General features: G+C 49.0%; 121 protein-coding genes, 3 tRNA genes and 1 rRNA gene (1 of these 125 running past the window's edge). 47 read left to right on the forward strand and 78 right to left on the reverse strand.

The features are described from left to right. From T488_RS0101765 to T488_RS0101785, 5 genes are all read right to left on the reverse strand, one after another. Window positions 1–112: ribosomal RNA gene (locus tag T488_RS0101765) — 16S ribosomal RNA — on the reverse strand; the annotation flags it as partial. 440 nt (window positions 113–552) lie between these two features. Continuing rightward, complete coding sequence (locus T488_RS16715) at window positions 553–1,158, reverse strand: type IV pilin protein (protein WP_037296803.1); 606 nt, start codon at window positions 1,156–1,158, stop codon at window positions 553–555. Between the two features lie 215 nt (window positions 1,159–1,373). Then, window positions 1,374–1,865, reverse strand: a complete 492-nt coding sequence (locus T488_RS18515) for a pilin (RefSeq protein WP_051536146.1) — start codon at window positions 1,863–1,865, stop codon at window positions 1,374–1,376. 496 nt (window positions 1,866–2,361) lie between these two features. After that, window positions 2,362–3,492: a type IV pilus twitching motility protein PilT gene (locus tag T488_RS16725; protein ID WP_051536149.1), complete on the reverse strand. Its 1,131-nt coding sequence runs from the start codon at window positions 3,490–3,492 to the stop codon at window positions 2,362–2,364. Window positions 3,493–3,525: 33 nt separating this feature from the next. Beyond that, window positions 3,526–5,208 carry a GspE/PulE family protein gene (locus tag T488_RS0101785; protein WP_028519312.1) on the reverse strand — a complete coding sequence of 561 codons (1,683 nt, stop codon included), beginning with the start codon at window positions 5,206–5,208 and terminating at the stop codon, window positions 3,526–3,528. 138 nt (window positions 5,209–5,346) lie between these two features. Here T488_RS0101785 and T488_RS0101790 point away from each other — a divergent pair, with 138 nt between their 5' ends. Then, the gene (locus T488_RS0101790; protein ID WP_051536150.1) at window positions 5,347–6,228 is read left to right on the forward strand and encodes a prepilin peptidase; all 882 of its coding nucleotides are present in this window, start codon (window positions 5,347–5,349) and stop codon (window positions 6,226–6,228) included. A 63-nt stretch (window positions 6,229–6,291) separates the two neighbouring features. On the opposite strand, the gene T488_RS0101795 is transcribed toward T488_RS0101790, so the two are convergent. The 11 genes from T488_RS0101795 to T488_RS0101845 form a co-directional block, all read right to left on the reverse strand. Continuing rightward, window positions 6,292–7,305 (reverse strand): type II secretion system protein, encoded by a 1,014-nt coding sequence (locus tag T488_RS0101795; RefSeq protein ID WP_028519314.1) that lies wholly within the window; start codon window positions 7,303–7,305, stop codon window positions 6,292–6,294. 14 nt (window positions 7,306–7,319) lie between these two features. Further along, window positions 7,320–7,814: a type II secretion system protein gene (locus T488_RS0101800; RefSeq protein ID WP_028519315.1), complete on the reverse strand. Its 495-nt coding sequence runs from the start codon at window positions 7,812–7,814 to the stop codon at window positions 7,320–7,322. A gap of 15 nt (window positions 7,815–7,829) precedes the next feature. Then, window positions 7,830–10,697, reverse strand: a complete 2,868-nt coding sequence (locus tag T488_RS0101805; protein WP_028519316.1) for a hypothetical protein — start codon at window positions 10,695–10,697, stop codon at window positions 7,830–7,832. Between the two features lie 85 nt (window positions 10,698–10,782). Continuing rightward, entirely contained in the window at window positions 10,783–11,574 is a 792-nt protein-coding gene (locus T488_RS0101810) for a hypothetical protein (protein WP_028519317.1), read from the reverse strand. A 2-nt stretch (window positions 11,575–11,576) separates the two neighbouring features. Then, window positions 11,577–13,166, reverse strand: coding sequence for a pilus assembly protein PilM (pilM, locus tag T488_RS0101815; RefSeq protein ID WP_028519318.1), 1,590 nt, complete (start codon window positions 13,164–13,166; stop codon window positions 11,577–11,579). A 21-nt stretch (window positions 13,167–13,187) separates the two neighbouring features. Then, a complete protein-coding gene (locus tag T488_RS0101820) occupies window positions 13,188–14,384 on the reverse strand; it encodes a type II secretion system F family protein (protein ID WP_028519319.1) in 1,197 nt (398 codons plus the stop codon). 535 nt (window positions 14,385–14,919) lie between these two features. Further along, window positions 14,920–16,743, reverse strand: coding sequence for an excinuclease ABC subunit UvrC (gene uvrC, locus T488_RS0101825; protein ID WP_028519320.1), 1,824 nt, complete (start codon window positions 16,741–16,743; stop codon window positions 14,920–14,922). Window positions 16,744–16,800: 57 nt separating this feature from the next. Continuing rightward, on the reverse strand, window positions 16,801–17,346 hold the full coding sequence (locus tag T488_RS0101830) for a DUF5662 family protein (RefSeq protein ID WP_028519321.1): 546 nt from the start codon (window positions 17,344–17,346) through the stop codon (window positions 16,801–16,803). Continuing rightward, complete coding sequence (locus T488_RS0101835; RefSeq protein WP_028519322.1) at window positions 17,336–18,391, reverse strand: LacI family DNA-binding transcriptional regulator; 1,056 nt, start codon at window positions 18,389–18,391, stop codon at window positions 17,336–17,338. The genes T488_RS0101830 and T488_RS0101835 overlap by 11 nt, the downstream gene beginning before the upstream one ends. 429 nt (window positions 18,392–18,820) lie before the next feature. After that, window positions 18,821–19,915, reverse strand: coding sequence for a hypothetical protein (locus tag T488_RS0101840; protein ID WP_028519323.1), 1,095 nt, complete (start codon window positions 19,913–19,915; stop codon window positions 18,821–18,823). Between the two features lie 32 nt (window positions 19,916–19,947). After that, window positions 19,948–22,389, reverse strand: coding sequence for a hypothetical protein (locus tag T488_RS0101845; protein ID WP_028519324.1), 2,442 nt, complete (start codon window positions 22,387–22,389; stop codon window positions 19,948–19,950). A gap of 534 nt (window positions 22,390–22,923) precedes the next feature. On the opposite strand from T488_RS0101845, the gene T488_RS16730 reads away from it, so the two are divergent. The 27 genes from T488_RS16730 (at window position 22,924) to T488_RS19760 (ending at window position 43,145) form a co-directional block, all read left to right on the forward strand. Beyond that, on the forward strand, window positions 22,924–23,940 hold the full coding sequence (locus T488_RS16730; protein WP_037296806.1) for a glycosyltransferase: 1,017 nt from the start codon (window positions 22,924–22,926) through the stop codon (window positions 23,938–23,940). 19 nt (window positions 23,941–23,959) lie between these two features. After that, entirely contained in the window at window positions 23,960–25,072 is a 1,113-nt protein-coding gene (locus T488_RS0101855) for a WG repeat-containing protein (protein ID WP_037296809.1), read from the forward strand. A 46-nt stretch (window positions 25,073–25,118) separates the two neighbouring features. Next, entirely contained in the window at window positions 25,119–25,619 is a 501-nt protein-coding gene (purE, locus tag T488_RS0101860; protein ID WP_028519326.1) for a 5-(carboxyamino)imidazole ribonucleotide mutase, read from the forward strand. Between the two features lie 21 nt (window positions 25,620–25,640). Then, window positions 25,641–26,297 (forward strand): DUF4272 domain-containing protein, encoded by a 657-nt coding sequence (locus T488_RS0101865; protein ID WP_051536155.1) that lies wholly within the window; start codon window positions 25,641–25,643, stop codon window positions 26,295–26,297. Beyond that, window positions 26,297–26,944, forward strand: coding sequence for an HAD hydrolase-like protein (locus T488_RS0101870; RefSeq protein WP_028519328.1), 648 nt, complete (start codon window positions 26,297–26,299; stop codon window positions 26,942–26,944). The genes T488_RS0101865 and T488_RS0101870 overlap by 1 nt, the downstream gene beginning before the upstream one ends. 22 nt (window positions 26,945–26,966) lie before the next feature. Beyond that, window positions 26,967–27,179: a DUF6440 family protein gene (locus tag T488_RS0101875; protein ID WP_155267143.1), complete on the forward strand. Its 213-nt coding sequence runs from the start codon at window positions 26,967–26,969 to the stop codon at window positions 27,177–27,179. 27 nt (window positions 27,180–27,206) lie between these two features. Continuing rightward, window positions 27,207–27,422, forward strand: coding sequence for a DUF6440 family protein (locus tag T488_RS16735; RefSeq protein ID WP_037296815.1), 216 nt, complete (start codon window positions 27,207–27,209; stop codon window positions 27,420–27,422). 78 nt (window positions 27,423–27,500) lie between these two features. After that, window positions 27,501–28,220 carry a phosphoribosylaminoimidazolesuccinocarboxamide synthase gene (gene purC, locus T488_RS0101885; protein WP_082320405.1) on the forward strand — a complete coding sequence of 240 codons (720 nt, stop codon included), beginning with the start codon at window positions 27,501–27,503 and terminating at the stop codon, window positions 28,218–28,220. Between the two features lie 3 nt (window positions 28,221–28,223). After that, window positions 28,224–29,648, forward strand: a complete 1,425-nt coding sequence (locus T488_RS0101890; RefSeq protein WP_028519331.1) for an amidophosphoribosyltransferase — start codon at window positions 28,224–28,226, stop codon at window positions 29,646–29,648. Window positions 29,649–29,758: 110 nt separating this feature from the next. Beyond that, complete coding sequence (gene purM, locus T488_RS0101895; RefSeq protein ID WP_028519332.1) at window positions 29,759–30,796, forward strand: phosphoribosylformylglycinamidine cyclo-ligase; 1,038 nt, start codon at window positions 29,759–29,761, stop codon at window positions 30,794–30,796. A gap of 121 nt (window positions 30,797–30,917) precedes the next feature. Continuing rightward, window positions 30,918–31,799: an expansin EXLX1 family cellulose-binding protein gene (locus T488_RS16740; RefSeq protein WP_028519333.1), complete on the forward strand. Its 882-nt coding sequence runs from the start codon at window positions 30,918–30,920 to the stop codon at window positions 31,797–31,799. A gap of 2 nt (window positions 31,800–31,801) precedes the next feature. Further along, window positions 31,802–32,269: a DUF3592 domain-containing protein gene (locus tag T488_RS0101905; protein WP_028519334.1), complete on the forward strand. Its 468-nt coding sequence runs from the start codon at window positions 31,802–31,804 to the stop codon at window positions 32,267–32,269. A 16-nt stretch (window positions 32,270–32,285) separates the two neighbouring features. Then, window positions 32,286–32,909, forward strand: coding sequence for a phosphoribosylglycinamide formyltransferase (gene purN / locus T488_RS0101910; protein WP_028519335.1), 624 nt, complete (start codon window positions 32,286–32,288; stop codon window positions 32,907–32,909). Window positions 32,910–32,913: 4 nt separating this feature from the next. Next, complete coding sequence (locus T488_RS0101915) at window positions 32,914–33,501, forward strand: putative ABC transporter permease (protein WP_028519336.1); 588 nt, start codon at window positions 32,914–32,916, stop codon at window positions 33,499–33,501. Between the two features lie 21 nt (window positions 33,502–33,522). Continuing rightward, window positions 33,523–34,089, forward strand: coding sequence for a putative ABC transporter permease (locus T488_RS0101920; protein WP_028519337.1), 567 nt, complete (start codon window positions 33,523–33,525; stop codon window positions 34,087–34,089). A 29-nt stretch (window positions 34,090–34,118) separates the two neighbouring features. After that, window positions 34,119–34,832 (forward strand): IMP cyclohydrolase, encoded by a 714-nt coding sequence (locus T488_RS0101925; RefSeq protein WP_028519338.1) that lies wholly within the window; start codon window positions 34,119–34,121, stop codon window positions 34,830–34,832. Beyond that, complete coding sequence (locus tag T488_RS0101930; RefSeq protein ID WP_028519339.1) at window positions 34,832–35,734, forward strand: hypothetical protein; 903 nt, start codon at window positions 34,832–34,834, stop codon at window positions 35,732–35,734. The genes T488_RS0101925 and T488_RS0101930 overlap by 1 nt, the downstream gene beginning before the upstream one ends. Before the next feature lie 29 nt (window positions 35,735–35,763). Next, window positions 35,764–36,945, forward strand: coding sequence for a phosphoribosylaminoimidazolecarboxamide formyltransferase (locus T488_RS0101935; protein WP_028519340.1), 1,182 nt, complete (start codon window positions 35,764–35,766; stop codon window positions 36,943–36,945). A 55-nt stretch (window positions 36,946–37,000) separates the two neighbouring features. Next, window positions 37,001–37,588, forward strand: coding sequence for a hypothetical protein (locus T488_RS0101940; protein WP_028519341.1), 588 nt, complete (start codon window positions 37,001–37,003; stop codon window positions 37,586–37,588). Window positions 37,589–37,675: 87 nt separating this feature from the next. After that, on the forward strand, window positions 37,676–38,206 hold the full coding sequence (locus tag T488_RS0101945) for a hypothetical protein (RefSeq protein ID WP_242838284.1): 531 nt from the start codon (window positions 37,676–37,678) through the stop codon (window positions 38,204–38,206). 11 nt (window positions 38,207–38,217) lie between these two features. After that, a complete protein-coding gene (locus tag T488_RS0101950; RefSeq protein WP_028519343.1) occupies window positions 38,218–38,724 on the forward strand; it encodes a hypothetical protein in 507 nt (168 codons plus the stop codon). Next, window positions 38,721–39,305, forward strand: a complete 585-nt coding sequence (locus T488_RS0101955) for a hypothetical protein (RefSeq protein WP_028519344.1) — start codon at window positions 38,721–38,723, stop codon at window positions 39,303–39,305. The genes T488_RS0101950 and T488_RS0101955 overlap by 4 nt, the downstream gene beginning before the upstream one ends. A gap of 39 nt (window positions 39,306–39,344) precedes the next feature. Further along, window positions 39,345–40,631, forward strand: a complete 1,287-nt coding sequence (gene purD, locus T488_RS0101960) for a phosphoribosylamine--glycine ligase (RefSeq protein WP_028519345.1) — start codon at window positions 39,345–39,347, stop codon at window positions 40,629–40,631. A 46-nt stretch (window positions 40,632–40,677) separates the two neighbouring features. After that, on the forward strand, window positions 40,678–41,262 hold the full coding sequence (locus T488_RS0101965; protein ID WP_242838285.1) for a hypothetical protein: 585 nt from the start codon (window positions 40,678–40,680) through the stop codon (window positions 41,260–41,262). Window positions 41,263–41,804: 542 nt separating this feature from the next. After that, on the forward strand, window positions 41,805–42,074 hold the full coding sequence (locus T488_RS16745) for a hypothetical protein (RefSeq protein ID WP_037296817.1): 270 nt from the start codon (window positions 41,805–41,807) through the stop codon (window positions 42,072–42,074). 159 nt (window positions 42,075–42,233) lie between these two features. After that, entirely contained in the window at window positions 42,234–42,941 is a 708-nt protein-coding gene (locus tag T488_RS0101975) for a PspA/IM30 family protein (RefSeq protein ID WP_028519347.1), read from the forward strand. A 30-nt stretch (window positions 42,942–42,971) separates the two neighbouring features. Continuing rightward, window positions 42,972–43,145 (forward strand): hypothetical protein, encoded by a 174-nt coding sequence (locus T488_RS19760; RefSeq protein ID WP_196243254.1) that lies wholly within the window; start codon window positions 42,972–42,974, stop codon window positions 43,143–43,145. A gap of 214 nt (window positions 43,146–43,359) precedes the next feature. Here the strand turns inward: T488_RS19760 and T488_RS16750 are convergent, their stop codons facing one another. From T488_RS16750 to T488_RS0101995, 3 genes are all read right to left on the reverse strand, one after another. Beyond that, window positions 43,360–43,923 carry a DUF2812 domain-containing protein gene (locus T488_RS16750; protein ID WP_051536157.1) on the reverse strand — a complete coding sequence of 188 codons (564 nt, stop codon included), beginning with the start codon at window positions 43,921–43,923 and terminating at the stop codon, window positions 43,360–43,362. A gap of 1 nt (window position 43,924) precedes the next feature. Next, on the reverse strand, window positions 43,925–44,236 hold the full coding sequence (locus tag T488_RS0101990; RefSeq protein ID WP_028519348.1) for a PadR family transcriptional regulator: 312 nt from the start codon (window positions 44,234–44,236) through the stop codon (window positions 43,925–43,927). Between the two features lie 188 nt (window positions 44,237–44,424). Further along, window positions 44,425–46,860 carry a glycoside hydrolase family 9 protein gene (locus tag T488_RS0101995; protein ID WP_028519349.1) on the reverse strand — a complete coding sequence of 812 codons (2,436 nt, stop codon included), beginning with the start codon at window positions 46,858–46,860 and terminating at the stop codon, window positions 44,425–44,427. A 280-nt stretch (window positions 46,861–47,140) separates the two neighbouring features. Here T488_RS0101995 and T488_RS19190 point away from each other — a divergent pair, with 280 nt between their 5' ends. The 8 genes from T488_RS19190 to T488_RS18525 all read left to right on the forward strand — a co-directional run bounded on the left by T488_RS19190 (window position 47,141) and on the right by T488_RS18525 (window position 55,441). Beyond that, window positions 47,141–48,163, forward strand: coding sequence for a TIM44-like domain-containing protein (locus T488_RS19190; protein WP_037296820.1), 1,023 nt, complete (start codon window positions 47,141–47,143; stop codon window positions 48,161–48,163). Between the two features lie 28 nt (window positions 48,164–48,191). Next, complete coding sequence (locus T488_RS0102005; RefSeq protein WP_028519350.1) at window positions 48,192–49,103, forward strand: TIM44-like domain-containing protein; 912 nt, start codon at window positions 48,192–48,194, stop codon at window positions 49,101–49,103. Window positions 49,104–49,126: 23 nt separating this feature from the next. Beyond that, complete coding sequence (locus T488_RS0102010; protein WP_028519351.1) at window positions 49,127–49,960, forward strand: zinc-ribbon domain-containing transport protein; 834 nt, start codon at window positions 49,127–49,129, stop codon at window positions 49,958–49,960. 15 nt (window positions 49,961–49,975) lie between these two features. Further along, window positions 49,976–50,683 carry a TIM44-like domain-containing protein gene (locus T488_RS0102015; RefSeq protein ID WP_082320407.1) on the forward strand — a complete coding sequence of 236 codons (708 nt, stop codon included), beginning with the start codon at window positions 49,976–49,978 and terminating at the stop codon, window positions 50,681–50,683. A gap of 55 nt (window positions 50,684–50,738) precedes the next feature. Then, on the forward strand, window positions 50,739–51,422 hold the full coding sequence (locus T488_RS0102020; RefSeq protein ID WP_028519353.1) for a sporulation initiation factor Spo0A C-terminal domain-containing protein: 684 nt from the start codon (window positions 50,739–50,741) through the stop codon (window positions 51,420–51,422). A 122-nt stretch (window positions 51,423–51,544) separates the two neighbouring features. Then, a complete protein-coding gene (locus tag T488_RS0102025; RefSeq protein WP_028519354.1) occupies window positions 51,545–52,252 on the forward strand; it encodes a response regulator transcription factor in 708 nt (235 codons plus the stop codon). Window positions 52,253–52,318: 66 nt separating this feature from the next. Beyond that, a complete protein-coding gene (locus T488_RS0102030; RefSeq protein ID WP_028519355.1) occupies window positions 52,319–53,779 on the forward strand; it encodes a sensor histidine kinase in 1,461 nt (486 codons plus the stop codon). Between the two features lie 3 nt (window positions 53,780–53,782). Beyond that, a complete protein-coding gene (locus T488_RS18525) occupies window positions 53,783–55,441 on the forward strand; it encodes a S1C family serine protease (RefSeq protein ID WP_051536161.1) in 1,659 nt (552 codons plus the stop codon). Here T488_RS18525 and T488_RS0102040 read toward each other — a convergent pair. From T488_RS0102040 to T488_RS16775, 43 genes are all read right to left on the reverse strand, one after another. Further along, a complete protein-coding gene (locus tag T488_RS0102040) occupies window positions 55,435–55,836 on the reverse strand; it encodes a TIGR04086 family membrane protein (protein ID WP_028519356.1) in 402 nt (133 codons plus the stop codon). The two genes, T488_RS18525 and T488_RS0102040, sit on opposite strands and share 7 nt — an antisense overlap. 52 nt (window positions 55,837–55,888) lie before the next feature. After that, entirely contained in the window at window positions 55,889–56,419 is a 531-nt protein-coding gene (yajC, locus tag T488_RS0102045) for a preprotein translocase subunit YajC (RefSeq protein WP_028519357.1), read from the reverse strand. A 166-nt stretch (window positions 56,420–56,585) separates the two neighbouring features. Then, a complete protein-coding gene (rplQ, locus tag T488_RS0102050; RefSeq protein WP_019680124.1) occupies window positions 56,586–56,927 on the reverse strand; it encodes a 50S ribosomal protein L17 in 342 nt (113 codons plus the stop codon). A gap of 48 nt (window positions 56,928–56,975) precedes the next feature. Further along, window positions 56,976–57,941 carry a DNA-directed RNA polymerase subunit alpha gene (locus tag T488_RS0102055; RefSeq protein ID WP_019680123.1) on the reverse strand — a complete coding sequence of 322 codons (966 nt, stop codon included), beginning with the start codon at window positions 57,939–57,941 and terminating at the stop codon, window positions 56,976–56,978. A 66-nt stretch (window positions 57,942–58,007) separates the two neighbouring features. Next, the gene (rpsD, locus tag T488_RS0102060) at window positions 58,008–58,607 is read right to left on the reverse strand and encodes a 30S ribosomal protein S4 (protein WP_028519358.1); all 600 of its coding nucleotides are present in this window, start codon (window positions 58,605–58,607) and stop codon (window positions 58,008–58,010) included. A 21-nt stretch (window positions 58,608–58,628) separates the two neighbouring features. Continuing rightward, on the reverse strand, window positions 58,629–59,033 hold the full coding sequence (gene rpsK, locus T488_RS0102065; protein WP_024860931.1) for a 30S ribosomal protein S11: 405 nt from the start codon (window positions 59,031–59,033) through the stop codon (window positions 58,629–58,631). Between the two features lie 14 nt (window positions 59,034–59,047). Further along, entirely contained in the window at window positions 59,048–59,416 is a 369-nt protein-coding gene (gene rpsM, locus T488_RS0102070; RefSeq protein ID WP_028519359.1) for a 30S ribosomal protein S13, read from the reverse strand. A gap of 34 nt (window positions 59,417–59,450) precedes the next feature. After that, complete coding sequence (gene rpmJ / locus T488_RS0102075) at window positions 59,451–59,564, reverse strand: 50S ribosomal protein L36 (protein ID WP_009984964.1); 114 nt, start codon at window positions 59,562–59,564, stop codon at window positions 59,451–59,453. 48 nt (window positions 59,565–59,612) lie between these two features. Next, window positions 59,613–59,831: a translation initiation factor IF-1 gene (gene infA, locus T488_RS0102080; protein WP_009984966.1), complete on the reverse strand. Its 219-nt coding sequence runs from the start codon at window positions 59,829–59,831 to the stop codon at window positions 59,613–59,615. Between the two features lie 15 nt (window positions 59,832–59,846). After that, entirely contained in the window at window positions 59,847–60,080 is a 234-nt protein-coding gene (locus T488_RS0102085) for a KOW domain-containing RNA-binding protein (RefSeq protein WP_242838291.1), read from the reverse strand. 23 nt (window positions 60,081–60,103) lie between these two features. After that, window positions 60,104–60,856: a type I methionyl aminopeptidase gene (gene map, locus T488_RS0102090; RefSeq protein WP_028519361.1), complete on the reverse strand. Its 753-nt coding sequence runs from the start codon at window positions 60,854–60,856 to the stop codon at window positions 60,104–60,106. Next, window positions 60,856–61,494 carry an adenylate kinase gene (locus tag T488_RS0102095; RefSeq protein ID WP_028519362.1) on the reverse strand — a complete coding sequence of 213 codons (639 nt, stop codon included), beginning with the start codon at window positions 61,492–61,494 and terminating at the stop codon, window positions 60,856–60,858. Before T488_RS0102095 ends, map begins: the two co-directional genes overlap by 1 nt. 16 nt (window positions 61,495–61,510) lie before the next feature. Then, a complete protein-coding gene (gene secY / locus T488_RS0102100) occupies window positions 61,511–62,848 on the reverse strand; it encodes a preprotein translocase subunit SecY (protein WP_028519363.1) in 1,338 nt (445 codons plus the stop codon). Between the two features lies 1 nt (window position 62,849). Next, on the reverse strand, window positions 62,850–63,290 hold the full coding sequence (gene rplO / locus T488_RS0102105) for a 50S ribosomal protein L15 (RefSeq protein ID WP_028519364.1): 441 nt from the start codon (window positions 63,288–63,290) through the stop codon (window positions 62,850–62,852). Between the two features lie 18 nt (window positions 63,291–63,308). Next, on the reverse strand, window positions 63,309–63,485 hold the full coding sequence (gene rpmD, locus T488_RS0102110; RefSeq protein WP_019680115.1) for a 50S ribosomal protein L30: 177 nt from the start codon (window positions 63,483–63,485) through the stop codon (window positions 63,309–63,311). 14 nt (window positions 63,486–63,499) lie between these two features. Then, entirely contained in the window at window positions 63,500–64,000 is a 501-nt protein-coding gene (gene rpsE, locus T488_RS0102115; RefSeq protein WP_028519365.1) for a 30S ribosomal protein S5, read from the reverse strand. Window positions 64,001–64,015: 15 nt separating this feature from the next. Beyond that, window positions 64,016–64,375, reverse strand: a complete 360-nt coding sequence (gene rplR / locus T488_RS0102120) for a 50S ribosomal protein L18 (RefSeq protein WP_024860940.1) — start codon at window positions 64,373–64,375, stop codon at window positions 64,016–64,018. A gap of 19 nt (window positions 64,376–64,394) precedes the next feature. Next, the gene (rplF, locus tag T488_RS0102125) at window positions 64,395–64,940 is read right to left on the reverse strand and encodes a 50S ribosomal protein L6 (RefSeq protein ID WP_028519366.1); all 546 of its coding nucleotides are present in this window, start codon (window positions 64,938–64,940) and stop codon (window positions 64,395–64,397) included. 14 nt (window positions 64,941–64,954) lie between these two features. Next, window positions 64,955–65,353 (reverse strand): 30S ribosomal protein S8, encoded by a 399-nt coding sequence (rpsH, locus tag T488_RS0102130; RefSeq protein ID WP_019680111.1) that lies wholly within the window; start codon window positions 65,351–65,353, stop codon window positions 64,955–64,957. 24 nt (window positions 65,354–65,377) lie between these two features. Next, window positions 65,378–65,563: a type Z 30S ribosomal protein S14 gene (locus tag T488_RS0102135; RefSeq protein ID WP_009984979.1), complete on the reverse strand. Its 186-nt coding sequence runs from the start codon at window positions 65,561–65,563 to the stop codon at window positions 65,378–65,380. Between the two features lie 16 nt (window positions 65,564–65,579). Then, complete coding sequence (rplE, locus tag T488_RS0102140; RefSeq protein ID WP_028519367.1) at window positions 65,580–66,119, reverse strand: 50S ribosomal protein L5; 540 nt, start codon at window positions 66,117–66,119, stop codon at window positions 65,580–65,582. Window positions 66,120–66,137: 18 nt separating this feature from the next. Then, complete coding sequence (gene rplX, locus T488_RS0102145) at window positions 66,138–66,479, reverse strand: 50S ribosomal protein L24 (RefSeq protein ID WP_028519368.1); 342 nt, start codon at window positions 66,477–66,479, stop codon at window positions 66,138–66,140. 18 nt (window positions 66,480–66,497) lie between these two features. Continuing rightward, complete coding sequence (gene rplN / locus T488_RS0102150; protein WP_028519369.1) at window positions 66,498–66,866, reverse strand: 50S ribosomal protein L14; 369 nt, start codon at window positions 66,864–66,866, stop codon at window positions 66,498–66,500. Window positions 66,867–66,905: 39 nt separating this feature from the next. Continuing rightward, on the reverse strand, window positions 66,906–67,166 hold the full coding sequence (rpsQ, locus tag T488_RS0102155; RefSeq protein WP_019680108.1) for a 30S ribosomal protein S17: 261 nt from the start codon (window positions 67,164–67,166) through the stop codon (window positions 66,906–66,908). A 19-nt stretch (window positions 67,167–67,185) separates the two neighbouring features. Further along, window positions 67,186–67,386 (reverse strand): 50S ribosomal protein L29, encoded by a 201-nt coding sequence (rpmC, locus tag T488_RS0102160; RefSeq protein WP_019680107.1) that lies wholly within the window; start codon window positions 67,384–67,386, stop codon window positions 67,186–67,188. Next, the gene (gene rplP, locus T488_RS0102165; protein ID WP_019680106.1) at window positions 67,386–67,811 is read right to left on the reverse strand and encodes a 50S ribosomal protein L16; all 426 of its coding nucleotides are present in this window, start codon (window positions 67,809–67,811) and stop codon (window positions 67,386–67,388) included. The genes rpmC and rplP overlap by 1 nt, the downstream gene beginning before the upstream one ends. Further along, window positions 67,811–68,599: a 30S ribosomal protein S3 gene (gene rpsC, locus T488_RS0102170; protein ID WP_028519370.1), complete on the reverse strand. Its 789-nt coding sequence runs from the start codon at window positions 68,597–68,599 to the stop codon at window positions 67,811–67,813. Before rpsC ends, rplP begins: the two co-directional genes overlap by 1 nt. Before the next feature lie 19 nt (window positions 68,600–68,618). After that, window positions 68,619–68,954 (reverse strand): 50S ribosomal protein L22, encoded by a 336-nt coding sequence (gene rplV / locus T488_RS0102175; RefSeq protein ID WP_019680104.1) that lies wholly within the window; start codon window positions 68,952–68,954, stop codon window positions 68,619–68,621. A 20-nt stretch (window positions 68,955–68,974) separates the two neighbouring features. Beyond that, window positions 68,975–69,259, reverse strand: a complete 285-nt coding sequence (gene rpsS, locus T488_RS0102180; RefSeq protein WP_009984992.1) for a 30S ribosomal protein S19 — start codon at window positions 69,257–69,259, stop codon at window positions 68,975–68,977. A 22-nt stretch (window positions 69,260–69,281) separates the two neighbouring features. Next, window positions 69,282–70,115 carry a 50S ribosomal protein L2 gene (rplB, locus tag T488_RS0102185; protein ID WP_028519371.1) on the reverse strand — a complete coding sequence of 278 codons (834 nt, stop codon included), beginning with the start codon at window positions 70,113–70,115 and terminating at the stop codon, window positions 69,282–69,284. A 74-nt stretch (window positions 70,116–70,189) separates the two neighbouring features. After that, the gene (rplW, locus tag T488_RS0102190) at window positions 70,190–70,483 is read right to left on the reverse strand and encodes a 50S ribosomal protein L23 (protein WP_028519372.1); all 294 of its coding nucleotides are present in this window, start codon (window positions 70,481–70,483) and stop codon (window positions 70,190–70,192) included. Continuing rightward, the gene (rplD, locus tag T488_RS0102195) at window positions 70,483–71,106 is read right to left on the reverse strand and encodes a 50S ribosomal protein L4 (protein ID WP_028519373.1); all 624 of its coding nucleotides are present in this window, start codon (window positions 71,104–71,106) and stop codon (window positions 70,483–70,485) included. Before rplD ends, rplW begins: the two co-directional genes overlap by 1 nt. 17 nt (window positions 71,107–71,123) lie before the next feature. Continuing rightward, window positions 71,124–71,756 carry a 50S ribosomal protein L3 gene (rplC, locus tag T488_RS0102200; protein ID WP_019680099.1) on the reverse strand — a complete coding sequence of 211 codons (633 nt, stop codon included), beginning with the start codon at window positions 71,754–71,756 and terminating at the stop codon, window positions 71,124–71,126. 109 nt (window positions 71,757–71,865) lie between these two features. Continuing rightward, on the reverse strand, window positions 71,866–72,180 hold the full coding sequence (rpsJ, locus tag T488_RS0102205; protein WP_028519374.1) for a 30S ribosomal protein S10: 315 nt from the start codon (window positions 72,178–72,180) through the stop codon (window positions 71,866–71,868). Between the two features lie 461 nt (window positions 72,181–72,641). Next, a complete protein-coding gene (locus T488_RS18530; RefSeq protein WP_051536163.1) occupies window positions 72,642–74,456 on the reverse strand; it encodes a glycerophosphodiester phosphodiesterase family protein in 1,815 nt (604 codons plus the stop codon). 146 nt (window positions 74,457–74,602) lie between these two features. Further along, window positions 74,603–75,634: a carbohydrate ABC transporter permease gene (locus tag T488_RS0102215; RefSeq protein ID WP_028519375.1), complete on the reverse strand. Its 1,032-nt coding sequence runs from the start codon at window positions 75,632–75,634 to the stop codon at window positions 74,603–74,605. Window positions 75,635–75,647: 13 nt separating this feature from the next. Beyond that, window positions 75,648–76,586, reverse strand: a complete 939-nt coding sequence (locus T488_RS0102220; RefSeq protein WP_028519376.1) for a carbohydrate ABC transporter permease — start codon at window positions 76,584–76,586, stop codon at window positions 75,648–75,650. Between the two features lie 20 nt (window positions 76,587–76,606). Continuing rightward, window positions 76,607–79,402, reverse strand: a complete 2,796-nt coding sequence (locus tag T488_RS0102225; RefSeq protein ID WP_028519377.1) for a DUF5696 domain-containing protein — start codon at window positions 79,400–79,402, stop codon at window positions 76,607–76,609. A gap of 12 nt (window positions 79,403–79,414) precedes the next feature. Then, the gene (locus tag T488_RS0102230) at window positions 79,415–80,044 is read right to left on the reverse strand and encodes a Yip1 family protein (RefSeq protein ID WP_028519378.1); all 630 of its coding nucleotides are present in this window, start codon (window positions 80,042–80,044) and stop codon (window positions 79,415–79,417) included. Continuing rightward, on the reverse strand, window positions 80,041–81,531 hold the full coding sequence (locus T488_RS16770; RefSeq protein WP_051536166.1) for a hypothetical protein: 1,491 nt from the start codon (window positions 81,529–81,531) through the stop codon (window positions 80,041–80,043). The genes T488_RS0102230 and T488_RS16770 overlap by 4 nt, the downstream gene beginning before the upstream one ends. A 34-nt stretch (window positions 81,532–81,565) precedes the next feature. Next, window positions 81,566–82,444, reverse strand: coding sequence for a carbohydrate ABC transporter permease (locus tag T488_RS0102240; RefSeq protein WP_028519379.1), 879 nt, complete (start codon window positions 82,442–82,444; stop codon window positions 81,566–81,568). A 12-nt stretch (window positions 82,445–82,456) separates the two neighbouring features. After that, window positions 82,457–83,374: a carbohydrate ABC transporter permease gene (locus tag T488_RS0102245; RefSeq protein WP_028519380.1), complete on the reverse strand. Its 918-nt coding sequence runs from the start codon at window positions 83,372–83,374 to the stop codon at window positions 82,457–82,459. Between the two features lie 136 nt (window positions 83,375–83,510). Next, entirely contained in the window at window positions 83,511–86,429 is a 2,919-nt protein-coding gene (locus tag T488_RS16775; RefSeq protein ID WP_082320408.1) for an extracellular solute-binding protein, read from the reverse strand. Window positions 86,430–86,886: 457 nt separating this feature from the next. Between T488_RS16775 and T488_RS0102255 the strand changes: the two genes are divergently transcribed. Then, window positions 86,887–87,618, forward strand: a complete 732-nt coding sequence (locus tag T488_RS0102255; RefSeq protein ID WP_242838292.1) for an ABC transporter ATP-binding protein — start codon at window positions 86,887–86,889, stop codon at window positions 87,616–87,618. After that, complete coding sequence (locus T488_RS0102260; RefSeq protein ID WP_028519382.1) at window positions 87,605–88,945, forward strand: ABC transporter permease; 1,341 nt, start codon at window positions 87,605–87,607, stop codon at window positions 88,943–88,945. The genes T488_RS0102255 and T488_RS0102260 overlap by 14 nt, the downstream gene beginning before the upstream one ends. Before the next feature lie 232 nt (window positions 88,946–89,177). Here T488_RS0102260 and deoD read toward each other — a convergent pair whose 3' ends face one another. From deoD to T488_RS0102315, 11 genes are all read right to left on the reverse strand, one after another. Then, on the reverse strand, window positions 89,178–89,888 hold the full coding sequence (gene deoD, locus T488_RS0102265) for a purine-nucleoside phosphorylase (RefSeq protein ID WP_028519383.1): 711 nt from the start codon (window positions 89,886–89,888) through the stop codon (window positions 89,178–89,180). 65 nt (window positions 89,889–89,953) lie between these two features. After that, window positions 89,954–91,384 (reverse strand): lipopolysaccharide biosynthesis protein, encoded by a 1,431-nt coding sequence (locus T488_RS0102270; RefSeq protein WP_028519384.1) that lies wholly within the window; start codon window positions 91,382–91,384, stop codon window positions 89,954–89,956. A 189-nt stretch (window positions 91,385–91,573) separates the two neighbouring features. After that, window positions 91,574–92,212, reverse strand: a complete 639-nt coding sequence (locus T488_RS18535) for a DUF4190 domain-containing protein (protein WP_028519385.1) — start codon at window positions 92,210–92,212, stop codon at window positions 91,574–91,576. 116 nt (window positions 92,213–92,328) lie between these two features. Beyond that, window positions 92,329–92,724: a DUF2752 domain-containing protein gene (locus T488_RS16785; protein ID WP_051536167.1), complete on the reverse strand. Its 396-nt coding sequence runs from the start codon at window positions 92,722–92,724 to the stop codon at window positions 92,329–92,331. A 3-nt stretch (window positions 92,725–92,727) separates the two neighbouring features. Then, a complete protein-coding gene (locus tag T488_RS18540) occupies window positions 92,728–93,129 on the reverse strand; it encodes a DUF4190 domain-containing protein (protein ID WP_028519386.1) in 402 nt (133 codons plus the stop codon). A 236-nt stretch (window positions 93,130–93,365) separates the two neighbouring features. Further along, window positions 93,366–95,750 (reverse strand): ABC transporter substrate-binding protein, encoded by a 2,385-nt coding sequence (locus tag T488_RS0102290; RefSeq protein WP_028519387.1) that lies wholly within the window; start codon window positions 95,748–95,750, stop codon window positions 93,366–93,368. Window positions 95,751–95,816: 66 nt separating this feature from the next. Then, the gene (locus T488_RS0102295; RefSeq protein WP_028519388.1) at window positions 95,817–96,974 is read right to left on the reverse strand and encodes an ABC transporter permease; all 1,158 of its coding nucleotides are present in this window, start codon (window positions 96,972–96,974) and stop codon (window positions 95,817–95,819) included. Between the two features lie 13 nt (window positions 96,975–96,987). Then, on the reverse strand, window positions 96,988–98,718 hold the full coding sequence (locus tag T488_RS0102300) for an HlyD family efflux transporter periplasmic adaptor subunit (protein ID WP_028519389.1): 1,731 nt from the start codon (window positions 98,716–98,718) through the stop codon (window positions 96,988–96,990). A 69-nt stretch (window positions 98,719–98,787) separates the two neighbouring features. Continuing rightward, complete coding sequence (locus T488_RS0102305; protein ID WP_242838286.1) at window positions 98,788–99,693, reverse strand: carbohydrate ABC transporter permease; 906 nt, start codon at window positions 99,691–99,693, stop codon at window positions 98,788–98,790. 1 nt (window position 99,694) lies between these two features. Continuing rightward, entirely contained in the window at window positions 99,695–100,579 is an 885-nt protein-coding gene (locus T488_RS0102310; protein ID WP_028519391.1) for a carbohydrate ABC transporter permease, read from the reverse strand. Between the two features lie 134 nt (window positions 100,580–100,713). Further along, complete coding sequence (locus T488_RS0102315) at window positions 100,714–101,310, reverse strand: hypothetical protein (protein WP_028519392.1); 597 nt, start codon at window positions 101,308–101,310, stop codon at window positions 100,714–100,716. Window positions 101,311–101,849: 539 nt separating this feature from the next. Here T488_RS0102315 and T488_RS0102320 point away from each other — a divergent pair. From T488_RS0102320 to T488_RS0102330, 3 genes are all read left to right on the forward strand, one after another. Next, window positions 101,850–101,923, forward strand: a tRNA-Gly gene (locus T488_RS0102320). A gap of 34 nt (window positions 101,924–101,957) precedes the next feature. After that, a tRNA-Arg gene (locus T488_RS0102325) sits at window positions 101,958–102,034 on the forward strand. Window positions 102,035–102,097: 63 nt separating this feature from the next. Next, a tRNA-His gene (locus T488_RS0102330) sits at window positions 102,098–102,173 on the forward strand. 221 nt (window positions 102,174–102,394) lie between these two features. Here T488_RS0102330 and T488_RS0102340 read toward each other — a convergent pair. Both T488_RS0102340 and T488_RS0102345 read right to left on the reverse strand, forming a co-directional pair. Beyond that, window positions 102,395–103,006: a class I SAM-dependent methyltransferase gene (locus T488_RS0102340; RefSeq protein WP_028519393.1), complete on the reverse strand. Its 612-nt coding sequence runs from the start codon at window positions 103,004–103,006 to the stop codon at window positions 102,395–102,397. A 255-nt stretch (window positions 103,007–103,261) separates the two neighbouring features. Continuing rightward, window positions 103,262–104,641 (reverse strand): leucine-rich repeat protein, encoded by a 1,380-nt coding sequence (locus tag T488_RS0102345; protein WP_028519394.1) that lies wholly within the window; start codon window positions 104,639–104,641, stop codon window positions 103,262–103,264. A gap of 461 nt (window positions 104,642–105,102) precedes the next feature. On the opposite strand from T488_RS0102345, the gene T488_RS0102350 reads away from it, so the two are divergent. The 6 genes from T488_RS0102350 to T488_RS0102375 all read left to right on the forward strand — a co-directional run bounded on the left by T488_RS0102350 (window position 105,103) and on the right by T488_RS0102375 (window position 112,120). Further along, on the forward strand, window positions 105,103–105,540 hold the full coding sequence (locus tag T488_RS0102350) for a peptidoglycan-binding domain-containing protein (RefSeq protein ID WP_028519395.1): 438 nt from the start codon (window positions 105,103–105,105) through the stop codon (window positions 105,538–105,540). 237 nt (window positions 105,541–105,777) lie between these two features. Further along, on the forward strand, window positions 105,778–108,147 hold the full coding sequence (locus tag T488_RS0102355; RefSeq protein ID WP_028519396.1) for an ABC transporter permease: 2,370 nt from the start codon (window positions 105,778–105,780) through the stop codon (window positions 108,145–108,147). Window positions 108,148–108,160: 13 nt separating this feature from the next. After that, entirely contained in the window at window positions 108,161–108,925 is a 765-nt protein-coding gene (locus T488_RS0102360; protein ID WP_028519397.1) for an ABC transporter ATP-binding protein, read from the forward strand. A gap of 1 nt (window position 108,926) precedes the next feature. Further along, window positions 108,927–109,592, forward strand: a complete 666-nt coding sequence (locus T488_RS0102365) for a response regulator transcription factor (protein ID WP_028519398.1) — start codon at window positions 108,927–108,929, stop codon at window positions 109,590–109,592. A gap of 1 nt (window position 109,593) precedes the next feature. Continuing rightward, the gene (locus tag T488_RS0102370; RefSeq protein WP_028519399.1) at window positions 109,594–110,826 is read left to right on the forward strand and encodes a HAMP domain-containing sensor histidine kinase; all 1,233 of its coding nucleotides are present in this window, start codon (window positions 109,594–109,596) and stop codon (window positions 110,824–110,826) included. A 184-nt stretch (window positions 110,827–111,010) separates the two neighbouring features. Continuing rightward, window positions 111,011–112,120 (forward strand): DUF4349 domain-containing protein, encoded by a 1,110-nt coding sequence (locus T488_RS0102375; protein WP_082320411.1) that lies wholly within the window; start codon window positions 111,011–111,013, stop codon window positions 112,118–112,120. Between the two features lie 462 nt (window positions 112,121–112,582). Here T488_RS0102375 and T488_RS0102380 read toward each other — a convergent pair whose 3' ends face one another. From T488_RS0102380 to T488_RS16795, 3 genes are all read right to left on the reverse strand, one after another. Beyond that, window positions 112,583–113,407, reverse strand: a complete 825-nt coding sequence (locus T488_RS0102380) for a CAP domain-containing protein (protein WP_028519401.1) — start codon at window positions 113,405–113,407, stop codon at window positions 112,583–112,585. A gap of 194 nt (window positions 113,408–113,601) precedes the next feature. Further along, complete coding sequence (locus T488_RS0102385; protein WP_028519402.1) at window positions 113,602–114,060, reverse strand: hypothetical protein; 459 nt, start codon at window positions 114,058–114,060, stop codon at window positions 113,602–113,604. A 176-nt stretch (window positions 114,061–114,236) separates the two neighbouring features. Then, a protein-coding gene (locus tag T488_RS16795; protein WP_051536172.1) for a carbohydrate-binding domain-containing protein crosses the window boundary here: on the reverse strand, window positions 114,237–115,343 show its 3' portion. It continues 750 nt past the right edge of the window; the window shows 1,107 of its 1,857 coding nt (coding positions 751–1,857); its start codon lies beyond the right edge, outside the window; its stop codon occupies window positions 114,237–114,239.

Below are 115,343 nucleotides of genomic sequence, written 5' to 3' on the forward strand. Positions count from 1 at the left end.
ACCCGTCCGCCACTAAGATAATCTAAGTAAACTCAAATTATCTCCGTTCGACTTGCATGTGTTAAGCGTGCCGCCAGCGTTCGTCCTGAGCCAGGATCAAACTCTTTATTAAAGTTGTATATTTAAATCCATCAGGATTTAGATATCGATCCTAATTCATAACGCTTGCGTTATTACTCTTCGTGTTTTTTAAAGTCTTTTCTTGACTTCCCTTTATTCTCATAAAGGAATCTCAAGGGTCGTTACTTTTTTATTCGCATTGTTCAATTTTCAAGATGCTGTCTTCGCTATCTCTCTTCGAGACAGCTTAACTATTATATCACTTTCCTTCAGGTTTGTCAAGCTCTTTTTTCAAATTTCTTTGATTTTTTTCGCTCGTCCGCTTTCGCTTCCCTGTCGGACAGTAAATATATTATAACTCTTTTTTAGAATATTGTCAAGCATAAACTTTTCAACTTAGCAAAAGTTAAAATGTTGAAAACTAACTATCAGCAGTATTCGTCATATAAAAAGAAAAAGCGCAGCCATATCAGCTGCGCTTTTATAATTTGTTTAGGATAGATTTCCCATCAAAATACTGTCATAGTTATCCATTGAATGTGATCTGATATAATCCCTTGTAGTATCATCAAGGTCGTCCATCATTCTGGGGTATGTTCCTTTATACCTGCCATTCGGCATATCAGAATATACTACAGATTTAACCTGATAATTATCAACGTAGATCTTGTATACGCCTTCACCGTTATTATTGATGTTATTTATACCATTTTTTAAAGAAGTATCATTCGCCGGACTTGGCTTTGTGTTCTTGATATCCACCGGATCGAGCCTTGTTCCTGTCTTTCCGTCCCAGTAGAAATAGAACTTTCCATCGCCCATATAGATATCTGCCTTGACCTCATTTTTCTTAGTATCTGATACAGTAGGATCATTTATGATATTAATCAAGGGGCGTTCCTTCATGCTTACTCTTGTGACCTCGGTCTGGCAAGCGTTGAACACCATCTTAGCCTTGGAATTAGCAGTCCTCTCTCTGGATCTTCTGACAAAATAGCTCCACGAAGGTACTATAATAGCAACAAGGATTCCCATGATAACGAGCACGATAATTAGCTCCATCAGGGTAAAACCCTTCTTGGTCTTTTTCGCTTTCATCGAAATGCACCTCCCAATACAATTCTTCAAATTTATTATATCAAAAAGCTTGCATTTTGTCAACACGAAAATCGAAGTCTGATACCAATTTTTACATTGGTTTATTGTGCATTTAGCCAATTATTTTTGCTTCGATTTCTGTAAAAAAATGCTCCTCCCAATTGGAAGGAGCATTCTTCATTTTAATTCAAGTAGCTTACTGATCGATCAGATCATTATGAAGCAAGCTTCTCAGCTTCCTTAAGAGCTTCGTCCATCTTGCCGCTGTATTTGCTATAGTTATCAACTGTAACTACGCCGGAAGGAGCTGTACCTGTGTATGTCTTGTCGAGCTGAACTGCTACTGCTACGCAAGCGCCACCCTCGCACTTAGATACGAAATCGATCTTAGAAACCTTCTCCATGTAGTTCTTGAGCTTTTTGTCAGAACCAGCAGGTGCTGCAGTACCTTTTGTAGAGAATGTGATTGTGCCCTTAGCACCATTAACTGCTGTGATATCACTGGATGCCTGATTATTCTCGTCAATTTCGATCAGAGTTGTGTTGATAGCCTTCTGGAGTGTGCTTGCTGTTGAGTTAGCAGAAGAAACCTTTGACTTCTTAACATAGCCAAGCATTGAAGGAACGAGGATTGCTGCGAGAACACCGATGATAGCGATAACAACGATGAGCTCAATAAGTGTAAAACCTTTCTTTGTAGTTTTCATAAGAAAACCCTCCTTAATAATATAGATTTGTGAAAGCATCTTAACTTTCACTCGATTTTTGGGTTCGGGATTTTTTTAACTCCCTTTCCCTTCCCTGTGATTATAGTATACCACCTTATTCACATAATGTCAACACTTTTTGAAAAAAAAATCCATATCTCAAGGCAGTTTTTACATTAGAACGGTGAATAGGCATTTATTTTTTAGGGTTTTCGTCGAATTGCACAAGAATCTGTGAATAATGTAATTGATTTAGCTTGTTTTTGTTATATTCACAGTCAACTATACTTTTTGTATAGGGGTATTTTGCTTCATATATGCCCTTTTTTGAGTCCGTTTTCAAGAAAATTTTCCTTGAAATTCATGATTTTTATCTTTGAATTTTTGTCCGGGGATCATTTTTTTAGCTCTCTCATCACCGGAGCTGTACTACGTCCTGTAAAAGTAAAGACCGCCGGACTTGTGTCCGACGGTCCTGAATGTACTTTACAGTTTATCAGCCCTGCATTCCGTTGTTGGGCATTTGAGGCTGCATACCGCCTCTCATTCCGCCTCCGCCGATCTGTGCGAGGAAACGATAGAATTCCTGCTTGTCGAGGCACTTCTCAAGCGCATCGACCTCGTTGATAACGTTCTTTGCAACAAGTCTTGCAAGCTCCATATCCAGAGACATCATGCCCTGCTGCTTACCTGTCTGGATAGCAGACTGAACAAGGTGGATCTTGTTATCACGGATCATTGCCGAGATAGCGTCTGTACAGTTAAGGATCTCCATTACGGCGATACGTCCTGTACCGTCCTTCTTGGGGATAAGTGTCTGAGAAATTACGGCAACCAGGTTGTTAGCCAGCTGAGTTCTGATCTGCTGCTGCTGGTGCTCGGGGTAAACGTCGATGATACGGTTGATTGTATCGGCTGCTGATGTGGTATGAAGTGTTGACATAACGAGATGTCCTGTTTCGGCAGCGGTTACGGCAGCCTGGATAGTCTCGAAGTCACGCATTTCTCCTACGAGGATAACATCGGGGTCCTCACGGAGAGCAGCTCTCAGTGCCAGAGCGAAGTTTTCAACGTCATCGCCGATCTCTCTCTGGTTTACCATACATCTCTTATGCTCGTGAACATACTCGATAGGATCCTCTACAGTGATAACGTGAGCACTTCTGTTAAGGTTAACGAAGTCGATCATAGCTGCAAGGGTAGTTGACTTACCTGAACCGGTAGGGCCTGTTACGAGAACAAGTCCACGGGGACGCATAGCGAAGTCAGCAAGTATCGGGGGAAGTCCCAGATCCTCAAGAGTAGGGATATCGTTTCTCAGAAGACGGATAGCGATAGCGGGCTTGCCCTTCTGGAAGTATACGTTTACACGGTGACGGTAGCCGCTTCTTGTTGTGAATGAGAAGTCGGTATCGTGGTGGTTGTTTACGCTTGTCTGCTGAGCGTCGTTAGTCATCTGATGAACGATGTTGAGTATTTCCTCCTCGTCCATTTCGGGGTACTGTGAACGCATAGTTCTGAGTGTACCGTTAAGACGTACAACAGGAGCGATCCTGTCTGTGAAGTGAAGGTCAGAACAGCCGAGGAGTCTTACCTCGTCCAGTATTCTATGAATTTCGATTGCCATATTAATTATCCTCCCTAATTAGGTGCAAAGCCATTATACTGTATATGTAGCTCTTACAAGCTCGTCGATAGATGTTTCGCCAGCCTGTACAAGCTCGGCAGCATTATCACGGAGAAGCTTTGTTCCCTGTTCCTTAGCAGCCTTTTCGATCTCTTCCTTAGTACCGCCGCCTGCGATGATGGAAGAAACCTTTGTTGTACAGTGAATGATCTCATGGATAGCAGTTCTTCCTCTGTAGCCTGTATTATTGCAGGCAGGGCATCCGCCTGCGTCATAGATCTGTATAGAGTGATCCAGACCCATAAGATCATTTTCCTCGGGAGTTGTCATTCTGGGCTTCTTACACTCGGGGCAGAGTACCTTAACGAGTCGCTGAGCGATAACACCGATAAGTGAAGTAGCGACCATGTAGGGAGCAACGCCCATATCAACCAGACGGACAACTGTGGATGCAGCGTCGTTGGTATGAAGTGTGGAGAGAACCAGATGTCCTGTGATAGCGGCACGGATACCGATGTCAGCTGTCTCGGTATCACGCATCTCACCGATCATTACTACGTCAGGGTCCTGACGGAGGATAGAACGGAGGGCTGCGGCGAATGTCATGCCGGCCTTCATGTTAACCTGACACTGGTTGATTCCGTCGATAGCCTTTTCGACAGGGTCCTCAACTGTTACGACGTTTACGTTAGGCTTGGCGATCTCACCGAGAGCCGCGTAAAGTGTAGTAGTTTTACCGGAACCGGTAGGTCCTGTTACGAGGATAACGCCGTGAGGAACTCTCAGCATCGACTCGAACAGTGTATAGTTATAATCGGACATACCCAGATCCGTGATCTTACGGAGGGCGATCTGTCCTGTTGAAAGAATTCGGATAACGATCTTTTCACCGTGTACCATAGGAAGTGAAGATACACGGACGTCAAGAGTTGTTCCGTCAACGACCTGTGTGAAACGGCCGTCCTGAGGGATTCTCTTCTCAGCGATGTTCATGCCGCTGATAAGCTTGAAACGTGTGGTCAGCGCGCTGTGTACCGCACTGGAGATATTCATGAGCTCTACGAGGTCGCCGTTTACACGGATACGTATTCTTGTATACTTGTCGAAGGGCTCGATATGTATATCGGTAGCGTCTGCTCTGTATGAGTTTTCTACGATAGTAGTAGCAAGCTTAACGATAGGAGCGCTTTCAACTCTGTCCTTGGACTCAAGGTCAGCCTCGCTCATCTCACCAAGGTCGCCGCCCATCTGGCTAACGCCCTCAAGAACGCTGTCAACGTTCTGCATTGAGTAGCACTTACCGATGGCCTTGTTGATAGCCGATGTAGTAGCAAGTACAGGAACTGTATCCATACCTGTGGATACCTTGATGTCCTCAAGAACGATGAAGTTTACAGGATCGTTTGTAGCGACTGTGAGACGCTTGCCCTGTACGTTGATAGCGATTACCGTATGCTTTCTTGCAAGAGCCTCGGGAACCATCTGTACAGCTTCTGTATTGATCTCGACATTGTCAAGGTCAACGTACTGAACTCTCAGGTTTCCTGCCAGTGCCTTAGCGAAGTTGACTTCAGACATGAAGCCCAGCTCAACTACAACGTCGCCGAATTTCTTGGAACCGTTGGATGCTTTCTGGGCGTCAAGGACCTGCTGAAGCTGTTCGCTGGTGATCAGCCCTTGATTGACTAAGTAGTCACCAATTCTCTCGTTTCTCATAAAAAACCTCCGCTTATTTTCTGAACACATTCTGCATCCGTCGTACAGATATGTATTCTAAAATTTTACTTGAATTTTCCATAATATATGTTATAATAATATTATGTACATTAATAATAATGAAGGAGGGGTAAAATCATGTTCGGATTTGAAGATATGCTCCATAGTGAATTTACCGAGCTGCCATTCAAGATCATGTTTTACGTCGTAATTTTCCTGTTCGGCATCTGTATCGGAAGCTTTCTCAACGTCGTCATTCTCAGGCTCCCCGCGGGCGAGTCGATACTCGGCATAGGGGGCTCCAAGGAGGAGAAAGAAAGGGCTTCCCACTGTATGACCTGCGGAGCCAAGATCAGACCCATTGATCTGATACCTGTTTTCAGCTGGCTGATGCTGAGGGGAAAATGTCACAGCTGCGGTCAGAAGATCTCACCGCGTTATCCCATAGTCGAATCCCTTAACGGAATACTCTATGTTCTGACGTTCGCTGTTCTGGATATAAATGTTAAATCCATAATAACCTGCGTTCTCATGTCTTTCCTTATTGTAATAGGATTCATTGACTGGGATACCAAGGATATATATGTCAGCATGGTAGCTGTCATACTTATTCTTGCAGTTCCGCTCCATCTCTTTTACTCAAGGGAGAACGGAGATGTCACACTGAAGAGCCGCATCATCGGAGCTTTTGTTATCAGCGTCCCCTTTTTCCTTATCGGAGAGCTCAGCCGCCCCATCATCAGAAAGAAGTTTGATGAAGACTTCCGGGCTATAGAGCTGGGTGACAGTATGCTGATGTTCGCTGCGGGAGCGTTCCTCGGAACACAAGCTGTTATCGTTTCAACATTTATCGGTATTATCGTTGCCGCCGTCGGCGGTATCATCGTCAAGGCAGTGACCAAGGATTCAAAGTTTGCATTCGGTCCCTTCCTTGCGATCGGAATTGCTATCGGATCTCTGTGGGGCTCTCAGATAGCTCAGTGGTATCTGAGCATTCCCGAAAGACTCAGTGGTCAGTGATCCTGAAAAAGAAAATAATAAGTACAGGCAGCAGCATTGAACTGCTGCCTGTTTTTTTACTTATTAGCTGTTTCTTATCTCGTCTGTATAGGCGTAGATAAAATAAATATCGTTATTGAAGTCAATGGTCTTGGTTGCGCGTGTATCGTCATAGGAAATACCCAGACAACCAGGGTTGCCCCAAACTATACTTGGATCCTGAACATAAATATCATTTGTAGCGGGATCCTTATACGGTCTGGGAAGACCTTGCAGCTTACCAGGTTTATGCTCAGCCCTGTGAGAGATGTTTGTCAGAGGAAGAGTAGCTATCTGAAGCGCTACAGGATCAGCAAATGCTCTGTAGGTATATGAACCTGCATTAACATCAATAGATCCGCCTGTCTTCTTATCAAGGACAATACTTAGTGAAAGATTAAATGCAGCTATATTAGCACCTTCGTTATCCTTATCGTTCTTGAGAGCACGGTAAACCTCGCCCTTGGAATCAGAGGCGCCCGAAGGAGTAGCTACAGGAACCAGTGTTGTTGAACCAAGCGCATAACTGAAGTTATATGCTGAGTCCTTTGATGTGAAAAACGCATCATTGAGCATAAGCTCCTGGGTGGGGTTAACAGAGGTAGGTATAGTCTGATCTGACTTGAACTCATATACTCTGTCAGTGATCTGTCCCTGAGGAATTGTGCCGTCCGCATTGTTCAGAAGTCTCATAATATGGATCGATCCCTTGAGAGGAACGACGTCCTTACCGTTATAACCAACGGTCTGATCCCAGTGAGCCTTGCGGAAATTCTCTGCCCATATGGCAAGATCTGTTTCTTCAAATTTTCCGTTACCGTCAAGATCAAGATTGTCTGATGTTGCGACCTCCAGATCCTCTGCATATTCAAGTCTTCCCTGAACATAGGTCTGGATATTGTTTGCATAGGCATAGGTCTTCTCTGAGAGCGTAGTATTTCTGTACATTCTCGTTACAGGCTGAGTGATCATCATCGCGCCCAGCAGCAGTATTGAGAATATAGCCATTACTATGATAAGCTCTATGAGAGTAAAACCCTTTTTAGTTTTTCTGTTCATATCCGCACCTCCTGTCATGGACCCGCAGGAGCTGTAGTAGCAGGGATGATCTCTACGAACTCAAGGTTAAGATCACCGTTAGCACGCTTCTTGTAAGCATCTACCTCTTCAGGTGTTTTGAACTGATCTGTGATGATGCTTTCAGTCTCGTACTTTTCGCAGTCAAGGACTACCTTATCGCCCTTGTTATACTGACCCTGCTTGAGCTCTGTTTCACCCTTGGCATTTACCTCAGGATAATAGAATGTACCAGAAGCCTGATCCTGTTCTATTGTAATAGTGAGAGGGGTTTTGCCAAGAGTACCGCCGCCCTCTTTGTTTGTGATATGATTTGCCGCATAAGGCGACTCTACAACGATCTTATTCTTGAGATTGTTCGTTGCCTTTGTAGTATTATCGATGTGAGTACCGACCAGGACGAGCAAGCCGCCCATTATTGCGAAGATCGCGATCGAGATGATCATCTCGATCAGAGTCATGCCCTTGAGCTTTTTTCTGCTTTTTTTCATAAGAACATTCCTCCTTTATACTCCCATGAAGTAGCTTACGTCATACCAGCCGAATGTACCCTTGAATGATGTACCGCCGCCTGCTTTGCCGCCGCCGGTGGTATTGATGAGGCTGAATGAGTTCTTAGCCTGTGACATACCGTCTGCAAGACAGCTTCCGACTATAACTGGCTTCAAAGGAACCTCTTCACCCTTCTTAGGATCTGGATGAATATTGCCATATTCGTCCAGGTATGTTACTTCATATTCACCTGCAACAGAAGTGTCAAGTGTAAGCGTAGGAGCCTTGAATGTACCTACACAAGTACTATTATCATTGAAGGTAAGTGTAGCGCCCTCAGTTGCATAATACTCTATAGGCCAAACATCAGTATACTTTACCTGCATACCATTAACATAGTTGCTGGGTCTGATCAAACTATGGAGATCAATACGGCAATCTCCGTCAATAAGGAAATTGACCTTAGCACTTGCTGCATCAACAATGAGCTCCTTATTATTGTACATATTAACATTCTTCAGAACGATCCAAATCTCGCTTGAAGCCTTGATATTTATCTTGTCAATAGGAAGCTTATATGACTTTGTGTAATCAGATTCATCACCGATTATACAGGATTTCTCTATATAACCGCTGGGTGCAACAGAAGGATTAAGGCTGTTGCCGCTGAATGCGTTGGGAAGTGATGTGTTATCACCGGGTACGGTGAGGTACTTATCAGGGACATCCATATAGTACTGTCCGTCAAATGTACCATCGTCATTTAAGTTAAGATCCTTACGTACTTCCTGGAGTGTCTTGACTATCTTGCCATCTGTAGAAGGCTCAAAGCCTCCGGCTGTATATTTGCCCCAGATCTTATCCTTTTCCATTGATGCGGGGTATGCACTTCCGTGATCCTTGACATACTCGGAATAGTCATGAATATCAGCAGCTCCGACCTTGTTCTTGGCTTCTCCTTCGCCAACAACGTTTCCTGAAGGATCGGTGTAATATGAACCCCTTGCGTCCTTCTCGTCGATCCTCTCGTATTCTGTACCGTTCTTCTTGAAGTATGTGAAGTCTGAATCAACTGTGATAGCGATAGGATCTCCGTTTGCGCCGATCACGTTATTGCCGTCTTCGTCCTTAAGGTACATTATATGACCATCGGGATCAACTGCATATTTTGAGTATTGATCGAATACTATTGTATTCTGATCTTCAGTACCGTTTTCTGTGATCCTGTAATAAGGAGCCGCATCCCACCAGTTTTCTGTACCGTTCTGTACATAAATGGTCTTATGATCCCATACAAGGTCTTCAGTAGAACCGTCAGGATAAGTGATCTCATTGTGCCAGGGTTCATGATTCATCTTCTGATCAGATACCTCAGTGACCTCAATAGGATTGTTTTCAAAGATCCTGCTGGGTACTTCTTCGACGCCGGGGAAAAGCTGGTTATCATGATATGAATAACCGGGCTTCATAACCTCTGTCTTAGACTCATCACCTGAGTGATTGCTGTTATAGATCTGACCCTTAACGATCTTGTTGATATTGTTGTTGTCAAACTGTAAGTGTTCTGCTACAACAAGGTCACCGTAAATTGTAACGCCATCCTTTATTGTGCAATTGCCCTGAACTCTTACATCACCGTGGATCTCAGCCTGCTGAAGAGTGAGATCGCCCATGCAGTAGATGTTACCGCCTGTTGAATTATGCTGTGTTTCAGTTCTCTGAACTACAGATGTCGACCATTCATAAAGCTTGTTGCCTGATTTATTGCCAAAGAAATTCTGACCCTTATAATAAGTCATCGTCTTCTGAGCGTCTCCGTCTCTGTCTGCATACGGAGCTTCGATAGTTGTTCCGTCATTCTTGTCCATAAGATAGAGATCAGCGTTGATAGTCATAGTAGCATTGGCATAAAGTGTACCGGCAAAGACATTGAAAGGAGAATTATTTCCTGTTACAAGCCCATAATTAGCCTCATCAGTAGGAGCAATAACACCCTCAACAAAGAGATAAGGTATCTCAGCCTGAGTATAATTCTGAGTCATATCATACTCATTAATAATAAAATTATTACCATGCTCTAATAACAGGTTGCCCTTGATAACTGTCTGTGAATAAGGCTTTGCTGCATTATCTTCATCAAGAGGCTTGTGTACGTAAATATGAGTGTCAGATGCACCGAAAACAACATTGGAGTTTACAAACATCAGAGTTGTATCGATCAGCTGTTTGTTATGAACATGGTATACCTCGGCTGCACTATTGCCGATACCAACGCCGAGACCGCCTGTGATCATCGCACCGTTGGGGAAGTGGTTACCTCCGACCTCCTGGAAACCGTTGATACCGCCAGGGCTGATCTTTGAGCCTGATGATGCTGTCTTCTGGATATAAGCTGCGACCGTCTCGTATTCTCTGCCCACCTTACAGGTAGCAGTTACCTTAACGCCTTCGACCTTATTCCACTTTGAAACACCTGTGTTGTCTGCGGGGAAGAAGTTGTAAGCCTCAGAGTTGTCAAGCTGTTCAACCTTGATTCGATCTGCGACCCAGTCGCCATGTTCGTCAATGTAGCCGATCTCACCCAGTGTTTTATCCGGGATAACTACCTTGGGGTACATTTCCTTGATCTTGCCTGAGCCTGAGCCCATTTCTTCCACTGCAGCCTCGATGCCCTTGTCGCGCTTCATGGCCTGTGTGAAACTCTCGATAGCTGTTCTTGCGGTATAGCTGGCCTGCGAGATAGAGTATGACCTGTGTGCTCTGTTGCCTGCGGCAGACGCAAGCGCCAGAGTACCGGTCAGAAAGATTATCAGCAATGCCATTACACATACAACGGTAAACAGTACCGAGCCGCGCAGTGTTTTTTTCTTCTCTGTTTTCATTTTCCTAACCGCCTTTCAAGTTATATTTTTCTCAATAACCGTAGCGTTTAATATAGGGTATTCTGCATACTCACCGTATGAGACATCAGTCAACATTCGGCTCTTCCATATTGTATACTGAATAAAGTGTGATTACGAGTGTAGCCTTTGAGGTGTTGGAGATCTCCGTACCCTCACCTGCTGCAACCTTAACTTCCTCACCGTCGGGTGAATCGGGAAGTGATACCTTTGCCTGATCAGCAGCATCCTTACCGAAGCTGTAATCACTGATATCAACTGAAACGACGTTCTCAGCCTTCTCGAATTCCTTGATCTTCTGGAGGTAATCAAAGATATGCTTTCTTGTACCCGTTACTTCAACGCCGTACTTTGTCTGAACGATGGATTCCTTAGCTCTCTGTGACAGTGAAGCGCCTTCAGCATTCGCACTGTCGAATGCCTTCTGGAGGCTTCCGTTTACGTCAGCTGATCTACGGAGATCGCCGAGGGGATCCTTTACTTCGTCGTAGTAGTAATCAAGAGGAGCAAGTGAAGTTTCCTCAAGGGTTACGTTTGTGACCTTTACCTTTGCCTCGTCAGCAAAGCCCTGCATGTACTCATCTACGTATGTGGGGCTCATTAATCTGTCAAGAGGAACAAATACCTTAGCCTCTTCGTTTGTGTTTGTGTAAGTTTCCTTGATGTCCTTCTGGATGCCGGGGATCGCTGCGATCTTGCTTTCGATCTCCTTCTTCTGCTGCTCAACCTTTTCAAGAGACTCCTTGTCTGTCTTGATCTTTTGGTATGTAGGCTTGCAAAGTGCAAAACCACCGATGAGCAGGATTGTTATCGCTAAAAGAATACCTGCGATTATCTTATCTCTGTATGTAATTTTCATTCTTATTCAGCCTCCTTGTCAGTTTCAGCAGGGTGGTAAGCACTCTTATTGGGAACAAGGTCAACCTCAGCATTGAAGGAGATTATATCCTTGCTCTCGTGAGTCTCATCGTTGGTAACAGTAGATACCACGTAGCCGCCATAACCTGCGTTCTTGAACATGTCGCTCTTATAGAGATTATCTACAAAGTCTGCGGGAAGCTGCTGTGCATATTCTTCCTTAACTGCGTCACACTGTACAGAGAATGAGATAACGCCGTCCTGATACTTGGGGCTGATGATCTTGAACTCCTTGACATCCTTTTCCTTACAGGTCTCTTCAAGGATCTTTTCGATCTCATCATACTCACTGCCTGAGATGTTGGGGAGTGAAAGGTAAGCCTCTTTTGCATTGTTGATCTTTGTGTAATAAGCATTAACAACGTCTCTGAGGCCGAGAAGTCTCTGATGCTTAGCCAGTGACTCCTGAGTTGATGTGCTGTTGATGAATTTATTGCAGTCATCGATCTTATTTTCGAGGCTCAGCTGACGCATCTTCATAGCTCCGAAGACAACGCCTGCGAGAAGAAGTGAACCTGCCAGGCATCCGATGAGAACAATATTACCTGTGTTCTCATTTCTCATCTTTGTCTTTACGACAGCGCCCAGTTCAGCCTCGAGAAGGTTGATCTTCTCAACTTCCTTGTTTCTCTTGAACATAGCGCCGATAGCGTTTGCGTAGAGAGAGAACTCAAGGTTTTCGTGGCCGTGGATCTGAGGAGGAACATTGATGAGGCTGGTCTTGAGGTCCAGCTTCTCAAGCTCATCGGTAAGTCTTACATACTCATGAGTGTCGCCGTAGAAGATTACGTTCTCGATTGACTCACCTGTATTACGGCTCCTGTGGAACTGGAGCATACGGAAGATGTTCTCGTTTACAGCTTCGAATACATAGTCGTCCGAGTAGCCATAGTCAGCTGCGTCGATGGAAGCGAAACGTGAGAACGAAAGCTGTCCATGCTCATAGAGGTTGAGTGAGATGAAGTTGTTATCGATCTGAACAGCGAGGAGGGGCATCTTTGATCTGATCTTTGTATCAGCAAGAAGAACCTTGGTGATACAGTTGCATCCGATCATAACCGATCTCAGTGAGATGGTGTTGAGAAGTCTGAATACCTCTCTGTAGCTGTTAACGATCTCATAGGGGCAGGCGGTAGCGAGGATCTTGTATGAAGGCTCGCTTGCCTCGCTGCTGTCAGCCTCACCTACGATGATGTAGGATACGCTGTATGAATCGTCCAGATTGAGCTCAGCCTGCATCTGAAGCTTAACTGTCTTCTGGAGGTCCTGTGTCCTTCCCTTGGGAACGACCATTTCCTTGAAGATAGTCAGGTTGGAGGAGATCGAAACGATCGCTTCCTTATCAGGCATTCTGTGCATTTTCAGAACGTTGTTGATGAGAGTAGCAACTGCGGGAACATCCTTAACGTGTCCGTTAACGATATAGCCCTCTTCTACGTTGACTGTTGCAGCGGAGCTGATCTTGATCTTGCCGCCGCTCTCAACGCCCTTAACAACTCGTATATTTCTATCAGTAATATCAAATGAAAGCATTTATCTTTCCACCTTTCCGTTTTATTCGTTTTCGATACTCTCGAGTGAACCGTAGAGAGCAGGGTAAACGCCGATAACTACCATACCGATGATAAGTCCCATGAATATCAGAAGAACAGGCTGTACCAGACCAACGAGACGCTGGACTGCTGCGTCAGATTCTTCCTCGTAGTAATCCGATGTCTTTTCAAGGATGCTGTCAAGAGCACCTGACTCTTCGCCGACGTAGATTACCGAGCAGAACATAGGCTCGAATATCTCCGTACGGGTTATCGCTGATGAAAGGGTCTCGCCCTGTTTTACCTCATCGACAACGCTCTCGAATTTTTCATCGATATACGAATTTCCAAGGATGGCGGAAGATCTTTCGAGGCATTCTACCATAGGGATACCGCTGGAATAGAGTGACGAAAGGGTTCTTGAGAATCTTCCTGTGTAGATCTTTGTAACAAGAGGGCCGAACATTGGTCCCTTGATGATGAATCTGTGGACTTTTTTCCTGAAGCTGGGGATCGTCATCGCATACTTGAAGCCTGCGAACAGACCAATAAGAATGATGATGAGGAGCCACCACTTTGTTCTGAGGAATTTACTTATGGCTGCCATTATCTTTGTGAGGAGAGGCATCTTGCTCTTGTCCTCATACATATCGATGAATGCAGGCATGATAAACGTAAAGAGGAATATTACAACAACTACACAAAGCACGAGAAGAACGATCGGGTAGATCATAGCGCCTCTGATGGAGTTCTTGAGTTTGTTTTCCTTTGCGTAGTGATCAGCCATACGAGTCATGATGATATCCAGCGAACCGCTGGTCTCACCTGCTCCGACCATTGAGATCAGGAACTCGGGGAATGAGCCCGAATGCATTTCGAGGGTAGACGAGAAGGATTCACCCTTCTGAACGTTCTCGTAGACATCCTGCCATATAGCTCTTGCTTTCTCATTTTCCTGCTCTTTGGTAAGGATATCGATGGCTTTTACAAGCGTCAGACCCGAAGTAAGCATAGCGCTCAGCTGTCTGCAGCAGAAGTTAAGTTCCTTCGTGTTGAACTTGTAGATTGTTTTTGAGTCAGAATTGCCTTCCTTGAATTCCTTTACATACAAGCCCTTTTCTCTGGCTCGCTGCATGAATTCCTGCTCACTGTCCGCATTCATGACACCCTTGATCTGCTTGCCTTTTGCGTCCTGAGCAATGTAGGAAAAACTCTTCATGAAACCACCTCCATAATTAATTACTTGTGATGAACGTTTCTCACTGCCTTAATAATAACAATTATAACATTTTAAGAGTTACTTTTCAATCGCTTTTTTGACATAAATAATCTGCCGTTTTTTATCAATATTTACCAAGATTTATACTATCGGTAATAAAGACTATTGAAAACGGCTTATATTCTCGCAAAAACCACGTCTGAAGGCAGCACAATATGAGGTATTAGCACACAGATACCAAACATTGTTAAACTTCCACAATAATTATATCACACTCACTTTTAAATTGCAACATAAAAGCTCATTTTTTCTTCTTTTTTTTACAGAATTGTAAACTGCGGCAATTTGGTTAACTGTAATTTAGTTATTTTGCCCGTTATGGTATTAAATGGACCTTCTTACACACTCAAAACCGCCGTGAAACTTGTGGACAAGTTTATAGTTTTTACATTAGATACCCCGTATCTTAGGCTTTTGTCTCCGTATACTATTATAATATATATATCCCTATATTGATGTTTATACCGCCCCGTGCCTACATCTCCTGTATGACCCTCCAGAGCTCCTCCGCAACGTCATTCCCCACGCCTGCCGTTACCGCAAGCTCCTCGGGAGTCGCCCTGCGGAGATTGGCTATGGTCTTGTACTTCATGAACAGCTTTGCCGCCTTCTTTTCGCCTATTCCGCGTACTTTAAGCAGCTCGGAGCTGTAGGTCTTTTTCTTGTGGCGCGAGTGCATGAAGCTGACGGAATAGCGGTGGACCTCATCCTGTATCCTGGTCACCAGGTCAAAGACCTGTCTCAGCTCGTTTATCTGTATCTCCCGTCCTCCCGTAGCAATGGCACGGGTACGGTGCTTATCGTCCTTGACCATGCCGAACAGCGGTATATCCAGCCCCAGCTCCTTCAGCAGCGGAGCTATGGTGTTTACGTGACCCTTTCCGCCGTCAAGGAGTATCAGGTCGGGAGTGCGGGTGAAGTATTCGTCACCCTCCCCTGTCAGTATATGCGTAAGCCTTCTTTTCAGCACCTCACGCATACTTCCGTAGTCGTTCTGGAGCTCCTGCTCCTTGATGGTGAAGCGCTTGTACGCCTTTTTCAGCGGTCTGCCGTCCTCAAATACCACCATGCCCGCCACCATAGACTCCGATGACAGATTTGAGATGTCGTATGCCTCGATATATCGGGGCGGCTTGGGCAGTCCCAGACTCTGAGCCAGCTGCTCAAGGGCGATGACCTCCCTGCCTGTGCGGTCATTCTTTATTGCGGCGTACTCAGCGCTGTTGTTCTTGGCAAGACGGAGCAGCTCCAGCTGACGTCCCTTCTGAGGAACGTGGAGCTTCACCTTCCGCTTCGCCTGTGCCTCCAGCATCTCGACGAGGAGCTCGCTGTCCACGGGCATATGGTCGATGATGATAGTCTTCGGTATATCGGGCTTTTTGTAGTAGAATTGCAGCATGAAGCTGCCCAGTATATCCTCGTTGCCGTCGGGAAGAGGAAGCTCGAACACCGCCTTGTCAAAGAGCCTGTCCTCGCGGTACATCAGCACCGAAATGTACAGACCGTCGGGGTATTCCGCTATGCCGACAACGTCCGCGGACTCAACGCCGCTGTTGATTATCTTCTGCTTTTCGGACGCCTTCCTTATGGCGTTTATCCTGTCGCGGAGGATAGCTGCCTTCTCGAAATCCAGCTCCTCGGCGGCTTTGTTCATGTCCGCCTCCATGCGCTCAACGGACTGTGCGCTGCCGCTGCGTATGAACTCCACAGCCTCGTCCACGGTCTTGCGGTAATCCTCGGCACTTATCCTGCCGCGGCACACACCCATGCACTGCTTGATGTGGTAGTTGAGGCAGGGACGTCCCTTGCCTATATCCTGCGGAAATCTCCTTCGGCAGGTGGGCAGCATGAACACGCGGTTGGCTTCGTTGACAGCCTCCTTGGTTATGGCTCCGCTGGTATAGGGACCGAGATAGCGTCCGCTCTGCTTAGTGTTCTTCTCGTTGGTTATCCGCGGGTACTCCTCATCGGAGATACGGATATAGTGATAGCCCTTGTCGTCCTTCAGCAGGATATTATACTTGGGCTTGTGCTGCTTGATAAGGCTGCACTCCAGCAGCAGAGCTTCAAACTCGCTGTCAGTGACGATGAAATCATAGTCATAGACGTTGGACACCATTGCCGCTACTTTGGGCGTATGGTCGGGATTTTCGCGGAAATAGCTGCTGACGCGGTTGTGCAGGTTCTTAGCCTTGCCGATGTATATTATAGAGCTGTCCTTTCTCCTCATGATGTAAACTCCCGGAGAGGAGGTCAGCTTTGCGGTCTTTTCCCTGAGATAGGGCAGTCTTGGATTCATATTCACCTTATCCCTTTCATTCACAAAAAAGGGGCACCGCGGGGCGCCCTTTACGGCTCAGCGCCGTTTGTTTTTCTTTACCTGTCTGCGTATATAGCGGAAAACCTCGTCCTCGCCCTTGTCGCGGAGCATGGTCAGCAGAAATTCCAGCTTTGCCGCAGTAGTCTTTTCGATTATCCTCTTGTGCTTTGAGCGGAGGAAATAGTCCAGGGGCATATTGTCCCTGTAATTCTCCTTGTTGTATGTCTTTGAAGCCGCCACGCGGTCGCAGAACATCTCAAATATGAATATATCGGGCATTTTCACGGGCTCCAGCCGCTTTGTCTTCATGTTATAGTCTGTCCAGTACTCAAAGTGATGGCGGTTCCTGCCCTTGTGGTGCATCCAGGCGCGGGAATAGCCCGACACCTCGCGCTCACGCTCATTGGGGCTCCTGTTGCCCTGATAGTACATCACTCCCGGAATGAACTCCGTCGGTGAGAACTTGGACAGGTCATGTACCAGTCCCCTCCAGGGAATGCCTGCCTTTATGCAGTGTATGAGCACCTGATGTCTGTGCTGGCGGACGGTTCTCAGATGTCCGAAAAAGTTCTCAAACAGCATCGGAACGCTCCTCACCGTAGCTTCCGTTTATGTCAAGGACACTTTCCTTTTCGATAAGCCTTCCGCTGATTATACGCCTGCCCTCGGAGTATCCGGGGTCGGCAAGCTTCTTTGCCATAATGCCCACCGAGACCTCTGCCATTTTGGTCAGGTCCACCTCCACCGTGGTGATGGTGGGTATACAGATGCTTGAAACTGTGTAGTTATCGTAGCCCACAACGCTTATATCCTCGGGGACCCGTACTCCCTTGGACTTCAGCGCGGAAATTACCCTGAATGCGGTCTCGTCGCAGTTGCAGACAAAAGCCGTGGGCATTTCGTCGGGAAAATCTATCTTGTCGTTGAGGATACCCCTCTCGTTTCTGTCGCCGATGATCCACTCATTGCGTAACTCCAGCTCGTTCTCCATTATGCACTTGACGTAGCCGAGATAGCGGTCGTTGATACTGCTGGTGGCGTTGAGAGTGCCGAAGAAGCCTATCTTGCGGTGTCCCTTTTCCACCAGGTGGTCGGTGAGCATATATCCGCCGTTGAAGCTGTCGGAAATGACCGAGTCGATATTGTACCTGTTGTCGTAGAAGTCCACGAACATCAGCGGCATCGTCAGCTTGCTGAGGCAGTCTATGTAGCTTCTGTGGACCTGTCCGATGACGATTATGCCGTCCACCTTGTTGTCGGTGACCATATTTGGCAGTATGCCGTTCCTTTCACTGTCTGCGGTAACACACTCGTAGACCGTGCATACGTTGAGCTGTGAGAGCTGATTGGATATGCTGGCTGTGAGCTCCCAGTAGAAGGTGCCCCTTGCGCCCACAAAGCGCTCGGAGGTGAGTATACCCACGTTTTTACCTATTTTAGGCATTGCAAGGCGCTTCTTCTCGCTCTTTGTATTTGAGGGCTTATAGCCCATTTTCTCTGCGGTCTCGCAGATCTTTTTCCTCATCTGCTCGCTGACGCCGTCGCGTCCCGCAAGAGCATTCGACACCGTTACCACGCTGACTCCCAGCTTTGTAGCAATGTCAAGCATTTTAACACCGTTTTTCATATGTCCCCCCGGTTAGATCTCCGTTTAGTAACGAAGCTGATCATTTTGCAAACGCAAATTAAATAAACTCAATACATTATACCATGCTTTAAGTAATAAATAAAGCATTTTTGCAAAATTTGTAGGAAGTGTCAATTTTGCACTACTCTTATTGTGCAAAATCAAATACTAATATAAATCATAATTTTGCGGAGCAAAATTATGATTTGAGTAAGTAGTAAGTAGAAAGTAGTGAGTAGAAGCCGATACACCGAATAATACTACTCTCTACTTACTACTCACTACTCACTCAAAATTTAACACCTGCGGTGTTAAATTTTGATTTATCTGAGCTGCATAAATAAACACAATGCCCCTGAGCTTCTGAACACTCAGGGGCAAAACTTTTAAACGAATAAATATCCTGATACCGCGGCTTTATGCCGTTTATCACTCTTCGGGAGCCTCGTTCACAGTCTGTGTGATATTGGGCTTGCCCTCCTCGGCAACAGGCTCCTGGTTGGGCACCAGCTGCCGTGCGTCGGGTTCATACTTGAGTATGATCTTCTTTATCTCCTCGTCGCGGGTGAGATTGTAGGTCATCTTCAGCGCCATGAGAGCGTTGGGGATGTCCTCCTCCATGAGATAGTTTGCGGAAAGCTGTGCAGCTACGGAAACTACGTCCTCGTTGGGACCGAATTCGATACCGTACTTCTTCATGGTCTCAACTATCTCCTCGCGGGTGGGCTGCTTTATGGGACTGCCCTTTCTCTGGACAAGGTCACGCATTTCATAGGGGATAGCAGGGTGAGGTGCGAAGATAACACTGGCGGTAAGGAAAACTGCTGCATCGTCATACTCGCCCATATCTGTCAGCGCATAGCCCATATTTGCATAGCATCTTGCGATAGCCACAGGTGAGGAAGCCACCTTCAGGGTCTCCTTAGTGGTCTCAATGATCATTCTCTTGTTTTTCAGGAGCTTATACACCTCTGCAAGCTCAAATCTGGGACCGCAGTCCAGGGGATTGAACTCAAGAGCCTTCTCCAGAACGGGGATAGCGTCAATGGGTGAGTCCTGTTCAACAAGCAGATAGCCGTATGTAGTTATCATGGTGCCGAAATCAAAGGGTGTGCGGTTGAGTATCTTGTCGGGCTTGTATCTGAGCTGATAGAGATTATCCTCAAAGGGATTTCTCAGGGAGACGAACTTTGATTTCTCCCCTTCCTGATAGTCGAGGATTATCTTTTTGTAGAGGCGCTCGGAAAGAGCCTTTGCCTCGTTGAACTCCTTCTTGTTTATCAGCTCGACGATCTTGCTCTGCATCTCATCGAGACGCATACCGTCAATATGTGTCAGTCTTTCGACCTCGTCCTTCTGGGACTGGGGCATTATCTCAACGATCAGCTGTGTAGCTGCCTCAACGCCCTCGGCGTTCTTCTCCTTTGCAAATCTTTCAGCTTCCCTGCGCAGGAAGTCGTTATTCTCGTCAAGGGAGTCGGTGAGCTTAGCTCTCAGCTCCTCAAGGATCTTGTTTTCTGCCATTATTTCTCCTCATTTCATTTGTGCTGGTTTGATCAGAAGCCTCTCTTGGACATTTCCTTTCTGAACTTGGCATCGATCTTGTCCTGCTTCTTCTTAGCCTTGAGCTCGGACTTTGTCATATAGCGGACGTCCTTCTCAAGGGGCTGGTGCATCTTGGGTGATGAGCCGCCGCCTCTGTAGGTATTTCTTGTGGGAGCCTTATACTCCTCGAATACCGGAACAGCCTGCTGTGTCTGTGCAGCCTTCTGTCTCTTTGCTGTATCATCGCCCATAGTTGAGAGAACGTCCTCAACAGAGTTAAGTATGGGGCTGTTAGCCTTGAGGCCCTGTGTTTCGATAAGGTTCTTGTCAGCATACTCCTTGGAGCTTGAGATAGCGTTGATGAATGCCTGTGAAGTCTGCTTGCTGTGAGGATTTACTGCGATCTGTGAGATATTTGCCTTGGGAACGCCTGTCTGCTGAACGGGCTTCTTGGGAACAGGTGAGCTTACAGGTGCTGCGGGCTGTACGGGTGCCGCAGGCTGAACGGGAGCTGCTGCTGCTCTCTGTGCCTGAGCTGCTGTCTGCTGAGCGGGAGCTGCTGCCTGCTGAACAGGTGCTGCCTGCTGAGGTCTGGGAGCTGCTGCCTGCTGCTGAGGTCTGGGAGCTGCCTGAAGGGGCACATAAACGGGCTGACCCTTCTGGTCGTAGCCTGCCAGCTTCATCTGCATATACTTGTAGATAGGCTGGTTATTAGCATCATAGCCTGCAAGCTGAGGCACCTTGATGATCTGGGGCTGCTGGGGTGCTGCCTGTCTGGGCTGCTCTGTATTCTCTGTATTATCGTCTGCACTTCTGCCGGGTGCAACATAATTATAATCACTCATATCTGTAAACTCCTCTTCTGCCATTAAAGGCTCATTAAATATGGGTCCTGCAATATCATCCAGCACAGGTGCTGCGATGTTTTCAACCGGATCAATGTTATCAAGGACGGGTGCTGCGATGTCCTCGAATGCGGGTATTTCGTCAAGCACGGGTGCTGCCATGTCGCCTGCCGAAGGAATATCGTCCAGTACGGGAGCTGTGATGTCCCCGACTGTGGGTATCTCGTCAAGGACGGGTGCTGCGATGTCCTCAACTGTAGGTATCTCGTCAAGCACTGGAGCTGCGATGTCCTCGACTGTGGGTATCTCATCAAGGACGGGTGCTGCGATGTCCTCAACTGTGGGTATCTCATCAAGGGCGGGAGCTGCGATGTCCTCGACTGTGGGTATCTCATCAAGGACGGGTGCTGCGATGTCCTCGACTGTGGGTATCTCATCAAGGACGGGAGCTGTGATGTCCTCAACTGTGGGTATCTCATCAAGGACGGGTGCTGCCATATTCCCCATGGAAGGAATGTCAAGCTCATCCATTTCCCCGGTAAGATTTTCGTCATACTGGGGATAAACGGGTGCGGGATCAGCCATTACAGGCTCTGTCATGACCGGCTCGGCAACGGGCTGAACAGTGCCGTCCACGCCGAAAAGCTGATTTGCAACGAAATCCCACTCGCTTCCCTGGATCATTTCCTGTCCGTCATCTGCTGTCTGTGGAATGCCGCTGTAAACAGGGTCCGCAGCTGAAAGCTCGTTCCCCTGGACATCAATGATCTGCTGATCGTTGTACATAGGCGGCTGATTGTACAGCGGCTCGCCGTAGGGCTGACCATAGGGCTGTTCCTGTACGGGAGCGTTGTTGATGGAGAACATCTGCATTATGTCCTCCTCGGTCTGGGGCTGTACAGCAGGCTCGGGAACGGGCTCTGCCGCCTGGGGTGCGGGGATAGCGAACTGTGCGAGGAAGTCGTCCTCGGGTCTCGGAGCTGCGGGAGCAGCTTCCTGTTCGCTGTCGGGCTTGTTTATTGCAAACTGTGCGAGGAAATCGTCCTCAGCAGCAGGTGCAGCCATAGGTGCAGGGGCAGGAGCAGGTGCGGGCTCGGGCTCGTTCTGAGGAGCATTTATGGCAAACTGCGCCAGACTTGCGTCCATTGCGACTCCTGTACCGGGGATAGTGTTTACGGGAGGCTCGGGATCCTGCGGAGCGTTCTGCTGTGCAGCTCTCCTTGCTTCTTCCGCCTTGCGTCTTGCTTCCTCGGCAGCCTGTCTTCTTGCTTCTTCCTCTTTTCTCTTTGCATCAGGATCTCTTGTGATCCTTGCCGTGGTATTTCCGAGAGGAACGATGCCCTCATCGCCGATACCCAGCTTTTCGCGCTTTTTCTCCTCCTTGAGGAGCAGCGCCATTTCTTTCTTATCCGCTCTGATAATCTTTTTTGCCAGATTTGCTTTACACTTTTCGCAGGTGATCTCCTTCAGATCTCTCATTTTTGAGGTCCTGTGAAAGCGGGTCACATTTTCCGGCCTGAGAAGGTTTATTCCGCAGCCTGTCTTTTTGTCGTTCTCGGTGCCGTGAACCACCTTGTCAAACGAAGACGTTACCAGTGTTATATCCATAGTCCTCTCCCCACCGCGGAAAAACCGCAGCTTCCGCTTTACGGCAGCGGAACGCCGATTTCCCAATCGCAAGGAACTGCTCTGCTTCGTTGACCGGCACAGTAAAGAGGGACTGTCCCGCAAAGCTCCTGATGCGAATATCTATACAAGTATATTATACATGATACTTCAAAAAAAATCAACACTTTCTTAAAAAATGAACGCAAAAATTATACCCATTTTAAAATTTTCGGTGAAAATAACAAATCGTTATTGATTTTTTTGTCAAATCTTACTTACATTGTTTAAGTTAAATTAGACAAATGCGAGTAATACGTTGCTTTCTCCCCTTCTGCCCGTTTTGACCTCCCTATCAGATAGAACAAAATCATGCTCCATTACTGCTATTATTTTACATAGACGTAAAAAATTCTGAAATCCTTCATTTTGCTCTTGCATTATCGCCGATTTTGTTGTATTATTAATAGTGTATTGGCAGACTCAGGAAAGCTATCAGCAGGAGCTGCCGGCAGCTTCTTTGAAGGAGGAAAAAAAGTGAAACTCGTTTCTGTAGTAGTTCCGTGCTATAATGAGCAGGAAGTGCTCCCAATGTTCTATGAGGAGATCACCAAGGTGACAGGGCAGATGTCAAAGGACTTTCCCGAGCTCACCTTTGAATACCTGTTCATCAACGACGGCTCAAAGGATACTACCCTTGATATACTGCGCTCTCTCGCCGACAGGGATCAGCGCGTGAGATATATTTCGTTCTCAAGAAATTTCGGCAAGGAGTCGGGTATGTACGCAGGTCTGAAAAACGCCAGGGGCGACTATGTTGTCGTAATGGACGCCGACCTCCAGCACCCCCCGTCATTCCTGCCCCAGATGTACAGCTATGTCCGCAACGGCGAATACGACTGCGCCACCACACGCCGCGTCAGCCGCAAGGGCGAGTCAAAGGTACGTTCATGGTTCGCAAGGCTGTTCTACAAGATAATGAACAAGATCTCTCAGACCGAGATCGTTGACGGCGCTCAGGACTTCCGCTTCATGAGCCGCCAGATGGTGGACGCCATCCTGGATATGACCGAGTACAACAGATTTTCAAAGGGCATATTCAGCTGGGTAGGCTTCAATACCAGATACATCGAATACGAAAACGTGGAGCGTCCCGCAGGCACCTCATCATGGTCATTCTGGGGACTGTTCAAATACTCCCTCGAAGGCATCATGGCTTTCTCAACAGCTCCTCTGGCTATCGCCTCGCTGCTGGGAATTATCACCTGCTTCATCGCCTTCGTGCTCATCGTCATCACCATTATCCGTTCTATCTTCGGCTGGCTCAACGCCCCCGACGGATACCCAACAATGCTGTGCCTCATATTCCTGTTCAGCGGTCTTCAGCTGTTCAGCGTGGGAATACTGGGTCAGTACCTTTCAAAGACATACCTTGAGACGAAAAATCGTCCCATATACATAACCAAGGAGACCGAGGACATCTACCGCCAGCGCAAGGCTGAGGCTCAGAAGCCTTCTTCGGAGCAGTCCTCCGCCGACAGCGAAAAGAAGTAACGGAGGAGGTGCGGAGACATTGAATAAGCACATGAGACTTGTAGTCTCCGTACTTTTCATAGTCATAATTGTCCTTGCCATTGCGATAACAAGGTTCTATTCGGGTGCCGACAGGAACAGCGGCGGCGGCGGCAATGCCCCCGCTATCGAGAAAAAACTGGACACCGACAGCTCAGGCAACCGTATCTTTCAGGACGCCTCGGGGCTCTGCGGCATAATCGACACCAGCGACAGAGTCGTGGTCTCTCCCGAATGGCAGGAGCTGAGATTCACGGAAGCAGCCGATGTGTGCATCGCCTCAAAGCTTATCCGCGGCAAAGAGCTGTTCGGCTGCATAGACTTTGACGGCAATATCACGATACCTTTCGTGTATTCGTCCATAGAGAGGATAAGGTCGGCAGGCTGCACCCTCTATTTTGCACATACCTCGGATAAAAACCTGACCGTTGTATACGACAAAGACTTCACTCCCTGCTTCTCAAGAGCCTGGGACAGCTGCAAGGCTGAAAGCGGAAGTCTCATACTTACCTCGGGCAGCGGCACATACAGCTATTCCGTCACCGACAAGGGAATGGTCTTCAAGCACGCCTCCATCGGCGGAAGCGCCCTCGGAAGCAGCTACAGCCTTGAAGTTTCAAGCAGACTGCTGCTGGAAAAGCTGTCCGTCTCAATGCTGGAGCAGATGACGGAGTCCGTAGGGCATTATCTTGAATACGCCTATACCGGCGACAGCGAAGCACTCACGGCTGTAAAGTCAGCCCCCTCGGCGGTGTTCCTGACCATCTTTCCCGAGGAGCACGCGATAACCACGAAAAAGCTCACGGGCATTTCCGATATATTCGTATATTCGGTGCGCTCAGACGATAAAGAGCCCCACTTCGCCGTTTCCGTAACGGCGGATACCGCTCTCACCTACAGGAACGAAGCCAACAAGACCAAGCGCCTCCGCGGAAGCTATAAGGCTGTTGTGGAGTTCGCGGGCGGCTCCGCAGGAGAGCTCAGGGCTGTATCAGGCAGGTTCATACCCGATAAGCCCGATTATCCCGTTCCCGTACTGGATACAAAGTCCGGCAGTCAGCAGACCACCTCCGCTCCCGCAGCAGAAGGCACCACACAGAAGGGAAACGGCTGACGGACCTCATATAAATGTTACCATCTTTCAGATAAGGAGAATATATATGTCAAAGAAAGTTGCAGTTATCATGGGAAGCGACAGCGACTTCCCTGTTGTCAAGTCGGCTCTCACAGAGCTGAAAAAATACGGTGTCGAGTTCGAATGCCGCGTAATGAGCGCACACAGAACTCCCGCAGAGGCCTGCGAATTTGCTTCAAATGCAAGAGCAAACGGCTTCGGCGCTATCATCTGTGCCGCAGGCATGGCTGCTCACCTTGCAGGTGTAGTTGCAGGTCACACAACTCTGCCCGTTATCGGTATACCCATGAAGTCCAAGGCGCTTGAGGGCGTTGACGCTCTCCTGGCAACAGTTATGATGCCCCCCGGAGTACCCGTGGCTACAGTGGGCATCGACGGCGCAAAGAATGCCGCTGTACTGGCTGTACAGATGCTCGCCATCGCCGATGAGGAGCTGGCTGAAAAGCTGGCTGCCGAGAAGAAGGCTATGGCTGACGGCGTTATCGCAAAGGACAAGGCTCTGCAGGAGCAGATAGCCGCTCTCTGACACAAATAAGGAGGTATCACCATGACTCCGCAGGAAAGAAAAGCACGTTCCGAAAAGCTCATCACTGAAAAGGGCATAAGCATACTCCCCTCCCTCCCCATGACGGAGGAGGCTTCTCAGGTAAAGCTCAGGAGCCTCGACGAGGTCTGTGCAAGAGCTGTTGCAGCTCTGCTCTCTACTCAGTACGCCATTGAGCTCAATGAAGGTCATACAGCAGAGGCTGTAACCTTCGCAGGTCTTATGGCTCACTTCGGCGTCCAGCACAAGCTCAATGCCAAGGAAAACCGCCTTGTCAGCGGAAAGGCTTCACAGCAGGACATCACCGATGTGGTCTGGGAGTACGAATGCTGCTGGTCTCTGTTCTGGGCTCTGGGTCTGGTTGAGGACATCTCCGACGCCAGTCAGATATGCGACTGTTTGCAGTCCATACGCTTTGTTTCTCAGACCGAGGGCTTTGAGGACTTCAGAAGCAGGTGCACTCTCCGCAGCAAGGACGAGATACTGGATATGCTGGACCTCTATTACCGCTATCACTGGGCAGTTGTGCAGCATGAGCATATCGACCCCAACTGCTCCGTGGGAGACCTTAACGGTGAGGTGGTCTTTGAGCGCAGACGCGGTCTTGAATGGCTCATCAGCGACACCGATGACTGGTATGATATATCCCTTGATACATAATGAAAAATTTCGATACACTTTTATTCGACCTTGACGGTACTCTTACCGACTCCACCGAGGGCATACTGGGCTGCCTTGTCTATGCTATAGAGCGCATGGGCTTTGAGGTGCCCGAGGATACCAACAAGTTCCTGGGGCCGCCCATAAGGCAGTCCTTTGCCGAGTTTCTCGGCATGAACGGAGAACAGGTGGACGAGGCGGTAAGGATATTCCGCGAGAGGTACTCGGACACGGGGCTCTTTGAGAACCGCGTTTACGACGGCATAACCGGGATGCTGGAAAGACTTAAAAGCGGCGGCAAAAGACTTATGGTCGCCACCAGCAAGCCTCAGGTCTATGCGGTGCGCATATTTGAAAGGTTCAGTCTGGCTCAGTATTTTGAGATAGTGGGCGGTGCGGAGCTTGACGGCTCCCGTGACTACAAGGATCAGGTCATCGAATATGTTCTCGCAAAGGCAGGAATCACCGACAGGAGCTCGGTGCTCATGATCGGCGACCGCCGACAGGACGTTCTCGGCGCCCACAAGTCAGGTCTGAAATGTATGGGCATACTCTGGGGCTTCGGCTCCATGGAGGAGCTCACGCAGGCAGGCGCGGACTACATCGCCCGCACACCGCAGGAGGCAGCAGATATGCTGCTCTCATAACATGATACAGGGGGAAAATATTATGGCAAGACCGACTGTCAAAATTGACGATGAAAAAAATGAGCAGCGCTTCGAGTTCATATCTGAGCAGTGTTACTATGGTAACCCATATTTAGTGCTCGTGGACAAGGTCACAGGTGTTACCTATGCGACCGTGGGAGGAGACGGAAGGCTCACCCCTCTGCTTGACAAAGACGGCAAGCCTTACGTCGATCCGCGCTTCGGCAGCAGATAAACAGTTTCGGTAAAGGGGGAAAATGAAATGTTCGGCAATAAAAACCAACCTCAGCTTCCGCAGCGTTTTGAAATGCTGTCGGAACAGTACATAAGCACTTCCACATATGTAACTCTTGTGGACACAGTCACCGGCGTTACCTATGTGAGCGTAACACATTGTGGAGAATCTCCCACTATCATGCAGCCTCTCCTCGACAGGGACGGAAAGCCCTATATCGACCCGAGATACGGCGGCAGATAATTTTTCAAGCCTACAATTTCCGCAATGCTGCGGGATTGCATATATAATCATTTATATATCTCAAGGAGGAATTTTAAAATGTCAAACATCGAAAAGAAGGAACAGCTCTATGAAGGCAAGGCCAAGAAGGTCTATGCTACAAATGATCCCGACCTCGTGATCGTAGATTACAAGGACGACGCAACTGCGTTCAACGGTGAAAAGAAGGGCACTATCGCTGGCAAGGGCGTCATCAACAACAAGATGACAAACTTCATGTTCAAGATGCTCGAAAAGGAAGGCGTTCCCACACATCTGGTCGAGGAGATCAGCGACCGCGAGACTATTGTCAAGAAGGTCTCCATCGTTCCCCTTGAGGTCATCATCAGAAACGTCGCAGCAGGCAGCTTCTCAAAGAGAATGGGCGTTGAGGAAGGCAAGCAGCTCCTCTGTCCTATCCTTGAGTACAGCTACAAGAACGACGATCTGGGCGATCCCTTTATCAATGACTACTATGCACTGGCTCTCGGCATTGCTACAAAGGAAGAGCTGGATACTATCGCCAAGTATGCTTTCAAGGTAAATGAGTTCATGGTAAAGTTCTTCAAGGGTCTCAATATCGACCTCATCGACTTCAAGATCGAGTTCGGTAAGACATCCGACGGAACTATCATCCTGGCTGACGAGATCTCTCCCGACACCTGCCGCTTCTGGGATTCCACAACTCACGAGAAGCTGGACAAGGACCGCTTCCGCAGAGATATGGGCGGCGTTGAAGAAGCTTACCAGGAAATCATGAAGAGACTTATGGGAGAATAATATATGGGCGGTTTTTTTGGTGCAGCCTCTAAGAATGACTGCGTTACCGACGTATTTTTCGGAACAGACTATCATTCACATCTCGGTACAAGAAGAGGCGGTATGACCTCCTATTCCGAGGAAAACGGTTTCCAGAGAAATATCCACAGCATCGAGAATTCTCCCTTCCGTACAAAGTTCGAGAATGACGTTGTGAATATGAGGGGCAAGCTCTGTATCGGCTGTATCAGCGATACAGACCCCCAGCCTATCCTGGTGCGCTCAAAGCTTGGTCTCTATGCAGTATGTTCAGTGGGCATAATCCGCAATGCGGACGCTCTCGTGAACGAGCTCCTTGAAAAGGGCTGCGCCAACTTTGAGGCAATGAGCAGCGGAAACATCAACTCCGGCGACCTCATCGGCGCTCTTATCGCCCAGAAGGACAGCTTCGTGGACGGTATCCGCTATGCACAGGAAAAGATTGAGGGAACTATGTCCCTTATCATACTTACAAAGACCAGTATCATCGCTGCAAGAGATCAGTACGGAAGACTTCCCATAATCATCGGAAAGAGAAGCGACGGCTTCTGCCTTTCAACAGAGTCATTTGCCTTCCAGAAGCTGGGCTATACCACACATAAAGAGCTTCAGGCAGGCGAGATCGTTGAGCTCACAGCCGATGACTGCAGGACCATCGCTGAGGGCGATCCCTCAAAGATGAAGATATGCACCTTCCTCTGGACCTACTACGGCTATCCCAATGCTGTATATGAGGGCGTAAACGTAGAGGTGATGCGTACACGCAACGGCGAGATCATGGCTGAGAACGACATCAAGAACGGCAGGCTCCCCGATGTTGACTATATCTGCGGCGTTCCCGATTCGGGTACCCCCCATGCTATCGGCTATGCCAACAGGAGCGGTATACCCTTCGCAAGACCATTCATCAAGTATACCCCCACATGGCCCAGAAGCTTCATGCCCACCAACCAGAGCATGAGAAACCAGGTGGCAAAGATGAAGCTCATTCCCGTTCATGACCTTATAAACGGCAAGAAGCTCCTCTTTGTCGATGACAGTATCGTAAGAGGCACACAGATGAGAGAGACAGTAGAGTTCCTCTATGAGCACGGCGCCAAGGAAGTACATATGCGCTCTGCCTGTCCCCCTATCATGTACGGCTGCAAGTACCTCAACTTCTCACGCAGCACCTCCGAGATGGAGCTCATCGCACGCCAGATAATCGACGAATTTGAAGGTCCCGTGGGCGTGAGACACATCGAGGAATACAGCAACTCTGCAACAGAGAGAGGCCGCAGGCTCAGAGATGAGATCTGCAAGAGGCTCCGCCTCACCTCACTTGAGTTCCAGACACTTGAGGGCACAGAAAAGGCTGTGGGACTTGACTCCTGCGGACTCTGCACCTACTGCTGGAACGGCAAAGAATAATCAATGTAACCGACTGTAGGGGCTGGCGTCCTCGACAGCCCGTAGAATATATACGCTTTGCGGGACGTCGAGGACGCCGTCCCCTACACTTATGTCATGGAGGTAGATCAATGAACAACAGTTTTTCCGAAAGCTACAAGAAGGCAGGCGTTGACGTTACCGCAGGCTATAAGTCTGTGGAGCTCATGAAGCAGCACATCGCCCGCACTATGATCCCCGGCGCCCTTTCCGGTATAGGCGGCTTCGGCGGTCTCTTTGAGCTTGACCTTACAGGTATAAGCAAGCCCGTTCTCGTTTCGGGTACAGACGGCGTAGGTACAAAGATCAAGCTGGCTTTCATCATGGACAAGCATGACACAGTCGGCATCGACTGCGTTGCAATGTGCGTCAACGATATAATCTGCTGCGGCGCAAAGCCCCAGTTCTTCCTTGACTATATCGCCTGCGGCAAGAACTTCCCCGAGAAGATCGCTACCATAGTTTCAGGCGTTGCAGAGGGCTGCGTTCAGGCACAGTGCGCTCTCATCGGCGGCGAGACCGCAGAACACCCCGGTCTTATGCCTGAGGACGAATATGACCTTGCAGGCTTCTCCGTCGGCGTTGTTGATAAGGACAAGATCCTCCAGCCCGACACACAGAAGGCAGGCGACGTTCTCATCGCTATCAAGTCAAGCGGCGTTCACTCAAACGGCTTCTCACTGGTAAGAAGAGTGTTCGACGTAAACGAGCAGAATCTCGCAATGCACTTCGATGACCTGGGAACTACCCTGGGCGAGTGCCTGCTGACTCCTACACGCATCTATGTAAAGGCTGTAATGAGACTCCTGGACAGCGTTAAGGTAAAGTCTATATCACATATCACAGGCGGCGGCTTCTATGAGAATATCCCCCGCTCGCTCCCGAAAAATCTCGCTGCAAAGATCGAGAGGAACGCTGTTCAGGTGCTCCCCATCTTCGACCTCATCCAGAGAACAGGCGATATTCCCGAGAGAGATATGTTCAATACATTCAACATGGGCGTCGGCATGATCGTCTCTGTTGACAAGAATGACGCAGATAAGGCTGTTGCCGCTATCAAGGCAGCAGGCGAGGACGCTTATGTGCTCGGCGAACTTGTTGAGTCAGAGGAAGGCGTTATCATCTGCTGATGGAATAATCAAAGCTGTTATCATTGCAAAAGCCGCATCAGTATTCGGATCATGAGCCGTATCAGTTTCTATTGTTCAGAGATAAGGGGATCCGGGATAATTTTTACAGGCGGTGATGTATATGAAATTACGCAGATCGGCAGCCGCGGGTATGCTCCTTGCAGTCCTTGCGGCTATGCCCCTTTATGGCGGCGCAGCTGCGGACATACCTATGGACTATAACTCAGACGGCGTTGTGGACTCGCTGGACATGATAGCCGCAAGAAAAGACAGCGAGATCTCAAGGGCAGAGCTGAACGCTCTCCAGAAGTTCCTGCTGGGCGTGAACGGCAAGATACCCACAGAGTTCACCATTCCCGACTATCCCATCGACGAGAGCTGTATCCTTGAACCCAAGGGCACCGTCCACACGGGCGAGGGCACCTTCTACGGCGGCGGATATACAGGCGGTCACGCTATGCTTGACCCCGTTTCCCGTGATTACTGGATAGTCGCTATGAACCACGCCGACTACAATGAGGCTCAGCTTGCAGGCGCCTACTTAGAGGTCACAGGCGAGCTGGGTACCATCAAAATGCTGGTTACAGACGAGCTTCCCGAGGGCAAAAAGGGAGACCTTGACCTGTACACGGACGCCTTCCCCCTCATCGCACCCGTTGAGAAGGGCAGAGTTCCCGTGAGCTGGAAGATAATCCCTCTTGACTCTGCGGAGAATGCTCCCATTTCATTCAAATACAAAGAGGGCAGCACGGAATTCTGGTGCGGAGTTCAGGTACGCAACCACCGCTACCCCATCACAAAGCTGGAATACCTTGACGAAAACGGCGAATTCGTGGAGATCCCCCGCCGTCCGTACAATTACTTTGAGTCCCGCGATATGGGCAAGGGCCCTTTTACCTTCCGTATCACCGACATCTACGGACAGGTGGTGGTAGACGAGGATATACCGCTCTGCTACGACGATACCGTTATAATACAGGGACACGTCCAGTTCCCCGAATAATTATGAATGTAAAAAAGATAGATCTGATATGGGCAGCCGTTTCCATGTTCATCGTGGGCTTTTCCTTCTATCACGGCTGGCTGCTGTTCGGCTTCGTTCTCATTTATGTCCTTATGGCTGCTATCTTCACAGGTCATATAATGAAGATAAAAAAGAGCATCAGAAACACCGTCACCGTCTACGGTACGGTAAAGGACTACTTCGAGAAGGACAAGGGCAGGCACGTTTACCCCATACTCACTTATACCACCGAGGAGGGGCGCGATGTCACCTCCACCTATACGGTACAGGACAATAAAAAGCGCTATGACATCGGCAGCGAGGAGCTCATATGCTATGACCCCCAGGACCCCATGTTCTTCTATTTTGCAGGACGTGAGGAGGAGCTCACCAGAGACTATGTCCGATTTCTTTTCATAGGCGGAGTTCTGGCAGCTATAGTGCTTATCTTAGCCCTGGCAACGATGTAAACAGGAGGGACATATAATGAAGAATATAGTCGTGCTCGTTTCGGGCGGCGGCACCAATTTGCAGGCGCTCATCGACGCCGAGAAGTCCGGCATCATAAAGAATGGCAGGATAACCTGTGTCATTGCCTCAAAGGAAGGCGTGTATGCTCTTGAAAGAGCCAAGAACAACGATATTCCTACAAGAGTCATCCCCCGCAAGAACTACGCGGACAGCGTCAGCTACAGCAAGGCTATCCTTGAAGCTCTCAATGAGGAAAAGGCAGACCTTGTGGTGCTGGCAGGCTTTATGACAATTCTCGACAAGTGCGTTACCTCGGCTTATGCCTATAAGATAATAAACGTACACCCTGCACTTATCCCCTCTTTCTGCGGCGAGGGTTTCTACGGGCTCAAGGTCCACGAAGCGGCTCTTGCTTACGGTGTAAAGGTCAGCGGCGCTACCATACACTTTGTAAACGAGGAAGCTGACGCAGGCGCCATCATCCTTCAGGGTACGGTAAATGTGGAAAGGGACGATACTCCCGAGATACTCCAGCGCCGTATCATGGAAAACGTTGAGTGGAAGCTCCTTCCTCAGGCTGTATCCCTGTTCTGTCAGGACAGGATAGAGATAATCGGCGGAAAGGCTTATGTAAAGTAAGACTATGGCTAAAATAAGGGAATTATGGGAAAAACAGACCGTTCAGAAGCTGTTTCTCTGCTTCTGGATGTATGCGGTGCTGGGCTGGTGCTACGAGGTATTCCTCGAGGTAGTGGTCTACCGCTGGGGCTTCACCAACAGGGGCGAGATGTTCGGACCTTACTGTCCGATATACGGTGTGGGAGCTCTGCTGTTTCTGCTAAGCTTCGGCTGGCTTATGAAGAAAAAGGACGTGAAATGGCTGAATATAGTCAAACCGCTCCTGATTTTCCTGGGCTGTATGGCAGTGGCAACAGCTGTTGAGCTCGCCGCGACCTATATACTCGAATACACCAAGGGCTCATGGCCGTGGCAGACTTATTCACGGTACAAGTACAACTTCCAGGCGCGTATCGCCCTGAGCACCTCCGTCCGCTTCGGACTGGGAGGACTGCTGTTCATGTACATAGTACAGCCCTTGTTCGACAGGCTTCTCTCAAGACCGAAGCCCAAAACTATAAATATCATCGCAATAATCGTACTTATAATAGTCGTCACGGACTTTATCATCACCAAGGTCACAGGCTATACGCCTGTCCTTGCAGGCACCTGACGGCTGAGACTCACCAAAGCTATGAAAAAGATAAAGGAATTATTGGAAAAGCAGACCGTTCAGAAGCTGTTTCTCTGCTTCTGGATGTATGCGATACTGGGCTGGTGCTATGAGGTATTCCTCGAAGTAGTGGTCTATAAATGGGGTTTTACCAATCTTGGTATAATGTTCGGGCCCTATTGCCCGATATACGCCGTGGGAGCACTTCTGTTCCTGCTGTTCTTCGGACGGTTCATGAAAAAAGAAGGGGGCATTGCCCTTCAGGTATCACGTCCCTTCATAGTTTTCTTCGGCAGTATGGCTGTAGCTACGGCAGTTGAGCTGACAGGCACATACATACTGGAGTTCTTCACAGGCTCATGGCCCTGGAACACCTATGCGGACTATGATATAAACTTTCAGGCGAGGATAGCCCTGTCTCCCTCCCTGAGATTTGGCATGGGCGGACTGCTGTTTCTGTATTTCGTCCAGCCCTTCTACGACCGGCTTCTTTCAAAGCCAAAGCCGAAAACGCTCAATATCATTACAGCGGCTGTGCTTGTGACCGTCGTCACAGACTTTATACTGACGCTGATATTAAGATACTGATAAACAATTATCCGAAAGGAGTTATTATTATGAAAAAACTTGATCTTTCACAGGAGCTCAGCTCAAACGCTTACCCCGGCAGAGGTATCGTTATCGGTAAGTCTGAATGCGGCAAGTACGCCGTAACAGCTTACTTCATCATGGGCAGAAGCGAGAACAGCCGCAACCGCGTGTTCATCGAAGAGGGCAGAGGTATCCGTACAGAGGCTTTCGATCCTTCAAAGCTCACCGATCCCCACCTCATCATCTATGCTCCCGTAAGAGTTCTGGGCAACAAGCTCATTGTTACCAACGGCGACCAGACCGACACTATCTATGAGCTCATGGACAAGCAGTACACCTTCGAGCAGGCTCTCCGCACAAGAGAGTTCGAGGACGATGCTCCCAACTTCACCCCCCGTATCTCGGGTATACTCCGCTTCGGTGAGGAGGGCTTCAACTACGCAATGTCCATACTCAAGAGCGCTAACGGCAATCCAGACTCCTGTCAGAGATATACTTTCAGCTACACAAATCCCATCCCAGGCGAGGGACACTTCATCCATACCTATATGGGCGACGGTTCTCCCCTTCCCAGCTTTGAGGGCGAGCCCAAGCTGGTAGGCATCAGCGGAAATATCGATGAGTTCACAGATATGCTCTGGACAAGTCTCAACGCTGACAACAAGGTCTCTCTCTTTGTCCGCTATGTGAACCTTGAGGACAACTCCGAGGAGACACGCATCGTAAACAAGAACAAGTAATGCAGAACATCAAAAGATCTTTCGCAGCAATTCTCGCAGCGGCGCTGGTGGCGCTTACAGGGTGCAGTTCCCGAAAATCAGCGTCTTCTTCGCGTACCGAAGACCTGCCCGATACCCTTTCGGCTGAGGAAGTTGTGCTGCCTGATAATAAAGCTGCATACCGCTGTACTTCATATCAGTATGAAGGCGACGAACTGGTCTGCAAATACTATCAGGACTTCGACGACCATGATAACATCATCAGGTCGGAGACCGCCGGTGATCCCGAAAATATGGAGCTGACGAAGCTTTACAGCTATACCTATGACAAAAACGGCAATGTCACGGCAAAGACCCAGAGCTACACCGCCCCGCCGTCAACGGACAAGGACTATAACTTCCATGACCGGTTCTGTTACTATGACGACGGAACACTGAAATATCATGTCAATTACACCAAAGACAGGGATACGGAGCTGTGGAAAAAGAATTACCGCAAGGAATATGACAGCCACGGCAGCGAGGTGCTGTATATTTCCTATAACACCGACGGAAGTACCAACTATCGCAGCGAAACGCAATGCGAGTATGACAGCGGCGGTAATCTCACAAAGGAGACCTGGCACAGCGACGGTTCATCTCAGGTGACCGAATATACCTACGATGATGCAGGGAATATTCTCACCGCTGTAAGAACGGAATCCTCAGAGGATACGGACGAAAGCTTCGTATATAAGACCGAGTATGCTTACGACAGCAGGGGCAATCTCATAAAAGAAACTAAAACGGACCCGTATAACGAAACGGTCTCAACAGAGTATGAGTACGACGAAACGGACAGACTGATATATAAGGATATCATCTCTTCCGTATCAGATGTGCATACAACGTACAGATATGAGTACGAAAAAATATCCGGCTAATTATGAATTGATACAAGGAGGACATTATCATGTCAAATGAAATGCAGTTAAAGTATGGCTGTAACCCCAATCAGAAACCTTCAAGAGTCTATATGGCTGACGGCAGCGAGCTCCCTATCGAGGTGCTCTGCGGAAAGCCCGGCTATATCAACCTGCTTGACGCCTTCAACGGCTGGCAGCTGGTAAAGGAGCTGAAGGCTGCTACAGGTATGTGCGCAGCTACTTCATTCAAGCACGTTTCACCTGCGGGCGCTGCTATCGGCAGACCTCTCAGCGATGATCTCAAAAAGATCTACTGGGTAGACGATCTGGGTGAGCTCACTCCCCTTGCAAGCGCTTACGCAAGAGCAAGAGGCGCTGACAGAATGTCCTCTTACGGCGATTTCATCGCTCTCTCCGACAAGGTGGACGTTTGCACAGCAAAAATGATCCAGCGCGAGGTTTCCGACGGCGTTATCGCTCCCGACTACGATCCCGAGGCTCTTGAGATACTCAAGTCCAAGAGAAAGGGCACATACTGCATACTCAAAATGGACGAGAACTACAAGCCCGCTCCCATCGAGACAAAGCAGGTATACGGCGTTTCCTTCGAGCAGGGACGCAATGAGCTGAACATCAACCGTGAGCTCCTGGCTAACATCGTTACAGAGAACAAGGATATCCCCGACGATAAGAAGGACGACCTCCTTATCTCTCTCATCACACTCAAGTACACACAGTCCAACTCAGTCTGCTACGTCAAGGACGGACAGGCTATCGGTATCGGTGCAGGACAGCAGTCCCGTATCCACTGCACACGTCTGGCAGGTCAGAAGGCTGACAACTGGTGGCTGAGACAGTCTCCCCAGGTAATGGGGCTCCAGTTCGTTGACGACATCCGCCGTGCAGACCGTGACAACGCTATCGACGTTTACATCGGCGACGAGTACGAGGACGTTCTCCGCGAGGGCGAGTGGCAGCGTATCTTCAAGGTAAAGCCTGCTGTATTCACCCGCGAGGAAAAGAAGGCATGGCTTGCCAAGAACACAGGCGTTTGCCTCGGTTCAGACGCATTCTTCCCCTTCGGCGACAACATCGAGAGAGCAAAGAAGTCAGGCGTTGAGTACATCGCAGAGCCCGGCGGTTCTATCCGTGACGACAACGTTATCGAGACCTGCAACAAGTACAATATCGCAATGGCATTCACAGGTATCCGCCTGTTCCACCACTAATAGACCATCAGCTGCGGTCAGGAATTGACCGCAGCTTTATACTATGGAGAATAATATGAAAAAACACAGACTTACGGCTGTCGCAGCTGCCTGTGCGTTACTTACGGCACTCTGCGGCTGTACTGACGGTAAAAGCGGCTCATCGGACAGCTCTCCCGTCTCATCAGACTTGGCTCCCGTCTCCGCAGAGGCTGTCACCGCACCGCAGGGCAGCGCCGATTACAGCGACGGCACCTACAGCGGAGAGGGCTTCTCGCTCTATGCGGACCCTGCTATCTGGGAGTACACAGGCGGCAAGGAGGACTCGCCCTGCGACCTTCAGCTCCGGTCAGGGGGCGGCGCCAATACCTGCGGCGTCAGCGTATATATCTCTGACGATGACCACGGCGGAAAGAGCGCGCAGGACATCGTCATGAACGCCGATGACGAGAGAATAGTCTATACAGGCGCCCTGGCTACCACCGCTCTCACCTTCTATTATTATGAGTGGGCTATCGACGAGGAAAAGCACGGCAGGACCTACTTCGGGGACTATGGCGACAGCTACATCTGCGTCTATGCGGAGAGTCCCAACTTCGGCTATGTCGAAAGCAAGATAGCCGACCTTCTCGGCGGCATGACCCTTTCTGAAAACAGTAAATAAAGCTCTTGCAATATTGTCCCCGGTATGTTATACTATATTTATAGTTATAATTTGCAGAATTTTACCGCAAGTTATATTATTTCTGTAATGGAGGACAATATGAGCAGCTACCACTCGATCTCACTAAAAAAGCTTTATATCACCGCTGCTGTTTTCTGCGGAATATATATACTCGCATCCATACTCGCCTATATCCTGTCGGGTACTGTTTTCACAGCTGCTGCAAGCAGCAGCTTCGCGGCTTCTCACCCCGAAATGACAATATCGGGCAAATGCAAGGCTCTGCTGTGCATTACACAGATAGTATGGCTGCCCTTCGTCATATACATTTTCAGCTGCACGGGCTGGGCATTCTCTGCCAAGCGATGCAGACGCACACTCAAAGCCGCACCACTGCTGTGGATGCTCGGATTTATCGCCGAGCACGTCATAGCGCTCCTTATATCACACTCGTCACTGGCTAAGACCTATATTTCCGAAAGCTGGCTCATTCAGCGGACAGAGTATATCACCTTTTTCTTCGCTATCCTCCTTGTGGGAGCTCTGGTGCTTGTATGCACCGCCGCCGCACTGGGTATCGACGAAGACCGCCATGTAAAGCATCTAAAGTATAAATAAGGAGTAAAAAAATGCAGAAATCAAACGCACTAAGAGTCACACTACTTATATCCGCACTATGCTGTATCACAAAGATCGCACTGGATATATTCTTTATAATAGACACCCATCTTTCCTTCTACACCGCTGCACTCAGCAGCGACGGAGAAGCTTTTATGCCAACGGATATAAAGGTATTCCTGATAATCCTGTCCGTGTTTTCGGCGCTGCCCATAGGCATAATCGCCGCAGTGAACTACGTAAAGACCGACCTGCGGCGGAAACGTGGTATTTCTACCACAGTCACCGCAGGAATATTCTACTGTCTTTATATACTGGGCTCTGTCCTGACAGCAAGCTTGCTCAAGTATGTCATCGGCAGATTTTACGGCAGCAGTGAGCTTGCTCTCGCTGAAAAGATCTGCGTACGGCTCTGTACCACAAATTTTCTCGTCCACGCCGCCGCCGTAATGGTGTTCTGCTGCGCTGCGGTGGAGATATACGGCGGAAAGGCACCTGCCAAAGGAGCAAAACAATGAAAAAAGCGATCATCATAACAGGCGCTTTCGTTGCAGCTATCGCTGCGGGATCAGCAAGCTATATTTACCACAAAAACAGCTCTCCCGAAAAGCCCGCCGCCTCTTCAAAGGAAACAGCGGTCTTCAAGGAATTTGACAACGAATACATACATATCAAAGCCGGAAGCAATCATGAGGTCAGGGAAACTGACAGGAAATCCGACTCCCTGCTGATGGGCGTGACCGTTCAGTATAATGAAGACATCGATAAGAAAAGAGCTTCCGAGGTATTCGTCAATATAGGGATAACCGACTCAGGCAACTCTGAGGCAATGGAAAAAGGTGCGGAAACCGCTTATAATTCAAGAGCAAAAGACCCCGATACCTACTTTTCCGTTACCAGGGATAAAAAAGAGATCTTCGGATATGAGGCTGAACACGTCTATTATGAAGCCTCTATCCCGCCAGATACGCCAAGGTTCGGCAGAGACCAGTACAGCTTTATAAAGGACGGTCACACATACTATATCAACGTCGTCTTCCAGAAGGACAGAGACGAGGCAGAAGTACAGGAAATGCTTGACGGCATTACCATAAAATAAAAGGATAAATAACTATTTACATACAGGAGGATTTTCCCAATGAAGAACGTTTTAGTAGTCGGCGGAGGCGGCCGTGAACACGCCATCATCATGAAGCTGGCAGAGAGCCCCAAGGTAGGCAAGCTCTACTGCACTCCCGGAAACGGCGGTATCTCAAAGTATGCCGAGTGCTTCAATGTCAGCGCGACCGATGTTGACGGTGTTGTTGCCCTTGCCAAGGAGCTCAGACCCGATATGGTTGTGGTAGCTCCCGACGATCCGCTGGTGCTGGGCATGGTGGACGCACTTCAGGCAGAGGGCTTCATGACCTTCGGTCCCAAGGCAAATGCTGCTATCATCGAGGGCTCAAAGGTGTTCTCAAAGGAGCTCATGAAGAAGTACAATATCCCCACCGCCTTCTATGAGGTGTTCACAGAGTCCGACAAGGCTATCGCTTATCTCAAGGAGCAGAACAGCTATCCCGCAGTCATCAAGGCTGACGGTCTGGCTCTCGGAAAGGGCGTTATCATCGCTCAGAACGAGGAGGAGGCTGTTGCAGCTGTTCATGAGATGATCGACGAGCTCAAGTTCGGCAAGAGCTCGGCAAGAATCGTTATCGAGGAGTTCCTCACAGGTCCCGAGGTGTCTGTGCTCAGCTTCACTGACGGCAAGACTATGGTACCCATGATCTCATCTATGGATCACAAGCGAGCTCTGGACGGCGACAAGGGTCTCAATACAGGCGGTATGGGAACTGTTTCCCCCAACCCCTGCTACACAGAGGACCTGGCTAAGGAGTGCATGGAGAAGATATTCATTCCCACTATGAACGCTATGAACGCTGAGGGACGCACCTTCGAGGGCTGTCTCTACTTCGGTCTCATGATGACACCCAAGGGTCCCAAGGTGATCGAGTACAACTGCCGCTTCGGTGATCCCGAGACACAGGTAGTTCTCCCCATGCTGGACGCCGATCTCTATGACATCTTTGAGGCTATCTACAACCATGAGCTTGACAAGGTCGATATAAAGTGGCATAAGGGCAGCTGCGCCTGCGTAGTAATGGCAAGCGGCGGCTATCCCGAAAGCTATCCCAAGGGCATAAAGATGAACGGCTTCGACGACAAGGGTCAGGTTGAGGGCTGCTTCGTTTATCACGCAGGCACAAAGCTCAGCGATAACGGAGACTTCCTCACCAACGGCGGCAGAGTCATCGGCGTTACTGCCAAGGGCGATACCCTTCAGGCTGCTCTCGACAAGGCTTATGAGGGCGTTTCAAAAATAAGCTTCGAGGGCGCTCACTACAGAAAAGACATCGGACAGAGAGCACTGAAGGCTCTCGGTTAAGGAGTTTCATATGCACGAACGGTTCAATAAAGGGCTGAAAAGCTGTATGATCGGGAACCTGATGTTTCTGGCATTCAGCGTGATCTGCCTGATCTATTATAAGATCTATTCCCCTGATTCGGCAATATCAAAGATACTTGAAATAAGCGCCTATGCCTGTGAATTCGGCGGATTTGCCATGCTCCTGTGGGGCGACTGGCTCGTCTCATCATCAATAAGGTTCAGGAATATAATGAAGCTTTTCTTCTCACTGTATATAGCCCTGGAATCAGTTATGATGATACTTGAGCTCAATTCCTACAAATTCGATTTCTACAAGCCCTATTCACTTGTTCTTGCAATAACTCATGCAGTTGTCTCGGGACTGGTCTGCCTTACGTTCCTCCAGCTTGACCCCGACAATAAAAAGCTGGAGATCACAGTTATATTATGTACAGCAATTATTTTCGTAGGTATGCTGGGCAATATCATGGGACTCAGAATATACTTCAGTATCATGATAAACGCCATTGCCTATGCTGTCCTGTTCTATCTGCTCCGCAGGCTTGTTCTTCGTGACGAGATGGAAGTGGACTGCCACGGCGACCGCGCCCGCGTTGCGGAATATAAAAGTACATTTTTCGATGAATGATAAAAGCTCCATACAAATGTGGTGCTGATATAAAAGTTAAAGCCATAGTATTTCTGATGCAAGGTCAGAAGTACTATGGCTTTTTTATTTCAGAAGCGTTGGAATATTATATAAATCAAAATTTACATTTGTAGGGGACGGCGTCCTCGACGTCCCACAAAATTCGTATTATAGTGGTGACTATCATCCGCTCAACCAGGGGACGCCTTCTCTTACAAGGCGTCCCCTCTCCAAAAACAGTCCACCGGACTGTTTTTGGATTCACCCCTTGCGAGGCGCCTGACGTAATAAGGGGCTCTGCCCCTTGAACCCTGCCAGAGGCGCCGCCTCTGGACTCTGCCAAAGGAACACAGTCCCTTTGGAATCCCATTCATAGTTGCCGCAAGGTATTACAATAAATTTTGATTTATCTGAGCTAAGCACTAAGCACTGACAACTAACCACTAAATACTGTAACTTACACAAAAATCATTGACAAACCGCTCGTTTTAAGTTAAAATAGTAGTAAGGGGATCATTTTGTACCGGAAGGAGATTTTGCCAATGATTTCTATCAAGAACGATGACTTTTCCAATAATTATGAGCTCTTCGTTAAGCTCTGCTCTATGACTTCAGAACCCCTGAAGCTGGTAAACGAGAACTGTCAGGATATGATAGTCATGACCGCAGAAGCCTTCGACCGACGCAGGAAAATGCTCGATCTCCGTGAGAAACTCCTCGGAACAGACGGCGAGGATATGCTGAATGCAAAGTCTGAAGACTTTTCAAAGCTGGGAAATATCCTTAACGAACTGGAAAAAAACGAGGAATAATTTTGTAATAATGCGTTCACAAAGCCAATTCATAAATGAAAATCAGATGAAATCGGCAGCAAATTCCTTGACATAAGTCACACTATGCCATATAATATAGTCGTGGCACAGGGGGTGTGCCCGTGAAGCATTCTTACATGAAACAGGAGGATTATAAAAATGGGTGTATTTCAGAGATTAAGCGACCTTCTCAAGTCAAACGTAAACGACCTCATCGACAGAGCTGAGGATCCCGAGAAGATGGTAAAGCAGATCATTATCGATATGCAGACAGAGCTCACCAAGGCTACACAGAACTACGGCAAGGCTAAGGCAAGCGAGCGCCTTGCTGAAAAGAAATACCTTGAGGCTCAGAAGATCTCCTCTGACTGGGAGGCTAAGGCTAAAATGGCTCTCGCCAAGGGCGATCAGGAGCTGGCTAAGCAGGCTCTGGCAAGAAAGGTCAAGGCTGACGATGATCTCAATAACTATAAGGAAATGTACGAGTCTATCTCTGCCCAGACCGAGGCTATCGGCGACCAGGTAGAGGTTCTCAGAGCTAAGCTGGAAGAGGCTAAGAGCCGTCAGGCTATGCTCATCGCACGTTCTCAGATGGCTGATACAAAGAAGAACCTGGCTAAGGCGGCAGGCGGCTTCGACGGCAACTCATCTATGGAAAAGTTCCAGAAGATGGAAGAAAAGATCGAGCGCAAGGAAGCTGAAGCTGACGCTTTTACCGAGATCGCAGGCAATAACCTTGCAGGCGGTACCGGCGACGATCTGAGAGATTCATTCGAGAAGCTTGAGTCCGACGCTAAGGTTGACGCTGAGCTTCAGAGACTTATGGCTGAAATGAACGGAGGCGCTCCTGCACAGGACGCTGAGTGATAAGGCAAATCTAAGCAAAGGAATTTTATTATGAGCCGCAAGAACACAAATACCTATCCCGCAAAAAAAATGTTCAGAGATTCGCTGCCTGTACTGTGCGCGATATTTCTGGCGATCGTTTCCGTAGCATATATCCTCTTCCGCAGCTGGAGCAACAAGCTCTACTATGAGAAGTGGAAGGAATATGAGGATTGCGGTATCTGAATAAACATAAAGCTCTGACGTATTGAAAAATACCAATACAGAAGTTTAGCCCCTGAACGTTTCATGGCGTTCAGGGGCATTTTTATTATGATCAAGTTGAGAGTTTAGAGTTGAAAGTTGTAGAGTCGCCTGCGGCGACAATATTTAAATATTGTGAGCGAAGCGAACACATCAATTCTCTATTCTCAATTCTCCATTTCAGCGTATGCGCTGATTATTCCGTGTATTTCTTTTTCAGCTTCCTGAACCCTCTGATGCAGTATATGAATATGGAAACATACAATGCAAACACTCCCAGATATAAAACCGCCAGAAAAAGAAGTGTTGAGCGGTCCCAATTCATGGAATTAACGACGATCATATACATATTGGGCAGTATCCCCATGAAGAATATGATGAGCAGGGGCGTCATTCTGGTGAGTATCACCCTTTTCATCATGTCCAGCTTTGACTGAGGATCGCTGAATATCTCCATTTCTTCTTCGGAGAGCCCATCAGCGTTCCTGCGGAAATAATCAAAGCCCATTACCCTGCCGCAGTGCTCCCAGCCGTAGTCCGCGAACATCTTTATGTACTCGGGATAGTTTGTGTTATTGGCGGCATAGTCCAGCTTATATACCACGTTTTCGGGCTCACACTTTACAAAATGCTGAGAAAATCCCGATACTCTCTCAAGCTTCCAGCCCACGCTGTGCATTTTTGTGAGGTACTCCCCTTCCTTTTCGTAATCGGGAAGCAGAAACACCTTATGTGTAGTCATCCTTGCCTTGTCACTCATCTCATTTTCCTCCTATATTCCGGTATAAACGCCTGATACGGGCGATCTCTATCTCCAGTATCTCGTTTCCGAGTTCGGTTATCTTATAGAGCTTTCGCTTATCCTCCTCGCGGATAAACCTTATGAGCCCGTCCTTTTCCATTTTTGACAGGCTTCCGTACATAGTTCCCGCAGTTATGACCACTTCCCCGTCGGTCATTTCCTTTACCCTCTGGGTTATACTGTAGCCGTGCATCTCATCACGGAGACAGAACAGTATATAAAAGGCAGTTTCCGACATGGGGATGTAGACTCGTTTCAATCTGTCTGTCATGATTACCTCCCCAAATATATTTCGTCACGATGTATCGCAGTACGATACATCTGACTGTGATATAAGTATATCACACTGCGATATACTTGTCAATACCTCCGTATGAAATTGTCATAATGCACAATAAACTCTTGCTTCAATTGTGCAGATAATAAAAAAGCTCCCCTTTCGGGGAGCTTTCGGTTTATTTATGCCTTGTTAGGATCAAGATTTGAGATCTTGTGGAGCAGGAACTCCTGAATGCGGAGGGCGTCATTAGAGGTAAGTCCCTCTGTAGACTTGTCAACGTCGCCGTTGATCTTGCCCTGATCCTTCAGGTGCTTGCTGTCGCTGCCCTTGAGACCGTACTTGTCGGGGTTTGCAAGGCTCTGCATGATGAGGATAGCGTCTGCCAGCTCTACCTTGCCGTCGCAGTTTGTATCGCCGTAGAGTACATTGTCATTGACGGGAGCAGTGGTTGTTGTTGTCGTAGTTGTGGGATCAACAACGGGAGCTGTTGTAGTAGTAGTTGTTGTTGTTGTAGGCTCGGGAGCTGTAGTTGTAGTGGTAGTTGTTACGATGGGCTTTGTGGTAGTTGTGGTCTTGGGAGTATCGCTGCCTGTGCCGCCCATGCCGTCAGCCTTTGTGCCATCGGGCTCCTCACCGTAGTAGAGCTTTCCGTTGATGTAAACGGGAACATAAGGTGACATTACGCCCTTGGCAGAGCCGTCTGCACCTGTTGTGGTCTTGCCCAGTGCCTTTGCGGAGAAGTCGTTTGATGAATCCCAGCCGCTGCCGTAATCGGGCATTACGAATGCGATGAGCTCCTCACACTGCTGCTGTCCTTCAGAGATAGGAAGAACAACACGGCCGTCAGGGAATGTGACCTCGATGTAGTAGATATTGCCGCTGTACTGGATAGGCTTTGAGATCTCGGCAGCCTTATAGCCCTTGCCTGCGTACATACCTGCCTGGTCGCGGTCGCAGCGGATGACCAGATCCTCGGGCTTCTTGCCTGCTGCGATGACCTCGCTGAGGTCCATGAAGTATCTGAATGAAAGATTGTCCTGAACTCTTGCAGGCCAAGCGGAGTGGTTAGTCATCTTGAAGCTGACTGTCTGTCCGCTGGCGTCGCTGCCCTTTGAGAGCACCTCAACGTAGAACTCGGGACCGTCGTGCTTTTCGGGCTGAGGGAATGAAGGATCCTTTGTGCCGCCGTACTTGTCGATCATCTTACAGAGCATAGCTGTAAAGCCTGCGTTATAGTCTGTAGCCACCTCGTTGTTGATGAAGTCTTCACGGTTGTCTGTATATGAGCCGTCCTGTGCAGGACCTCCTACGAGAGCTCCGTAAAGGATATGACGTGTATAACCGGGATCATAAACAGAGTTCTTCCATGAACCGTGAGCTGTACGGTGGTGAGGATTCTGGGGATACTTATCGCCGAAGCCTACCACATAGCTCTGCTTGTTCGGGTTATCACCGAGAGCATAATTTACCTGAGTCTCGGCAAAATCTGCATATGTAGCAGCCTCTGACTTGAGTATTGTGTCTCCTGCTACTGTAGCAATGAATGCTGATGTATTTGCATATCTGAGACAGCCCCAGGTATCCAGCCAGCGAAGTCCGCCGGGGATCTTCTTTGCTTCGTCGCCGTTTACCCAACGGTCGCAGTGCTTCTTGACGTGCTTGATAGCGTCAGTGTCGTTTGTATTTATAGCATAGAGCAGCATAGCGCCCTGAAGGTTATCGTCCCAGCAGTGTGACCAGCCGTAAGCTATTACATCACCTTCACCGAGCATCTTGCCCAGATTGGGGATAAAGCTCTTTGCATCGTCAAGGTAGGATGAATCGCCTGTTGCGATATACAGCCAGTTTGCAGCGTAGAAGAGCTGATCATAGCAGTGATGTGACATATAGAAGCCCTGAGCATCGCTCTCATTGTAAACATCGTCGCTTGGTGATGACTTGGCAAGCTTGTACATACTCTCTGCGTGCTTTATGTAATCAGCCTTCTTTGAAGCCGATACAGAGCCGTCAAGTGCAGCTGCGCCTGATGCAAGTGCCGCAGCCATTTCAGCGATGACCGCACAGCAGCCCTTTGAGCCCTTCAGAGCTGCACGAGCCTCTGCGATAGAATGGGAATTGTCCTCCATACCGTATTCAAGCAGCTCAACGGGGCCCCACCATGTGTGGTCGTGCTTACCGATACCTACCTGATAAACTACCTCGGTGCCCTTGTCGCAGTCAACGAAATAGTCAAGAACGAATTCCAGATTGTTCTCATATGTTGTTTTCAGTCCTGCCTTCTCAACGCCGTCCGGATACTGATAGAGACCCCATGCCAGCATAGAAGCTGAATAAGCCATAGGAAGATTGAACTTTACATGGTCTCCTGCATCGTACCAGCCTCCGAGAACGGGATCCTGCATAGCAGAATCTGCCTTCCACTCAACGCGGTTCCATTCAGGCAGAGGACCTGCCTGCTGTGCCTCATAGAAGAACAGTGATTTGTCCAGTGCGTCTGCGTAATTGAACTTGCTGTCAGCGGCTGCCGCATTGTTCATATTTGCGGGCATTGCGGTCACTGAGCCGGAAGCAAGCAGGACAGCAGCTAAGATGCTGCTTGTCAGTTTTTTCAGCATAGTAAAACTCTCCTCTCAATTTTTATTGCTCCGTAAAGAGCGGAGCTTCCTCACGAGTATACCATAGCTATACATCTTAAATTATGCCATATATCCGCAGAAATGTCAAGTGGAGAGCAGGCTGAAAAAGGCTTTATACCGTCAGAAGCAGGGTGATTTTATAGCAATAGCCAAAACGGGGCACCCATTTTTGTACATTGTGACAGCATTATCATAAATGACAAAAAATGAAAAGTATGATATAATGTAATCAATGTATGACATAGGGAGTTCAAGCTATATGAAGAAATTAATTATACTTATTCCCCTGCTTGCAGTTATGCTGGGCGTCCTTGCTGTTCCTGTAAGAGGACGGGCACTGGACTTCGGCGACTTCGCAGGCGACTCTGACTGGGGCGACGATGACTGGGATGACGATGATGACTGGGATGACGATGATGACTGGGACGATGATGATGACTGGGACGATGATGATGACTGGGACGATGATGATGACGATTATTGGGACGATGATGATGATGACGGACACGGGAGCTCACACAGAAGCAGCGGAACCTCCGACGAAGCATCTCCCGCAGAGATCGCCATGTTAGCAGCGGTCTCAGGCGCAATTGTCGTTCGCTACAGTTTACACTCTTCCAAAACATATCGCCGCGCAAAGGAGAACCGACGCCGCAACAGAGCTGCCAAACGGCATGAGATGGAGAAAAACGAAATGATACTTCGTCAGCAGGCAGAATCTCTCGATCCGATCGGCAGATACCTTGAGGTGGAGCCCTCATTCTCTCAGGAGGAGATGAAGGCCCTTCTCGCCGATATTTATGTAAAGTTCCAGAAGGCATGGCAGGCTAAGGACCTGTCCCCTATAAGGAAGTACATGACAGAGGGATACTATTCACAGATGGATATGCAGGTGGATAAGTACCGCAAGAAGGGGCAGACCAACCATGTGGACGATATAAAGGTGCTCAACGTGGAGCTTCTTGGCTGGAAGCAGGAGGGCAGCACCAATATCATCACCGCAAGGATAATGGCAAGGATAATCGACTACGTCACCGACGACAATACAGGCTCGCTTGTCAGGGGCAACAAGCATGACAAGAAGCTCATGACCTATGAGTGGCAGCTGGTAAAGAGCGCACCTGACAGATCTGCGGATATACCTAAGATATGTCCTCACTGCGGTGCAAAACTCGATATGAACCGTTCAGGCGTATGCGAGTTCTGCGGCTCTGAGGTCACATCTGACAGCTTCGACTGGGCTGTAAGGAATATAAAGGGCATTTCTCAGAAAACGCTCTGATAACATTTATGATATAGGGGGTATTCAAATGAAAAAGATATTAAGACTCATTCCCGTGATAGCTCTTATACTGGGACTTATGATAGTTCCAATGAGGAGCCGCGCACTTGATTTCGGCGACTTCTCGGGTGACTCCGACTACGGCGGAGGCTGGGACAGCGGCGGTTGGGACAGCGGCGGCTGGGACGACGATGACGACTACTCCTACAGCGGAGGAAGCTACAGCGGCAGCTCATCAGACGGCGGTGATCTTTTCTTCATCCTTATCATTGTCGGAGCCATCATTATCATCAATCTGGTAAAAGGCGCATCATCGAAAGGCACTCCGCCGCGGCAGAATGTCTACCGTCAGCCCACAGTTCCCGCGCTTTCGCCTATAACCGACTACATAATGCAGGACAGCGCATTCTCGCCCTCTGAGTTCAAGGAGAAGCTCTCAAACCTCTATGTGAGAATGCAGAACCAGTGGCAGAAAAAGGATATATCCTCTCTCCGCCCCTACTTTACCGACGCCTTCTATGCGCAGATGGACAGACAGCTCCAGTACTACCGCATGAACAACCAGACCAACTATGTAGAGCGTATCGCCGTTCTGGGCGTTGAACTCCTGGGCTGGAAGCGTGAGGGCAATATGGACGTAATGGTTGCCCGTCTCAACACAAGGATAGTTGACTACGTAAAGGACGACCGCACAAGCAATATCCTCCGCGGAAGCAACACCAGGGAAAAGTTCATGACCTATGAGTGGGAGCTGGTAAGGACTACGGGAGTCACCACCGCGCGTTCAACAGGTATGACCTCACAGACCTGTCCCTACTGCGGAGCAAATGTGGATATAAACCACTCTGCGGTATGTGAATACTGCGGCTCTGTGCTCCACACAGATACCTTTGACTGGGCTGTGAACTCCATAAAGGGCATCTCTCAGAGAACAGTCTGAGTAAATCATTCAGGAGAATATAAATGAAAAAAACATTCACCTTCATACCATTGACAGCTCTTATAACCACACTTCTGACAACTCCCGCAAATGCCTGCGCTATAGGCTCCGGGGGAGCTCCTGACCGCAGAAGCACTGTCAGTCTCATCTTTGAAGACGATCCCGAAATATTATTTATACTGATCCTTTTCGTCGTATTCATTGTAAAGGCGATCAGCGGGGTCATCAAATTACGATCGGATTCACCTGCCAGGATCCATGTGGAAGAACAGATCCAGGCAGCTATTCCCGAGCTTTCCCCCATAAATGACTACATAAGGTACGACAGCTCCTTTGCACCCTCGGAGTTCAAGGAGAAGCTCTCAAACCTCTATGTACAGCTTCAGAACAACTGGCAGAAGAAGGACCTGTCTCCTCTCCGCCCCTACTTTACCGAAGAATTATATGATCAGATGGACAGACAGCTTCAGCGCTTCCGCGACAGCCATGTGACCAACTGTATAGAGCGCATAGCAGTTCTTGGCGTTGACATTATGGGCTGGAAGCGTGAAAATGATACAGACGTCATAAAAGCCCGACTGAATACAAGGACAGTGGACTATGTAAAGAACGACCGCACCGGCGCTGTCATCCGCGGAAGCGACAAGAAGGAGAAGTTCGTCACCTACGAATGGACACTGGTAAGAAAAACAGGCACTTCCACAAAAAGGCTGACGGGCACGGTCTCGCTGACCTGCCCTTACTGCGGCGCAAACGTGGACATTGAACACTCTGCGGTATGCGATTACTGCGGCTCCGTACTCCACAATGATACCTTCGCCTGGGCGCTGAGCAATATCAGGAGCATCTCACAATAAACACGGGAGGATATAATGGAAATATTCTTTTTACTGCAATTCATGCTGGGGCCTATAGCCTTTATAGTAGTTACTGTTTTACTCTTAGTCAAGCAGTTTACACCAGGTCCCGACTCTCCATACAGGGCAGTTGGAGTGAACAACAATTTGAACCAGTTTCTGGTATATGACGCTTCATTCTCGCCTGAAGAGTTTCTGGATTTTGCCAGGGAATTCTATCAGGAGTACAGGGACTGTATTCAGTACAAGGACATGGAAAAGCTTCGTACCATGGTGTCGGGAGCGCTGTATACGCAGCTTGAGACACAGATAGACGAGCTCCGCAGGAAGGGGCAGACCCTTCATACGGGAAGGATAAAATACGGCGATGTTATGATAATGGGCTGGAGACACGAAAGGAACAGAGATGTGCTGCCCGTAAAAATGAAGGCAGAGTACTGCGAATTCACCACCGATGATGTTACAGGCGAGGTGGTGAGCGGAGACAAGACCGTTCCCGAGATACTGGATCTCACCCTGGAATTCGCCAGAGCATCCTACACCCGTTCCGTGGACTTCATCGAAAAAAAGCAGGTGACCTGCCCCAAGTGCGGAGCGAAATACTCAATGGAGCAGGAGGGCGAATGCCCCTACTGCGGCAATATCATAAAGTCGGCAAGATTTGACTGGATACTCAGCAATCTCAGAATAAACCCGCTCTTAACACCACCTGCCGAAAACTAAAGACAAATCAGACAGGCTTCCGATACGTCGGGAGCCTTGACTACAGGAGGGAAAAATGGGAAATCGTCTGCTTATATGCGACAGCTCCCCTGCTGTCGGCAGGCTGATCGCTCTCAGACTGAGAAATATGGGGATCGCATCGGAATGCTGCCGCCCTTCGTTGCAGGCAATAGCGAAAAGGTATGATCCTGCGGTACACAAAGCTGTGCTGCTGTTCACCTACCGTGCCGATGAAAGGCTCCTTAAATTCATAAGGCAGGCAGCAGATAACGGCAGCACTGTCTTTGCGGGACTTTACTCGCCCTCTGCTGCCCTGGGGAAAAGCATTAAAAATGCAGGAGCCGCAGTCACATTCCTTATGCCCTGCCCGCCTGAGGAGATATGCAGCCGTATCCTGCTAAGGCTTGAGACTGCAAACTCGACGGCTGAGCGTATAGAGCTGATACTCGCTGAGGCAGGCTTCCCGCGCAATCTCAGCGGATTTTACTACCTTGCAAAGGCTGCGGAGCTCTGCACCGCGGATCCCGCAAGGATATGGGGAGGAATGGGCGGTATCTATGAGGAGACTGCCGTGGCTTTTTCCACTTCCCCTTCACTCGTGGAAAGGTCTATCCGCAATCTGAGCGCACATATCGCCGAAAACGGCGCCCTCATGCGGCTCACCAACGGTATGCTCTGCGAAAAGCTCACAAATACCGAGCTTATCTGCGCGGTCTGTGATATTTTTTCAAGACTGTAAAATATGTATATAAGAAAGTTTACTGAGTTTAAAAAAATAACGGAATTCGATTGACATTTTCCGCTGTTTGCGGTATAATTAACTTAATATAATGTTTGATACGGAAGGAAGGTATTAAAACAATGGCTAACGAAAAAAATCCGAAAGTCCTCATAGTTGACGATGACAAAAATATATGCGATCTCCTCAGACTTTATCTCGAAAAGGACGGATACAGCGTCCTCTTATGCCATGACGGCGATGACGCTGTCGTTAAATTCAAGGCTCTGAGCCCCGATATGGTGCTTCTCGATATTATGCTCCCCGGAAAGGACGGCTGGCAGGTATGCCGCGAGATCAGAAAGATCTCAAACGTTCCGATCATTATGATAACCGCCAAGGGCGAGACCATCGACAAGGTCATCGGTCTTGAGCTGGGCGCTGATGACTATATAGTAAAGCCCTTCGACGCAAAGGAGGTAATCGCCCGTATCAACGCCGTTACACGCCGTGTAGGCACAGGTATGGCTGAGCCCGAGTCAAAGGAAGTACACTATGACAAGCTCTCTGTCAATATGGACAGCTATGAGCTTAAGGTCAACGGCAAGAATATCGATACTCCCCCAAAGGAGCTTGAGCTTCTCTATTACCTTGCTTCCAATCCCAACAGAGTTTATACCCGCGACCAGCTCCTCGATGAGGTCTGGGGCTTCGAGTATTACGGCGACTCCAGGACCATCGACGTTCATATCAAACGTCTCCGCGAAAAGCTGGAGGGAGTTTCCGATAAGTGGACCCTCAAGACTGTCTGGGGCGTCGGCTACAAATTTGAAGCGGAAGAAGAGGAATAAGCTCTCATTAACTTCAAAGCATAAAGGGGACGCTCAGTCCCCTTATTTTGTATGAGGTGATAACTTTTGAAATCCAGAAAAAGCTCTTATGACAAGCTTTTCATATTTATCGCTGTTATACTCCTGTCGCTGAATATAGTCATAGGCGTGGTGCTCATCACCATAAGCTCGGCGGTGTACAAGTCCACCAAGCTGGACGAGCTCCAGTCCATAGGCGACCTGTTCATCAGCTGTATGCAGGACAACTACACCGAGACCAGGGACACCCGTTCCGAGACCACCAAGAACCTCCATAAGAAGTTCTCATCGAAATATCATCTGATGATCTATATCTACGACGAGAACGGCAACTGCGTGCTCTCCGATGCGGACTACCGCGAGGACCCCAAAAAGGTGGTAAAGAACAGCTCCAAAATGACTGTGTCAGAGGTGGAAAGCCTGAGCCAAAAGGACTTTCTCGACATAGAGAGCAGCAATATCTCCGCCAATGAGCCCTATATGCTCTACGGCACCTGCTTCTTCCTCAGCGGCGAGAATGACCTGGTACCTTCGAGAATGTTCGCCAAGATATACGCAAAATCAAGCGACATCAATTCATTCTCGGTAAAGATAGCTGTGTTCTACACCCTGTTCTGCCTGCTGAGCCTTGTCGTACAGCTCTTCCTCATAAGGCGCAGGTTCAATAAGCTCTCCGCCTATGAGAACGAATTCAGGCGAATAAGCGAGATGTATGCAAAGCGTGACTTCTCCGAGAAGATACCTACAGACGTTCCCTATACCACCCCCGAGATCGCTGACTACGTCAACGCTGTGGCTGCGGACGTCGCAAAGAGCGAGGAGACCAGCAAGACCTTCATCGCCAATGTTTCCCACGAGCTTAGAACTCCTATCACTACCATAGGCGGCTTCGTGGACGGTATCCTTGACGGTACTATCCCCAAGACCAGACAGAATGAGTATCTCGTCCTTGTTTCCAAGGAGATAAAGCGCCTCCGCATACTCATCTCCTCAATGCTCAATATGTCGCGCTTTGAGACAGGTACCCTCAGACCTAATTTCCGCGACGTGAACCTGACAGAGATAGTTATCCAGACCGTCCTCATGTTTGAGAAGAAGATAGAGGACAAGAACCTGGAGGTAGAGGGCCTCGGCAGCGAGCGTATGTCCGCAGAGGTTGACCCCGACCTTATCCAACAGGTAGTTTACAACCTGGTTGAAAATGCCGTAAAATTCATAAACACAGGCGGTACTCTCTCATTCAGATTTGAGCGCTCCATAAACGGCATATGTACCATAGGCATAAAGAATACGGGCGAGGGTCTCAAGAACGACGAGATCTCACAGGTATTCGACCGCTTCTACAAGACCGATTCCTCCCGCGGCAAGGACACCACGGGTCTGGGTCTGGCAATATCACGAAAGATAGTTCATCTCCACCACGGTCACATCGTTGTAAAGAGCGTGTACGGAGAATATACGGAGTTTCTCATTCAGATACCCGAGAAACAGCCTAAAAAGAAAGGATAATCAATGGACGAAAGAGATAATTTATACGGCAGCAGCTCTCAGCAGCCCTATGTACCGAAGCATGAGAAGCCTGCCGCGGAAAGCTCCTATAACAGCTATGGAAGCTCTCAGCACAGCTACGGTCAGCAGCAGTCCGCAGCCTATGAGCAGAAGAACACAGGCTACGGTCAGTCCTCCTCAAACAGCTACGGCAGCTCTCAGCAGGGCTACGGGCAGCAGCCTCAGCAGCAGACGGGCTATCCCCGTCAGAGCAGCGGCTACGATCAGCAGAACGGCTATCCCCGTCAGGACGGAGGCTATCAGCAGCAGCCGTCAGGCGGCTATAATCAGAGCTATAATCAGCAGAATACAGGCTACGGTCAGCCCGGCTATAATCAGCCCCGCCGTCCCGTATACGATAAATTCATGTATGAGCCAATAGGCTTTGAGGAGCTTGAGAAAAACTCTCCCGCAATGAGCTTCCCCGATAATGAGCAGCTCCGCGAGAAGAACAACTCCACTATAAAGAAGCTGTTCATCATTCTCCTTATATTTACCGCAGGCCTCGGCATTTTCGGGATCGTACACGATATAATCGCCAGCGACAGCATAGTGGATCAGATAGGCTCTCCTCAGGCTGTGGTGCTCTATAAGGAGCACAAGCCCGACGGCGCCAACGATGCGGAAAAATACAAGGACGCAAGCGGAAAATACACTCCCGAGGGCGCTGCTGCTCTCGTAAGACCCTCCATCGTCAAGATATACACATACGCGGACTACTCAGGCTACACTGCAAAGCGTCCCCTGGGCACAGGCTCGGGCATTGTCCTCAACGAGGACGGATATATCGTTACAAATGCCCATGTGCTTGAGGCAGAGGGCTACCACAGGATAGAGACCATGGACGGCGATTTCTACGACGCCAAGGTCATAGGCAGAGACGCAAAGACCGATATTGCGGTCATAAAGGTAAATGCCGAGGGACTTGTCCCCGCTGTTCTGGGCGACTCTGACGAGGCTGTTGTGGGCGAGACCGTTATCGCTATCGGTAACCCCGCAAACCTTGCCAGCACCGTCACCGACGGTATCGTGTCCGCAGTCAACCGTAAGATAAGAAGCGATTCCTCGGGCTTTGAGATGGACTGTATCCAGACCAATGCCGAGATAAGCCCCGGTAACTCCGGCGGTGCTCTGGTAAATATGTACGGTCAGGTAATCGGTATAACTTCATCCAAATACGTCAGCAACGACCTTGAGGGTCTGGGCTTCGCTATCACTATCAACGAGGCTTATCCCGTTATCGAGGAGCTTGCAAAGAACGGCTTCGTTGCAGGACGCTTCAGGATAGGTATCCAGCTCATAGATATGGCTTCCGAGGCTAAGCTCCAGACCATTGAGGATAAGCTGGGCTACGAGCTTCCCGAGGACTTCAGAGGCGTTTACATCGAGAAGGTGGACAAGGACGCCGACATCGCCAACACCGAGCTCAAGGAGGGCGACTTCATCTGCGAGATAAACGGCAAGACCGTCACCACCTATGATGAGCTCTATGACACCATAAGCAGCCAGTACGAAGCCGGCGACAAGGTGCCTGCCACCTGCGCTCACGTCGGCAAGGACGGCACCGTGAGATACTACAAGATAGAGTTCAAGCTCATGGAGGATACCTCTGGCAACTATTGATCTGTAAGACCCTTCGGGCGTTTTGAGTTAACGCCTGCAACTCCCCCTGCTGCACCGCATATGGTCAGCAGGAGGAGTTTTTTTATGCCGGGAAGCTCCCCAAAAAGCACTATCCCCGCGGCTGCAATGATCGTATACATCAGAGCGCCGCAGAGAGAGCCGCCGTAGAGCCCTCTCCTGCGCCTGTAACTGCCGTAGACGTAGGCTCCCGCACATGAACCTGCCCCGAGAGAAAAGCCTGCAAAGGCTGCGGTGAGCCCTATATCTCCCATGATATAATATATGACCGCCGCAGACATTACCGCTGCCGCTGCTGTACAGGCAAGTCCGCAGCACACCGCTGCTGCCATGCTGAGGAAGCCGTTTGCCCACAGGCTTTTTCTGTGTCTGCGCATAAAAAACCTCCGTCATAGAATTCTGTGTAATTCTATGCGGAGGTTTTTGTTTTTATTCTTCTTCGTCGTCCTTCTTCTTGTTTTTCTTCTTGGACTTCTTATCTGCCTCGTCGTCATCATCATCGTCAACCACAGCGGCAGAAGCAACAGCTGCTGACTTCTTGCCGGAAGCCTTGGCTTCCTTGAGACGCTCTGCTGCGGAAACGTTCTCGGTGATAGCCCAGTTCTTTATTCTGAGCTTGTGCTTTGCGCCGCCTGTCTCGATAACGACTGTATCCTCGCCCACGCTTACAACGATACCAACGATACCGCCGCCTGTAACGATCTCATCGCCTACCTGAAGGCTTTCCTGCATCTCCTTGAGTTCTCTGTCGCGCTTCTTCTGGGGTCTGATAGCCATGAAGTAGAGCAGCACGAACATAACGATGAGCATAAGGGGCATTGAGAGAAGGCTGCCCATACCGGGCTGCTGACCGTTTCCTGCGCCTGCTTCGCCCTCAGCGAAAGCATTGAGAGCAGTAGAACCTGCCATAGCCATTGTACATACAGCTGCGGCAAGAGAGGTAAATATCTTCTTATTCATGTTATTTCTCCTATCGTTCGGGATTGTATTTCATACAATGGATATTATATCACATCTCGGTGAGTTTTGCAAGTACTTTTTCACCGATTTTCCGCATTTTTTATAGGCATATCGCAAAAAAGAGCCGCTCCCATTACGGGAACGGCTCCTGTCGTTATATCTCTGATCAAACGAGCTTGATGATAGCCATTTCAGCGGCGTCACCGCGGCGGGGACCGATCTTAACGATCTGTGTGTAACCACCGTTTCTCTCTGCATACTTGGGAGCGATCTCGTCGATAAGCTTCTTAGCAACGGACTCCTTTGTAATGTAAGAGAACACCTGACGCTTGGAGTGCAGATCATCATTTTTACCGATAGTGATCATTTTTTCTGCAACTGCACGAACTTCCTTAGCTCTTGTAACGGTAGTTTCGATCTGACCGTTCTCAAGCAGGAAAGTAACCATGCCTCTGAGCATAGCCTTTCTATGATCAGATGTTCTGCCCAGTTTTCTTGTACCCGGCATTGTATTCACTCCTTTTTATAGTGGTGCGCTAAACGCACGTTTTATGGTTTATTCCTCTTCAGAGGAGAGGTCAAAGCCCAGTGACTGGAGCTTCTCCTTGACCTCATCGAAGGACTTCTTTCCAAGGTTTCTAACCTTCATCATTTCTTCCTCAGACTTATTGATCAAGTCATCTACGGTATTGATACCTGCACGCTTCAGACAATTGAAGGAACGTACAGATAAGTCAAGATCCTCAATGGTCATCTCAAGGATTTTTTCCTTACCCTTCTCATCCTTTTCAACAAGGACCTCAGCCAGTCCTGCCTCTTCTGAGAGGTCGATGAACAGCTTCAGATGCTCGTTGAGGAGATTGGCTGCCTGTGATAAAGCTTCCTTAGCGGAGATGGTACCGTCTGTCCATACCTCCATGGTAAGCTTATCATAGTCGGTGACCTGACCGAGTCGTGTATCCTCTACGGTGTAATTCACCTTAAGAACAGGAGTATAGATGCTGTCTACGGCGATAACGTCAACGGGGAGGTTGATCTGCTTCTTGTTTCTTTCTGCGGAAACGTAGCCTCTTCCTCTGTCGATGGTGATCTCCATATAGAGCTTTGCGTCCTTACCCAGTGTAGCGATGTGCATACCGGGGTCGAGGATATTCACCTCAGAGTCGGTTTTTATATCGCCGGCAGTAATTTCACATTCGCCCTCTGCCTCTATATATACTGTCTTAGGGCCTTCGCCGTAAAGCTTAGCCGTCAGTCCTTTAATACTGAGGATTATTTCGGTAACGTCTTCTTTTACGCCCGGAATAGTTGACAACTCATGGTGTACTGTACCATCCTTGCCCGAAAGCTTTACAGATGTTACAGCCACACCCGGAAGTGAGGAGAGCAGCACACGTCTGAGGCTGTTTCCAAGTGTAATACCGTATCCACGCTCCAGCGGTGCTAAAACGAATTTGCCGTATTTGCCGTCACTTTTAAGCTCGACGATCTCAATATCAGGCTTATTAATTTTTTCCAGCATAAAAACCCTCCTATTTCGCAATTAATGTTGATTTCGAATACTGACGCTTCAAGTAGATCCCTTTGATTACTTGGAGTACAGCTCGACGATGAGGTGAGTAGCTACCTCGTAGTCAATATCCTCAGCTGAGGGAAGACGATTTACTGTAGCGGAGAAGTCATCCTTGTTAGCTGTGAGCCATACAGGAACGAGTCTGTCCTTGGTCTCTTCTACTGTAGCCTTGAACTTCTCGGAAGTTCTGTCCTTTTCTCTGAGGGCGATAACGTCGCCAACCTTAACTCTATAGGAAGGAATGTTTACCTTCTTGCCGTTTACTGTATAGTGGCTGTGTACAACGAGCTGTCTTGCTTCTCTTCTTGTGAGAGCCAGGCCCATTCTGTATACAACACTGTCGAGTCTGGATTCGAGACAAGTGATAAGGTTATCACCGGCCTTACCCTCCATCTTCTCAGCGATCGCAAAGTAGTGTCTGAACTGCTTTTCGAGTACGCCGTAGATGAACTTCAGCTTCTGCTTTTCTTTCAGCTGAAGACCGTATTCAGAGATCTTCTTTCTGTTGTTTGCGTTCTTGAAACGGATTGACTCCTTCTTGGAAACGCCCATAACAGCGGGGCTGATGCCCAGATATCTGCACTTCTTAAGAATTGGTTCCTTCTGTACTGCCATTTTAATACACCTCCAATTTGATCAGACACGACGTCTCTTAGGCGGACGGCAGCCATTGTGCGGGATAGGTGTTACATCCTTGATCATTCTTACCTCAAGGCCTACAGTCTGAAGTGCTCTGATAGCTGCTTCACGACCTGCACCGGGTCCCTTTACGTATACTTCAACATTCTTGAGGCCGTGCTCCATAGCAGCCTTTGCAGCTGTCTCAGCAGCAGTCTGTGCTGCGAAAGGAGTTGACTTCTTTGAGCCTCTGAAGCCGAGTTCGCCTGCGCTTGCCCAAGAGATAGCGTTTCCGGCTGTATCTGTGATCGTAACGATCGTGTTATTGAAAGTGGACTGGATATGAACAGCGCCGCTTTCGATATTCTTACGTTCTCTACGTCTTCTGACAGTAGTAACTTTTTTACCCTTCTGCTGTGCCAAAGCTCATGACCTCCTTACTTCTTCTTGTTAGCGATAGTCTTTACAGGGCCCTTGCGGGTTCTTGCGTTTGTCTTTGTTCTCTGTCCTCTTACGGGGAGACCCTTACGGTGACGAACGCCTCTGTAGCAGCCTATTTCAACAAGTCTCTTGATGTTAAGAGCAACTTCACGGCGGAGGTCACCCTCAACTGTGTAATGCTCATCGATATAATCACGAAGCTTAGCTACATCCTCTTCAGCGAGATCCTTGACTCTTATGTCAGGGTCAACGCCTGTTGCTGCGAGGATATTTGTTGCAGTCTGACGACCGATTCCGTAGATATAAGTGAGACCGATTTCGATTCTCTTATTCTTGGGAAGGTCAACACCGGCTATTCTTGCCATATTATAATTGCACCTCCATTAATGCGCTCGGGGATCAGCCCTGACGCTGCTTATGCTTTGGGTTTTCGCAGATCACCATGATTCTGCCTTTACGTTTAATAACCTTGCACTTTTCGCAAATAGGTTTTACTGAAGGTCTGACTTTCATTGAAAATACCTCCTTTAGCGGATAGCGGATAATTAATATCCTGTATTATTACTTAACGCGCCATGTTATACGGCCCTTTGACAGGTCGTATGGTGACATTTCAAGCTTTACCTTGTCACCGGGTACGATTCTGATATAATTCATTCTGAGCTTGCCCGAAACGTGGGATAATACCTCGTGTCCGTTCTCAAGCTGAACCTTAAACATTGCATTTGGCAGAGCGTCGGTTACAACGCCCTCAACCTCGATTACATCTTCTTTTGACACTTTGAATAACCTCCTTTACTCAGCGCTTCCGAACTGCTTCAGAGCGTTCCTGAGTTTTTTATCAGTTATATCGTTTAGATCGATCATACTGTCTGTAACGCGGATATGCTTTATATTCTTGCGCTTGGGGCTTGAGAGCTTTCTGCTCCTGCCGTCTGCGATAAAGCAATATTTTTCATCGGTACCGACTACTGCGAAGAAGCCTCCGCCGTCTCGTCCCGCCTCCGCTCTTACAACAGAGCCTTTCATCAGCTTCACAATGTTGTCCTCCGTCAGGGCTGTGTCAATATAACGGGACCGTCAGGAGTTATTGCGATCATATGCTCAAAGTGAGCTGAAAGTGAACCACTTTTTGTAACGACTGTCCAGTTGTCCTTCATGACTTTGACGTCGTCTCCCTTGATATTTATCATGGGCTCGATGCAGATGGTCATACCCGCAACCAGTCTGGGTCCGTGACCTGCCTTACCCCAGTTCGGTACTTCGGGTGATTCATGAACTTCTCTGCCGATTCCGTGGCCGCAGTAATTTCTTACGATTCCGTAGCCTCGTGAAGCACAGTACTCTTCAACAGCATGAGAAATATCTCCGACTCTTGCGCCAACCTGAGCCTGAGCTATGCCCTCGTAAAGGCTTTGCTCCGTAACCTCAAGCAATGCTTTAGCTTCATCAGAAATTTTGCCAACAGGGAAGGTCCAGCAGCTGTCTCCGTTGAAGCCCTTGTACGCAGCTCCGGTGTCGATGCTTACTATATCGCCTTCTCTAAGTCTGTGGCTTGCCTTGGGGATACCGTGGATTATCTCCTCGTTTACCGAGATACAAGCGTTCCCGGGAAATCCGTAAAGGCCTTTGAAGCAGGACTTCACGCCGTGGCGGGCATAATACTCGCCGACCAGCTTGTCAACGTCAAGTGTTGACATTCCTGCTCTTAATCTTTCGCCCGCATACCATATTGCGCCGCAGGTAATCCTACCTGCTTCACGCATTATGGCTAATTCGGACTTTGATTTGATAGTTATGCTCATTACTTCTCTACTCCTACTGCCTGCAGAGTGAGCTTAGAAGTATCAGCGACCTCTTCCTGACCGATAACAGTGACAAGCTTGCCCTGCTTCTCGTAATAGTCCTTGAGAGGAGCTGTTTTTTCGTGATAAGTTGCAAGTCTGTCGAGAACGACTTCGGGCTGATCGTCCTTACGAACGATAGTCTTGTCGCCGCACTTATCGCAAACACCCTCGACCTTTGTAGGCTTGTATTCGATATGGTAGGAAGCTCCGCATCCCTGGCAGACTCTTCTGCCCGAGACTCTCTGTTTGATAGTCTCATCGGGAACGCTGATCTCGATAACCTTATCGATCTGGATGTTCATTTTGTCAAGAGCCTCTGCCTGAGGGACCGTTCTCGGGAAACCGTCGAGGATGAAACCGTTTTTGCAGTCGTCCTCAGCGATCCTCTCCTTCAGGATACCGATAACGATATCGTCTGATACGAGAGCACCCGCGTCCATAGCAGCCTTAGCCTTAAGGCCGTACTCTGTGCCGTTCTTGGCGGCTTCGCGGAGGATATTGCCTGTAGAGATCTGAGGAATATTCAGAGCGTCGGAAACAACCTCTGCCTGAGTACCCTTGCCTGCGCCGGGGGCGCCTAAAAAGATAAGGTTCATATGTGTCGGTCCTCCTTTACTGTAAGAAGCCCTTATGATGACGCATCATAAGATGTGATTCAAGTGTTCTTGTAGTTTCAAGCGCAACGCTTACTGCGATAAGGATCGTAGTACCGCCCATTGAAAGTGATCTGAGCTGATCGTCTGCCATCGAGATGAAGATCGGGATAACAGCGATGATACCCAGGAAGATCGCACCCACGAGAGAGATCTTGTTGAGGACTCTCTGGATATAATCGGAAGTGGGCTTACCGGGTCTGATACCGGGGATACCGCCGTTTGACTGACGGAGATTGTTAGCGATCTCAACAGGGTTGTACTGGATCGAAACGTAGAAGTAGTTGAACGCAATGATGAGCAGGAAGTAGATAGCTGCATAGCTCCAGTTTCTTGTGCTGAAGAACTTACAGAAGTGGTAATAGAAACCGCTTGTCTTTGTAGGCTCTCCTGCGAACAGCTGGATGGTCTGGGGAAGAGACATAAACGACATAGCGAAGATGATAGGCATAACGCCGCTCATGATGACCTTTATCGGGATATGTGTCTTCTGTCCGCCGTACTGCTTTCTGCCGACTACGCGCTTAGCATACTGGATCGGGATACGTCTTTCTGCCTCGTTCATGAAGACAATGAAAGCGATCTCCGCGATTATGAATAAGAGATAGCCCAGTGATACGAAGAGGTACTTGCTGGGGTTATCCTTAGTGAGCTTTACGAGAAGGGCTGCGTCGGTGGGGAATCTTGCTGCGATACCTGCAAAGAGGAGCACAGAGATACCGTTTCCGATACCCTTATCGCTGATCCTGTTACCCATCCATACAACGATGAGAGCACCTGCTACGAAGCAAGCGATGATAACGAAGGCTGCGAAAGCGCCCTCTCCGCCGCTGCTGTACTTGAGTGCGTGGAGCACTCCGCCGTCCTCAGCATCAACGTTCATACGCTTGAGTATGAGATAATATCCGTAGGACATTACTACTGCGAGGACCATAGCAACGAATGCTGTGATCTTGTCAATCTTCTTTCTTCCCTCTTCGCCCTCATCGCGCATACGCTCGAGAGGAGGCAGTGCATAAGTCAGCAGCTGCATGATGATGGAAGCGTTGATGAATGGTGTGATCGAAAGTGAAAACATAGTAGCCTGAGACATAGCACCACCGGTGATGGTGTTCATATAGTCCAGGAAGCCTCCGTCGGAAGCCTTTGTATCCATCCATGTCTTTACGACATCGGAATTCAGATAAGGAACTGCTACTGCGCAGCCGAATCTGAACAGGATGATCATGAATAATGTGTATAAGATCTTTTTTCTGATCTCGGGGACGCCCCATGCCTTTCTCAAGGTCTGAAACACATTACATCACCTCTGCTTTCCCGCCAGCCTTTTCTATTTTTTCGATAGCGCTCTGTGAGAATTTAGCAGCCTTTACAGTTAACTTAGCGGAAAGCTCTCCGTTTCCGAGGATCTTTACTCCGTCATAAACCTTCTTAACGAGACCCGAAGCCACGAGAAGCTCTGTGTCTACTACTGTGCCGTCCTTGAACTTGTTAAGATCGGATACGTTAACGATAGCATACTTTGTTGCAAAGATGTTATTGAAGCCTCTCTTAGGGATTCTTCTTGCGAGGGGCATCTGACCGCCTTCAAAGCCGATCCTTACGCCGCCGCCGCTGCGGGCATTCTGACCCTTATGGCCCTTGCCTGCTGTCTTGCCGTTGCCCGAACCGTGGCCTCTGCCTATACGCTTTACAGCCTTGTTTGAATCGAGCGCAGGTGTTAATTCATGTATCTTCATACCGTTGCACCTCCTTGTTTACGCTTCTGTAACCTCAACGAGGTGTGAGATCTTCTTGATTTTTCCGTTTGTCTGCTCATTGTCGGGCTGTGTTGTAACATCTCCGACCTTCTTGAGGCCAAGTGACTGAGCAGTAGCGATCTGGTCCTGCTTTCTACCAATGAGACTCTTTACGAGCTTGATATTCTTTGCCATTTCTTACTGCCTCCTTAACCTAATATTTCCTTAACGGACTTTCCTCTCTTAGCAGCAACATCCTTAGCGGAAGTGCAGTTTACGAGGCCGTCGATTGTAGCTCTTACTACATTGCAGGGGTTATTTGAACGCAGTGACTTTGTTCTGATGTCCTTGATGCCTGCAACTTCGATCACGGCACGGACAGGACCGCCTGCGATAACGCCGGTACCGGGTGCAGCGGGCTTCATGAGAACTCTGCCTGCGCCGAATGCGCCAACGATTTCATGAGGGATAGTAGTACCCTTGAGAGAAACCTTTACAAGGTTCTTCTTTGCGTCCTCGATGCCCTTACGGATTGCATCGGGAACTTCTCCTGACTTTCCGAGACCGAAGCCTACTGTTCCGTTACCGTCGCCGACAACTACCAGTGCGGAGAACTTCATGATGCGTCCGCCCTTAACTGTCTTTGATACACGGTTGATAGCTACGACCTTCTCAACGAACTCAGGAGCCTGTGTTTCAATATTAGCCATTGTTTTACCTCCCTCTTAGAACTTTAATCCGTTTTCACGGGCACCCTCTGCGAGTTCCTTGACTCTGCCGTGGTAGAGGTAGCCGCCTCTGTCGAAAACTACTTCGCTGATTCCCTTATCAGCTGCGTTCTTAGCGATCATCTCGCCGACCTTGCGGGCACCCTCAACGTTGCCGCCGTTGCCCTCAAAGCCCTTATCCATACTTGATGCAGAAGCAAGAGTAACACCGTTTACATCATCGATGAGCTGAGCATAGATGTGCTTTGTTGAACGGAACACATTGAGACGGGGACGCTCGGGAGTTCCTGAGATCTTTGCACGAACTCTGCGGTGTCTCTTTAATCTTGCCTTATTGCTGTCAAATTTCTTAATCATAGCAATTTGCTCCTTTTAATTACTTCTTGCCCTTACCGGCCTTACCTTCCTTGCGGATGATATGCTCGCCTTCGTATCTGATGCCCTTGCCCTTGTAAGGCTCAGGGGGACGCTTTTCGCGAATCTCAGCTGCAAACTGACCTACAGCCTGCTTGTCGATACCGCTTACGATGATCTTGTTGGGCTGGGGAACTTCGAGCTTGATAGCGTCTGTTTCCTCAAGTACAACAGGATGTGAGAAGCCAAGGTTAAGATTTACCTTGTTGCCGCTCTTTGCAGCACGGTAGCCGACACCCTCGATCTCGAGAGTCTTGGAATATCCGTTTGTTACACCCTCAACCATGTTGTTGATAAGTGTTCTTGTAAGACCGTGAAGTGAGCGATGACGCTTGTCGTCGCTGGGTCTTGTAACTGTTATAGTGCCGTTCTCGACCTCTATGCCGAGCTCAGGGCTGAACTGTCTCTTAAGCTCACCCTTAGGTCCCTTTACAGTGAGAAGATTGTTCTCATTCTTTACTTCTACACCTGCAGGAACGCTTATAGGCATTTTACCGATTCTTGACATGATCGATATCCTCCTTACCAGATGTATGCGAGGACCTCGCCGCCGACGTTGAGCTCTCTTGCCTTCTTGTCGGTTACGATTCCCTTTGAAGTTGAAACGATTGCAATACCAAGGCCTTTTCTTACCTTAGGCATATCTGCGCAGCTTGAGTAGATACGCAGACCGGGCTTTGAAACTCTTCTGAGTCCGGTTATAACGGGAGACTTGTTGTCGCCGTATTTAAGCGTGATCCTGATAACACCCTGCTTTCCGTCTTCGATGAGCTGGAAGCCCTTTACATAGCCCTCGTCTACGAGGATCTGTGTGATGTCCTTCTTTACTCTTGAAGCGGGAACGTCAACAGTGGCGTGCTTAGCAGTATTCGCATTGCGAATTCTTGTTAAAAGATCAGCGATTGTATCAGTTATCTGCATGCCGAATGACCTCCTTCTTGTATTTTACCAGCTTGCCTTTTTAACACCAGGAATCTGACCGTCGTGTGCAAGCTCTCTGAAACAGATACGGCAGATGCCGAACTTTCTGAGATATGCGTGCGGTCTGCCACAGATCTTACATCTGTTGTAAGCTCTTGTGGAATACTTGGGAGTTCTCTGCTGCTTATTGATCATTGCCTTCTTAGCCATTTCTTTTCCTCCCTGATTACTTGATGAATGGAGCACCCAGAAGTGAAAGGAGCTCACGAGCTTCTTCATCAGTCTGTGCTGTTGTGATGAAGTTGATATCCATACCTCTTACCTTGTCGATCTTGTCGTACTCGATCTCAGGGAAGATGAGCTGTTCCTTGATACCTGTTGAATAGTTGCCCTTGCCATCGAATGAATTTGCGCTTATTCCTCTGAAGTCACGAACGCGGGGGAACGCAACGTTGAAGAGCTTATTTACGAATTCATACATTCTTTCGCCTCTGAGAGTAACTTTAACGCCGATAGGCATACCCTCACGGAGCTTGAAGTTTGCAACTGACTTCTTAGCTCTGCACACTACAGGCTTCTGACCTGTGATAGCTGCGAGATCGGTCATGATGGCGTCGATGACCTTTGCGTTGTCCTTTGCTTCACCTGCGCCGACATTGATTACAACCTTGTCGAGCTTGGGGATCTGCATTACGCTCTTATAGCCGAACTTCTTCATAAGTGCAGGAGCAACGTCGCTAACATAAAAATCCTTTAAACTTGCCATGTCGTTTCTCCTTTACTATTATTCAAAAGACTTTCCGCACTTCTTGCAAACGCGGAGCTTCTTGCCGTCCTCTACAACGTGGCCGATTCTTGTAGCCTTGCCGCACTTGGGGCAAACAAGCTGTACCTTGCTGGCGTATACGGGAGCCTCTGTTCTGATGATGCCGCCCTTTTCGCCCATTCTTGTAGGCTTAACGTGCTTTGTGATCATGTTGATGCCCTCAACGATGACCTTATCTTCCTTAGGGCTTACCTCTACGACCTTACCGGTCTTTCTGTCGCCCTTGCTGTCGAATTTATCCTCGTACTTGCCGGTGAGAAGGATTACAGTGTCACCGGTTTTAACGTGTACTTTACTCATAATCGAATGACACCTCCATTAAAGAACTTCAGGAGCGAGGCTGAGGATCTTTGTATACTCCTTTTCACGGAGCTCCTTAGCAACGGGCCCGAAGATACGGGTTCCCCTGGGGTTCTTGTCTTCCTTAATAATAACAGCAGCGTTCTCATCGAAGCGGATGTAAGTACCGTCCTCTCTTCTGAGACCCTTTGCTGAACGAACGATAACTGCCTTTACAACATCGCCCTTCTTTACAACGCCTCCGGGTGTTGCTTTCTTAACTGAAGCAACTACGACATCGCCGATATTTGCATATCTTCTGCGTGTACCTCCCAGAACTCTGATACACATAAGCTCCTTAGCGCCAGTGTTATCAGCGACTTTAAGATAAGTCTGCATCTGTATCACAGCGAGTTCCTCCTTTCAAGCTTTAAGCTTCTATCAAAATTACTTAGCCTTTTCAATGATATTTGTCACACGCCATCTCTTATCCTTGGAAAGCGGACGTGTTTCCATAACCTCAACGCGGTCACCGATCCTGCACTCATTGTTTTCATCGTGAGCCTTAAGCTTAACGGTACGCTTGATGATCTTCTTATAAAGCGGGTGTTTAACGTTATCAACGATAGCAACTACGACGGTTTTATCCATCTTATCGCTTACAACCTTACCTACTCTTGTTTTTCTAAGGTTTCTCTCAGTAGACATTAGCTAAATCCTCCCTTTCTTACTGCTGTGCAGCAAGCTCTGCCTCACGCAGAGATGTCTTGATGCGTGCAATATCCTTCTTTACAGCCTTGAGACGAGCTGTATTATCAAGCTGATTTATAGCCAGCTGAAAACGAAGAGCGAAGAGCTCCTCCTTGAGGCTGGCGAGCTTCTCGTTGAGCTCATCAACTGACATTTCTCTGATTTCCGATGCCTTCATTACTGCTCAACCTCCTGCTCTGCCTTTGTTACGAACTTACACTTGATAGGAAGCTTGTGCATAGCGAGACGCATAGCTTCTCTTGCAGTTTCCTCAGCTACGCCCTTGATCTCAAAGAGAACTCTGCCGGGCTTAACTACTGCTACCCAGTACTCGGGTGAACCCTTACCTGAACCCATTCGTGTTTCAGCGGGCTTCTCTGTGATGGGCTTGTCAGGGAAGATCTTGATCCAAACCTGACCGCCTCTCTTGATGTAACGGGTCATTGCGATACGGGCAGACTCGATCTGGTTGGATGTGATCCAAGCAGGCTCAAGTGCCTGAAGACCGTAATCACCGTAAGTTACCTTATTTCCTCTGTATGCCTTACCCTTCAGACGTCCTCTGTGGACTCTGCGGTACTTAACTCTCTTCGGAAGCAGCATTACTGATTACCTCCTTCTCTTTTAGCGTCACGATTGAAATTTCTGTTTCCGCCTCTTCTGTTGCCGTCACGTCTGTCGTCACGGCGGCGTCTGTCATTATTTCTTGTATCGTTCTTGCGCTCGATCTTTTCTCTCTGAGCAGCTGCCTTTGCAGCGTCGCCCTTGAGAACTTCGCCCTTGTAGATCCAAACCTTTACGCCAAGCTTGCCGTAGGTTGTATCAGCCTCTGCGAAACCGTAGTCGATGTCAGCACGGATAGTCTGGAGCGGGATAGTACCCTCGTGGTAGCTCTCGCTTCTTGCGATCTCGGCACCGGCAAGTCTGCCTGAAACCTTGACCTTGATACCCTTTGCGCCAAGACGCATTGTTCTGCCGATAGACTGCTTCATAGCTCTTCTGAATGATACTCTGTTCTCAAGGTCGAGAGCGATCTTCTCTGCTACGAGCTGGCTGTCCATATCGGGCTGCTTTACTTCAATAATGTTGACGAGAACCTGCTTGTTCATCATCTTCTCGAGCTGTGCTCTGAGCTTCTCGATCTCTGCGCCGCCTCTTCCGATAACGATACCGGGCTTAGCGCAGTGGATGTGGATTCTAACCTTATCAGCAAAACGCTCGATCTCGATTCTGGGAACACCTGCAGCATACAGGCTCTTCTTGATGAAGTTACGAACGTTGTAATCCTCTACGAGAGTGTTGCCGAAATCAGACTTATTTGCATACCAGCGAGAATCCCAATCCTTTATAACGCCGACACGAAGACCGTGCGGATTAACTTTCTGGCCCATTCTTCAAACCTCCTTGGGATTATTCTTTTTCTTTAAGAACAACTGTGATGTGTGATGTTCTCTTTAAAATTCTATATGCTCTGCCCTGTGCTCTCGGCATGATTCTCTTCATGATAGGACCGGGTGTTACGAAGCACTCGGAAACTACGAGATTATCCTTATCCATGCTGAAGTTGTTTTCAGCGTTTGCCTGAGCGGACTTAACAAGCTTTGCAACGATAGGGCTTGCAGCCTTAGGAGTAAGATCTAAAGTAGCTAAAGCGAGATCAACAGGCTTGTTTCTGATAAGATCCAGAACAATCTGCACCTTTCTGGGTGATATACGAGCATTTCTTAAATAAGCTCTTGCTTCCATCTCTGAGCTCCTCCTTCCGCTTATTTCTTACCGTTGTTGGATGTCTTTGAGCCTGCGTGGCCCTTGTAAGTTCTTGTAGGAGCAAACTCACCGAGCTTGTGACCTACCATATCCTCTGTTACATATACCGGAACGTGCTTACGACCGTCATGTACAGCAAATGTGTGACCTACAAAGTCAGGGAATATTGTTGAAGAACGGCTCCATGTCTTGAGGACCTTCTTCTCACCTGCTTCATTCATTGCAACGACCCTCTTCAGGAGAACTTCCTGGACATAAGGTCCCTTCTTAATGCTTCTGCTCATTTAATCAGTTCCTCCTTTCAGATTACTTGCCGTTGCGGCGCTTTACGATGAACTTATCAGTTCTGTGATGCTTCTTACGAGTCTTGTAGCCGAGTGCGGGCTTGCCCCAGGGGGTAACAGGTCCGGGACGGCCGACAGGTGACTTACCTTCACCACCACCGTGGGGGTGATCGCAGGGGTTCATTACAGAACCGCGAACTGTAGGTCTCCAGCCCATGTTTCTTACACGGCCTGCCTTACCATAGTTAACGTTCTCGTGATCGATGTTGGAAACCTGACCGATTGCAGCCTTGCATCCGATCGGAACCTTTCTCATCTCGCCGGAAGGAAGTCTGATAAGAGCGTAGTTGTCCTCTTTGCCCATGAGCTGAGCCTGGTTGCCTGCGCTTCTTACGAGCTGAGCGCCCTTGCCGGGATAAAGCTCTATAGCGTGGATGAATGTACCAACGGGGATATCAGCGAGCTTGAGTGCGTTGCCGGGCTTGATATCAGCCTCGGAACCTGACTCGATCTTGTCGCCTACCTTGAGGCCGTTGGGAGCGAGGATATATCTCTTCTCTCCGTCCTCGTACTGAACGAGAGCGATGAATGCGCTTCTGTTAGGATCGTACTCAAGAGTCTGAACAACAGCGATCATATCGTCCTTGTCTCTCTTGAAGTCGATTACACGGTACTTTCTTCTGTTACCGCCGCCTCTGTGGCGAACTGTTATACGGCCGTAGCTGTTTCTTCCCGACTTCTTCTTCATGGGTTCGAGAAGGCTCTTCTCCGGCTCAACCTTTGACAGGACCGAGTAGTCAGTTACAGTCATCTGACGTCTCGAAGGTGTCGTAGGCTTATATGTTTTAATAGCCATTTTAACTTTCTCCTTTAATGCATTTTTTGCGGGAGCATTACTCCCATACTTTCTGACTTATATTAATGTAGGGATCAAACCATACCCTCGAAGAACTCGATAGACTTTGAATCCTCTGTAAGAGTGATGATAGCCTTCTTCCAGTCAGATGTCTTGCCGGCGAATCTGCCAACTCTCTTGGAGCGGCCGTTGCAGTTCATAGTGTTTACCTTTGCAACCTCTACGCCGAAGAGCTGCTCTACAGCCTTCTTTATCTCGGACTTGTTAGCGTCCTTAGCAACCTTAAAGGTGTACTTTCCGTTCTGGAGCTCATCCATTGACTTCTCAGTGATAACGGGCTTCAGAATGATGTCCTGAGCTGCTTTCATTATGCGTACACCTCCTCGATCTTTCCAACGGCATTCTTAACAACGATGAACTTATCGTAGTTGAGTATGTCGTAAACATTAAGAGTATTTACAGCAGCAGTCTTAACACCGGGGATGTTAGCTGCGCTCTTTACTACCTTTGCGTCAGCCTCTGCTGTTACGATGAGAGCCTTGCCCTCAACGCCGAGAGCCTTGAGCATTTCAACAACTGTCTTTGTCTTGTACTCGTCAAGTGTGAGAGCGTCAAGAACGATCATGTTGTTGTCGAGAACCTTAGCAGAAAGCGCAGACTTCATTGCGAGTCTCTTTACCTTCTTGTTAAGGGAATATCTGTAATCTCTGGGCTTGGGGCCGAGAGCGATTCCGCCGTGTACCCACTGAGGAGCACGGGTCGAACCCTGTCTTGCATGGCCTGTACCCTTCTGTCTCCAGGGCTTTCTTCCGCCGCCGCTTACTTCTGTTCTTGTAAGTGTGGACTGTGTACCCTGTCTCTGGTTTGCAAGGTAATTAACAACTGCAGCGTGCATAACGCCTTCGTTGGGAGTGATTCCGAAAACTTCGTCGTTGAGCTCTGTCTCGGAAACCTGCTTACCTGTCATATCAAAAACTGAAATTGTAGACATTTACGCTTCCTCCTTCCTTAAGCCTTTACGCTGTCAACGATATAAACGATACCGCCCTTAGGACCGGGGATAGCGCCCTTGATAGCGATGAGATTGTTCTCAGTGTCTATTTTAACGATTTCGAGATTCTGAACAGTTACCTGCTCTGCACCCATGTGACCTGCCATGCCCTTGCCCTTATAGATTCTTGAAGGGGATGAGCAAGCACCCATTGAACCTGCCTGTCTGTGAACAGGGCCTGTACCGTGAGTTTCCTTGAGTCTGTGCTGGTTGTGGCGCTTGATAGCACCTGCGAATCCCTTACCCTTGCTGGTGCCGACAACGTCGATAGCGTCGCCTACAGCAAATGTATCAGCCTTGATGATGTCGCCTACGTTAAGAGCGTCGCAGTCGTCAAGTCTGAACTCCTTGAGTTCCTTCTTGCAAGCTACGTCAGCCTTGTCGAAGTGACCCTTCATAGGCTTGTTAACTCTCTGTACCTTTACGTCGCCGTAGCCCAGCTGAAGAGCTGCATAGCCGTCGTTCTCTACAGTTTTCTTCTGTACAACGACACAGGGGCCGGCTTCTACTACTGTTACAGGAACAACTTTTCCTGTCTCGTCGAAGATCTGAGTCATACCGATCTTCTTACCGATAATGCCTTTCTGCATTTTCTTTTCCTCCTATAGGTTATTGGTTGATGATTTACACATCAACATGACCGACGGTCTACCGTCATTCCGCTTCCCGAGCGGTGGTTTCAAGCGTAATTTCGGTTAATTACTTAACCTCCATAACAACGTCTACGCCTGCGGGGATCTCGAGCTTCTCAAGAGCAGCTGAAGTCTTGTCTGTAGGACGGATAACGTCTACAAGTCTCTTGTGAGTTCTCATCTCGAACTGCTCACGGCTGTCCTTGTACTTGTGTACAGCACGGAGAATTGTAACAACTTCCTTGTCTGTGGGGAGCGGGATAGGACCCGAAACTCTTGCACCACTTCTCTTAGCTGCCTCAACGATCTTAGCTGCTGCAATATCAACAGTAGCGTGATCGTAGCCCTTGATCTTGAATCTGATCTTTTCGTTGACTGCCATTATTTTCGCCTCCTTGGAATTAATTACGGGGACGCAGATTGGAATATCACACGTTTCCGTGTGTTTCATGCCTCATCTCATAAAAAAACTCGAAAAACCGTTGTTTTCCGAGCCGTCTTAACAAAATATGAGCACAAAAAGAGCATAATCCACGCATACGCAAGCTGCGTGAAGAATAACCACAAACTGTGTTCGATATCCCATTCGCCCGGTTTAAAATCGGACATACTCCACGGAAATTACCTGCCATACCGGCAGCAACCTTCCGCTTCAACGCATATCTTCTGCAGTCAGCGCGCATATCAGCGCACTCAACGTAAACCATTATACCACATATATAGGGATAAATCAACAATTTGCAGAAATTGTATTTGTAAATTTTTAATGAACGATAATTTTATTTTAACAATTTATGCTGTTTCCCTGCTTCGGGGCAGGTATTTCAGCGAAATACCTGCAAATCAGCTTCCGAAGATATATTTCAGCGCAGTGAGAACAGTGTCGCCTACGGACTTGGAATTGACCACTTCGAGAGCTCTGTCGGGACGGTCGGTGATGATATTGTCCACGCCGAGAGCCATCATCTTCTGCATCTCGCTCTGACGGTCAACGGTCCAGACGAAAATACGCTTTCCGTTATGGTGAGCGGAGTTGACCACGCTCTGGTTCACGAAAAGGTAATTCATGCTGACAGCGTCGATATAGGGCAGCTGCGAGTATGAGGTGGCTGTTGCCAGATTGGCGATGAAGGCGGTCTTTATCTTGGGGTTGAGCTGCTTTACCTTTTTCAGCGCAGGATAGGAGAACGAGGTCACATAGCAGGAATTGACTATGCCGTACTCCTCCACCAGCTCCACCACCTTCTCGGCGGTGCGCTTGGGGTTCCCCGAGCGCTTTATCTCAATATTGAGCATTATGTTCTTGCCCACCAGGTCCAGTACCTCTGCCAGTGTGGGGATACGCACGTCGTCGAACTCACCGTCTTTGCTGAACCATGAGCCTGCGGACAGCTGCAACAGCTCCTCGTAGGTATGCTTTCTCAGCTCGCCCTTGCCGTCGGTGGTGCGGTCAAGCTTGTCATCGTGGCAGACCACCAGCACATCGTCAGCGGTGAGCTGCACGTCCAGCTCTATGAAGTCCGCGCCGCAGTCCATAGCTGCCTCAAAGGCAGGAATGGTGTTCTCGGGAGCTATCCTTGAAAAGCCTCTGTGGGCTGTGACCTGAGTCCTGCTGAGGAGTCCCACGTTAAGGCTGACGTTGCCCTGATACAGTGCCCTGAAGTAGGAAAGGTTCATTACCAGACCCGCTGCGATAAGGCAGGTGACGATGATAACACTGTGTCCCCTTTTCATCTTCTTTATGCTGCGGCTGGGAAGTTCCAGCTCCTCGTCCTTGTTGTCGGCAATGAACTTGTTGGTGAGCCACCACATCACCGCAGGTGCGGAGAAGAAGGCGGATATTGCGGTGAATATGCTCCATGTGTAGCGCAGCACTTTAAGAGCCGTACCGAAAGCCGCTCTCGGCTCGGAGAAGCCCTTGATGACGAATACGATGATGAAGCTCAGTCCGAAGGTGACCGCCGCTATGATGAACATAACCGCAAGGGTCCACAGGAACAGTGAGATTATCATTTTAAAGCGCTGACCGCTTATCCTCTCGCGGCTCTTTTTGATGCAGTCGCGGAAGGCGTATTTCGTAAGTATCAGGTAGTGTATGCTGTAGCTGCCGCCTATCATCAGTATGATGAACAGGAGCTGTATCAGTATATACGCAGCTATAGCCATACCGCCGTTTACCGAGTAGAATATCCTTCTCAGCACAGGCAGCAGCGGTGCCATGAACATACCTGAGGACAGCGAGAACTGCGCCAGAGGCATGACCGCCATGTAAGCCAGGAAGGAAAGTATGCCCGAGCCCTTGAACGCCTTTCCGAAGGCGCGTAATCCCGTCCTGAACATACCTCCCGTGAATATATGCTCACCCTTGCCGAAGCAGGAGAAGCAGGCAGCCAGCGCGGACAGCTCCACGAAAGAGAAAAAGGCATAGCAAAAGAGCATCAGCACGATAACGATTATCGTGGAGGGATGCTTTAAGTAAACAAGCAGATTTTCGTCGTTGAGGTAAGTTACGCCCGAAAGCTTCATTGTCAGCTTCAGCAGCAGCGCCAGCACGGGGGTTCCGATAGCCAGCAGCAGCAGCTTGAATATAAGTTCAAATATGAGGAAGTGAGGTACAGCTCTCAGGAAAACACCTGTGTTTTTCAGGATCTTTTTCATATGTTTTACTCCGAACAAGTGAATATACTTAAATTATACGCTCTTACAGGCAACTTGTCAATAAAAAGTTAAGAGCTGAAAGCTTATGTTTACGCTCGGGGCGTTAACACAACTCTCAACTCTCAACTGTAAACTCTCAACTGAAATTATCCGACGATACCTGAGCGCTCTATGCCCTCGGTGAAGTGCTTCTGCATGAACACATACATCAGCAGCACGGGAGCTATGGACAGCAGGCAGCCTGCTTCCTTCCAGACTATCTGCTCTCTGGGGCTTATCTGCACCGTGGGGTCATTGAACAGCCTTATCTTCAGCTCATTGTCCAGATTTGTCAGCATCAGGGCAATGGTCTTTGTGTTGGTGAAGAAGGTGTTGCTCACATAGTAGTCGTTCCAGTACCACACCACCGAGAACAGGAACACCGTCAGAAAGGCAGGTGCCGCATTGGGTGCGATAACGCTTACGAAGGTCCTGAACGGACCGCAGCCGTCTATGTATGCCGCGTCCTCAAGCTCACGGGGGAGCCCCTTGAAGAACTGCCGGAATATGAATATCATCAGTCCTGCCCGTATGCCGTTGGCAGTCATTGCAGGCAGGTACATGGTGAGCCTGCTGTCGATGAGGTTCAAGCTGAACAGCCCCTTTATGCCGAAGTAGCGGAAAAGGGTGTACAGGGGCAGGGATATTACCTGAGTAGGCACCAGTATCATCATTATGACTATGGCGAAAAACAGCTTCTTTCCCCTGAACTCAAATCTCGCAAAGCCGTAGCCCGTTATGGCGCAGGATATGACCTGCACCAGGGAGCAGCCTATATTCAGCAGCAGGGTGTTCCCCAGGGTCTTCCAGTAGTCCATGGCGTCTATGGTCTCGGTTATTATCCTGAATGTGTAATGCCTTGGTATCCACATTACAGTGGGGTCGCTCATGTCCGCCCTCTCCCTGAAGGCGCAGCTTATCATATATATAAGAGGATACATGATGACGAAGCCCAGCCCGATGAGTATGACCGCCCTGAATACGGGCCAGACCTTCTCTGCGGCAGCCTTTCTGCGCAGATAGCCTCTCTCCTCACGGGTCATGGACTGCATACGCAGCCTTTTCAGCTCACGTCTGCTCATTCCGCTGCCTATCTCCTCTGCGGACTTTACCTTTGGTGCAGCTGTCTCATCAGCCATGCTTCTCACCTCCTCAGTCGGTCTCGTATTGTATGAATTTGCCTGTGAGCCATGCGAAAACGCCGATAGCTCCCAGAACTATGGCGAAGTACACCCACGCCATGGCGGAGGCTCCTCCGAACTCCCACTGGTTCTTCATTGCCACGATACGGTTCATGACGCTGTTCATGGGATTGGTAAAGGAGTCTATGACGGTGAATATAAGGTTAGCCAGTATGAAGGGGCTCACCGATGGGAAGACTATCTTCCAGAAGTACTCCCACGCCGTAGCGCCCTCCATCTGAGCGGCTTCCCTGACGTCCTTGGATATGTTCTGGAGACCTGCAAGGAACAGCAGTATCTGTATGCCCGAGCTCCAGACTATGCCGAAGATGTTGTCCGCCACCGCCGTAATGAAGTCATTGGTCCTGTCGCTTATGCCGTAAATGCCAAGGAACTGCAAAAGCTCACCCACCAGGTCCGTAGAGAACATGGTAGAGAACTGCTCCGCTCCAGCATTGCCCGTGGACTCCATATCGCCGCTGATTATCCTGAAAACAGGTCCCGTGGCGATGATGACGGGCAGGAAGAAGACAGCTCTTGCCAGAGTCCTTCCCCTGAACTTCTGATTGAGTATCACCGCAATGAACAGGGAGAAAACCAGTATCAGCGGCGTCTTCCAGAGAGTCTCCAGCAGAGTGTCTATGAGGTAGTCGGTGTAGTAGGGGTCCTCGTTGAGGACTACTGTGTAGTTTTTAAGCCCCACGAACCGGGTTTTCAGTGCGCCGGGCTCTACGGAAACATCACAGAAGGAGTACCACAGCGACTTTCCCAGAGGGATAAGGAAGAACAGTATAGTCCCTACGAGCCACAGGCTAATAAAGCCGTAGCCGTACATTGATTTCCGCCGCTGATATGACATTATGCGGCGCTTTTTCTTGTTTTCTGCCACGGGGGCAGCCTTTCCGCTCATATTTTCCTCCTTCCCTGTCATTATTTCAGGTCTATGATGCCGCCGTCCCAGGTGACGGTGCGTTCGCCCAGGTCGGTGGTGACGGTGATACCATTGGAATAATCCGTGGTTATGATGTCCCCGTCCCTTTCATAGCCTGTGATGAAGCTGTCCGACACCTGCTCCAGCATGGGCGCAAGGAGACTCTGCTCTCTTGCGGCAGTGTCGGTCCAGTATTTATAATTGGCGTAATAGAGCGTATCCAGCTCTGTGTCCTTCAGCTCCCCTGTCTCCTCGTATATCATATCGTAGCTGAGACAGCTTCCCGTTGCCGCCGCCATGAGCACAGCGGTCTCAGGGTCGGCGCTGCCGTTTATGGCTTCCGAGGAATAGGGCAGAACTCCGTGGAGCACCATCTGATAGAAGGGTATATCCTCATCGAATATATCCGACCTGCCCGAACTGAGGGGAACGTTCCGTATCCTGCTGACGTAGGGCAGTGCATAGGCGTTGGCAGTATCGGCGAGTATGCCGTTTTCAAGGCTGCTGTCCAGCCTGCTGTAGCCCTCCTCAAGGAGAGTCTCCGCCTTTGCGCGTGATATGCCCTTATTGCCGTAGTCTCCGTACAGTGAGCTTGTAAGGTCCGAGAGGGAAACTCCCTCAAGACCGTTTTCAGGGTAGTTCTCGGCAATATCCCCGAATACCTCGCCGAAATAGCTTGGCGAGAGCAGGGACATATTCTTCCTGAACTTATTTGGTATTCCGTAGGCTCTGTCATAGCTGACTATCCTCGAATATGAGCCCGAAACCCGGACGGCTGTGTCCGTAAAGGAGTAGTAGCCGTTGCCCGAATAGAAGTCCCTGTTGTCGGACACGGGATAGAGGCTGTAGCCCTTTTCGTCTATTAGGTCGGTGAGCTTTCTGAAATCAGACCTGCCGCCCAGCTTGCCGGAGGGCTTGCCGTCGGTGTCCACCTTGTTCTTTATGCCGTCGTTGGTCCAGTTCTTATAGGAAATGACCATGTCCTCCACGCCGCCGCTGCCCAGACTGCCGATAATGTCAGCTGCCTGACCGTAGTCGGTGACGGAAGTCCTGAGGGATATGGGTATGCCCAGAACGGGCTTTTTCTTCATAACTCCGCCGTAAAGTGTGAGATACATGGGAGCCTCACCTGCCGTACTCTTTGCGGTGACCCCCTTTTCCTCAGTGAGGTATCTGCGGTATCTTGTGGCAATGTCGGTGTAGTCCGCATCCTTTTTGGATATGGGATAGTACCTCATCTCAATATCATCGGACTTTATGCTGCCGCTTTCAAATACGGTGTATTTCTCGTTGCTGCTGCCCGACATATAGAAGCTGTCGGTGCTGCGGAGAATGAACGAGAGATTGCAGATGTTGTAGCTGCTGCCCGACTGCCTTGACACATTGGCGGTGAGGTATGCGTTGGAGTCACCCTTTGCGGCAACTGCCAGCAGGGCATTGTCCTCCTTGACCACGCCGTAGACGGGCAGATATATCTGTCCCGTGACTGCCCCCTTGTTCTGGGGCACAGCGGTAAAGTCGTTTCCGTAGACTCTCTGCTGATAGATATTGTTCTGGAAGGAGCGGTTGTTATTGAAGCGCACCAGCGCTCCGCAGCCGTCGGGGATAACGTAGTAACCCTCCTCCTTGTCGGAGGCGGCTCCCAGACTTCCCAGCACGGTCATCTCCGTAGCCACATTGGCGGCGTTGGTCTCCTTTATCTCCGACACCTTCACCGAGGCGATGAGACAGTCCTCCCCGAGAGTGTACTCCACAGGCACTTTGAAGCCTGCGCTTTTGTAGTCATACTCCACGCGGATACCGTTTTTTATGTCCCTGACGGTGAATGTGCAGTCATTTTCATTTCCCGAGCGCAGCACATTGTTGCCTGAGCGCTTGAGAGGCACTCCGTAGCGGAGCACATTTGAAGAACGCAGCTCGTCCGCCAGAAGGGCTGTGGCAGCCCTGTCCTGTGTGGCTTCAAGTGGCGAGGACCACCAGATATAGCCTGTGTCCTTTACCTCAATGCCGAAAACTGCGCTCCTGTCGTCAACTATCATGCGCAGCTTCTCGTTTTCCGCGCCGCTGCGGTAGGCGCCCAGGAAGTGCTTCCTGTCGGAAGTGAGCCATGCAAAGCTGTCCCCTGCGGTGTAGACACGCCTGCCCTCCTCAATGCCGTCATATGTGAAGGTCTCGTCGATGCCCTTCATATCCCTGCTGAGGAGCTCCAGTGTCTTTCCGTCTGCGGAGAGGAATGCGTATCTGCTGTCAAGGGTGGAGACTATCTGTCTCAGCCTTATGACTTTAGTGGCGTCTTCGTCGGTGATGATGAAAAATCTGCCTGCGTCGCTGACCCAGAGCTTTCCCTCATCGCACTTTTTGCCGTTTTTGAAGGAAGCCGCAGCCTCCCCAGTCTTTGTATCGATTATGACAAGCTCTCCCAGCTTTTTCAGCTCGGCTATCTTATCTGCAAGGAGCTGCTGCTCCTCTGTGTAGTCCTTTTTGCTCTTTGGCTTGCCGCCTGCCTTTTCCCAGAGCTCGTCGTCGAAGTCCTTGTCCTTGCAGTAGACATCGAAGCCCTCGGCAGAGCCTATCTTTTTCAGGTACTTCTCAGCGTCCTCCTGAGACAGCTCCGCCTTCTCCACCGCCTCGGAGCGCTTTGCCTTCTCCTCTGCTGCGGCAGTCTCCTCAGCGTCCTCCTCTGTTATCTCCGGCGCAGGCTCAGGCTCGTCCCCGTCAGCATAGGCGCTGCATGGCACAGTCATGGAAGCTGCCGTCACAAGGCAAAGCAGGAGCTTTTTCGTTATCCTTCCCATATGCACCGCCTCTCAGACACGGGCTCTGTAGGAGAGCTCGGTGTAAACGGTGGATATGAATATGAATATCTGCTGTATCAGTGACATCAGCAGCACCAGCAGGAACAGCATTATGAGCATTGCTCCTATGGTGAGAACTATGGCGAGAACGGTCTTGCCGAAGGAGTACTGGTGCACCGACTTTATCGCCGAGAAAAGCAGTATCACCGTCCACCCCACGCCAATGAGCTCTATTATCTGCATGAACACATACTCGTCCCGTATGAGGAAATGGGAGAGTATGACGTTGATATAGAGCTGTACCGTGTATGGTATGAGTGCATAGGCACTGTAAATACATATATTTTTCAGCGTTCCCTCGCCGTCGAGGAGGGTACACACCGACCAGTTCCCCACTGTCCAGGCGCCGAAAAGCACGAAGCTCCGCACGATGTAGGGGATTATATTGAAGGTCTTGTCATAGGCGATGTAGAACTGGAAGCCATAGAGCCTGCCGTAGGCTATCTCTCCGAAAAAGAGCAGCACCAGTATCAGGGCGGCTATTTTCAGCGAGCCCGACTTCTTCCAGCGCATATCCTCGAAGCCCTCAACAGGGTGCATGACGGCATACTTCACCCACTGTCTCTGTGTAAGATCCATCATGACTGCTGCTCCTCCTCTCCCTTATGACTATCCGCCCTGCGTCTCTTTTTAAGTCTGCCGCGGACTATTAGCGCCGCTGCTGCAAGGGCTGTGACTGCGGCGATAACGGGGAAGTTCTCCTTGAGGAACTCCCTGCGCCTTCCCTCGAAGGCCTTGTTGTATATATCGCCTGCGTCTGCAAGCTTTGCGTATTTCATAGCGCCCTTGTAGTCCCCCTGCCTGAGCAGAGCGGAAGCCACGCCCACATAGGCTCTGTTGTAGTTTCCGTCCCTTTTCAGGACCTCCTGCCAGGGACCCAGTGCCTCCTCATAATAGCCTGCATTATGGAGAGCCGCCGCCTCGTGGACTATGCTGCCGAAGGAGGTCTCCCTGAACACGGTTATGGTGTCCTTCATGGAGTCAAGGACGTAGAGGTCGCTGCCAAGAGACTCCACCGCCGCCACATGGTCAAAGCCGCCTGTCTGCTTGGCGATAGTGCCTGTGATGAACAGCAGATTGCAGTCCTCATCGTACTGGAACACCCTGCCCGTGGTGAAGTCGAGGCAGTTTATGCAGCCGTCCGCGGATACGTCTATATCCACTATGGAAGGCGAGAGTACCTTGTTCCGCGAGGTATCGTAAACGGGAGTGATGTCTCCGAATATCAGTTCCTTGTTGGCGAATATGTTCCTGCCTGCGGCGTTCAGCTTCTTCACCGTGTCGGTAGTCTGTGTGCCCGAGGCAGTGCAGGTGAAAATGAAGTCGCCGTCTATATCGAATGAGGTTATGCCCGAGGGAACAGTTCTCGTTCTGTGAGCCTTCTTCTCGTCGGACATGAATATGCTCTTTATGTAGTTGCCGATTATCTTTGCCGTGGGCTCAACGCGGTTTGCGCCGTAGAAGCCCGAGAAGCTGCCGTCGGGAGCAAACATTGCTGCGCCCGTGGTGATATTGCCCAGCACCACATAGACGTTTCCGCCCTTGTCGGCGATGACCCGCTGGGGCAGGAATGTACGCTTTTGATCATAGACCCCGGACTCGGGCTTGGTTATCTCGCTCTGAACATTGCCCTCCTTGTCGGAGATGAGGACTCTGGAATTGTCGCTGTCGGCAATGTAAATGAAGCCGTTTTCCGCCGACACGAAAACTCCCATGGGCTTGTTGAGGGTGGTCTCGGAGCCGTCGGGCATGGTGAAGCGGTCATAGATATGTATGACCTTCTCAAGGCTGCTGTCCGCAGCGATTATGCGGTTGTTTCCCGTATCGGTGATGTAGAGCACACCCTCATCGTCAAAGAAGATGTCGGAGGGGTCGCTGAAGGCTCCCACGCCGAGGTCAAAGCCCGAGACAGCGCGGTCTGCGGTATAGCCTGCCTGTGAGGGTATAGCGTCTCCCCAGTTGTCGTAATTGTAACTCTCATAGGGCTCTCCCGAAGCCGCCGAGCGGTAAGGGGAAGAAAGCGTCAGTGCGGCAAGTGCCGCCGCAAACACGCCCATAAATTTCTTCACTTGCCTCACTCCCTTCAGACAGCTGAACTGTCTATTATTCCTTTATTCCCGAATGCGCCATGGTCTCGATGACCTGTCGCTGTGCCAGCATGAATATGACTATGGGCGGTATCAGCAGGAAAACTGCCGCCGCCATTGCCACGCCTGCTCTGGCAAGTCCCGAGGAAGCCGCCTGTGTGACCACCGTAGGCAGGGTCTTGTACTGCTCCCTGAACACCACGGAGCCCGTCTGGATATTCCATGCGCCCTGAAACGCAAATATTATCAGCGTCATAAGGGCTGGCTTCTGGTTGGGTATGACTATCTGCCAGCATATGCGGAAAAGTCCTGCTCCGTCCACCTTTGCCGCCTCTATCATGGAGTCGGGCACCTGGCTTATGGACTGCCTCATGAGGAAAAGTCCCATAGGCGAGGCTATGGCAGGGAATATCAGCGCCATGTAGGTGTCTATCATGTGGAGCTTCGCCATGACGATGTACTGCATGATGTATATTACGCTGCTCTGGTAGAGAAGCGCAACGACGATAACTCCGTTTATGAATTTGCTCCCGGGAAACTTGCACTTTGCCAGCACAAATGCCGCCATTGACGAGAACACGCATTGCAGCACCGTTACCGTCACGGTGACGAATATACTGTTGAACACATATCTTGAGAAGGGCACCCTGTTCTGGTGGAGCACCCTGAACATATCCCTGAAATTGTCAAGGGTAGGTCTTACGGCGTAGAGCTTTGGGGGAAAGACAAAGAGCTCCTCCACAGGCTTTATGGACATTATCACCGTAAGATATATGGGCAGGAACATGAAAAGTCCCAGCAGTGCAAGGAAAAGGAATATGACCACACTGCCGCCGTACTTTCTGCCTGCCTGTCTGTTTGAGCCGCGAAGCTTCGCGGTATTTATCTCTGCCACAGCTTCGCCTCCTCAGTCCATGTACTTGCCCAGTACCTTGCTGATGAGCTTGTTCAGCAGGAACATGGCAACGAAAAGTATCATACATATAGCCGAGGCATAGCCCATCTCAAAGCGCTGCCAGCCGTAGTCGAAGGCGTGGGTCATGATGGTATGGGCTTTGTAGTCGGTGCTTGGGAAGCCCACAAGGTTCTGGGCGACTGTGCCTGCGGTAAAGGAGCTCACTATCTGCATTACCGCCGCGAACATGAGCTGGGGTCCCATTGAGGGGATAACGATGTATATGAGCTCCTGCCAGCGGGTGCGTATGCCCTCGATAGCTCCTGCCTCATACATGGAGCGGTCGATGTTCTGGAAGCCTGCGCGCAGTGCGAGGAAGCCTGCTCCGAGGGAGATCCACAGCTGCACAACTATGGTGACGCCCAGGACGTATCTGCCGTCGGTGAGCCACTGAACGGGAGCGTTGATGATGCCGAGATCAATGAGGAAGGAGTTGAGATAGCCGTTCATATCGCCGCTGAAGATCAGCTTCCACACTGTATAAACGTTAGCCATTGAAGGGGCGTAAAATATGAGTGTGAAGAAGGTCTTCAGCTTGGGGTGCATCTCGTTTATGAGCCATGCCAGCAGGAAGCACAGCACATAGCTGACAGGTCCCGTAAGAAGGGCAAACACGATAGTGACCCTTATGGAGCGCATGAATATCTTGTCGGAGAAGAAAAGGGTGGTGAAGTTGGAAAGTCCCACGAACCTGGGCGGCCTTGCCATATCGAAGTCCGTAAAGCCCATAGGCAGGGACATGAGCACGGGAACTGCCGTAAAGAGTATGAAGAATATCATAAAGGGCGCAAGCATACCGTAGCAGGCTTTATTGCGCTTTATATCGCGCCAGAGAGCGCCTTTTCCACGCTTCTGAGTTCTGACCGCCATTTTTCACACTCCTTTCCTTTCAGCCGTTTTTTCGTAACGCCGAGGGCGACCTTCCCTACATATGATAGCCGAACTCAGCCCTGCAAGAAACACAGCCGCTCCCCTGATGGCTAACGGCTAAGGGCTGAGGGCTTTTTTATTCAAGTCCTAAGTTCTTGCGTTTTCGCGTTATTTCGTCGTTTATGTCCCTGTTGTACCATATAAGGGTATCACGGGGATTTGCACCCTCGTTGATGGTCTCGCGGAAGGCGTTCATGATATTTCTGGTCACAGCGTAGGACGCAGGGGTAACGGGTATCTCCGTCAGCTCCTCCTGCTGGGCGCGAAGCCTTGCAAGCTCGTCACCCGACCATGACATCTGTCCCAGAGCCTCGGTGTTGGCTGTGTCAAATCTTCCCATAGTACCCATGAGTCCCTCTATCTGGGCGGCATACCTCACCTGTGTTTCTGTTTCGGTGAACCACTTGATGAACTGCCATGCGTTCTCCTTGTTCTTCACCTTTTTGAAGATGACCGCTCCCGAGCCGCTTGAATTAGCCGCATGGGATACAGTACCGTCCTCTCTTTCGGTGCCGGGCACGGGACAGAAGTCCCACAGACCGTTTATCTCGGGAGAAGCGGCGGTAAGCTGGTTGAAGAAGGTATAATTCGCGATAACTATAGGGTACTCCCCTGTCCTGAATCTGCTGAATCCGTCATAGACCTGCTCGAAGCTGTACTTGGTGTAGAAGTCCGTCCACTCCTCAAAGGACTGCACCGCCGCGGTGGTGTCCAGAGCGGAGGCAGTCTGCTCCGTATTGTAGTAGTTCTGCCCCTTCTGGAGCAGCAGCATTGCAAAGGTATGACCGCATTCCGTGGCAGGGGATATATCATTGGGCGGCAGGACAAGTCCCACCGACATATACCTGCGCTGAAGCGCAGGCAGCATATCTATAAGTCCGCTCCAGGTCTCGGGCGGAGAGGTAAAGCCCAGCTCCGTCAGTATATCGGTGCGGTAGAACATCATGGGGAAGGTCTGGCTGACGGGAAGTCCGTAGCAGCCGCCGTTGTAGGTATACTGTGTCGTTGCGTTTTTCTGGAAGCGCCCCTTTACCTCCTCAAAGTCGTCAAACTGAGAAAGGTCCACAAGAAGGTCACGGGCTGCCAGGTTCACGGGGAACTCTCCACCCAGGAAAAGCGCCGCATCAGGTCCTTTGCCTGCAAGAGTAGCCTCCACCACGCCGCCCGTCACAAGGTTCACGGACACGGGAATGCCTGTTTCCTGCATGAACTGGTTCTCGGTCATCTCCTTGACCACCTGCGCCTGGTCTCTGCCCAGAGCCACCCAGACGTCGATGGCGTCCTCTCCCGAAACATCAGAGAGGGTAGTATAGTCCTCAAAGAATGAACCGATGAAGCCCTCAAAGCCGAATTTCAGCGACTTGCCCAGCTTCTCCTTACAGCTTGTGAAGCTGCGGTCAGCTGACGCCAGCTCGATATAGTCCACCTCAAGGGGCTGGTCGCGGTTGTCCCTCATCCACGCCGAAAGGGAGGTGATACCGGTCTTTATCTGCGAAAGATAGGAGGGTATCTTCAAAGGCTTGGCAGTGCATTTATCCAGTATTACCGCCATGTTCTCTATGGCAGCCGCCTCTGTTCCGCTGCTGCCCGAAATAGACTCTATTTCCTTCTGAACGTCCTTCAGCTCGGCGGAAATGCCGGTGAACTTGTCCACCAGCTCGGGTATCTTCTCGTGAACGTAATAATCCGTATATTTATCGGGAGCGGGTCCCGTTATCATCAGAACTCTGCGGTAATAGGTGTTCAGCTCCTTCACCGCGCTGTCAAGTCTGCGGAGACAGCCGCCTATCTCGCCGGGGACAGCCTCCATTGTAATGGTATGGCTCCTGCCGCCCTCAAGCCAGATGTACACGGGCTCGCCGCCGCTTTCGGGAGTCGTCACAGACCAGTCCGTATCGTAGCTGAACCTGACGCCGTCAAGCTCCTTACAGGGCACCTTGCCGTCGATATAGATACGGCGCTCCGAGTCAAAGCCTCTTATCTGATCCTGTCTCGCCTTTATTCCTATTTTATACCAGCCCCCTGCACCGGTCTCCTCCATGGGTATCTCCCATGTGACCGACTGGAGCGCTTTTTTCCAGCTTCCGCTGCCCAGGGTATTGTAGACCATTTTCCTCGGGTCCGAGGGCGAAGCAAGGTAGCTGCTGTTGTCGTATGTGGGATAGAGCGTTGGATCGGACTTGAACGCTGCATTCTCCCCTTCTATTCTGAAAAGTGCGGAGGCAGTGCCCTCAACAGAGATGTCCGCACTTACGGAAGCCCCATAGCCGCTGTAGTCGGGGAGCTCCTCACGCTGACAGAAACACAGCTTCTCAATAGCCAGCTGAGCCCTTTCCGAACTGAGCTTCAGCTCATGGGAGCCCTTTTCCAGGTAAAAGAACAGGGGCTCGCTGAAAAGTCCGTCCACGTCCCCAAAGAAGCGACTCTGCCACATCGCCTTCTGGACCTGTGCAGGACGCACCTGATTTCCGCGTATATCCGTATATATGTCCTTCTCGTTGACCCATACCCTGCCGAGGGTCAGTCTCGAAGCGGTATCATAGGGAGCCTGTCCGTCTATCTCAAGTCCCAGCTCTATGTAGGTGCTGCTTGATACCATGGGGCAGTAATCCGCCGAAAGGCAGTAATTTCCCGTCTCGGGGACTGTGAACCGATAGGTCACCTCGCCGTCGGCACTGTTCCAGAGCAGTGCATTGTCCCGTTCCTCGCCGAAGTCGTCGGTGAAGCTGCCTTTGCTGAATTCTCCGCCCTCAGCGGAGACGTACTCCGCTCCCCCGATGACTATTTCCCTGTCAGGTCGGGGCTCCGCGGAATGGAGGTCATAGTAGTCGCCGAAGCTGAGCATATCACCGTCGGGTGAAGCCATGGCGTAGTAATCCTCAGCCATTGCCGCACGGACAGAGCCGTCCTCGGCAGCCGCAGGGAATACCTGTGCCGCACCGCAGAAAACAAGGGCTGCTGCCCCCGAGACCAGTCTCCGCAAAAAACTTTTCACTTCCGCTCCGCCCCCTTTCCTCGGACATATAAACAAAAAATGCGCAAGCTCCCTCGGTCGGGGATCATGCGCACAGTCAGCCTGACCGCAGTTCTGCCAAACTGCAATTTTCCATCTAATAGTCAGTATATCAAATTTACGGTGCAATGTCAAGAAACGGAATGTGTCTGTATTATAAATAATATATTTTACATCACGGTGTTTAGCTAAATAACGTATTTCCTTAGCAAACCACACAAACAGAGCTGCATTATTCTGTAAATTCCTCCAAGTATTTTCTGCTGATCTTGCTGCCCGTTCCTGCAAAATTTACTATTATTAAAAAACTGTAAAATCTGTGCTGCATTTTACGTTTTGTATTGACATTTGGACGCTTTTGTGTTATCATAAAAATGAAGAAAAAGCAATTATCCCGATACAAAACTTGACAATAAAAGGAGCGATAGACTTGGCAAACGTGCTCGAAGTAAAAGAGCTGTCAAAGCAGTACTCCAAGATCCTCGCCGCCGACAAGGTCTCATTCGAGATCGGCGAAGGTGAGATATTCGCACTCATCGGTCCCAACGGTGCAGGCAAGACTACTACTATACGCATGATCTCCACACTGCTCCAGCCTACATCAGGCGACGCAGTTGTTGCAGGACACAGTATCCTGAAAGCACCTGAAAAGGTAAGGGAGTCCATTACATACCTCCCCGACGAAGCAGGCGCATATAAACAGATGACGGGCATCAAGTACCTCAGATTCATGGCGGGACTGTTCACATCGGACATCGATACCCTGAACGGCTATGTTGACCGCGCAAAGAATATCTGCGGACTGGGCGACCGTCTCAACGATAAGATAGGAAGCTACAGCCGAGGCATGATAAGAAAGCTCCTCCTTGCGAGAGCTGTTATGACAAAGCCGAAGCTTGCAATACTTGACGAGCCCACCAGCGGTCTGGACGTTCTCAATGCCATCGAGATACGCAAGACCATCAAAAAGCTCGCCGCAGAAGAGGGAATGTCTTTCCTTCTCTCATCACACAATATGCTCGAGATAGAGTTCGTTTCCGACCGCGTAGGCATCATCGCCAACGGCCACCTCATGGTGACAGGACGCACGGACGAGCTGAAGGAACGCTACAGCGCTCCCAACCTTGAGGAAGTATTTGAAAGGGTGGTGAAAGAGAATGAAATTCATTAACCTCCTAAAAAAAGAGATCTCCGAACTCGTAAACGCTCAGATGATAATCGGACTGGTAGTTTCACTGGGCCTTTTCTGGATCATGGGAAATGTTATGCAGTCAGTCACCTCAGAGCTTGCAGAGGACGCTAAGAATACCAACGTGTATATATGCGATATGGACGACAGCGACGTGACCCACGAACTGATAAGGAACATGGAGAGCGACGGCGCTACCGTCAATAAAGTCACTGTAGACGGTGAGGATTACGCCTCAGCCTTCAAGGACAACAGCTTCAAGAGCTTCGTGGTCCTGCCGAAGGGCTTCGCAGACCAGCTGGCAAAGGGCGACAAGCCCGAGGTCATCTCAGTGACCAAGCTTAGATCCGCTTCCACATTCAGCGGTCTCACAGGCGGCACCGATACCGCTGAGGCTCTCATAAACAAGTATGTTTCTATTGAGATCTCGAAGCAGCACGGTGTAACTGAGGAAGATCTGAAAAATATCGAGTCGGAGCTTACGGTAGTCAGCCATACGGTAGTCGCCGATAAGTCCGCAAAGGTATCCAGCGGAGCTGTCCTCGGAAAAATAACCACAACAAACCTGATACTCCCCATTATTATAATGGTGCTCATTCTCATGACGTCCCAGTCACTGATAGCATCAATATCAAACGAGAAAATAGACAAGACCCTTGAGACCCTGCTCTCGGCACCTGTTTCAAGAGGCTCTGTAATAACGGCAAAAATGCTTGCAGCAGCTATCGTAGCTCTCATCAATGCAGGTGTTATGATGCTCGGCTTCTCGGCGTACTCAAAGGGCATGACAGGAGCTGTGACCAACGACCTCGGTGTTTCGGACGCAGTTAACAAGGTACTCTCCACAGGAGATGCAATGAAGCAGCTGGGGCTTAACCTGGGCTTTACGGATTACCTCCTTGTGGGAGTTCAGCTCTTCATCACCATTATGATCTGTCTGGCGATCTCAATTATCCTGGGCGCACTGGTAAATGACTCAAAGACGTCACAGACCATGCTCCTTCCCATAATGATGATGGTAATGATCCCCTGGTTCGTGTCAATGTTCACCGATGTGAACTCACTTCCCATGATCCCCAGGATCATAGTTTACGCTATCCCCTTTACCCACACATTCACCTCTATACCTAACCTGATGTTCGGCAACATGACCGAATTCTGGATAGGTATGGTGTATCAAATAATCGTATTTGCAGTGGTGATGTTCTTCGCACTGAAGCTTTTCAAGTCAGACAAGATACTCACCATGTCACTGAACTTCGGTCAGAAGTCCAGATTCAAGAAAGCAGGCAAAACCATCGAGGATTGATTCCTCTTCCCTTTCCCCATGAAAAGGCGCAGCAGTTTCCGCTCGGGAGCTGCTGCGCCTTTTTATTTACGTGTATCCGCATATAAAGCAAAAAGCTATGCAGTAACTGCATAGCTGTCAAAATAAAATGAATAAATATAGAAGGGGAATTGGGGGATTACTTAATCCACTAATAATATACCAATCCAACCTTAAAATAATCTTAAAGTTACCTTAAATTTTCCTGAATTTTTCATTTTACGGAATATGCGGTCTCAAGAGCTATCTCCATCATGTCGCGGAAGGTGGTCTGTCTCTCCTCGGCAGAGGTGGAAAGTCCCTTCATCGGGCAGTCCGAAACTGTCAGTATGCAGAGGGCGTTCTTCCCTGCCCTTGCGGCATTCATGTAGAGCGCAGCCGCCTCCATCTCGATAGCAAGGACGCCCATTTTCTGCCACTGTGCAAGACTGTCGGCGTCATCGTAGAAGGTGTCGCTGGAGAAGATATTGCCCACATGGAAGCTTGCCCCCTTCTCCTGCGCAGCCTTTACCGCCGCGGAAATAAGGCTCCATGAGGCTGTGGGAGCATAGGTGCCGGGAAGCCTGTACTGTGAAGCATAGGCAGAGTTGGTGCTGGCACTCATTCCGATAACGACGTCGCGGAGCTGAACATTGTCCGCAACAGCTCCTGCGGTTCCTACTCTGATGATATTCTCAACGCCGTACTCGTTGAAGAGCTCCCAGGAGTATATACCGATGGAGGGCATACCCATGCCGCTTCCCTGGACGGATACGGGTACTCCCTTGTACTTTCCCGTGTAGCCCAGCATACCTCTTACCTCGTTGTAGCAGACGGGGTCCTCAAGATAATTCTCGGCGATGAACTTTGCTCTCAGGGGGTCTCCGGGCATGAGAACGGTTTTTGCGATGTCGCCTTTATTGGCGTTGTTGTGTGGTGTCGGCATGAAAAATTCCTCCTTTTTGTATTGGACGGTATCCTGCAAGCAGGCTTATCCGTCACGAATTTATGTCAGCTTCTCTTGAGAAGCTTCTTGGCGGTGTCGATTATCGCCTGATAGTTTGTGAACATTATATATGCGAAAAGCAGGAACACCCACAGCAGATACAGCTTGGGCGAGCCTATGATAAGCACTGCCATCACCATCAGAACTCCCGTATTGATAAGGTTCTTTATGGCATTGAATTTGAAGGGCACATAGTATCTTGCGTCGATTATTCTCGCCCAGAAGCAGATGAGATAGCTGAGGAGAGTTGCCACGGCTGCGCCCTGTATGCCCCAGAGAGGAATGAGGAAGTAGTTCATGGGGATATTGATACCGCAGGCAACGAGAGCTGTCCAGCAGGCGTTTTTCGGGTGCTTGGTGGCGGTGTAGATGCTTCCCAGAAACTGGTTGAAGCACATGAAGATAACTGCAACAACGAGTATGGGAGTGTAGATGTAAACATTCTCATACACCGCATACTTGTCCGAGGGGACAAGGAAAGAAGTGACCGGCTTGATTATAAGGAGAAGTCCGGCACCTGCCATGAACATTATGGCTTCATAGGCTGAGAATACTCTTTCGTAGAACTTGTTCCTGTCCGCGGAGTTGTTCTCGGTTATAGCGGACATACTCCACGCCTGGAAGAAAATGGTGGAGACCACGGAAATGAGGTTCGGTATCTTGTTGGCGTAGCCGTAAAGGCCTACAGCTCCCTCGCCCAGGTCGTGATAGTCGCTGTGCATAACTCTGAGGAAAAGTCTGTCGGAGAGGGAGGTTATCGCCCACATTACTATGGTAGGGATAAGAGGGCCCGCAAAGCGCATCATTTCCTGTGCAAGCGCTCTGTTGAAGTAATCCTTTTTCAGGAAATCCCGGAGCCTTGCCGCCACGAAAAGAAATACAACGGAGCAGCTGTCCGAGAGTATGACCGCAAGAAGGAAGCCCTTGACGCCCATCTGCATCTTTGATATGAAAACGATGTTGAACAGGAAGAATGTCAGGGTGGTCAGTATTCCGTCAAGTGAGAAAAGCTTTACCATATCCCTTGAGCGGACGAAGTTCTGACACAGCATTCGCAGGGACGACATGGTGGCATAGGCTATGAACAGCAGCGTGTAGCCTTTGAGGAAGTTCAGTGCAGGCAGCCCCCGCATTATGGGGACGCATACTGCCATTATCGCCATTCCCGCCAGAGTTATCATGCTTGAGGTGGTGAATACCTCCCTCTTGTCATATTCCTTATCGAGACCGAAGCGGATAAGATACTCCTGAAGCGCGAATGTGAACACAGGCTGTATGAGGAGCAGAGTGGTCTCAAGGAGGTCCTTTACACCACTGTTTACATCGTCGATATTATGTGCATACAGTCTTGTCAGCAGTATAACCAGTATCTTTGAGCCGAATACGCCAATGGCAAAGACGCCCGTATTCAAGGCAAGCTTTTTATATTTATTCATTTTCCACACTCCGAACAGTTTACATAATAGTATTATACAAAATATTATACCATATAAAAATTAATAAATCAACGCTCGCGGAGAAAAACTGCGGCTTTTTATATCTGTAATGCGAAAAGCCCCCGGGCGCTCATTGAACACTCGGGGGCAATTTTATATTGTCTTGCAATATTATTCAGTTCTTTCCGCTTACTTTATAAACAGTGACAATTCATCAAGAGCCTCCCAGACAGATGATGAGCCTGCAGCTGCCATGAGTATGATGAAAAGAACTGCAACAGCAAGTGAAATTACGGAAAGAACGATACCTGTAACAGCCATTCCCTTGCCTGCGGGGCCCTTCTTGATAGCAACTGCACCAAGAATAAGACCGATAATAGACAGTATTATGGTAATGGGGTATAAGCAGCATGAAATAAGCATACCTACTATACCAAGCACCATTGAAGCCACAGCCATTCCCACGCTGCCCTCCTGAGGAGGTGCCTGGTAGGGATTCTGCATATTGGGCTGAAAACGATTCTGAGGTCCGTAGTTGTTGGGGGCGGGACCGTTCTGGTAGCCCTGCTGCTGATACGGGTTCTGAGGTCCGTAGTAATTCGGATTAGGTCCGTTCTGATAGCCGCCCTGCTGACCGTAGGGAGCTCCGCCGTTCTGGTAGCCGCCCTGCTGCTGTCCGTAAGGAGCGCTGTTGTTTGAGTAGCCGCCCTGCTGAGCGTTAGGGTCGGGACCGTCTACATATCCTGTTATCTGCTCGCCGCTGTTGATACCGCCCTGCTGAGCATTCGGATCAGTTCCCTGCTGTCCGTTGTTGTAATTGTTATCCATTTGATAGACCCTCCTAAAGGTACTTTTAATAAATAAAGTATACCATTTTTCCCGTATTTTGTCAATATAAAAAGAATAAGCTCCCGCATGGAAACGAGAGCTTATTTGTGTCATCTTTAAGATACAGGACCCAGCACGGGAAAAATATTCCTCAGCACGTAAAAGACCAGGAATGCTGAGATTATCAGCCCCCAGACAAGTCCCTTACGGGGAAGCAGCTTTACCTCCCTGCCGCTTATGCCGATAACTGTTTCCAGATACAGCATCAGAAGCAGGAATGCAATGAAAGGCATTGCGGGGTTATCGCGGATAGCTGTGATGATACGAAAGTGGAGCAGATCGTTCACGCTCCTGGTATTACCGCAGCCCGTACACCATAATCCCGTCATTTTATGCACATAGCATTCAGGGAAGTGCTTCTCGAATCCTATTATATAATTCCTGAGAGCGAACAGGACAGCGACCGCCAGAGGCGCCGCCGCACCTATTATTATTCTCAGTCGTTTAGACATATCTTACTTGATGAAAAGAGCGCCGTCCTGAAGGCTCTCTGCCCACTCCTTGAGTGAGTTGCCTGCAACTGCAGCGAGAATGATACCGAGAACGCCAAGTGCGAGACCGATGATACCGCAAACGATACCGGCTGTAGCCTGACCCTGACCGGGAAGGCCCTTCTTCTTAACATTAAAGCCGAGAGCGATAGCGATGATACCGCAGACGATACCTACATAAGTAATGCAGCATCCGATAACGATAGCACAGATACCGAGAACCATTGAAGCGATAGCCATGCCCTTGCTTCCCTGGGGCTCAAGTCCGCCGTTGTTGTAAGGATCCTGAACATATCCGCCGCCCTGTGCGTAAGGATCAGTAGACATATTCTGCTGATTGTTGTCGTTGTTGTAATTATTATCCATGATAAAATCCTCCCTAAAGGTATTATAATACATAAAGTATACCACCTTTGGTATATTTTGTCAATAGATTGGGAAAAAAATATTTGAAAAATTTATAGGTACATATGTATAAACTATTGCACAATTGTATAAAAAGGAGAAGGCGCTGCCGTTGTTCGGGCGGCAGCGCCAAAAATAAGGAGGTTGTATTTATATACGAAAATATGTGAATAGCATTAATAATTATACATCGCTTATCAGCTCTGCTCGCTTACCAGGAGCGATACGCGGTTCTGGATAAGATCAATGATCTCGTCGGCAGTCTTCTCGCCGCCAAGGTAAGCCATGACCTCTTCCTCAAGTATAGACTCTACCTCGGGATCGAAGTCAGCGGAAACGTTGTCAGCCTTTTCGATATAGTCTACGATAAAGTCTCTTTCTTCCTGTGTAAGAGGATCGACCTTTACTTCCTTAGAGCCGTCATAGTAGGTATAGTCTTCTTCTATCTCCTTGCCGTTCTCGTCCTTGTAGGTAGGCTTCTTCATAGTCTTGTCAGCTTCCTTGTCAAATTCGGATCTGAGTGAGGAGAAGCCGTAGCGGTAGGAACCCTCCTCGTCATCTACTGGCTTGAAGAATTCCTTGATGAATGCCCAGCAGGCGTCCTTATCCTCTGCGTTTGAGAGGATAGCGAAGTGCTGATTGAGTGAGAGGACTGCGCCTCTTCCGTCAGTTGAGGGATTGCCTACAAAAACGATGTCCTCGCCCTTTAATCTTCCCTTGACGGTTGTGATATACTCACTGAAATCGCCTAAATAAAGATCGCCGAGGAGCACCTTGTCGTTCTTGAGGTTATCCTCAGAGAAGTACTCGTTTACCGCACTCTGATCCTCCCAGTCGATGAGCTCTTCCTGTGAGGGGAATTCGTTGCAGAACTCAAGGAGCTTTCTGATCTCGGGTGTGTCGAAGTTGCAGGTGCCCTTCTCATAGTCGATAACGTTGCCCAGTGAGCCGATCATCATCTGGAGTATGGATTCCTTGCAGTCGATATCTGTAAGTCTCATTCCGTCGGGGAGGTTCCTGTATGTCTCGATCATATCATCGGGAGTCCAGTTTTCCTTGTCAACATACTTCTTCTTTGCGATCATGGTGCTGACAGTGAATGTAGGCGAAATTGAAAGGAGCTTGCCGTCGATCTCACAAGCGTTGAGCACGTTGGGCATGATGTCGTCCTTGCTGATCTCGCTGTCATTGTTCATATAATCATAAAGGTCAACGAAGAGCCCCTTGTTGTAAAGGCTGTGGATAAGAGCGCCGTTATATGAAACGATCATGTCGGGAGCATTGCCTGAAACAATATCCTTCTTGAGCTGGTCTGCGCCGGAAGAGAGAGTCTTGCCTGACTCCTGATCGTAGTTGTCATACTTGCTGTAATCCACCATCTTGAAGCGCATATCATCATGGGACTTATTATAGTCTGAGATCTTTTCCTTTACCTCCCAGTCGTCATAGAGAACGCCAACTGTGATGACCTTTGTATTCTCAAGCTCGGAAGCGTCACGCTTTGTAAGCTTATAGAGACCTTCCTCGCCGCTCTGATAATCATTGAAGCAGATAACATAGTCGCCGTCAGCCATGAAGAAGAGGGCGCTCACATAGCCGTTTCCAAGGTCGGAATCAAGCCAGTTTACTATCTCTGTAGCCTTGTTGTCGGCGTCAAGACCGTAAAGTCCCGAGGAACCGCTGACATAGAGTTTGTAATTGTCATCGCCCTTGAATATTGAGCCCATCTGTCCATCAAGACCTGCTGCGCTCATGTCGATAGCCTCGTCCTTCTCCTGAAGAGTCTCGGAATCAAGGAACTTGATAGACTGAGAGTTCTTGAAATAGCCTGTAACAGCGATAGTATCATCATCAATGGCTGAGAAGCTGTCGATATAATTTGCCTCGCCCAGGTCAAGCTTATCCTGTGCCTTTCCGTCAGCGTCCACGAGGACGTAATCCTCGCTCATATCGCCGTACATTGAAAGAACAGCTCTTCCGCCGCCGATAGCGGACATTCTTCCGATATTGATACGTCCTTCCTCGTCAGCATACTCATCAAGACCTGAGATCTCTTTCTCAGACTTTATGGTGCCGTCGAGATCAACGGTATACATCTTATATGTACGCTTTATATTCTTGTCGAACTCCTCATAATCGAAGTTCTCATAGTCAAAATCCGGGTCTTCAAAATCCGGCTTTTCCATATCGCCGTAATCCGATAATGTGGCGAGAGCCATGATCTCTCCGTCGGGAGCGACATTTACATCAAATGTCACATCATCATCGGGCTTTATGCCGAAATCAACGCTGATCTCGTTGAACTCGCCGAATTCATTGTCTGTAAGATAGAATGTAGGTATGCCCTCACCGTAGTCATAGGTGCTGATGATGATCTGATCGTCATTCACCCTTCCGATGGAGCGTATATTTTCCACATCACAGTCCATCTCAACGGCTCTGTATGAGCCTGCCATGAGCTGCGCTGTGTCTTTTGACTTTCCGTCCTGATTTTTTTCCTTTGAGCAGGATACTGCTGATCCTGCGATAACGGTAAGTGCTGCGGAAAATGCTGTGATTCGTTTGAAAAATGTTTTTTCCATAATAATCCCTCTTTTTCAGATTTTTTATTTTTATTGAACTTTCTTTTGTGTGCCTCGGTCTGTGCCTCAGCTTTCTTTCTCTTCGGTCTGCGCAGCCTTTTTCGGCGCCCTGTCCTTCAGCGATCTCCATCTTGCTGAAATGAGGTTAGCCGCAGCTTTTTTCAGACCTTCTTTTTTCCTCATGAACAGTCTGTACGCCATTATCAGCAGGCATACCGCCGTTATGAGTGGTATAGCAAGGAGCAGTCTTCGCGCTCCGTAGATGAATGAGAGCCTGATCTCCACTATCCTTGATGCGTTCTCCCAGAAGGGATAAACGATCTGATTTTTCACGACAGCGTATTCATCAAGCTTTTTCAGAGCCTTCACTCTCGTCTTCGGGAGAAAGCGCTCTGTGTTGTTTACTATGCTGACCTTTCCCTTGTAGCTGTCACCGAGACCTCCCTTTACTTTACTGTAAGCGAAATTCTCAACAGGCTCGGGTACAATACATTCATAGCTGGTGATGGTCCTGAATTCGGGGGCAGGCGGTTTGAGGTCGGGAACGGTATCCTCCATCGAAGAGCCGCCGCCGAAAATAAGTCCCGCAGCATAGTAGGATATATAAGCCTTCGGAGTTTTGCCTGCGCTACGCTTCTCGGGCTTGGTAGAAGGAGTATCTATGACTCCTGAGATAAAGAGTTTGACATTATTAATGTATATATTCATTCCCGCGACCTCATCGGAGCCGTAGAGGTCCCATGCAAGCTGGCGGTCGATAACTGCTCCTGTCTGCATAAGATCGTTTTCGGAGAAGTAGGCGCCGCTGAGCAGCTTGAAATCGCGGAACAGGAAGAAGTAATTTCCGCCCACAGCGGTTATCTCTGCATCGGAGCGTCCGCTGTCGTCGCCGCTGACTGTTGCCGTGCCTGCGGGGGCGCTGTAGGCGTCGGGAACCAGGTCAACGCCCTCTGTGGGAGTTACCGAGACGTTTTTCAGCTCTGTCAGAAGCTGACCTCTCAGTGAATTGACGCCGTTCCTGTCGAAGCCGGAGTCGCTGCTGAAAAAGCAGCTTATCTGGGAGTATTTTCTTTTTCCGTCACTGCTCCAGCGGTCTGCCGCATCGTTATAGCTCTGTGCCTTTGCTGCGTGGCTTCCCAGCGCAGTCAGCACCACAGCTCCGATAATGGCGGCGGCATTCACCGCAGCAGCTGCAATGGTAAGTTTTTTCTTTAAGGGTCTCATAAGGTCCACCACCTTATTTATCCTTCATGCGGACCTGATCACCTGACTTCAATGGCTTGCTGGAGGCGGTGATGATATAGTCGCCTCTGTTGAGTCCGCCCGAAACAGCGCAGGATGCAGTATCCGAAGCCTCTACATTGACCTCGACCTTTTCTGCATAATAGCGGTTGCCGAGAGGAGTGTTCTTTGAACGCACCGTATAAACATAGGAGCCCTTATCACCGGTGTGGACTGCATTCTTGGGAACGATTGCATCGTAGTTGCCGCTTCCGAGAGGAACGGAAAGGTCAAGGCTGTCGCCTGTCTGGACATCGCCTGTTACGCTGAATATCAGTGACTTGGCCTTTGAGCCCGAGGTGCTGTCGCTCTTTATTTCCTTGAGTACAGCGGTTATATCGCCGTTCCAGTTGTTGACGATCTCAGCCTCTACGCCCTTCTTGACCTTCTTGAGGTTCTCGTTCTCAACGGTTATCTTTACCGTGAAGCCCTCGTCTGCAAGGTCTATGACAGCAAGTGTCTCTTCGGGAGTAGTAGTAGCATCGGGCTGTACGTTTATGGAGCTTACTATGCCCGAGTACTTGGATTTTATCTCAGTGGACTTTGCTTCCTTCTTGAGCTTATCCACCTTTTCCTGCTGCTTTTCCAGAGCCTTCTTCTTGGACTCAAGTGTGAGGCTTTCCTTCTTGTCCTCGATGGAGTCCTTGCGCTTGGTGTTGTCCAGCTCTATGATGAGGTCCTCAAGAGCGCTCTGCTTCTCGGCAACAGCAGCTGCCAGAGTATCATAGGTCTCGGTGCCGCCCTCGCCGTATTCGGAAGTATAGTTCTCAATAGCCTCACTAACACCTGCCAGTGAACCGCTTACATCGCTGAGCTGAGATGCAAGGTTGCCGCGGATGTTGTTCTTCTCGTTGAAGTAGCTGTCCCTTGCGGTATTTCTTACGGCTTCCTTTTCATCGGCATCAGCCTTGGCGCCTTCCACGTTCTCCCCTGCCTCAAGAGCCATCTGATAGGTCTCATAGGCAGACTTGTAGTCCTCCTCGGCGATAGTGTATGCCGAGCAGAGTGCGGGGAGATCACCGCTGTATTCGGGAGCGGCTTCCGAATAGGAATCAGAGTCGATAGCCCTTATGGTAGCCTGGAGCTTTTCCTGGAGGCCTGTGAGCCTTGTCTGCTCTGACTTGTTGCGTCTGTATTCTTCCTTTGCGCTTGCCGCATTGCTGTCATTATATCTTGCTGCGTCACGCTTTGCGATGAGATCGTTGAGCTCTGCGCGGGCAGCCTTTATCTTCTGATTTTCGGCTGAGTAATCCAGCGGGTCCTTGAGGAGGGCTGTCTCATACTCCAGCTTGAGAGTTTCAAGTGTAGCCTCTTCGGTCTCCAGCTTTTCGCTTTCCACAGTATTTACCGTAAAGAGGACGTCGTCCTTCTTTACCTCCTGACCTGTTTTGATATGTATCTTTTCGATTACTCTGTTGCCGTCAACGGTAACGTTGTAAGCCTGATTTGCTTCAACGACACCGCGCTTCTCGATGCGCTCGGTGAGCTTGCCTGAAGCCACGGTCTCTGTTGATATTTCGGGCAGCGACTTGTTCATGATGGTGTTTGAGAAGAATGTGAGCACCAGCATTACCGCAAGGAATATGATTATGAGAGTCTTTATGAGCTCTCTCCTCTTTGCGGGAGTCCTGGCTTCCTTCTCGCTGCTGTCCGAAGTTATTTCCTTTACTTCTTTTGTGTCGTTCATATTATATTTACTCCTTCTGAGAGAATAGCTTCGTTGATTGAATGATAGCCTGTGTTTTTCAACTTTTTATCAACCCTTTATGCCGCCCGAATAGGTTATGCCCTCAACGAGGTAATCCTCGCCGTAGAGGAACATCAGCACCGTGGGTATCATGTACACCACTCCCACCGCAAAGGCGAGACCGATGTCTCCCGTATTTATCTGGGAGAGGAATACCGAAAGGGGGTGATAAAGAGGATCCTTCATGAGGACCAGGGGCTGCTCCACCATGTTCCAGTAGTCTATGAATACCAGCATTGCAATGGAAACTATAGCGCCCTTGCACAGGGGAACGTATATCTTGGTGAGTATCTTCAGCTCGCTGGCGCCGTCAAGCTTAGCCGCCTCAACATAAGAGACAGGTATACGGCGCATTACCTTTGTCAGCAGGAATATGCTGAAGGGCGAGAAGATAGCGGGCAGGATTATCGCCCGCCGCGTATCGAGCATATGGAACTTTTCAGCCACAAGGAAGTTGGGCACGAGAGTTACCTGATAGGGCATTATCATAAGTATGATGTATGCGAAGAAGATTATGCTCTTGAACTTGTTGGGGTATCTCGAAAAGCCGTAGGACGTGAGTATCGCCACTATCATCTGGAACAGCGTTATGGGAACTGTCAGTATCACGGAATTCCAGAACTTCATGAGATAGTCCGAATTCTGTACCAGCACAGCCTTGTACTGGGCGAAGGTGACCTTGTCGGGAATGAACTTCAGGTTGACGTTCTGTGAGATGAAGGTCTTTTTGTCCTCGGTCATATTCGAGAACATTGAGCCGTAGTTGGCTGAGATCTCGTTTGAGGTCATGAAGGAATTCGCCAGTGTAAGCACTGTGGGGAACAGGAAAAGTATCGCCGCCGTCAGTATGAATATGAACACTATAACGTCGAAGATCTTCCTGCGTTTCTTTATGTCTAACATTTTCAGCTTCATATCACTCCACATCCTTTCCGAAGATGTTCTCCGCGATGAGGAGGATCGCCATGATGACTATCATGACAAGGGCAAACAGCACCGCCGCCGCCGACAGCTTCTGGTAGTCCAGGCTGTTGAAGGTATTGTTCATGAAGTGCTGGAGCATATACAGCTTATCCTGGGGATAATTTCCCGTCAGCAGATATACCTCGCGGAATATCTTGAATGAGTTTATCATGGAGAGGATAAGTACGAAGAGGATAGTCGGCGAAAGGTATCTCAGCTTGATATGTACGAACTTGTACCAGCTGCTTGCGCCCTCAAGGTCTGCCACCTCGATGATGTCACGGGGTATGGCACATAAAGCCGACATGAAGAGTATCATATTATATCCCAGATTTTTCCAGAGGAACATACATATGATGACCACCTGTCCGTAGGGTGACTTTATCCAGTCGATGGAGTTGCCTCCGAAATGCTCGATTATCTGGTTTATGGTACCGTGGTTGTGGAAGAGCACCTGCCACACAAGGACTACGGAAGCCGTAGGTACCATGAGGGGGCTGAGGAAGAAAGTCCTGAATATGCTCTTTCCGGGTATCTTCCTCTCAAGGAGCATCGCCAGCCCCAGTGAGAGCACCACCGAAAGGGGTACAGATACTATTGAGAAGAAAGCGGTGTTTTTCACCGCCTTGGTGAATGCTACGTTGTGAAAGAGCTTCGTGTAGTTCTGCAGCCCCACAAAGTCCTTCAGAACAGGGTTGTTTATTAGAGAGTAGTATATTACTATGCAGAACGGGATAAAGAAGAATATCATTACTCCTATCAGGCTGGGCATGACGCATATATTGCTGAATACGCGCTCGCCTCTCCTGCCGCACTGGTTTCGGGTCTTGTTTTTCATCTGGTTACAACCTCACAAATGTGTCTTTTGTCCTGAGTGCTTCGTCTGACCTCCGATGTATCAGTCTCTGTAAATAAGTGACCTGAGAGACTGAAAAAGACGAAGGTCAGACATATTTTTATATTTTAACTATATCATGCTGCCGCCGGGCAGTTTGTAACTGTATCATTTCTCCTTCTCAGCGGAGACTTTACTGTATAAAGGTATATGATAGCTGCAAGGCATACAGTACCAAGCAGTGCCATGGACCAGCGGTATTCCCATGAGATGATGTCGCCTGCTATGAACAGCAGCTGTACCGCTATGAAAGGGAGTACCATTATATTATAAAGAACAGCCTTGTTCCTGTCGAGCAGCTTTACCATGAGCCAGCCCCACGCTGCTGCCGCTGTACCGAGCACCGTGTAGACTATAAGATCGGGAACATCAGAGAACAGAGCCGATGAAAGGCTTCCTCCGAACCTCATGTACCCCGCCAGGTCCTTGACCGCCACATATCCGTAGTAGCCAACGTCCAGTCCGAGAAATGTAAGGAAAATATCGCGGAGCATCGTCTTTGCATCAACGTCCCTGTGTATTATAAGAAGTATCACCAGCGGCCATATTGTCATATCCGATATGAGATTGCTCACGCACAGCGGAACGCTGCCGCTCAGTTCTCCCAGGAGCTGTCCTGCGATCCCCATCGCCGCTCCTATCAGGAGATATGCTGTGTTTTTCATTGTTTTCATAGTCCCACTCCCGAACATACCACACTATATACACAGATCAGAAGCTTTCTTTTGTGCATCGGTATGCAAGTTTATTTTTACTATGAACAAGGAACACTGCCGCAGCGGACTTCCCCTCATTTTAATATAATACATCATTGACAAACCATTGTCAATACCCCACAGTAGATTTTTACTCTTTCTTTACTATATGGAATACATATGCCGGGTAAGATCATGCGAGTTTTTGCAGCCTCTTCAGCCGCCCTTTTCATAGTTCTCTTATATCTTACACTGTCAAGATGACATTAACGTGACTTTTTTATAACAAATCTGTCACTTAACTTTCCGTAGAAAAGCACTCCTATAATATTAGACGTTTTAAAAGCCCGAATTGTGACAACAATTTTAAAATTTTTTCAGCCCGAATGGACATAATCGGCATTTTGACTTTCGGTAAGGCGGCGCCAAAGAAAAATTTAGTCAATGTGACTGTTTTTCAGAACTGCTATTGACAATCGGCTCTGATTATGATACAATATTTTCTGTTGAAACGCCGTGCGGGTGTAGTTCAATGGTAGAATTCCAGCCTTCCAAGCTGGTTACGTGGGTTCGATTCCCATCACCCGCTCCAATCATTAGCAGCTATGGCTGCTAAAGTTTTCTGTGCGCCTTTAACTCAGCTGGATAGAGTAACTGCCTTCTAAGCAGTAAGCCGCTGGTTCGAATCCAGCAAGGCGCGCCACACCGAAACTCTCCGTTATATGACTCCATCTAATGGAGAGCTTCGTTTTTATTTATTGAATATGGTGGGTGTAGCTTAGCTGGTTAAAGCGTCGGATTGTGGTCCCGAAGACCGTGGGTTCGAATCCCATCTCCCACCCTCATGAAACAGGCACTTCTGAATTTTCAGAAGTGCTTTTTTCGTTGTTTTCTAATATAAATGTCCACGCAATCGCGGGGACTTCCTGTATCATTTTCATAAGCTTTGATCTATCTTGGTACTAAGCCGTCAGCAGGGGCGGATATTATCCGCCCGATAATAAAGCGGCAAATCCGCTTCCTTATGGCTAAAAGCTAAAGGCTAAGGGCTTCTATATATCCATCATTCCTTCACGATCACAGCTATAGCGCATGGCATCCTTCCGTTCACAACATGGTATTTCACATTTTTATATCCCATATCCGAAAAAAACTTCTTGTAGGAATCCATATCAAACTGCTTTTTGAAATCAGCTCCCAGCATTTCAATGAGCCTTACTGCCAGCCTGCCTGATTTTTTTGACATATTTATGTATGTAGGGATAATGATACTGCCGCCATGCTTTACTACCCGTTCAAGCTCGTGCAAAGCCTTTTCGGGTTCGGGAAGCAGATGTATAACATTTCCTGCGATCACCTTATCAAAGCTTTCGTCTTTGTACTTCAGATCCGTTATATCCGCTCTCCTGAACGTAACATTCCGGTACATACGGCACTTTTTTTCAGCCTGCTTTAGCATTCCGACAGCATAATCGGTAGCAATAAGCTTTCGGCACTTTTGCGCTATATAAACGCTTATAGCCCCTGTTCCGCAGGCACATTCCAGTACATTATCAGAAGTATCTATCATTTCAGCGACCTTTGCCCCTGTTCCCGTAAAAACCTTTCTGTTGTAAACAGTTTCAAACAGGTCATAGATCGGTGATATCCTGTCCCAGAATACTTTTTTGCTCATGGAAAAACCTCCTGTAAGATATGCTCTGTCATAAATGAATATATGAACATCTATTCATATGATAGCATACGATCTGCTGTTTGTCAATAGGCATTTTCACATTGTTTTCCTTAGTTACAGTTTTTTCCCGTAATCCATTTATCTTCTCCGCAAATATTTACATATCATCGCAAAGTCAAGCTCTCAGAATAAGCCCTGCGTTATTATGGCACAAAGAAAAGCCCCCACAGTCGTGGGGACTTTTTTGATGTATATTTAGTCTTTTCTCTTTCTGTACGCTGCGGCGGATAATAATACTGCCGCTATGCCTGCCACAGCTATTCCTGTTGCACCGCTGTCACCTGTTTTGGGCGAATTGCTTTTTGAAGCTGTAGTTGTTGCCTTTTTTGCGGTTGTTGCAGCAGCAGTTGTTGTCACAGGCTTTGAACCATCAGCATTCAGCGCAGCAAATCTGATATTGTTATCCTTGGCGTACTTCTCGATATCCGTATCCTTGTATCCGTAGATCGTAAGCTTGTCAGTGCGGCCCTCAAATGTATTCTCGCCAAAATACAGTTCTTTTCTTACCGGCACGATCAATTCCGTAAGCTCTGTACAGCCCTTGAAAGCATTATCACCAATGTATTCCACAGTGTCGGGCACTGTAAGCGATTCAAGAGCTGTGCAGCCTTCAAAGGTACTCTCGGTTATCGAGATCAGCTCGCTCGGGAGATTTACGGAAGTAAGTCCCGTACAGTTCTTGAAAAGACCGTAGCCAAAGGAGCGGATGTTTTCAGGGATAACAACTGAGGTAAGTCCTGTGCAGCCCTCAAAAATATTATGTCCCATATCCATGAGAGAATCAGGAAGAGTTACTGCGGTAAGACCGCTGCAGCCTGAGAAAGCATCGTTTTCTATGACCTCAAGTCCCTCGGGGAGCTTTACCTCTGTCATGCCCGAACAGTCAGCAAAGGCTGAGCCGCTGATAAGCTTTATATCATCAGGGACAGTTACAGATGTATTATCGGGCATTGTTCCCTTGTATTTATACACAGTTTTTCCTATAACGACCATCCCGTCAGGCTGTTCTTCGTACCATTTCGTGTTGACAAATGCATTTCCCATGACATACTCAACTTCCTCGGGAATATTTATGTCGGTCAATGAGATGCAGTTTTCAAAGGCTTCATAATCAATATCTCTGATACTGTCGGGAAGCTGAACGGACTGTAAGCTTGTGCAGTCCTTGAAAAGGCTGTGGGAGATCTCTGATACGCCGTCAGGGATATTTACGGAAGTCAGACTGCTGCAGCCTTCAAAGGCAGACATTGAGATGTTTTTTACACTGTCGGGAACTTTGACCGAGGTCAGTTCTTTACAGCCGTAAAATGCGTTTGCTGATATTACGCTGACCGTTTTTCCGTTTATCTCTGACGGGAGCACAACGTCACCGCCGCCGCCCTGATAGTGTCCGACAGATACGTTATCGAATTCATCGATTTTATAGTTTACTGTAGAACCGTCTTCAAGCTCGTATGTTCCATGCTCAACTATCCTGACAGCTGTGATCGCTGAACTGTTGTATGCTTCTGTGCTGAATGCTGTAAACGTGCCTGCAATTGCCGCAGACGCCATGAGTGATAATACTTTTTTCATAGTTTCGCTCCTTACTTTAATTTTATGCTGCTGTGATCTGATATGAACATACCATCAAATATATTCATATTATATAACTCCATATATAAAAAGTCAATACGGCTGAACGGTGCTTGAAGTTAGCTGTTTGAAACATTTCCCCACTAAAAGATCGCAGCAGATCCGTCTGCGGCATATCCCTTTACGGAACTGAAGGCAGAAAGACTTACACGAAAACACCCGGTTGCGGCAGATCAGATATGCAGCATTATCGTTTCTGCCGGCTAACATTACAGACAGAGCTGCCGCCCGGTAAGAGAGCCCGGTAAATGGAAATCATAAGAATTACTGCATAAAAAAGCAAAAAATCTAAAAATTAGTGCTGAAACAACAAAATAATACTTGACATCGAAATTAAACTGTGATACAATAACATAAATCAGTGCACTGATTTAAAAAAATTTTAAATGGAGGTCATAACAATGAACAATCTCAAAAAAGCATTAGTCATCGCATCAGCAGCTGTTATGTGTGCAGTTCCTTTCGCACCATCAATAGCAGACAACTCATCACTCATCGGCATCAACTCTATCACAGCAGACGCAGCTACCTCACCTTACAAGACCCCGAACCTCAAAAAGCTGAATAACGGCAGAAAGTATTATTCTGCAAAATATGACAGCGGAAAGCGCTATGAAGATGTAAAGTGGATACAGGATGCTTATATGAAGATAAGAGCTGACCAGTATTATTATGTTCAGCAGTATGCTTTACCTGCAATAACTGTTGACGGATACTACGGCAATAAGACCGCAGACGCCATAACAAAATTCCAGTCCTGGTTCCATTGTGATTCTGTTGACGGAGCTGCCGGCGCTGAAACGATCACTAAATTAAAGGACTTATTAGCACAGGTTTGATACCGCAAAAGCACTTCTGATCTTTCAGAAGTGCTTTTTTTGCCCTTACTGACGGAAGCTTTTATTCCGCGTCTGTTGCTATTCCCATACTTTTATGATATAATCTTTATAATGAGCCTGCACAGCGTTGCAGGCTGTTTTCGGCTGTATCAGGAGAAATACAGCTGACAAAAGCCATTTAAGGATTATTTAATAATTCCCATGCTAAGATATAGTCACAGAAAGCGAGGGATGAATATGTTTCTGAGGATACTGAAAAAAGACCTGAAACGCAAAAAGACCATGAACATCATACTGCTGCTGTTTGTGATAATGGCGACTATGTTCGCAGCCAGCAGCGTCAACAACATCATCGCCGTCATGAACGGCCTGGACAATTACTTCGAGAAGGCAAACATGAGCGACCACTTCATCATAAGCATCTCAAAGGACCCTGATGCTATCGAAGATATGCTCTCGGAGAAGCCCAATGTCAGCGACTTCCGCACAGAGAAACAGCTTGTATTCCATGACAATGACCTTACCCGCAACGGCGAAAAGTTCTCCGAATTCAGCAGTATTGGTCTGGCACTCTCCGTCGACAACGCTCAGATCAATTACTTTGACAAGGACAACGAGATAATAAAGAGCGTTCCCAGGGGAAAGGCTTATCTCACAGGCTGTATTCTCAACAGTACAAACTTTGAAAGCGGTGATGAAATACAGCTGAAGATAGGAGATACGGAGCTGACGCTTGAATATGCGGGCATCGGCAAGGACGCCTTCCTGGGCTCGGATATGATGACCAATCCCCGTATCATAATGAACAATGAGGACTATGAAAAGCTGGCAGCCGATGAAAAGGCGAAGGAGAACAACAGCGCTGCTGTATTTTACATAAACGGTCCCGATGCAAAAGCTCTGGAATCGGACCTTTCCGATATTCCCGATACTGTCCTGAACGTCGGCATATCTGTTATCAGGACATCTTATATAATGAATACCATCGTTGCAGGATTGCTGCTCATCGTAAGCGTCTGCCTGATACTGGTATCCTTTGTGATGCTGAGATTTACCATCAGCTTCACCCTCAATGAGGAGTTCAGAGAGATAGGGGTCATGAAGGCTCTCGGACTCAAAAACCGCTCGGTAAGAGGGCTCTACCTTGTGAAGTATCTGGGTATCGCGGCAATAGGTGCGGTCATAGGCTTCTTCCTCAGCATACCCTTCGGAAATATGCTGCTTAGTTCAGTCAGCAGAAAAATGTACCTTGGCAGTGACAGCTCCGCTGCGGTGGGTGTCCTGTGCAGTCTTGCGGTAGTTCTCGTGATCCTGGCGTTCTGCTGGAGATGTACACGGAAGATAAAGAAGCTCTCTCCCATCGACGCCGTGAGAAGCGGTCAGACAGGCGAGAGATTCAAAAAGAAGGGACTGCTCAGGCTGGGAAAGAGCAGGCTCGGCACCACGGGCTTCCTTGCACTCAATGATGTGTTCAGCAGCCCCAAGCAGTTCGGCATAATGACAGTGATATTCACAGTCTGCCTGCTCCTTGTAATGTGCCTTGCCAACACGGGCAACACCCTTGCAAGCAGGAAGCTGCTGCCCCTTATGTGTTCAACCGACAGCGACATCTACATCACCGACACGGATATGATAATGGAAGTAATGACAGGTGAGACCACTGTTACGGAACAGTGCGACAAGATAGAGAAAAAGCTTGCCGATAACGGTCTGCCGTGCAGCGTACACGCTGAGGGTCTTGTCTCTCCCGCCGTGGAGTTCAAGGGAAACAAGCTCTCTCCCACATTCATGTACTGCAAGGACACAAAGGCTTCAGACTACAGCTACTCCGAGGGCTATGCGCCAAAATACAGCAACGAGATAGCGCTCACCAGCTCCGTTGCAGAGAAGCTGGGAGCAGGTATAGGGGACAAAGTAAACATCACCATCGACGGAAAGACAGACGAATACATCGTCACAGCCCTTTTCCAGAGCATGGTGAAGCTGGGCGAAACGGGACGCTTCCACGAAAGCCTTGAGGTACCCGACTCAGCTGTAAGTCAGGTTATGGGATTTCAGATAGATTTTGACGACTCTCCCGACGAAGAGGAGATAAACAGCCGCATAAGCAGAGTCAAGGATATATTCGATATCAAGTATGTTGACGATGCGGACGGCTTTGTAATGAGCTGCATAGGAGAGGGCGTAAAGGACACCATTAACGGAGTCAAGGTCTTCGTACTGCTCATCATAGTTATCATCGTCATCATGATCTCGGTACTCATGGAGCGCTCATTCATCTCAAAGGAGAAGCCCGAGATAGCTCTCATGAAGGCAATGGGCTTCAAGAGCAGATCCGTGAGAAGGCAGCACACTCTCAGGTTCCTTATCTCGGCTGCCATCGCGGCAGTACTGGCGATACTGCTCAGCACACCCGTCACCAGGCTGTGCATAGACCCGATTTTCGGCATAATGGGTGCCATTGACGGCGTGGAATACAACATAAAGCCTGTGGAGGTCTTCGCGGTCTACCCCGTTATCATAGCGGCGGCAACAGTCCTCGGCGCATACCTCACAGCCATGTACATGAAGACCATCAAAGCCTCGGATACTTCCGACATCGAATAAAGGAGATATGAAAATGAGCAACAACAGAATACTGGAGGTAAAGGACCTCTGCAAGACATATATCATAAACAAGAGACAGAACAACGTGCTGAGAAACGTCAGCTTCAGCATCGACAAGGGGGAAATGGTAGCTGTCATGGGTCCCTCGGGCTCGGGCAAGTCCACCCTGCTCTACACCGTTTCGGGCATGGATAAGATGACCGCAGGTGATGTGAAGTTCTGCGGCAAGAGCCTTTCGGAACAGAGCGAGAACAGCCTTGCGGAAATGAGACTTGACGATATGGGCTTCATCTTTCAGCAGATGTACATGATGAAGAACCTTTCCATCATCGACAATATCATCCTGCCTGCGGTGAAGTCCACCAGGAAAAAGGAGAGCCGCAAGGAGATACTCAGGCGCGGTCAGGACCTTATGCACAAGCTGGGTATCAGCGAGATATGCGAGAATGACATAAACGAGGTCTCGGGCGGACAGCTCCAGAGAGCCTGCATCTGCCGCAGCATGATAAACGACCCGCAGATGATATTTGCCGACGAGCCCACGGGCGCTCTCAACCGCACCTCCTCGGACGAGGTAATGGAGGAGCTCACCAAGCTCAACAGCGAGGGAACTACCATAATGCTGGTAACTCACGATTCAAAGGTGGCTGCAAAGTGCTCAAGAGTGCTGTACATAGTTGACGGAAACATCAGGGGGGAGTATAATATTAAAAAGGAGCAGCCGCTCCATGACCGCGAGCGCGGTCTCAATAACTGGCTTATGGAAATGGGTTGGTAAAATGGTTGATATACTTATAGTTGAAGACAATGAGGAGCTGAGCGGACTTCTGAGTGAATTTCTCCGCGCGGAGGATTACACCGTCAGCACAGCTCCCACAGCTGCGAAAGCCTTGTCCCTGTTTGAAAAATACGGGGCAAGGCTTGTCCTGCTTGATATAATGCTCCCCGACATGGACGGCTTTGCGGTCTGCCGCAGGATAAGGGAAAGGGACAACACTCCCATAATCATGCTCACCGCAAGGACCGACAAGGAGGATAAGCTCAGCGGTATCCTCCAGGGAGCGGACGACTATATCGAAAAGCCCTATGATATTGACATACTCATAGCCAAGATAAAGGGCATTTTCAGGCGAAGGCTTGCCATGGACACGATCTCCGACGGGGGCATAGTCCTCAATCTGTCCGAGGGTACTGCCGAGAAGGACGGTGCTCCCCTCAATCTTACCGCAAAGGAGTTCGAGCTGCTGCACCTGCTCATCGCCAACAAGGGGCAGACTCTCGGCAAGGAGCTCATCTTCAGCAGGATATGGGGCGCAGACAGCGAATCCGAGCCTCAGACCCTCACCGTCCATATCAAATGGCTCCGCCAGAAGATAGAGAACGACCCCAAGGCTCCCGAGAAGATAATCACGGTCTGGGGCAAGGGCTATCGCTGGGAGGGCTGACATGAGGGGCTTCAACAGGATAATAGCCGCAGCCCTTATCATCATGGCTGCGGTCATAGTCATTCTTGACGCTGTAATGCTGAAAAGCGAAAAGCTCTCGCAGCCCCTCTACAAGGTGGAGGTGAGCCGCATTGAGCGGGAGCTCTCGCAGGGGACTCAGGTAAGCGCAGAGGACTACCCGCACATCACGGGGATATACAGCTATGACGGAAGCCCCGACTTTTACAGCTCCGACGGCGAATACCTTATAAGAGAGATAAACGGACAGCTCTGGCGGATAGATTACACCGACTCGGAAAGCCCTGACAGCAGGCGGACCTTCATACTTATGAACGTGTTCCTTCTCCTTTTCGCCGCCGCGGTCATCGGTATACTCCTCTACATCAGAAGGAGCATAATAAAGCCATTCAACGAAATAAGCGGGCTTCCCGAAAAGCTCTCAAAGGGCAACCTCACTCTCCCCCTCAAGGAGAAAAAGAGCCGCTATTTCGGACGCTTCATCTGGGGACTTGATATGCTCCGTCAGGAGCTTGAGAACTCCCGTCAGCGTGAGCTGGAATACGCAAGGAACGAAAAGACCTTCCTGCTTTCGCTTTCCCACGATATAAAGACTCCCCTGGCTGCCATAAAGCTCTACGCAAAGGCGCTGTCAAAGGGGATATACACCACCGCCGACAAGCAGCGCTCCGCCGCGGGCAGCATCGACGCCAAGGCTGACGAGATAGAGGGCATAGTCAAGGAGCTCTCCGCCAATCTCAGCGGCGACTTCATGGACTTTGACGTAAGCAGCACCGAGTTCTATCTGTCCGAGGTCATGGGTGAGATAGAGAAGTATTACTCCGACAAGCTTTCCGTTATAGGAACTGAGTTCACCATCGAGAAATACGGTGACTGTATGCTTTCGGGAGACCCCGACAGGCTGGTGGAGGTACTCCAGAACATCATGGAAAACGCCGTGAAATACGGCAACGGCAGAAGAATTTCCGTAAGCTTCTCAGAGGAGGAGGACTGCCGCCTCATAACCGTTGCCAATACGGGCTGCACTCTGCCCGATGAGGAGCTGCCCCACATTTTCGACAGCTTCTGGCGGGGCTCCAACGCAGGCAGCCAGAGCGGAAGCGGTCTGGGACTGTATATCTGCCGCAGGCTCATGGCTCTCATGAACGGCGATATATACGCGGATACAGCTTCCGGCACCATGAGGGTGACGGTGGTCTGCCGCAAGCCCGAATGATAAACAGCTGATACAGCGGGGGCGCACAGTGTGCGTCCCCTGTTTTGTTTTCTCTGACTACTGATAACTTTTCTTTATAAGTTGTAAACAAATATCAATATTCTTGTTATGGGATATTCATTGACTTTCCACACCCGAGATGGTATTATGTTAGTATAAAATCCCTCTAAAGGAGTGTGTGAACATGAAACGAACATTGGCATTATTAGCTTTAGCAGGAACCCTCTCCCTCACAGCCTGCGGAAGCGATAAACAAGAGAATACCCAAACGCCCCGCAACGGTGAATTCACTGTGGGGAACTATGTTGAAAATGACACGGCTGCGGCAGAGTCCGCTGACGCCGAAAACAGCGATAGCTCCGCCGCTATGAGCTACAAGCAGTCGGTGCCAAAGCTCATCGACACGAAAATGCTGGTCTACTCCTGCGATATGAGCATTGACGTTCTCGATTTCGATAAGTCCCTTGACAGTATCCACCAGCTCATCGAAAAGTACAACGGATTTATCGAGAGCGAGGTCTACTCCGATGGCGGCGATTCAAGCAAATGGCTCTACACAGAAGACGAAAAATGGAAGAGCCTCAGTGCTGTCATAAGAGTCCCCAGTGCTCAGTATGATAATTTCTGCACGGACATCGAAGCAGTTGGCGACCTCCGCAGGAAGAACGCAACTGTGGACAATCTCAGCACAGAGTACTCAGACCTGAAGACCACTCTCGCCATATATGAGGCAAAAGAAAAGCGATACCTTGAGCTTCTGGAAGGCATAAAGAACGAAGCTGACGCCATAAAGTACGAGAACGAGCTGACGGATATACAGGTGCAGATAGGCGTTCTCAAGACACGCATGAACACTATCGAGAACGATGTCGCCTACTCATATGTGAACCTCTCGGTAAACGAGGTAAGGGAGTACACCGACAAGCCTGTGGTAAAGAAGACCGATACCTTCGGACAGAGACTGAAGAACACCGCCTCTGAGACCTGGGATACCTTCCTTGAATTCCTTGAAAATCTGCTCTTTGTTATCATAAGAGTGCTCCCATATCTGCTTCTCATCGGTATAGCTGCATTCATTATCGCAAAGCTGGTGAAGCTCTTCTCAAAGATAGCGGAAAAGTACCGCGCCAAGCACCCCAGACCCGTAAGACCTGCGGTGCCGCCAATGCCGGCTCCTCCCGTTTATCCTGCTCCCCAGCAGATGCCTCCGCAGAACAGGGCACCCGTTCAGGGACCCCCTCCTCCGCCAAAGGCACAGAATGCTCCCGCCGACAACGGTGAAGCGAAAAAGTAATATGCTCATAGTCATGAAAAGCCCCGGAATAAAGGCGACGCTCGTACAGAAGGTTTACGGGTGATATTGAGGGAAGCTCTTTGAGAGAAGTGCTTCCCTTTATTCTTTTTCTGAGGACTCTGTTTTGTTTTTATCAGGACAGGGCGCTTGATAATATATGCCTTTTTATTATATTTAAGGCGCCCTGTCCTGATAAAAACCAGCCAAAAGTCTTTGGAAAAGGGGTATGGGGTGACTCCCCGCAGTGCGGGGAGATGTCACGCAGTGACAGAGGGGCGCGCCTCCGTCAGAGGAGAACCTTTCCTCAGAAAGGTTTTTCCCCCATAATTACGCGTAAACTTCTATATAAGCACCGCCCTTATCGGGGCTTTTTTATAGATCAGGCACTTCTGTGCAAAATAAAAGCGGCTGATGGTCTCTCAGCCGCTTTTATCATGAACACACCTTTATATATCTTCTCTTTTAATTATTACCGTAATCACCATTCAGTATCATTTCCATAGTCAGCGGAAGCTTCTTGTACTCGCCGAGTATGTACTTTTCCAGTACAACAACATCGGCAGAGGTTATAGTGCCGTCATCCAGCATATCCGCACTTTCCAGCTGCAATGCATTGAATACCGTGCGTCCTGCCAGGTACTTGTTTATGGTAATGAGATCGAATGAATTTACCTCGCCGTCACCGTTTATGTCTCCCGAGCCCACAGGAACGGTCTCGTATCTCTCGGGAACATACTCGTTTTCCAGGGAACCGTCCACCCTTACGAAGATCTGCTCCCAGTAATACTTGTACTCGCTGTTGGGGTCATAGGAAACAGAAACGCCGATATGGGTATAATCGGGATTGACGATCGACTTCCAGTGATTGGGAGATTTTTTCCACTGTTCGAATGTTGCCTCGGCGCTGTTTGAGCCTGCGGCGATATTCTCAGCAGCCTTTGTCCAGGGCACCAGACTGTCATCAATTACAGTAAAGAACCTGTACTCCTCTGTACCGTCGGGCATTAAAACAGGCTCCGGACGTTCATGGCTGAAGTTGAATATACACTCTCTCGAGCGGACGTTTGATACGTCATTAAGGTAAGGTACAGCCTTCAGCGGCTTGACACCAGCCTCTATCCTTGCCTCATTTGTAAGGAAGAGTATCTCCTCAGCCATTCCGGCAAGGTCCTGCTCAATGTCGGCGTGGACGTCAGTTGAGGGAGTCTTTGAAAAACAGCACACAGAAATAATGACCGCAATGACTACAGCCATAGCTCTGCAAGAAAAACTTTTCACGCTGCTCATACAAACACCTCCCGAAATATAATTACCTGCGCTACTTACAGTTTAGCACATATAAATATAATTTTAAAGAGGTTTTGCATCAATTTAGCAGATTTCACAAATAAAATCTACATTTTGTACAACAAAAATTCTACAGGTTGTAATTTTTCTTTTGCTTTATCCGAAAAATAATTGAATTATTTGCCTATATACCGTTAATTTTTGTTGCTATTCTCAATTATTTCAGAAATCCTGCCGTAGTATTTGTCCAGAGACACGATAGCTACGTTGAGATAGTCCTCCAGCTGATCCCTTATATCATTTCTGTCCTTGCCGCCAAGAACAGCGCTTGTAAGTACCACCAGCTCGCCGTTATGCTCGATATACATCTTGCAGCCGAAGCTCTCCGAGTCTGCATTGAAGTCGTTGATGACCTGATAGAGATCCATGCCAACGCTTGTGAACTTTGCAGTGTGGTTCAGCGCCAGTGTCAGTGCCTGATTGTCGGGATTATAGTGTATGAACACGTAGGGAGCTACCTCGTGATGAGGGAGCTTTGTGCGGAATCTTATCATATTAGCGTCATTATCATTGAGCTCGTATGGTACACTTCGGCTCTCAAGGAGTCCGCAGAAATCAGCTACTATGGGATTCATTACAACTTTATCGTCCATGATCATATTCCTCCGTTAAGGTAATTTTCGGTTAATTTGCTATAAATCAATTATATCACACCTGCACGAATTTGTCAATAATGTTTAAACGGAAAAAGCGCCCGTTTCCGAGCGCTTTCCCCTTTAGGGTGGTTTATATGAAAAATGAAGATGTCAAAATGTTGATCGGCACAGCATTACTCAAACTGATCCATGAAATTCTGAGGTCCCAGACAGGTAGTCATCTCGCTGACGGTAAAGCTAAATGAGCTTTCCTCGCCGCCGTCGCCTGCATAGGCTCTGTAGGTCTTCCCCTTTTCAAGGAGAGGAGTGCTGATAACTACATGGTCATAGGAATGCTGCGGAGCGTATCTGTAGAGCTCCTTGCCGCTCTCGTCCTCAAGGACGAATGGCGTGCCTGCTTCAAAGACTTTGTCAAAGCCCAGGGAAGCCGAATACTGTGTGGAGCTCAGTGACGGACGATCCGCCATATCGTGATAGCCCGTAGCCACCAGTGTGCCCCCCGAGACTATGAATACACCCGTGCAGTCCAGAGCGCTGTTCATGTTGTGCTCGGGACCCACTGCGGTTATATCGCCGCCCAGTATGGTGATGTCGCCGTTGGAGTCGATAGCGTCGCCGCCAAGAACATTTGCGTAATAGGTGCCGCCGCTGAAGACGATGGAAACTCCCTCTATAGGCACGTCCTTGTGGCTTGCGTGGGAGCCGTCCCCTGCGTTGAGGCCGTCATCGTCGGCAAATATATTGATACTGCCGCCGCTGATGTCCATAACAGCGGATTCAAATCCCTCACGGGCATTGAATATCTCCACTGTACCTCCGCTGACGGAAATGCTGATGTCTGAATGGATACCGTCGTCCCCTGCACTGAGGGTGATGTCGGCTTTTCCGCCTATGAACGCGCTTCCGTTGGAGTTGAAAGCGTCGTCTGCGGAATCTATACTGAAGGTGCCGCCGTTAATATACAGCTCGGCGCCTGCCTTGATACCTTTTCTGCTTCGCGGAGCCTCTCCGCCGAATACCTCGTGGAGCTCCTTTCGTGAACTGCCTATATCAGCGGAGTTTATGTCCTTATCGGTGTTCTTATATCCCTCCGACAGGTCATTGCCCCCTGCTGTGGTGATGCGGAAGTCTCCTCCGTAGGCGGCAAACACGCCCTCTGCCTGTATACCGTCGCCCATGGAGCATATATCGAAGGAGCCGCCTTCGGCGTATACAAATCCGGGAAGGGTCTCGTCCTTGCCCGACGCCTTTATGCCGTCGCCCCCTGATGTTATATTGAA

Origin of the sequence: Ruminococcus flavefaciens ND2009, assembly GCF_000621785.1 — a bacterium.
Classification (GTDB): Bacteria; Bacillota; Clostridia; order Oscillospirales; family Ruminococcaceae; genus Ruminococcus; species Ruminococcus flavefaciens_C.

Bases quoted from the DNA above. Each gene is read 5' to 3' on its own strand.
- T488_RS16715 (WP_037296803.1), bottom strand. From the start codon at position 1,158: ATGAAAGCGAAAAAGACCAAGAAGGGTTTTACCCTGATGGAGCTAATT.
- T488_RS18515 (WP_051536146.1), bottom strand. From the start codon at position 1,865: ATGAAAACTACAAAGAAAGGTTTTACACTTATTGAGCTCATCGTTGTT.
- T488_RS16725 (WP_051536149.1), bottom strand. From the start codon at position 3,492: ATGGCAATCGAAATTCATAGAATACTGGACGAGGTAAGACTCCTCGGC.
- T488_RS0101785 (WP_028519312.1), bottom strand. From the start codon at position 5,208: ATGAGAAACGAGAGAATTGGTGACTACTTAGTCAATCAAGGGCTGATC.
- T488_RS0101790 (WP_051536150.1), top strand. From the start codon at position 5,347: ATGTTCGGATTTGAAGATATGCTCCATAGTGAATTTACCGAGCTGCCA.
- T488_RS0101795 (WP_028519314.1), bottom strand. From the start codon at position 7,305: ATGAACAGAAAAACTAAAAAGGGTTTTACTCTCATAGAGCTTATCATA.
- T488_RS0101800 (WP_028519315.1), bottom strand. From the start codon at position 7,814: ATGAAAAAAAGCAGAAAAAAGCTCAAGGGCATGACTCTGATCGAGATG.
- T488_RS0101805 (WP_028519316.1), bottom strand. From the start codon at position 10,697: ATGAAAACAGAGAAGAAAAAAACACTGCGCGGCTCGGTACTGTTTACC.
- T488_RS0101810 (WP_028519317.1), bottom strand. From the start codon at position 11,574: ATGAAAATTACATACAGAGATAAGATAATCGCAGGTATTCTTTTAGCG.
- pilM (WP_028519318.1), bottom strand. From the start codon at position 13,166: ATGCTTTCATTTGATATTACTGATAGAAATATACGAGTTGTTAAGGGC.
- T488_RS0101820 (WP_028519319.1), bottom strand. From the start codon at position 14,384: ATGAAGAGTTTTTCCTACATTGCTCAGGACGCAAAAGGCAAGCAGATC.
- uvrC (WP_028519320.1), bottom strand. From the start codon at position 16,743: ATGAATCCAAGACTGCCCTATCTCAGGGAAAAGACCGCAAAGCTGACC.
- T488_RS0101830 (WP_028519321.1), bottom strand. From the start codon at position 17,346: ATGCTGTTTGAGAACTTTTTCGGACATCTGAGAACCGTCCGCCAGCAC.
- T488_RS0101835 (WP_028519322.1), bottom strand. From the start codon at position 18,391: ATGAAAAACGGTGTTAAAATGCTTGACATTGCTACAAAGCTGGGAGTC.
- T488_RS0101840 (WP_028519323.1), bottom strand. From the start codon at position 19,915: ATGGCAGAAAACAAGATCCTTGAGGAGCTGAGAGCTAAGCTCACCGAC.
- T488_RS0101845 (WP_028519324.1), bottom strand. From the start codon at position 22,389: ATGGATATAACACTGGTAACGTCTTCGTTTGACAAGGTGGTTCACGGC.
- purE (WP_028519326.1), top strand. From the start codon at position 25,119: ATGTCAAAGAAAGTTGCAGTTATCATGGGAAGCGACAGCGACTTCCCT.
- T488_RS0101865 (WP_051536155.1), top strand. From the start codon at position 25,641: ATGACTCCGCAGGAAAGAAAAGCACGTTCCGAAAAGCTCATCACTGAA.
- T488_RS0101870 (WP_028519328.1), top strand. From the start codon at position 26,297: ATGAAAAATTTCGATACACTTTTATTCGACCTTGACGGTACTCTTACC.
- T488_RS0101875 (WP_155267143.1), top strand. From the start codon at position 26,967: ATGGCAAGACCGACTGTCAAAATTGACGATGAAAAAAATGAGCAGCGC.
- T488_RS16735 (WP_037296815.1), top strand. From the start codon at position 27,207: ATGTTCGGCAATAAAAACCAACCTCAGCTTCCGCAGCGTTTTGAAATG.
- purC (WP_082320405.1), top strand. From the start codon at position 27,501: ATGTCAAACATCGAAAAGAAGGAACAGCTCTATGAAGGCAAGGCCAAG.
- T488_RS0101890 (WP_028519331.1), top strand. From the start codon at position 28,224: ATGGGCGGTTTTTTTGGTGCAGCCTCTAAGAATGACTGCGTTACCGAC.
- purM (WP_028519332.1), top strand. From the start codon at position 29,759: ATGAACAACAGTTTTTCCGAAAGCTACAAGAAGGCAGGCGTTGACGTT.
- T488_RS16740 (WP_028519333.1), top strand. From the start codon at position 30,918: ATGAAATTACGCAGATCGGCAGCCGCGGGTATGCTCCTTGCAGTCCTT.
- T488_RS0101905 (WP_028519334.1), top strand. From the start codon at position 31,802: ATGAATGTAAAAAAGATAGATCTGATATGGGCAGCCGTTTCCATGTTC.
- purN (WP_028519335.1), top strand. From the start codon at position 32,286: ATGAAGAATATAGTCGTGCTCGTTTCGGGCGGCGGCACCAATTTGCAG.
- T488_RS0101915 (WP_028519336.1), top strand. From the start codon at position 32,914: ATGGCTAAAATAAGGGAATTATGGGAAAAACAGACCGTTCAGAAGCTG.
- T488_RS0101920 (WP_028519337.1), top strand. From the start codon at position 33,523: ATGAAAAAGATAAAGGAATTATTGGAAAAGCAGACCGTTCAGAAGCTG.
- T488_RS0101925 (WP_028519338.1), top strand. From the start codon at position 34,119: ATGAAAAAACTTGATCTTTCACAGGAGCTCAGCTCAAACGCTTACCCC.
- T488_RS0101930 (WP_028519339.1), top strand. From the start codon at position 34,832: ATGCAGAACATCAAAAGATCTTTCGCAGCAATTCTCGCAGCGGCGCTG.
- T488_RS0101935 (WP_028519340.1), top strand. From the start codon at position 35,764: ATGTCAAATGAAATGCAGTTAAAGTATGGCTGTAACCCCAATCAGAAA.
- T488_RS0101940 (WP_028519341.1), top strand. From the start codon at position 37,001: ATGAAAAAACACAGACTTACGGCTGTCGCAGCTGCCTGTGCGTTACTT.
- T488_RS0101945 (WP_242838284.1), top strand. From the start codon at position 37,676: ATGGAGGACAATATGAGCAGCTACCACTCGATCTCACTAAAAAAGCTT.
- T488_RS0101950 (WP_028519343.1), top strand. From the start codon at position 38,218: ATGCAGAAATCAAACGCACTAAGAGTCACACTACTTATATCCGCACTA.
- T488_RS0101955 (WP_028519344.1), top strand. From the start codon at position 38,721: ATGAAAAAAGCGATCATCATAACAGGCGCTTTCGTTGCAGCTATCGCT.
- purD (WP_028519345.1), top strand. From the start codon at position 39,345: ATGAAGAACGTTTTAGTAGTCGGCGGAGGCGGCCGTGAACACGCCATC.
- T488_RS0101965 (WP_242838285.1), top strand. From the start codon at position 40,678: ATGATCGGGAACCTGATGTTTCTGGCATTCAGCGTGATCTGCCTGATC.
- T488_RS16745 (WP_037296817.1), top strand. From the start codon at position 41,805: ATGATTTCTATCAAGAACGATGACTTTTCCAATAATTATGAGCTCTTC.
- T488_RS0101975 (WP_028519347.1), top strand. From the start codon at position 42,234: ATGGGTGTATTTCAGAGATTAAGCGACCTTCTCAAGTCAAACGTAAAC.
- T488_RS19760 (WP_196243254.1), top strand. From the start codon at position 42,972: ATGAGCCGCAAGAACACAAATACCTATCCCGCAAAAAAAATGTTCAGA.
- T488_RS16750 (WP_051536157.1), bottom strand. From the start codon at position 43,923: ATGAGTGACAAGGCAAGGATGACTACACATAAGGTGTTTCTGCTTCCC.
- T488_RS0101990 (WP_028519348.1), bottom strand. From the start codon at position 44,236: ATGACAGACAGATTGAAACGAGTCTACATCCCCATGTCGGAAACTGCC.
- T488_RS0101995 (WP_028519349.1), bottom strand. From the start codon at position 46,860: ATGCTGAAAAAACTGACAAGCAGCATCTTAGCTGCTGTCCTGCTTGCT.
- T488_RS19190 (WP_037296820.1), top strand. From the start codon at position 47,141: ATGAAGAAATTAATTATACTTATTCCCCTGCTTGCAGTTATGCTGGGC.
- T488_RS0102005 (WP_028519350.1), top strand. From the start codon at position 48,192: ATGAAAAAGATATTAAGACTCATTCCCGTGATAGCTCTTATACTGGGA.
- T488_RS0102010 (WP_028519351.1), top strand. From the start codon at position 49,127: ATGAAAAAAACATTCACCTTCATACCATTGACAGCTCTTATAACCACA.
- T488_RS0102015 (WP_082320407.1), top strand. From the start codon at position 49,976: ATGGAAATATTCTTTTTACTGCAATTCATGCTGGGGCCTATAGCCTTT.
- T488_RS0102020 (WP_028519353.1), top strand. From the start codon at position 50,739: ATGGGAAATCGTCTGCTTATATGCGACAGCTCCCCTGCTGTCGGCAGG.
- T488_RS0102025 (WP_028519354.1), top strand. From the start codon at position 51,545: ATGGCTAACGAAAAAAATCCGAAAGTCCTCATAGTTGACGATGACAAA.
- T488_RS18525 (WP_051536161.1), top strand. From the start codon at position 53,783: ATGGACGAAAGAGATAATTTATACGGCAGCAGCTCTCAGCAGCCCTAT.
- T488_RS0102040 (WP_028519356.1), bottom strand. From the start codon at position 55,836: ATGCGCAGACACAGAAAAAGCCTGTGGGCAAACGGCTTCCTCAGCATG.
- yajC (WP_028519357.1), bottom strand. From the start codon at position 56,419: ATGAATAAGAAGATATTTACCTCTCTTGCCGCAGCTGTATGTACAATG.
- rplQ (WP_019680124.1), bottom strand. From the start codon at position 56,927: ATGCCGGGTACAAGAAAACTGGGCAGAACATCTGATCATAGAAAGGCT.
- T488_RS0102055 (WP_019680123.1), bottom strand. From the start codon at position 57,941: ATGCTGGAAAAAATTAATAAGCCTGATATTGAGATCGTCGAGCTTAAA.
- rpsD (WP_028519358.1), bottom strand. From the start codon at position 58,607: ATGGCAGTACAGAAGGAACCAATTCTTAAGAAGTGCAGATATCTGGGC.
- rpsM (WP_028519359.1), bottom strand. From the start codon at position 59,416: ATGGCAAGAATAGCCGGTGTTGACCTTCCCAAGAATAAGAGAATCGAA.
- rpmJ (WP_009984964.1), bottom strand. From the start codon at position 59,564: ATGAAAGTCAGACCTTCAGTAAAACCTATTTGCGAAAAGTGCAAGGTT.
- T488_RS0102085 (WP_242838291.1), bottom strand. From the start codon at position 60,080: ATGAAAGGCTCTGTTGTAAGAGCGGAGGCGGGACGAGACGGCGGAGGC.
- map (WP_028519361.1), bottom strand. From the start codon at position 60,856: ATGAGCATAACTATCAAATCAAAGTCCGAATTAGCCATAATGCGTGAA.
- T488_RS0102095 (WP_028519362.1), bottom strand. From the start codon at position 61,494: ATGAACCTTATCTTTTTAGGCGCCCCCGGCGCAGGCAAGGGTACTCAG.
- rplO (WP_028519364.1), bottom strand. From the start codon at position 63,290: ATGAAGATACATGAATTAACACCTGCGCTCGATTCAAACAAGGCTGTA.
- rpmD (WP_019680115.1), bottom strand. From the start codon at position 63,485: ATGGCAAAGAATATCAAGCTCGTAAAGAGTCTCATTGGTAGAAAGCAG.
- rpsE (WP_028519365.1), bottom strand. From the start codon at position 64,000: ATGGCTAATATTGAAACACAGGCTCCTGAGTTCGTTGAGAAGGTCGTA.
- rplR (WP_024860940.1), bottom strand. From the start codon at position 64,375: ATGATTAAGAAATTTGACAGCAATAAGGCAAGATTAAAGAGACACCGC.
- rplF (WP_028519366.1), bottom strand. From the start codon at position 64,940: ATGTCAAGAATCGGTAAAATGCCTATAAGCGTTCCTGCAGGTGTAGAA.
- rpsH (WP_019680111.1), bottom strand. From the start codon at position 65,353: ATGCAGATAACTGATACAATCGCTGATCTTTTAACAAGAATTCGCAAT.
- T488_RS0102135 (WP_009984979.1), bottom strand. From the start codon at position 65,563: ATGGCTAAGAAGGCAATGATCAATAAGCAGCAGAGAACTCCCAAGTAT.
- rplE (WP_028519367.1), bottom strand. From the start codon at position 66,119: ATGGCAAGTTTAAAGGATTTTTATGTTAGCGACGTTGCTCCTGCACTT.
- rplX (WP_028519368.1), bottom strand. From the start codon at position 66,479: ATGAGTAAAGTACACGTTAAAACCGGTGACACTGTAATCCTTCTCACC.
- rpsQ (WP_019680108.1), bottom strand. From the start codon at position 67,166: ATGTCTACTGAGAGAAACCTTAGAAAAACAAGAGTAGGTAAGGTTGTA.
- rpmC (WP_019680107.1), bottom strand. From the start codon at position 67,386: ATGAAGGCATCGGAAATCAGAGAAATGTCAGTTGATGAGCTCAACGAG.
- rplP (WP_019680106.1), bottom strand. From the start codon at position 67,811: ATGCTGCTTCCGAAGAGAGTTAAGTACCGCAGAGTCCACAGAGGACGT.
- rpsC (WP_028519370.1), bottom strand. From the start codon at position 68,599: ATGGGCCAGAAAGTTAATCCGCACGGTCTTCGTGTCGGCGTTATAAAG.
- rplV (WP_019680104.1), bottom strand. From the start codon at position 68,954: ATGGAAGCAAGAGCTTATTTAAGAAATGCTCGTATATCACCCAGAAAG.
- rpsS (WP_009984992.1), bottom strand. From the start codon at position 69,259: ATGAGCAGAAGCATTAAGAAGGGACCTTATGTCCAGGAAGTTCTCCTG.
- rplB (WP_028519371.1), bottom strand. From the start codon at position 70,115: ATGGCTATTAAAACATATAAGCCTACGACACCTTCGAGACGTCAGATG.
- rplW (WP_028519372.1), bottom strand. From the start codon at position 70,483: ATGAAAGCAGCTCAGGACATCATTCTGAAGCCCGTTATCACTGAGAAG.
- rplD (WP_028519373.1), bottom strand. From the start codon at position 71,106: ATGTCTACAATTTCAGTTTTTGATATGACAGGTAAGCAGGTTTCCGAG.
- rplC (WP_019680099.1), bottom strand. From the start codon at position 71,756: ATGCAGAAAGGCATTATCGGTAAGAAGATCGGTATGACTCAGATCTTC.
- rpsJ (WP_028519374.1), bottom strand. From the start codon at position 72,180: ATGGCAGTCAACGAAAAGATCAGATTCAAGATCAAGGGCTACGATCAC.
- T488_RS18530 (WP_051536163.1), bottom strand. From the start codon at position 74,456: ATGAAAAAGATCCTGAAAAACACAGGTGTTTTCCTGAGAGCTGTACCT.
- T488_RS0102215 (WP_028519375.1), bottom strand. From the start codon at position 75,634: ATGGCTGATGAGACAGCTGCACCAAAGGTAAAGTCCGCAGAGGAGATA.
- T488_RS0102220 (WP_028519376.1), bottom strand. From the start codon at position 76,586: ATGAGCGGAAAGGCTGCCCCCGTGGCAGAAAACAAGAAAAAGCGCCGC.
- T488_RS0102225 (WP_028519377.1), bottom strand. From the start codon at position 79,402: ATGGGAAGGATAACGAAAAAGCTCCTGCTTTGCCTTGTGACGGCAGCT.
- T488_RS0102230 (WP_028519378.1), bottom strand. From the start codon at position 80,044: ATGATGGATCTTACACAGAGACAGTGGGTGAAGTATGCCGTCATGCAC.
- T488_RS0102245 (WP_028519380.1), bottom strand. From the start codon at position 83,374: ATGGCGGTCAGAACTCAGAAGCGTGGAAAAGGCGCTCTCTGGCGCGAT.
- T488_RS0102260 (WP_028519382.1), top strand. From the start codon at position 87,605: ATGAAATTCATTAACCTCCTAAAAAAAGAGATCTCCGAACTCGTAAAC.
- deoD (WP_028519383.1), bottom strand. From the start codon at position 89,888: ATGCCGACACCACACAACAACGCCAATAAAGGCGACATCGCAAAAACC.
- T488_RS0102270 (WP_028519384.1), bottom strand. From the start codon at position 91,384: ATGAATAAATATAAAAAGCTTGCCTTGAATACGGGCGTCTTTGCCATT.
- T488_RS18535 (WP_028519385.1), bottom strand. From the start codon at position 92,212: ATGGATAACAATTACAACAACGGACAGCAGGGAACTGATCCGAATGCT.
- T488_RS16785 (WP_051536167.1), bottom strand. From the start codon at position 92,724: ATGTCTAAACGACTGAGAATAATAATAGGTGCGGCGGCGCCTCTGGCG.
- T488_RS18540 (WP_028519386.1), bottom strand. From the start codon at position 93,129: ATGGATAATAATTACAACAACGACAACAATCAGCAGAATATGTCTACT.
- T488_RS0102290 (WP_028519387.1), bottom strand. From the start codon at position 95,750: ATGGAAAAAACATTTTTCAAACGAATCACAGCATTTTCCGCAGCACTT.
- T488_RS0102295 (WP_028519388.1), bottom strand. From the start codon at position 96,974: ATGAGACCCTTAAAGAAAAAACTTACCATTGCAGCTGCTGCGGTGAAT.
- T488_RS0102300 (WP_028519389.1), bottom strand. From the start codon at position 98,718: ATGAACGACACAAAAGAAGTAAAGGAAATAACTTCGGACAGCAGCGAG.
- T488_RS0102305 (WP_242838286.1), bottom strand. From the start codon at position 99,693: ATGAAGCTGAAAATGTTAGACATAAAGAAACGCAGGAAGATCTTCGAC.
- T488_RS0102310 (WP_028519391.1), bottom strand. From the start codon at position 100,579: ATGAAAAACAAGACCCGAAACCAGTGCGGCAGGAGAGGCGAGCGCGTA.
- T488_RS0102315 (WP_028519392.1), bottom strand. From the start codon at position 101,310: ATGAAAACAATGAAAAACACAGCATATCTCCTGATAGGAGCGGCGATG.
- T488_RS0102340 (WP_028519393.1), bottom strand. From the start codon at position 103,006: ATGAGCAAAAAAGTATTCTGGGACAGGATATCACCGATCTATGACCTG.
- T488_RS0102345 (WP_028519394.1), bottom strand. From the start codon at position 104,641: ATGAAAAAAGTATTATCACTCATGGCGTCTGCGGCAATTGCAGGCACG.
- T488_RS0102350 (WP_028519395.1), top strand. From the start codon at position 105,103: ATGAACAATCTCAAAAAAGCATTAGTCATCGCATCAGCAGCTGTTATG.
- T488_RS0102355 (WP_028519396.1), top strand. From the start codon at position 105,778: ATGTTTCTGAGGATACTGAAAAAAGACCTGAAACGCAAAAAGACCATG.
- T488_RS0102360 (WP_028519397.1), top strand. From the start codon at position 108,161: ATGAGCAACAACAGAATACTGGAGGTAAAGGACCTCTGCAAGACATAT.
- T488_RS0102365 (WP_028519398.1), top strand. From the start codon at position 108,927: ATGGTTGATATACTTATAGTTGAAGACAATGAGGAGCTGAGCGGACTT.
- T488_RS0102370 (WP_028519399.1), top strand. From the start codon at position 109,594: ATGAGGGGCTTCAACAGGATAATAGCCGCAGCCCTTATCATCATGGCT.
- T488_RS0102375 (WP_082320411.1), top strand. From the start codon at position 111,011: ATGAAACGAACATTGGCATTATTAGCTTTAGCAGGAACCCTCTCCCTC.
- T488_RS0102380 (WP_028519401.1), bottom strand. From the start codon at position 113,407: ATGAGCAGCGTGAAAAGTTTTTCTTGCAGAGCTATGGCTGTAGTCATT.
- T488_RS0102385 (WP_028519402.1), bottom strand. From the start codon at position 114,060: ATGGACGATAAAGTTGTAATGAATCCCATAGTAGCTGATTTCTGCGGA.